Origin of the sequence: Bradyrhizobium xenonodulans (genome assembly GCF_027594865.1) — a bacterium.
Taxonomy (GTDB): Bacteria; Pseudomonadota; Alphaproteobacteria; order Rhizobiales; family Xanthobacteraceae; genus Bradyrhizobium; species Bradyrhizobium xenonodulans.
Window position 1 is genome coordinate 4,854,386 of sequence record NZ_CP089391.1, and the last position, 109,401, is coordinate 4,963,786.

Here is a 109,401-nt window from a genome sequence, read left to right on the forward strand (position 1 = left end):
GGTCCTTGCTGTCGACACGCTTGCCATCGACGCGCAGTTCGCCCTTACGGACGACGCGCTGGATGTGGGAGAACGACAGCCCAGGAAAGCGCGCTTCGAGGAAACGATCCACGCGCATGTTGTTCTCGTCGGCCGACACGGTGACGGTCTGCACTTTGGTCGGCAGCAGCGCCTCGACCGGCCTTTCGGGCGCGGCCCTTTCCGGCTCGGCTTTCGGCGGACGCCGCTCGGCACGCTCGGCTGCAAAGCGCGGCGGCTTGCTGCCCGGCTTCCCGCCCGGACGCTGTCCCGCCGTCTTCGCGCTGCGCGCCTTGAACGGGCGCGATTCCTTGCGCTCATCGCGCGAACGGGGCTTTGGATCGGTTCTCTTGATACGGCGGCTCATGGATGCCTGCGTACCCTAAAAGCCGGCTGCCGTCACGGCGAAATGGCCGTTTCTAGCGCGAGCCGCCCCGCTCCTTCCGCAGCTTGGCCCAGTAATCCAGCCGCTTCCTGATCTCCCGCTCGAACCCGCGCTCGGGCGGGTCATAGAAGGTCTGGCGGCCAAGGGCTTCCGGAAAATAGTCCTGGCCGGAGAAGGCATCAGGGGCGTCGTGGTCGTATTCGTAGGCGGCGCCGTAGCCTTCCGACTTCATCAGCTTGGTCGGCGAATTGAGGATGTGTTTTGGCGGCAGCAGCGAGCCGGCCTGCTTGGCGACCTGCATCGCCGTGCCGAAAGCCGTATAGACCGCGTTCGATTTCGGCGCGGTGGCGAGATAGACCACGGCCTGCGCGATCGCGAGCTCGCCCTCGGGATGGCCGAGGAAGTCGAAGGCATCCTTGGCCGCATTGGCGATGACCAGCGCCTGCGGGTCGGCAAGGCCGATGTCCTCGACCGCCATGCGCACGACCCGGCGGGCCAGGAACAGCGGATCCTCGCCGGCGTCTAACATGCGCGCGAGATAATACAGCGCAGCGTCGGGATCCGAGCCGCGCACCGATTTATGCAGCGCCGAGATCAGGTTGTAATGGCCGTCGGCCGACTTGTCGTAGATTGGCGCGCGGCGCTGCAGGATGTCCTGCAATTGCGCGGCATTGAAAATCTCGTCCGCCCGGGCCGAACGCCAGACCTCTTCGGCAAGCGTCAGCGATGCGCGGCCGTCGCCATCGGCCATGCGCACCAGCACCGCCCTTGCCTCGTCATCGAGCGGCAGCTTGCGGCCCTCGACCTCCTCGGCATGCGCGAACAGCTTCTCGATCGCGGCGGCATCGAGCGAGCGAAACACCAGCACGCGCGCGCGCGACAAAAGCGCCGCGTTGAGCTCGAAGGACGGGTTTTCGGTGGTGGCGCCGACCATGACGACGGTGCCGTCTTCCATCACAGGCAGAAACGAATCCTGCTGGGCGCGGTTGAATCTGTGCACCTCGTCGACGAACAGCAGCGTGCCCTTGCCCATCTCGCGGCGGGCCCGCGCGGCGTCAAAGGCTTTCTTCAGATCGGCGACGCCGGAGAACACCGCGGAGATCTGCTCGAAATGCAGGTCCGTCGCATCCGCCAGCAGCCGCGCCACCGTGGTCTTGCCGGTGCCGGGCGGCCCCCAGAACACCAGCGAGCCGAGCGTGCGCGTCTCCAGCATGCGCGTCAGCGCGCCGTCGGGGCCGAGGATATGGTCCTGGCCCACGACCTCCGACAGCGCGCGCGGGCGCAGCCGGTCCGGCAGCGGATGCGGAGCCTCGTGGTCGAGCCCCGCCGCGGCGAAGAGCGTTGGCGTCTGCTGTGGTCGCTTCGGACTCATCCGCCCAGCGTGACGTTGATCTGCTGGCCACCACGCACCAGCGTGATGCGCCATATCCGCGGCCGCTCGCCCGCGGCCTTTTCGAGGTCGCCGGTCTTGCTGATCTTCTGGTTGTTGACCGCGAGGATGATGTCGCCCTTCTGGAAGCCGACGCTCGCAGCCGCGCTGTCGCCGCCGAGATCGGTGACCACCACGCCTTCGGTGTCGGCGTCCAGATGCAGCTCGTCGGCGACCGCCGGTGTGATGGTCGAGATCTTCGCGCCCTGAAACGGCGAACGCGCGGTGATGACGAGCTCGTTGCGGCCGGTGTCGGGCGCGGTCTCGAGCGCGATCGTGACCCTGAGCGGCTTCCCGCCGCGCTGCACGTCGATCTGCGCGGTGCCGCCGAGCGGACGCGTCGCGAAGCGATAGTCGAAGGCGTTGGGGTCATCGACGGTCTGGCCGTCGATCCCGGTGATGAGATCGGAGGATTTCAGGCCGGCCTTCGCCGCGGGGCCGCTCGAGACCACGCTCGCGACCAGCGCGCCGGTCGGCGAGCGCAGGCCGAGGCTTTCCGCGATCTCGGGCGTCACCGCCTGCAATTTCGCCCCTAACCAGGGACGTTTCACCGCCTTGCCGCCGCTCTTGGCGGAGGCGACGACGACGCGCACCATGTTGGCGGGGATCGCAAAGCCGATTCCTTGCGAGCCGCCGGAGCGCGAATAGATCGCGGTGTTGATGCCGGCGAGCTTGCCGCTCATGTCGACCAGCGCGCCGCCGGAATTGCCGGGATTGATCGCCGCATCGGTCTGGATGAAGAACTGGTAGTCGGTGATGCCGACCTGGGTGCGCGCCAGCGCCGAGATGATGCCGTGGGTCACGGTCTGGCCGACGCCGAAGGGATTGCCGATCGCGAGCACGACATCGCCGACCAGGAGCTCGTCGGAATTGGTGAAGTCGAGGGTCGGGAATTTCTCCTTGGTGTCCTTCAGGCGCAGCACCGCGAGATCGGTGCGCGTATCCTTCAGCAGGATCTCGGCTTCGAACTCGCGCTTGTCCGACAGCGACACCTTCACCTGGTCCGCGCCCTCGATGACGTGGACATTGGTGACGACGAGGCCGGAGGCATCGACGATGACGCCGGAGCCGAGCGAGCGCTGCATCTGCTCGGGCTGCTGGCCCGGCACGCCGAAGAAGCGGCGGAAGATGGGATCATCGAGCAGCGGATTGCGGTTCTGCACCACCTTGGCGGCGTAGACGTTGACGACGGCCGGCTGCACCCGCTGCACGATCGGCGAATAGGACAGCCGCAGCTCGGCGGGCGAGGACGGGACACGGCGGTCCTGCGCGGCGGCCGGATTGAAGTGGGCTGAAAACGCTATGCACAATGCCGTGACGACGGCGGTTCGGGTCGATCGAAACATTCCTACCTCTCGGAAAAGACGCCGGAATATAGGCGCGTTCGCCCGCCAATAGAAGGGCGCCAGGGGGCATTATTCAGCCCCTCTCCGGTGTGTCCGGCATGCAAGGCCGGTGTGCGAATCGCGCAATTTGCCGGAGCCGTGGATTGGCATGATGCGCATCATCCAGCATTGTGGTGAGAAGCGGATTCGGTTGCGGCGAATTGGCATCAGTGGGAACCCGCACAACCGGGCGCAGCGTCGCGGGGCAGTCATCGATCACACATAGGCTCTCCGCCGGCGACTTGGGGAAGTTCGTCAAACGATGGAGGCGTAACGTGAGCAGAACAAGATTTGCAGCCACGGCAATCGGTCTCGCCGGCGCGCTGGCGGCCTCGCAGGCCCAGGCCCAATCGGCAAGCAGCAGCGAGCAGGAGATCGCGCTGCTGAAGCAGCAGTTGAAGATGCTGGAGCAGAAGCTCGACAAGCTCCAGAGCCAGACCGCCGCGAATACGGCGGCCACGGCGAAAACCAAGGCCGAAGCAAAGGCCGAGGCCAAAGCCGAAGCACGCTCGGAGGCGAAGGCGGTCGTGGCCAATGCGAACGCGGCGTTTCCCGTCAAGGGCGCCCCGCCCACCTCCGGCGTCATCGTCACGATGCCGAACAACCGGCCGACCATCTGCACCGCCGACGGAGCCAACTGCGTCGCAATCACCGGCCGCGTGCACTGGGATGTCGGCGGCTACGACTACCGCCCCAACACCGCGGGCACCGTGCCGCAGAAGCTCGACAGCGGCGAGAACGTCCGCCGCGCGCGCATCGGCGTCACCGGCAAGTTCTTCAACGACTGGAATTTCGCGCTGGTCTACGACTTCGGCGGCTCCTCCGACGGCTTTGGCGGCGCAGCGCCTGGCTCGCTGCCCGGCGGCGGCGCCTCCGGCGTCGAGAACGCCTATCTCAGCTACACCGGCCTGAAGCCGTTCGGCGGCAAGATGGCCATCGAAGCCGGCATCATGGACCTACCCTACACCATGGACGAGGCCACGAGCTCCAACGACATCATGTTCATGGAGCGCGCTTCGGCCGGCGTGATCGCGACCAACATCGCCGCGGGCGACTTCCGCTCCGCAGCCGGCACGCGCTGGTACAACGACCAGCTCTGGATCGGCGGCTATGTCACGGGACCGTCGAGCGGTGCGATCCATTCCGCATCGAGTGCGGCGCCGGCGGGCACGAGCGAGCAATATGGTGCGGTGGCGCGCGTTGCCGGCAACCCGATCAGCGGAAAGGACTACTCGGTGCATATCGGTGCCGACGCGCAATGGCTGATCCAGCCGCCGCGCAATCTGATCGCCAACACGCAGACGGTGACGCTGAGCGATCGTCCGGAATTGCGCCTCGACCCGACCACGCTGGTCTCGACCGGCGCGATCGCCAATGCCTCGGGCGCGCAGGTCTACAGCGTCGAAGCGGCGGCGACCTATGGGCCTTTCATCGTTCAGGGCGAGTACTTCTGGTACAACGTCGACCGCACCGCCAACACCGGTGTGCCGCTGGTCGGCGCACCGAGCCTGAAATTCCAGGGCGGCTATGCCCAGGCGGGCTACGTGCTGACGGGCGAAGGCCGGACCTACAACGCAGCAAACGCGGCCTATAACGGCGTCAAGCCCGCGCATCCGTTCTCGCTCGACGGCGGCGGCTGGGGCGCGTGGGAGATCGCCGGACGCTTCTCGACGATCGACCTCAACGACCAGCTCGCGACCGCCAACGGCATCGCCGGCGGACGGCAGAACGTCTACACCCTGGCGCTCAACTGGTACGTCAACGGCAACGTCCGCTTCATGCTGGACTACCTGCATGGCGATATCGCCAGGCAGGCTTCAGCGGTTTCGAGCGCTAATGTCGGCTCGAAATTCGACGCGGTCGCGATGCGCACGCAGTTCGCGTTCTGACGCAATCTCTTCCGGGAGCGGCGATCCGCTCCCGGACGTTCACGCCGCACGCTTCTTCTTCACGACCACCGGCGCAGGCGCGCCGGACAGCCGCTGCTGATGGCTCTCGCCCCAGGCCTTCAGGATGTCGATCACCGGCTTGAGGCTCTCGCCTAACTCGGAGAGGCAATATTCCACGCGCGGCGGCACCTCGGCATAGACCTTGCGGATGACGAGCTTGTCCTCCTCCAGCGCGCGAAGCTGCTTGGTCAGCATGCGCTGGGTGATGCTGGGCATCCGGCGGCGCAATTCGCCGAAGCGCTGGGTGCCGCTCTGGAGGTGATAGAGGATCACGCCCTTCCACTTGCCATCGATCAGGTCCAGCGTCGCCTCGACCGAGCAGCCGGGGCGACGGGTAAAATTGCGCCGTTTCATGCGTGTCTTCCCAATAGTATCCAAACAGGGACTATATCCCCGAATTTACAGTACTTGCCAAATCGGAGCCAGAGCGACAGTTAGGACGGCAGGCGAGCACGCCATCTGATGGAGACAAGCCATGAAGGCCGTCGGCTACAAGAAGTCGCTTCCGATCGAGGATCAGGACGCGCTGATCGATTTCGAGACCGCCAAGCCGGATCCCAGGGGACGCGACATCCGCGTTGCCGTGAAGGCGATCTCGGCCAACCCGGTCGACTACAAGGTACGCAAGCGCGCCGCGCCGCCCGAGGGCGAGACCAAGATTCTCGGCTATGACGCGGCTGGCGTCGTCGATGCCGTCGGCCCCGAGGTCACGCTGTTCAAGCCGGGCGACGAGGTGTTTTACGCGGGCTCGATCCTGCGCCAGGGCACCAATGCCGAATTCCACCTGGTCGACGAGCGCATCGTCGGCAACAAGCCGAAGAGCCTGTCGTTCGCGCAGGCGGCCGCCCTTCCCCTCACCTCCATCACCGCCTGGGAGCTGCTGTTCGATCGCCTCGGCGCGGTGCCCGGCAAGAGCGTCGATCCGCGTACGCTCCTGATCACCGGCGGCGCCGGCGGTGTCGGCTCGATCCTGATCCAGCTCGCGCGCCGCCTCACCGGCCTCACGGTGCTCGCGACCGCGACGCGGCCGGAGTCGCAGAAATGGTGCCTCGATCTCGGCGCGCATGCGGTGATCGACCACGGCAAGCCGATGAAGGAGCAGGTCGAGAAGCTCAAGCTGCCGCCGGTCGCGCTGGTGGCGAGCCTCACCTTCACCGACCAGCACTACAAGGCGATCGCCGAGTTCATGGCACCGCAGGGCCGGTTCGGCCTGATCGACGATCCCCCGGAGTTCGCCATGAGCACGTTCAAGGGCAAGGCGATCTCGGTGCACTGGGAATCGATGTTCACCCGCTCCTCGTTCCAGACGCCGGACATGATCGCGCAGCATCATCTGCTCAACGATGTCGCCGATCTCATCGACAAGGGCGTGCTGCGCACCACGCTCGACCAGACTTTCGGCACGATCAACGCTGCCAACCTCAAGCGCGCACATGCGCTGCTCGAGAGCGGCAAATCGCGCGGCAAGATCGTGCTGGAGGGGTGGTAGGCAAGGGCTTCGTAGGGTGGGCAAAGGCGCATTTGCGCCGTGCCCACCCTACGGCAGCTACGCTTCCGCCACGCCTTCGACGAACAACAGCCGCCGCTCCAGCGCATCGGCGCGGATCTTGAGCGCCTCGGCATATTCCGGCGAGGCGTACCATTCCTTCAGCATCGCCATCGACGCGAATTCGACGATGACGATGGCTTTCGCCGGCAGGTTGCCTTCGGCCAGCTCGGCCTTGCCGCCGCGGACGAGATAATGCCCGCCATACTGCGCAATCGTCTTCGCGGCGAGCGCACGATAGGCTTCAAATCCATCCGGGTCCCGCATCTCGACTTCGGAAATCACATACGCAGTCATACGCCGCCCCTACGCAATCGTATTGACGATGCCGCCCTCGGCCCGCAATGCCGCGCCGTTGGTCGCGGACGCTTCCTTCGACGCGACATAAACCACCATGTTGGCAATCTCGTCGACGCTTGCAAAACGCTGGATCAGCGAGCTCGGGCGATGCTGCTTGACGAAATTGGCGGCGGCTTCTTCCACCGACTGGCCGTTCTGCTTCGCGAGATCCTTCACGAAGGTCTCGACGCCTTCCGACATGGTCGGACCCGGCAGCACGGAATTGACGGTGACGCCGGAGCCGCGGGTGAGTTGTGCGAGACCCCGCGCGACCGAGAGCTGGGCCGTCTTGCTCATGCCGTAATGGATCATCTCGACGGGGATGTTGAGCCCGGACTCCGAGGAGATGAAGACGATGCGGCCCCAGTTGCGCTCGAGCATGCCCTTCATGTAGGCGCGCGACAGCCGCACGCCGCTCATGACGTTGACCTCAAAGAAGCGGCTCCAGTCTTCGTCCGGGATGTCGAAGAAGTCCTTCGGCTCGAAGATGCCGGCATTGTTGATGAGGATATCGACCTCGGGCAGCGCCGCGACCAGTGCCTTGCAGCCAGAAGCCGTCGAGACGTCGGCGGCGATACCGCGCACCTTGGCGCCCGTCCCTTCCAGCTTGCGCACGGCCGCATCGACCTTGTCCTGGCCGCGGCCGTTGATCACGACGCTGGCGCCGGACGCCGCAAGGCCCTTGGCGATGGCGTGGCCGATGCCGGCGGTCGAGCCAGTCACGAGGGCGGTCTTTCCGGAAAGGTCGATGTTCATGTAATATCTCCATCAGATCGATGGTGGGGATATCGGACGCGGCGGATTGGGCTGCAATCGGCGTTCACCAATCAGTGAGACAATCCCAGAGCCCTCCGGCGGCATCGGAGCCTGACCCAGCCCTGCCTCGACTACTGCTGGAACGATTATTGCTAAGTCAGACCAAGTCTTTTTAAGTCAGACCAAGTCTCTTCATGTGAACGGGAAGAACCATGCGATGAAAAGAACGGCCCTCACTGTTGCGCTCGCGTTGCTTGGTCTGATGGGCGGCAATTCGATCGCTCCGGCTCAAGCGGTCTATCCGGAAAAATCGTTGCAATTGATCGTCCCCTTCCCGCCCGGCGGCGCCTCCGACGTGGTCGCGCGCATCATCGGCGGTGAACTCGAGACCCGGCTCGGCAAGCCCGTGATCATCATGAACCGTCCCGGGGGCGGCACCACGATCGCGGCCAAGGAAGTCGCGCGCTCGGCGCCGGACGGATACACCCTGTTCTTCAGCTCGAACTCGAGCTTCACGCTGCCGGCCGCCGTGAAGGAAAGCGTGCCTTACGACGCCGCCAAGGATTTCGAGCCGCTCGGACAAGTCGGCAAGATCACGCTGGCGCTGGTCACCTACAAGGACAACCCGGTCAAGGACGTGGCTGCACTCGTCGCCGAAGCGAAGGCCAATCCCGACAAGCTGTCGCTGGCGTCCTTCGGCGTCGCGACCGTCTCGCATTTTGCCGGCGAGTTGTTCAAATCGGACGCCGGGGTCAAGATGGTCCACCTGCCCTACAAGGGCAGTGCACCTGCGATGAACGACCTTATCGGCAAGCATATCCAGTACCATGTCGACACCGTGATCGCCGTGAAGCCGCAGATCGAGGCTGGTACCGTCAAAGTGCTCGCTGTGTTCTCGGGCAAGCGTACGCCTTTCCTGCCCGACGTGCCGACGCTCGCCGAACTCGGCTATGCCAACATCGACTTCGCGTCCTGGGGTGCCGTGGTCGCTCCCAAGGGGCTGCCGGCGGCCGTTCGCGACAAGCTGGCGGCGACGCTGGAGGAGATCATCAACAGCCCGTCCGTGGTCGAGCGCTTCGCCAAGGTCGGCTTTGAGCCCGGCTTCGCGCGCTACAGCGATTGGGCGGGAGCCATCGGCAAGGAGACCGCCGCAATGAAGGAGATCGCGCAAAAGGCAGGAATCAAGGAGGAGTAGTCCCTGGGCTCCGCACGCTTCCAGAAAAAACGGCGCCCGAGGGCGCCGTTTTCAATCCATATCTGTCCGATCAGCTTACGCCGCCTCGGCTTCCTTTTCCTGCACCGGACCTGAGTCCTGGCCCTTGGCGTCGACGTCGCGGTCGACGAACTCGATCACGGCCATCGCGGCGTTGTCGCCGTAGCGGAAGCCGGCCTTGATGATGCGGGTGTAGCCGCCCTGGCGGTCCTTGTAGCGGGCCGCCAAGACGTCGAACAGCTTCTTGACCTGGTCCTTGTCGCGCATCTCGGAGATGGCCTGGCGGCGCATGGCGAGGCCACCCTTCTTGCCGAGGGTGACGAGCTTCTCGACGATCGGACGAAGCTCCTTGGCCTTGGGCAGCGTGGTGACAATCTGCTCGTGCTTGATCAGCGCGGCCGCCATGTTGGCGAACATCGCGCGGCGATGCTCGGCCGTGCGGTTGAGCTTCCGATGAACCTTGCCGTGACGCATGTGACTATTCCTTAGATTGAAACTGCCGCGACGGTTCGTCGGACATGTTGCTCAGGTGGGCTGCCTGCGTTCGCCCAGATAGCGAGTAGTGAACGGCGAGTAGCGAGTTGTATTCGCTATTCGCCACTCCCCATTCGCCAAACTCAGTAGTGATCCTCGAAGCGCTTGGCGAGCTCGTCGATGTTCTCCGGCGGCCAGCCCGGCACTTCCATGCCGAGATGCAGACCCATCTGGGCCAGCACTTCCTTGATCTCGTTCAGCGACTTGCGGCCGAAGTTCGGGGTGCGGAGCATTTCCGCTTCGCTCTTCTGCACGAGGTCGCCGATGTAGACGATGTTGTCGTTCTTCAAGCAGTTGGCCGAACGCACCGACAGCTCGAGCTCGTCCACCTTCTTGAGGAAGGCCGGGTTGAAGGCGAGGTCCGGGATGATCTCCTGGGCGACTTCCTTGCGCGGCTCTTCGAAGTTGACGAACACGTTGAGCTGATCCTGGAGGATGCGGGCGGCGTAAGCCACCGAGTCATCCGGCGAGATCGCACCGTTGGTCTCGATCGTCATGGTCAGCTTGTCGTAGTCGAGGATCTGGCCCTCGCGGGTGTTCTCGACCTTGTAGGAGACCTTGCGGACCGGCGAGTACAGGCTGTCGACCGGGATCAGGCCGATCGGCGCATCCTCGGGACGGTTGCGCTCGGCGGGCACGTAGCCCTTGCCGGTGGCGACCGTGAACTCCATGCGGATCTCGGCGCCCTCGTCGAGCGTGCAGATCTGGAGGTCCGGGTTGAGCACGACGACGTCGCCGACTGTCTGGATGTCGCCGGCGGTGACGACGCCCGGGCCGGACTTCTTCACGACCATGCGCTTGGGGCCTTCGCCCTGCATCTTGATCGAGATGTCCTTGATGTTCAGCACGATGTCGGTGACGTCCTCACGGACGCCCGCGATCGAGGAGAACTCGTGCAGCACGCCGTCGATGTGCACCGACTGCACCGCCGCGCCCTGGAGCGAGGAGAGCAGAATGCGGCGCAGTGCGTTGCCGAGCGTCTGGCCGAAGCCGCGCTCAAGCGGCTCGGCGACGATGGTCGCAAAGCGGTTCGAATCGCTGCCGGGGGTCACCTGGAGCTTGTTCGGCCGAATCAGTTCTTGCCAATTTTTCTGGATCGTCACTGTTTCACCCATACAGGCCAGTCAAACTGCCATTGCAGATTCTGGCGTTGGAGAAAGGCCGCAGGTCGCACCTGCGGCTTCTTAAAAAAAGTCATCGCGGACGACGATGGCGCCCGCGACCTCGTATCAAACGCGCCGACGCTTGCGGGGACGGCAACCGTTGTGCGGGATCGTGGTCACGTCGCGGATCGAGGTGACGGTGAAGCCCGCGGCCTGGAGCGCGCGGAGCGCCGACTCACGGCCCGAACCGGGACCGGCGACTTCGACTTCCAGCGTGCGCATGCCGTGCTCTTGCGCCTTCTTCGACACGTCTTCGGCGGCAACCTGCGCGGCATACGGGGTCGACTTGCGCGAGCCCTTGAAGCCCATCGTGCCGGCGGAGGACCAGGCAATCGTGTTGCCCTGCGCGTCGGTGATGGTGATGGTCGTGTTGTTGAACGACGAGTTCACGTGCGCGACACCGGAGGCGATGTTCTTGCGCTCACGACGACGAACGCGGGTGGCTTCCTTGCCCATAGACTACCTTTCCTGAAGATCTCAAACGCCGCCGTAATGCCAGCGGCTACACCTGTGGAACGAAAGGCGCGCGGCGAAAGGGATATTCCCTCCTCGCCGCACGCCGCGACTGAATTCGAAAACTTACTTCTTCTTGCCGGCGATGGCCTTGGCCGGGCCCTTGCGCGTGCGCGCATTGGTGTGGGTACGCTGGCCGCGCACCGGCAGACCGCGACGATGACGCAGGCCGCGATAGCAGCCGAGATCCATCAGACGCTTGATGTTGATGCCGACCTCACGACGCAGGTCGCCCTCGACGAGATAGTCGCGGTCGATCACTTCGCGGATCTGGAGCACTTCGGCGTCGCTGAGCTGATTGACGCGACGATCCGCGGGGATCTTCACTTTCTCCACGATTTCGCCGGCGATCTTCTCGCCAATGCCATGGATATACTGAAGCGCGATCAGCACGCGCTTGTTGGTGGGGATGTTCACGCCGGCAATACGGGCCACGGCCTTCTCTCCTGTTGCCGATCCCTCGTCAGGAATCGGTCTTAAGTGCTTGTGTTCTCGGGCAGGTGTTCACAAACGCGAACACGACGCCCACCCCCGGTCTTCCTGGGGCCCGGCATCGTCTGAAACTATCCGACTTGGATGCGGGGCTTATTAGGGGATTCCAGGGGCTTTCGTCAACCGCTGCTAGCGCTTGGCTCGCTTTTTCGTGACCTTTTTTGCGGTCTTCTTGGCACCCTTTTTGACGGCCTTCTTGGCGGTCTTTTTGGCTGCCTTTTTGACCGTCTTCTTGGTGGTCTTCTTGGCGCCCTTCACGGCCTTCTTGGCCGCCTTTTTGGCGGATTTGGCCGATTTGGCGGCCTTTTTGGCGGATTTGGCCGGCTTTTTGGCCGATTTCTTCACCGCCTTGGCCTTCTTGACCGGCCCCGCCTTGGCCGCGCTCTTAGAGGGAGCCTTGGAATGGGTCTTGGGCTCGACCGCCCCGAGCGCCAAGAGCTGCCGGTGGATGGCGCGGGTGACCTCGTCGATGGCCATCATGCCGTCGATGGTGGAGAGCTTCCGCCGCTCGGAATAGTAGTGAATCAGCGGTTCCGTCTGGCTGCGATAGCTGGCGAGCCGCTTGGTCAGGACCTCCGGGGTATCGTCGAGGCGAACCTCCTCGCCGCGCTCCCGCATCTGGGCGACGCGGGTCTCGACACGACTCAGCAACGCACTTTCGTTGACGCGGAGCTCGATCACGGCATCGAGCTTGAGATGCTTGTGCTTGAGCAGCTCGTCCAGCGCCTCGGCCTGCGGCACGGTGCGCGGGAAGCCGTCGAGGATGAAGCCATTCTTGGCGTCCGGCTGGTCGATACGATCGGAGATGATTCCCACCACGATCTCGTCGGGCACGAGGCCGCCGCTCGCCATGATCTCCTTGGCCTTCAGCCCGACCGGCGTCCCCGCCGCGACGGCTGCGCGCAACATCTCACCGGTCGAGAGCTGGACGATGCCATAGCGCTGCACCAGCAGCTGCGCCTGGGTCCCCTTGCCCGATCCCGGCGGTCCCAGAAGTATAATTCTCATCGGCGTACGCCCCCCGGATTGGTGAGCGATACGTCGCGCACCTGTGTTTTGATATCAAGAGCAGTGCAAACCACAACCAGCGCGGCACCGCCATCGACGACCATACTATAAGGCAGACCGATCCCGTAAAGCTCGAACACCTCCGGAATCAACTGCAATGCCGTCAGGTAGACGGCTCCGACGACCGTCGTCAATGATACGACGCGATCGAGATAGCCGGCCGTAGCCTCGCCGGGCGCGACACCGGGGATTGCGCCGTCACGCTGCGCCAGGGCCTTGGCCGTGTATTCGGGGTCGACGACAGAGGCGGTGTAGACGAAGGCGAGCACGAACACGGCGATCGACACGAGGATCATGTGCACCGGCTGCCCGAGCTGGAGATGCCGGTAGGTTGCGGCGACCAAGGGATGATCGCCGCCCAGGATGAAGCCCGCAAAGGCCAGTGGCAGAAAGAAGAGCCACGGCGCCACGGTGACCGGAATCAGGAACCCGGCGCTGTTGAGCTTGATCGGCAGCACGCCGGCGCGCGCGGGCAATTGCCGCGTGCCGACATTGAGCGCGCCGAATTCGACCCGAACATTTCGCCGCGCGCCTTCGACGAGAACGATCACGGCGACGGTCACGATCCAGAACATGGCGTGGCCGAACACGAGGCCGCCCGAGACCGCCCCGCTCCGCACGAGACCCACGATGCCGGCAATGTCGCGCGGAAGGGAGACAAGCACGCCGACACATAGGATCAGCGCGAGACCGTTGCCGATGCCGTAGCGGGTGATCTGCTCGCTCAGCCACACCACAACGAAGACCCCGCCGACCATCGTGGCCGTGGCCGCCAACACGAACCAGCCGTCGGGATTGCTGACGAAGCCCGGAACGGTCGTCAGCGCGCTGGCGATGCCGAAGGCCTGAAAGGCAGCAAGAACCAGTGTGAGACCGAGTGTGGCACGGGCCACCTTGCGTCGGCCGCGCTCGCCCGACCGTTCGAGTGAACTCAGGCGGCGCCATACCACGGAGAGCAGCCGGATGAGGAGCGCCGCAGTCAGATAGGGAATCGGGCCAAGCGCGAAGATCGAAAGCCGGGCGATGAGGTCGGGCGTCGACGGGAAACTCGACGTGGTCACTCCCGCGACGGGGACCTGACAACCGAGTCTGAAAAGGAGCAGCGCGCCAATCGTGAAAGCGATCCGGCGCGCGAGCTCCCTGCTCATCTACGGCGGCCGCGCAGCTTCGACTTCCGGATCAGGCCTTCATACTGATGCGCCAGCAGATAGCCCTGCACCTGCGCCACCGTATCCATGGTGACACTGACGACGATCAACAGCGAGGTGCCGCCGAAGTAGAACGGCACCGAGGCGTAGGAGATCAGGATTTCCGGGATCAAGCAGACGATCGCGAGATAGACGGCACCGAGCACCGTGATGCGCGACAGCACGTAGTCGATATATTCCGCCGTGCGCTCGCCGGGACGGATGCCCGGGATGAAGCCGCCGTGCTTCTTCAGATTGTCCGCGGTCTCGGTCGGGTTGAACACGATCGCGGTGTAGAAGAACGCAAAGAACACGATCAGCGCGAGATACATGATCAGGAACAGCGGACGGCCGTGGCCGAGCTGGGTGGTGATCCACTGGAACCATTCCGGCCCGCTGCCCGCATTGAAGTTCGCCACCGTGGTCGGCAGCAGCAGCAGCGAGGACGCGAAGATCGGCGGGATCACGCCGGAGGTGTTGAGCTTGAGCGGCAGATGCGAGGACTGGCCCTCGAACATCTTGTTGCCGACCTGGCGCTTCGGATACTGGATCAGCAGCCGGCGCTGGGCCCGCTCCATGAACACGATGAAGGCGATCACGGCGACCGCCATGACGATGACGACCAGGATCAGGCCGGTCGACATCGCACCCTGACGGCCGAGCTCGAGCATGTTGGCGAGCGCCGCGGGCAGCTCGGCGACGATGCCGGAGAGAATGATCAGCGAGATGCCGTTGCCGATGCCGCGCGAGGTGATCTGCTCACCCAGCCACATCAGGAACATGGTGCCGCCGGTCAGCGTGATCGCCGTGGACAGGCGGAAGAACATGCCGGGGTCGCTGACGACGTTGCCGGCGCCTTCGAGGCCCACCGCGATGCCATAGGACTGGAACGCGGCTAGGATCACGGTGAGATAGCGGGTGTACTGGTTCAGCAGCTTGCGGCCGGACTCGCCCTCTTTCTTCAGCGCCTCGAGCTGCGGCGAGACGGTGGTGAGGAGCTGGATGATGATCGAGGCCGAGATGTACGGCATGATGTTCAGCGCGAAGATCGCCATGCGGTGGATACCACCGCCGGCGAACATGTTGAACATGCCGAGAATGCCGCCTGCCTGGGAGCGGAACACCTGCTCCCAGATGTTGGGATCGATGCCGGGCAGCGGGATATAGGTCCCGAGCCGATAAACGAGCAGCGCACCCAGGGTGAACCAGATGCGCTTCTTCAGTTCGTCAGCCTTGGCAAACGCACCGAAATTGAGATTGGCTGCCAGTTGTTCCGCTGCAGAGGCCATCTTGGACTTTCTCCCGCCGCCTATTGCGCCGTCATGCCCGCGGCCGGGCTACTATTATAGCGGACGCCGGACATTATCTGGGGCTCGGCTTCGATAAGTCCACGTCCCGCATGCGTAAAGGCCCGCGAGCCGCGGGCCAATGACGCAGTTGTTACGCCGCCTCGCCTTCTTCCTTGGCAGGGGCGAGGATCTTCACCGAGCCGCCGGCCTTCTCGACCGCGGCGATCGCGGTCTTGGTGGCGCCATGCACTTCGATGTTGAGCTTCGACTTGAGCTCGCCGCGGCCGAGCAGCCGCAGGCCGGCCTTGGCGCGGCGCAGCACGCCGGCCTTCACCAGGGCCTCGATGGTCACGACGCTGCCGGCGTCGATCTTCTTGGCATCGACCGCTTCCTGGAGCCGGTCGAGATTGATCTCGGCGAACTCCACGCGGAAGATGTTGTTGAAGCCGCGCTTGGGCAGACGGCGATGCAACGGCATCTGGCCGCCTTCGAAACCCTTGATGCGCACACCCGAACGCGCGGTCTGGCCCTTGCCGCCGCGGCCGGACTGCTTGCCCTTGCCCGAACCGATGCCACGGCCGACGCGCATACGCTTCTTGCGCGAGCCGGCGTTGTCGGCGATATCGCTGAGCTTCATCGCCCTTCTCCTTGTATCTTGCGCACGATCGTCACCGAAAACCGGTACCCGCTTTTCGGGATCGCGCGCCGCTTCTTACTTCTCGTCGACGATGCGGACGAGATGGTGAACCTTCTCGATCATGCCGCGGACTGCCGGGGTGTCCTGCAGTTCGCTGGTGCGACCGATCTTGTTGAGCTTGAGCCCGATCAGCGTCGAGCGCTGCGAGTGATGGCGGCGGATCGCGCTGCCGATCTGCTCGAGCTTGATCGTCTTGCTGGCCTTGGCCATGGGAGTCTACTCCAAAGCTTCGTTAGTCGGCAGCCGCCTCGGCATCACCACCGATACGGCGGGACTGCAGAGTGGACACCTTGATGTTGCGGCGGGCTGCGACCGAACGCGGCGAATCCTGATGCTTCAGCGCGTCGAAGGTCGCACGAACCATGTTGTAGGGGTTCGACGAGCCGATCGACTTCGCCACCACGTCCTGGACACCGAGCGTTTCGAACACGGCGCGCATCGGGCCGCCGGCGATGATGCCGGTACCGGCAGGTGCTGCACGCAGGTAGACACGGCCCGCGCCGTGACGGCCGGCGATGTCGTGATGGAGCGTGCGGCCCTCGCGCAGCGACACGCGGGTCAAATTGCGCTTGGCGGATTCAGTTGCCTTGCGGATCGCCTCGGGCACTTCGCGCGCCTTGCCGTGACCGAAGCCGGCACGGCCCTTCTGGTCGCCGATCACGACCAGAGCAGCGAAACCGAAGCGCTTGCCGCCCTTGACGACCTTGGCCACGCGGTTGATGTGGACCAGCTTGTCGACGAACTCGCTATCGCGCTCCTCGCGCTGCTGGCGGTCACGTCCGCCGCCGCGTTGATCGCGTCCACCACGTTGTTCGCGTTCTGCCATTTTTCCAATCCTTCAGAGGCTTGCGCCTCAATCCTCAAATTCCGTTAGAAGCTCAGCCCGCTCTCACGCGCTGCGTCGGCAAGAGCCTTGACGCGCCCGTGATAGAGGTAGCTGCCGCGATCGAACACGACTTCCTTGACGCCCTTTTCGGCGGCGCGCTCGGCCAGCAGCTTGCCGACCGCCTTCGCCGCATCGATGTCGGCGCCGGTCTTGCCGCCGTCACGCATCGACTTCTCGAGCGACGAGGCAGAGGCCAGCGTCTCGCCCTTCAGGTCGTCGATGACCTGGGCGTAGATGTGCTTGGACGAGCGGAACACCGACAGACGCGGACGGCCACCACCGGAGCGGCGCAGCTTCAGCCGCACACTCCGCTTGCGCCGGGCATTCGTAACCTTGGCTTTCGACATGACCGGCTCCGTTACTTCTTCTTGCCTTCCTTGCGGAAGATAAATTCGCCAACATACTTCACGCCCTTGCCCTTGTAGGGCTCCGGCGGACGATAGGAGCGAATCTCGGCGGCGACCTGGCCGACGCGCTGGATGTCGCTGCCGGTCACCGTGATCTCGGTCGGCTTCGGCACGGTGATCGTGATCCCCTCGGGGATCTGATAGACCACGTCGTGGCTGTAGCCGAGCGCGAGCTGCAGGTTCTTGCCCTGCATCGCGGCGCGGTAACCGACGCCGGTGATTTCGAGCTTCTTCTCGAAGCCCTTGGTGACGCCTTCGACCAGATTCGCGACCTGGGCGCGAGCGGTGCCATACAGCGCCCGCGCGCGGTTGGTCTCGACACGCGGGTTCACCTTGATCTGGCCGCTCTCGAGCTTCACCTCGACGTCGTCATGGACGACGAACTGAAGCTGGCCCTTCGGCCCCTTCATCTTGACGGTCTGCCCGTCGACGGTCGCGGTCACACCCGACGGCACCGCAACCGGCCTTTTGCCAACACGTGACATGGATCAAAAATCCTTCTCAGAACACCGTGAAGAGAACTTCACCGCCCACGTTCGCTTCACGCGCACTGTGGTCGGCCATGATCCCCTTCGGCGTCGACAACACCGAAATGCCAAGCCCGTTATTGACCCGCGGCAGAGCCTTCACCGAGGCGTAGACACGACGCCCGGGCTTGGAAACTCGTTCGATCTCGCGGATGACGGGCTCGCCGTCGAAATACTTCAGCTCGATCTCGATTTCGCTGCGGCCCGAGGAGTGCTCGAGCGTGGCGTAACCGCGGATGTAGCCTTCGGTCTTCAGGACCTCGAGCACGTTCTCGCGCATCTTCGAGCCAGGCGTGGAGACCTTGCTCTTCGAGCGCATCTGCGCGTTGCGGATGCGGGTGATCAGATCGCTGATTGGATCGTGCGTAGACATCTAAACGACCCTCCTTACCAGCTGGACTTCACGAGGCCCGGGACCATGCCCTTGGAGCCAAGGTCGCGCAGCGCGATACGGGACAGCTTGTTCTTGCGGTAGTTCGAGCGCGGACGGCCCGACAGCTCGCAACGCAGACGGATGCGGGTCGCCGACGAATTGCGCGGCATTTCCGCCAGCTTCAGGGTGGCGGCGAACCGCTCCTCCATCGGCAGCGTCTTGTCGGCGATGATCGCCTTCAACCGCTCGCGCTTGGGGGCGGCGTTCTTCACCATCCGCTTGCGCCGGTTGTTCTTCTCGACTGAACTCTTCTTTGCCATGCTTGGCTCCTGGGTATCCGCGTTTGAGAGGCTTTAGGTCAGCGTCTCACTGCCGGAACGGGAAATTGAAAGCGGTCAACAAGGCCCTCGCCTCTTCGTCGGTCTTGGCCGTGGTGCAGACGGTGATGTCCATGCCGCGGGCTTCCGTGACCTTGTCGAAGTCGATCTCGGGGAAAATGATGTGCTCCTTGATGCCGAGCGAGTAGTTGCCGCGGCCGTCGAAGCTCTTCGGGTTCAGGCCGCGGAAGTCGCGGACGCGCGGCAGCGCGACCGTCACCAGGCGATCGATGAACTCGTACATGCGGGCCTTGCGCAGCGTGACCTTGCAGCCGATCGGCTGGTTCTCACGCAGCTTGAAGGTCGCGATCGCGATCCGCGAATAGGTCACGATCGCCTTCTGGCCGGCGATCTGGGTCAGCTCGGCAGCGGCGGTCTCGGCCTTCTTGCGGTCGTTGACGCTGTCGCCAACGCCCATGTTCAGCACGATCTTGTCCAGGCGCGGAACCTGCATCACGTTCTCATAACCGAACTTCTCGGTCATGGCCGTGCGGATCTTCGCGTCGTATTCCGCGCGCAGGCGCGGCGTGTAAGCGGCCTCAGCCATCGATCTCAGCTCCCGAGCTCTTGGCGATGCGGACCTTCTTGCCGTCCGCCAGAATCTTGAATCCGACGCGGGTCGGCTTTCCGTCCTTGCCGACATACGCGATGTTGGACAGTTGGATCGGCGACTCCTTCGAGATGATGCCGCCCTCCTGGGCCTGCGTCTGCTTCTGGTGACGCTTGACCATGTTGATGCCGCGCACCAGCGCGGTGCCAGCGTCGGGGCGAACCTCGAACACTTCGCCGGTGCGGCCCTTGTCGCGGCCCGTCAGCACGACGACCTTGTCGCCCTTGCGGATCTTGGCAGCCATTACAGCACCTCCGGCGCGAGCGAGATGATCTTCATGTGGTTCTTGGCGCGCAGCTCGCGCGGCACGGGCCCGAAAATACGGGTGCCGACCGGCTCGGACTGATTGTTGATCAGAACGGCGGCGTTGCGGTCGAATCGGATGACCGAACCGTCGGCGCGGCGGATGTCCTTGCGGACGCGCACCACGACGGCCTTCATCACGTCGCCCTTCTTCACCTTGCCACGCGGAATCGCTTCCTTGATCGAGACGACGATGACGTCGCCGATCGTGGCGTAGCGGCGCTTGGAGCCCCCGAGCACCTTGATACACATGACACGGCGTGCGCCAGAATTGTCGGCCACGTCGAGGTTGGTCTGCATCTGAATCATTGATGCACCTCGTCCTCTTTTTCAATGCGCCAGCCCAGCCGGCGCTCAACATTTCCCTGAAGTCAGTCGGCTAAAGCCAACAGATCAGGCGCTTTTCTTGTGTTCGCCCCGGATCACGACCCAGCGCTTCAACTTCGAAATCGGCTTCGATTCCTCGATCCACACCATGTCGCCCGGCTTGAACTCGTTGCTCTCGTCGTGCGCGTGGTAGTTCTTCGAACGGCGGATCGTCTTCTTGTAGATCGGGTGCGTGAAGCGGCGATCGACGCGCACCACGATGGTCTTGGCTTGCTTGTCGCTGACGACCACGCCCTGCAAAGTACGTTTCGGCATCTTCGTAAGCCTCTTACTTCTTCTTCGCGCGCGTCTGCGCGGCGACGGTCTTGATCCGGGCGATGTCACGGCGGGCCTCGCGCAGGCGCGAGGTGTTCTCGAGCTGCCCGGTGGCGCGCTGGAAGCGCAGGTTGAAGCGCTCCTTCTTCAGGTTCAGGATGGCGTCATCCTGCTGGTCGGAACTCATCGCGCGGATGTCTTCGATCTTCATCTGTGCCATGGCCATTACTCCGCAATGCGCTCGACGAAGCGCGTCTTGATCGGCAGCTTGGCGGCCGCCAGGGTCAGCGCCTCACGCGCCGTCTGGGTGTTGACGCCGTCGATCTCAAACAGCACCCGGCCCGGCTTGACGCGCGCGACCCACAATTCCGGCGAACCCTTGCCGGAGCCCATGCGGACTTCGGCCGGCTTCTTCGACACCGGAACGTCGGGGAACACGCGGATCCAGACGCGGCCGGCACGCTTCATGTGACGGGTCAGCGCGCGGCGCGCGGCTTCGATCTGGCGCGCGGTGACGCGCTCAGGCTCGGTCGCCTTCAGGCCGAACTGGCCGAAGGCCAACGTCGCACCCGAAGACGCAACGCCGTGGATACGGCCCTTATGCGCCTTCCGGAACTTCGTTTTCTTAGGTTGCATCATGGCTTCAAGCCCTCAAATTCTCTGTGCTGGCGTCAGGCCGCAGCGTTGTCACGGCGCCCACGGCCACCGCGATCACCACCGCCGCTGGTCTCGCCTTCGGCCATTCTCTTGTCCTGGGCCATCGGATCGTGCTCGAGGATCTCGCCCTTGAAGATCCAGACCTTGACGCCGCAGGTGCCGAAGGTCGTGAACGCGGTCGCAACGCCGTAGTCGATGTCGGCGCGCAGCGTGTGCAGCGGCACGCGACCTTCGCGATACCACTCCATGCGCGCGATTTCCGCACCGCCCAGACGACCCGAGCAGTTGATGCGGATGCCTTCCGCGCCGAGACGCATCGCCGACTGAACGGCGCGCTTCATGGCACGGCGGAACGCCACGCGGCGCTCGAGCTGCTGCGCGATCGATTCCGCCACCAGCGTCGCATCGAGCTCCGGCTTGCGGATTTCGACGATGTTGATGACGACGTCGGACGAGGTGATGTCCGCGACCTTCTTGCGAAGCTTGTCGATGTCGGCGCCCTTCTTGCCGATCACCACGCCCGGACGGGCCGAGTGGATGGTGACGCGGCACTTCTTGTGCGGACGCTCGATCACGATGCGGGCGACGGCCGCCTGCTTGAGCTCCTTGTGCAGGATCTCGCGGATCTTGACGTCCTCGTGCAGCAGCTTGCCGTATTCCTGCTTGCCGGCGAACCAGCGCGAATCCCAGGTGCGGTTGATGCCGAGACGCAGACCGATCGGATTGATCTTTTGACCCATCGTGTTCTCCTGCGCCCTTAAGCCGCTGCTTCGGCTTCGACCTGACGAACGATGATCGTCAGCTGCGAAAATGGTTTGTAGACACGGCCCGAGCGGCCACGGCCGCGGGGGGCAAAGCGCTTCATGACGAGGCCGTTGCCGACGAAGGCCTGCGCCACCACGAGATCGTCGACGTCGAGGTCGTGATTGTTCTCGGCGTTGGCGATAGCCGATTCCAGGCACTTCTTCACGTCGACCGCGATCCGCTTGCGCGAAAACTGCAGGTCGGCGAGCGCAGCAGCCGCCTTCCGGCCGCGAATGAGCTGGGCGACCAGGTTGAGCTTCTGCGGGCTCACCCGCAGCATCCGGGCGACCGCCTTGGCCTCGTTCTCGGCGAGGCTCCGTTCGCGCTTAGGTTTGCTCATCGTTTAATCCTCAAGCCTTCTTGGCTTTCTTGTCGCCGGAGTGGCCATGGAAGGTCCGGGTCGGCGAGAACTCGCCGAACTTATGACCAACCATTTCCTCGTTGACGGCAACCGGTACGTGCTTCTGACCGTTGTAGACGCCGAAGGTCAGGCCGACGAATTGCGGCAGGATCGTCGAGCGGCGGCTCCAGATCTTGATGACGTCGTGACGGCCGGACGCGCGGGCGGCATCTGCCTTCTTGAGCAGAGAACCCTCGACGAACGGGCCTTTCCAGACTGAACGAACCATGTCCGGCGTTCCTTACTTCTTCCGCTTGTGGCGGCTTAGGAGAATGAATTTGTTGGTCGACTTGTTGGTGCGGGTCTTCTTGCCCTTGGTCGGCTTGCCCCACGGGGTGACCGGGTGGCGGCCGCCCGAGGTACGACCTTCACCACCACCGTGCGGATGGTCGATCGGGTTCATCGAAACGCCGCGGTTGTGCGGCTTGCGGCCCAGCCAGCGGTTGCGGCCGGCCTTGCCGATCGACGTGTTCATGTGATCAGGGTTCGACACCGCGCCGATCGTGCCGCGGCAACGGCCGTGCACCAGACGCTGCTCACCCGAGTTCAGGCGGATGATGACGTAGTCCTGGTCGCGGCCGACGAGCTGGGCGTAGGTGCCGGCGGAACGGGCGAGCTGGCCGCCCTTCCCGATCTTGACCTCGATATTGTGGATGATCGTGCCGACCGGCATGTTGCCGAGCGGCATGACGTTGCCCGGCTTCACGTCGACATAGTTGCCGGCGATGATGGTGTCGCCCACGGCCAGGCGCTGCGGCGCCAGGATGTAGGCCTGCTCGCCGTCCTGATACTTGATCAGGGCGATGAAGCCGGTGCGGTTCGGATCGTACTCCAGCCGCTCGACGGTCGCGGGAACGTCAATCTTCTCACGCTTGAAGTCGACGGTGCGCAGCGTCCGCTTGTGACCGCCGCCGCGGAAGCGCACGGTGATGCGACCGGTGTTGTTGCGGCCGCCCGCGGAGTGCTTGCCTTCGGTGAGCGCCTTGACCGGCTTGCCCTTGTACAGGGCCGAACGATCGACCATGACCAGCTGGCGCTGGCCCGGCGTCGTGGGATTGAATGTCTTCAGTGCCATCGTCGTGCGACCTTACAGACCGGTGGTCACGTCGATCCGGTGACCCTCTTCGAGAGTCACGATCGCGCGCTTGGAGTTCGACTGCGAGCCGAGATTGCCGCGGAAGATCTTGGTCTTGCCCTTGCGGACCAGCGTGTTGACGCTCTTGACCTTGACGTCGAACAGCTTCTCGATCGCTTCCTTGATCTGCGGCTTGGTCGCCTTGGCGGCCACCTTGAACAGCACCTTGTTGTGCTCCGAGGCGATCGTCGCCTTTTCGGTCACGACCGGCGACAGGATCACGTCGTAGTGGCGAGGCTCGATGTTCTTCGTCATTTGAAGCGCGCCTCCAGCGCATCGATGGCGGCCTTGGTCAGAACGAGCTTCTGACGGCGCAGGATGTCATAGACGTTGATGCCCTGGATCGGCAGCACGTCCATGTTCGGGATGTTGCGGGCCGCAGCGGCAAAGCCGTTGTTGAGCTCGGCGCCGTCGATGATCAGCGCGTTGGTGAGGCCGAGGCCCGAGAAGTGACCGAGCAGCGCCTTGGTCTTGGCGGCTTCCAGCGCGGCCTTGTCGATCACCAGCAGATCGCCGTCCTTGGCCTTCGCCGACAGCGCATGCTTGAGAGCAAGCGCGCGGACCTTCTTCGGCAGGTCGGTGGCGTGCGAACGCACCACCGGACCGAAGGCACGGCCGCCGCCGCGGAACTGCGGCACGCGGGCCGAGCCGTGACGAGCACCGCCGGTGCCCTTCTGCTTGTACATCTTCTTGCCGGTGCGCCAGATCTCGGCGCGGCCCTTGGCCTTGTGGGTGCCGGCCTGACGCTTGTTGAGCTGCCACTGCACGCAGCGCGCAATGATGTCCTGGCGCGGCTCGAGGCCGAAAATGGCGTCGGAGAGCTGGACCGAGCCGGCTTCCTTACCTTCGAGGGTGGTGACCTTCAATTCCATCTCACGCCTCCTGCGCGGCCGGAGCGGCGTCAGCTTCGCCAGCAACCTTGAACTTGCCGGGCTTCGGAGCGTCCTTCGGCAGCGGCTTCTTGACCGCGTCGCGCACGCGGATCCAGCCGCCCTTGGAGCCGGGAACGGCGCCTTCGACGAGGATCAGGCCGCGCTCGACATCGAGCTGAACGACGCGGAGGTTGAGCGTGGTGATCCGGTCGACGCCCATGTGACCGGGCATCTTCTTGTTCTTCCAGGTCTTGCCGGGGTCCTGACGGCCACCGGTCGAACCGATCGAACGGTGCGAGACCGACACGCCGTGGGTGGCGCGCAGACCGCCGAAGTTCCAGCGCTTCATACCGCCGGCGAAGCCCTTGCCGACCGAGGTGCCGGTGACGTCGACGAACTGGCCGACGACGAAGTGGTCAGCGAGGATCTCGGCGCCGACGGGGATCATCTGATCCGCGGAAACGCGGAATTCTTCGACCTGCCGCTTCGGCTCGACCTTGGCGACCGCGAACTGGCCGCGCTCCGCCTTGGGCAGATAAACGGTCTTGCGGCTGCCAGAACCGAGCTGGAGCGCAACGTAACCGTTCTTCTCTTCGGTACGGTGGCCTACGACCTGGCAATTGCCGAGCTTCAGCACGGTCACGGGGATATGTTCGCCGGCCTCTGTAAAGACCCGCGTCATCCCGACCTTTTGTGCGATCACTCCGGAGCGCATCGGCTTGCTTCCTGTTCTTTCTGTCCGCTTTGAGCGAACGGGATCCAAAAATCTTAGAGCTTGATCTCGACGTCGACACCGGCGGCCAGGTCGAGCTTCATCAAAGCATCGACGGTCTGCGGGGTCGGATCGACGATGTCGAGCAGGCGCTTGTGGGTGCGCATCTCGAACTGCTCGCGGCTCTTCTTGTCGACGTGGGGCGAACGGTTGACGGTGAACTTCTCGATGCGGGTGGGCAGCGGAATGGGTCCGCGGACCTGCGCGCCGGTGCGCTTCGCCGTGTTCACGATCTCGCGGGTCGACGTATCGAGGATACGATGGTCGAACGCCTTGAGACGGATACGAATGTTTTGGCCGTTCATTGCCGTGTCTTTCTTAGTGAGTGGCGAGTAGCGAGTAGCGAATAGAATTCCCTATTCGCCACTCACCATTCCCTATTCGCTTGTTTACTCGATGATCGAGGCGACGACGCCGGCGCCAACGGTACGGCCGCCTTCGCGGATCGCGAAGCGGAGCTTCTCTTCCATCGCGATCGGCACGATCAGGTGCACTTCCATCGCGATGTTGTCGCCCGGCATCACCATCTCGGTGCCTTCCGGCAGATGCACGACACCGGTCACGTCGGTGGTGCGGAAATAGAACTGCGGACGGTAGTTGGTGAAGAACGGGGTGTGGCGACCGCCCTCTTCCTTGGTGAGGATGTAGGCTTCAGCCTTGAACTTGGTGTGCGGCTTGACCGAACCCGGCTTGCACAGCACCTGGCCGCGCTCGACGTCCTCGCGCTTGGTACCGCGGAGCAGCGCACCGATGTTGTCGCCGGCCTGGCCCTGATCGAGCAGCTTGCGGAACATTTCGACGCCGGTGACCGTGGTCTTCTGCGTGGCGCGCAGACCGACGATCTCGATTTCCTCGCCGACCTTGACGATGCCGCGCTCGACGCGGCCGGTCACGACGGTGCCGCGGCCCGAGATCGAGAACACGTCTTCAACCGGCATCAGGAACGGCTGGTCGACCGGACGCTCCGGCTGCGGGATGTAGGAGTCGACGTTCTTCATCAGCTCGAGGATGGCCTCGTGGCCGAGCTTCTTGTCGGAATCTTCGAGAGCGGCGAGCGCCGAACCCTTGATGATCGGGATCTTGTCGCCCGGGAAGTCGTACTTCGAGAGCAGCTCGCGGACTTCGAGCTCGACGAGCTCGAGGAGCTCCGGATCGTCGACCATGTCGCACTTGTTCAGGAACACGACCAGCGCGGGCACGCCGACCTGGCGGGCGAGCAGGATGTGCTCGCGGGTCTGCGGCATCGGGCCGTCAGCGGCCGACACGACCAGGATCGCACCGTCCATCTGGGCGGCGCCGGTGATCATGTTCTTCACGTAGTCGGCGTGGCCTGGGCAGTCGACGTGGGCGTAGTGGCGGTTCGTGGTCTCGTACTCGACGTGCGCGGTCGAAATGGTGATGCCGCGTGCCTTCTCTTCCGGCGCCTTGTCGATCTGGTCGTACGCGGTGAACGTCGCACCGCCGGTCTCGGCGAGGATCTTGGTGATCGCCGCGGTCAGCGACGTCTTGCCATGGTCGACGTGACCGATGGTGCCGATGTTGCAGTGCGGCTTGTTACGTTCAAACTTTGCTTTGGCCATTTGACTCTCCGTTCAATCGTCAGTTTTCAACCGACGACAATCAGGCAAACTTCTTCTGGACTTCTGCCGACACGTTGGCCGGCGCTTCTGCGTAGTGGTCGAACTGCATGGTGAAGGTCGCGCGACCCTGGCTCATCGAGCGCAGGTTATTCACGTAACCGAACATGTTCATGAGCGGCACCATCGCGTTGATGACGTTGGCGTTGCCGCGCATGTCCTGACCCTGGATCTGACCGCGCCGGGAATTCAGGTCGCCGATGACCGAGCCGGTGTAGTCTTCCGGGGTCACCACTTCGACCTTCATGATCGGCTCGAGCAGCACGGACTTGCCCTTCTGCAAGGCTTCGCGGAAAGCCGCGCGCGATGCGATTTCGAAGGCGAGCGCCGACGAGTCGACGTCGTGGTACTTGCCGTCGACGAGCTGAACCTTGACGTCGACCACGGGGAAGCCCGCGACCACGCCAGAGCTCATCACGCTGTTGAGGCCCTTTTCGACGCCGGGGATGTATTCCTTCGGAACCGCACCGCCGACGATCTTGGACTCGAACTCGTAGCCCTTGCCGGGCTCGTTCGGCTCGACCACGATCGACACTTCCGCGAACTGACCGGTACCGCCGGTCTGCTTCTTGTGGGTGTACTTGACCTCGGCCTTCTTGGTGACGCGCTCACGGAACGCAACCTGCGGCGCGCCGATGTTGGCGTCGACCTTGTAGGTACGCCTGAGGATGTCGACCTTGATGTCGAGATGGAGTTCGCCCATGCCCTTGAGGATGGTCTGGCCGGACTCCTGGTCGGTCGACACGCGGAAGGACGGATCCTCCGCGGCGAGCTTCGCCAGCGCCACGCCCAGCTTTTCCTGGTCGGCCTTGGACTTCGGCTCGATCGCGATCTCAATGACCGGCTCGGGGAATTCCATCTTCTCCAGGATCACCTGCTTGTCGGGATCGCACAGCGTGTCACCGGTGCGCGCTTCCTTCAGGCCGGCCAGGGCGACGATGTCGCCGGCATAGGCTTCCTTAATGTCTTCGCGGTTGTTCGCATGCATCAGCAGCATGCGCCCGATGCGCTCCTTCTTCTCGCGCGTCGAGTTCACGACGCCGGTGCCGCTCTGGAGCACGCCGGAATAGATGCGGCAGAAGGTGATGGTGCCGACGAACGGGTCGTCCATGATCTTGAACGCGAGCAGCGCGAGCGGCTCCTTGTCGTCGGCCTTGCGCACGACCTCGTTGCCGCGGTCGTCGGTGCCCTTGATCGCGGGCACGTCGATCGGCGACGGCAGATAGTCGACGACGGCGTCGAGCAGCGGCTGAACGCCCTTGTTCTTGAAGGCCGAGCCGCACAGCACGGGATAGAACGCACCGGTCAAGACCGCCTTGCGGATCAGCCGCTTCAGCGTCTCTTCGTCCGGCTCCTTGCCGTCGAGATAGGCGGCCATGGCGTCGTCGTCGAGCTCGACGGCGGCCTCCACCATCTTCTCGCGGTATTCCTTGGCCTGCTCGACGAGATCCTCGGGAATGTCGACATAGTCGAACTTCGCGCCGAGCGATTCATCGTTCCAGATGATGCCCTGCATCTTCACGAGGTCGACGAGACCCTTGAAGTTGTTCTCGGCACCGATCGGAAGCTGGATCGCGATCGGCTTGGCGCCGAGGCGGTCGACGATGTCGGCCAGGCACTTGAAGAAGTCGGCGCCGGTCTTGTCCATCTTGTTGGCGAAGACGATGCGCGGAACCTTGTACTTGTCGCCCTGGCGCCAGACGGTCTCGGTCTGGGGCTCGACGCCCTGGTTCGAGTCGAGCACGCAGACGGCGCCGTCGAGCACGCGCAGCGAACGCTCGACTTCGATGGTGAAGTCGACGTGGCCCGGGGTGTCGATGATGTTCAGGCGCTTGCCGGCCCAGAACGCGGTGGTCGCAGCCGAGGTGATCGTGATGCCACGCTCCTGCTCCTGCTCCATCCAGTCCATCGTCGCGGCACCTTCGTGCACTTCGCCGATCTTGTGGCTCTTGCCGGTGTAATAGAGGATGCGCTCGGTCGTCGTGGTCTTGCCGGCATCGATATGCGCCATGATACCGAAGTTGCGGTAATTCTCTATGGCATGAACGCGGGGCATGGGGTGTTCCTCAGATTCCGTGTGTCGCCGTTACCAGCGATAGTGCGAGAAGGCGCGGTTGGCTTCCGCCATCCGGTGCACGTCTTCACGCTTCTTGACGGCGTTCCCGCGGTTGTTCGACGCGTCCAGGAGTTCGGCCGAGAGCCGCTCGGTCATCGTCTTCTCGTTGCGCTCGCGCGCAGCCGAGATCAGCCAGCGGATGCCCAGGGCCTGACGGCGGGTCGAACGAACTTCGACCGGGACCTGGTAGGTCGCGCCGCCGACGCGGCGGGAGCGCACTTCGATCGTCGGCATGACGTTCTCGAGTGCCTGCTCGAACACGCCGAGCGGGCTCTGCTTGGTCTTGCTTTCGATGAGACCGAACGCACCGTAGACGATGCCTTCGGCGACCGACTTCTTGCCGGCGTACATCACCGAGTTCATGAACTTCGTGACGATGATGTTCCCGAACTTCGGATCCGGGAGAACTTCGCGCTTTTCCGCTGAGTGGCGACGAGACATAGGACTGGTTCCCGCTTACTTCGGACGCTTCGCGCCGTACTTCGAACGACGCTGCTTACGGTTCTTGACGCCCTGGGTATCCAGAACGCCGCGGAGGATGTGGTAGCGCACGCCGGGCAAGTCCTTGACGCGACCGCCGCGGATCATGACCACCGAGTGCTCCTGGAGGTTATGGCCTTCACCGGGGATGTAGCCGATCACCTCGAAGCCGTTGGTCAGGCGCACCTTGGCAACCTTACGAAGCGCCGAGTTCGGCTTCTTCGGGGTCGTGGTGTAGACGCGGGTGCAAACACCACGCTTCTGCGGCGACTGCTGCAGCGCCGGCACCTTCTTGCGCGACTTCTGCACTTCACGCGGTTGAGCGATCAGCTGGTTGATCGTCGGCATCCTGGCCTTACCCTTTGTTATCGCGGTCCCTTGCGGGTCCGCTGTCTTGCCGCGGCCCGTTGCCGGAACCGCAAATTCTTGTCGCGCTACCCGCCCGACGGGGGCGCCTCGCACGGAACAATCCGCACAAAGCGAAATTGCGCCAACCGCTCCATCACCGAGCGGAAAGCGTTACGACGCCACAGAGGACCGCAGTTTTCAGGCCAATCAGCGTAATGCTGCGGCCCGCGCACCGAGGTCATGCATCCGAATTCGATCTCAAGAGAACAAGCTCAAGAGAACTAGAATCGCACTGGCATTGCCTAGCTATAATCGACAGCGTTTGAGCGGCATTCGTCGAGGTTGGTGCCCGCCTTTAGCGATCCCTTGGAGGTCAAACTCTTGGGGATCAACGGGTGGCCCGTTCCGACGCTGGCGATGCTCACCGCCTGTCGTTAAGTGAGGCGCTTTCTATAAGTGAGAATCGATCAAGTCAAGGCGAAACGACAGTCAGAAACGCCTCTGGCACCTGTCAAAATCATTGTTTGCCCGCACTCGCCGCACCTTCCGGATATGGGCACGAGATTCTTGTTCCGCCACCCTAAACGCAATTTATATCCGGGTGAAATATACTTTTATAACCCCTGCTAAGGCTTTTTTTCCTGTTGATGCGCGATTCTGCCGCCTTCGGCAGAGATTTGCGTCATGCGGTACACCGACATTGCCATTATCGGCGGGGGATTGTCCGGCTCAACCGCCGCCGCAATGCTCGGCCGCGCCGGCATTTCGACGGTGCTGATCGATCCGCATGAGAGCTATCCGGCGGACTTTCGGGTCGAAAAACTCAGCGGCCATGCGCAGGTCGAGCGATTCCTGAACACCGGAATCGGAGAATCGGTGCTGCGCCGCGCCACCTTCGCCGGCGAGAACTGGGTCGCCCGCTTCGGCCGCCTCCTCGACAAGGCACCGAGCCGGCAGTTCAACATCCTCTATGATTCCCTGGTCAACGCCGTCCGCGACGAAATCCCGGCGGACGTCGAGCGCATCTGCGCCAAGGCCGTCTCGGTAGAGACCAGCCCGGAGCGACAGAAGGTCGTGCTCTCCAATGACGAGACGATCTCGGCCCGCCTGGTCGTGCTCGCCAACGGCCTCAATGTCGGCCTGCGCCACCAGCTCGGCATCACGCGACGAATCGTCAGCGCCTGCCATTCGATCTCGATCGGGTTCGACCTGGTGCCGGCGGGGCGGAATGCGTTCGACTTCCCGGCGCTGACCTATTTCTCGGAGCGGCCGAGCGACCGCATCCCCTATATCTCGCTGTTCCCGATCGGCCCGCGGATGCGGGCCAATCTGTTCGTCTATCGCGGCTTCGACGATCCCTGGCTGCGCGAGCTGCGCCGCGCGCCGACCGAGACGCTGAACGCCGCCCTGCCCCGGCTCGAGCGCATCACCGGCGCCTTCGACATCCCCGGCGAGATCAAGATTCGCCCGGTGGATCTCTACGTGAACGATGCGAGCGGCCAGCCCGGCCTCGTGCTGGTGGGCGATGCGTACTCGACGTCCTGCCCCGCCGCCGGCACCGGCTGCGACAAGGTCTTCACAGACGTCGAACGGCTCTGCAACGTCCATATCCCCGACTGGCTCGCCTCCGACGGAATGGACACGGCCAAGATCGCCGCGTTCTATGCCGATCCGATCAAGCGGGATTGCGATGAATGGTCGGCGGCCAAGGCGTTCGACTTCCGCTCAGTCTCGATTGGGACGAGCCCCTACTGGATGGCGCAGCGCTGGGCGCGCTTCATGGCCTGGTCGACCCAAGGACTATTGCGGCGGCTTGGAGGAGCGTTCCATCTGGAGCCGAACTTCCTCGGTCACTCCTCCTCCTCGTCCTCATCATCCTCGTCGAGGTCGTCCTCTTCCTCGTCGTCATCGTCGCTGTCGTCGTCGGCCTGAGCCACAGCGCCGTGCGGCTGATGGATCTGGTCATTCCACAGCTTGCGGTAGGTGCCGTTCTTCGCCAGCAGTTCGGCATGCGAGCCGCGCTCGATCGCCCTGCCCCCTGAAATCACGATGATCTCGTCCATCTCGACCACCGAGGTCAGGCGGTGGGTCGACCAGATCATGGTGCGGCCCTTGGCGACCTTGAGCAGCGTGCGGTTGATCGCGGCTTCCGTGGTCTGGTCCAGCGCCGAGGTGGCTTCGTCCAGCAGCAGCACGGAGGGATTGCGGATGATCGCGCGCGCGATCGCGATGCGCTGGCGCTGGCCGCCCGAGAGCGTATCGCCGCGCTCGCCGACCGGCGTGTCGTAGCGCTGCGGCAGGCTCATGATGTAGCGGTGGATCTCGGCCTTCCTAGCCGCCTCCTCCACCTCCTCGTCGGTCGCGCCTTCCTTGCCGAGCCGGATGTTCTCGCGGATCGACATGTTGAACAGCATGTTCTCCTGGAACACCACCGCCATGCTCCGGCGCAGCGAATCCAAGGTCACCTTGCGGACGTCGACGCCGTCGATGGTGACGCGGCCCTCGTCGGGCACGTAGAGCCGCAGGATCAGATTGAGCAGCGTGCTCTTGCCGGAGCCCGAGGGGCCGACGATGGCGATGCGCTTGCCGACATCGAGCTTGAGGCTGAGATTGTCCAGCACCGGCGTCTGGCTGCCCTCGTATTGAAACGTCACACGGTCGAAGGTGACGTCGTGGGTGATGCGCGGCAAATCGGGCGCGCCGGGACGGTCGGCGCCGCGGGTCGGCTCGTCCAGCAGCTCCTGCATGTGACGGATCGCGGCGGCCGAGGAGATCGACACCGGGATGAAATGCATCACATGGGCGATGTTGTAGGAGACCTCCCAGAACGCGCTCTCGAAGGTGACGAAGGTGCCGATGGTGATCTGGCCCTTGGTCGCCAGGTAGGCGCCGATCGCGAGCACGACGAGGTGCAGCAGCAGCACCGAGATGGTGACCGTCCGCTCCACCATGGTCGACAGGAACGCGGCGGAAGCGATCTTGCGGCGCGTCTCGTCGTTGCGGAAGGTGAAGAAGCCGAACATCTTGCGTTGCAGGCTGAACGCCTTGATCACCGCCTGCGCCGCCACGTTCTCCTGCACCATGCCGAGCAGCGCGCTCTCGTTGAGCTTCTGCTCGTAGTTCGCCTGCACCGCCTTCGGGGTGAGGATGCGCGGGCCGATCAGCGTGATCGGGAACACCAGCAGCGCGACCGCCGCGAGCTGCCAGTTCAGGAACACCATCAGGATGATGCCGGCGATCAGCTCCAGGAACGGCAGCGCCGCGCTGTTGGCGAAGGTCTTGACCGAGCCCTCGAACGCCGAGAGGTCGACCGAGAAGCGCGACAGGATCTCGCCGCGCCTGGTGCGGCCGAAATAGGCCGCCGGCAGGTCCTGGACGTGCTCGAACAGGCGCTTGCGCACGTCGGAGATGACGCAGGCCGCGAGCCGCGCGTCCCAGCGCTCGTACCAGACCGCGACGATCGAGGTGAAGATGCCCGCGACCGCAAGCACGCCGAGGATCTTGTAGAGCGCCTGGAAATCCTCCTCGCCGAGCGCATCGTCGATCAGGTATTTCAGGCTGAGCGGCATGATGACGTTGAACAGCGTCTCGACGAAGACGCCGAACGCCACGAATGACAGCATCCGCTTGTAGTTGGTCAGGAAGGGCTTGACGAAACCCAGGATGGTCGCGAGCGCGCCGGCGGCTTCGCGCGCGGTGAAGACGACGAGGTCCTCGTCCTCATCGTCATCATCGAGTTCCAGCTCGTCATCCGCCTCGTCTTCGTCCTCGTCGTCTTCGAGGTCCGGCTTGGCGGGGACGAGCTTGTCCTCGAGCTCGGCCGCCTCTTCCGCGGCGAGCTTGGGTTTGTCGGGCGGGAGGGGCTTGGACGCCATGAAACCAACCGATGCTGACGGCCGGCATGACCGCAGAGAAAGCAGGAAATAGCGTTACCGCTATTGCACCGATTCTATGCGATCACGATGAATTCGGCAAAGCAATTGGCGAATCCGTGCGTCCAGTTCTGCTGCCTCACAAGCACTCTGCTCCTCATCCTGAGGGGCCCGCTTAGCGGGCGTCTCGAAGGATGGCTGCGGGCGAGAGCCGGGCCTTGCATGGTTCGCGACGCGCGTTTCGCGCTTCTCATGAGGGTCTGGCAAACCAGCAGGGCTAGTCGTCGTCCTCGTCCTCGACCTTGTCGAAGAAGGAATAGCGCAAGCTGTCGGCGTCGGCATACCACTGCCCGGGGCCCTTGTTGGCGGCGAGCGTCGCCTCCCAGAGCGCGTCCGCACAGTCCTTGCGGTGCATCGACAGGTCGAAACCGTTGCCGAAGAACAGCTCGGACCATTCCCACCAGGTGCCGAGCTTCTTGACCCCGCGCAACAGGTCATAGCGGTCGATCACCACTGACGCCATGTCCGAGGTGACCGAGCCAAACACCAGCCCGGTCTTGACCACGCGGTTGAACTCGCGGATCGCGCGGACCACCTGCTTCGGGGACACGTGGCATAGGCTGGTCTCGAACACGAAGTCGAAGCTGCCGTCCTTGAACGGCATGTCGGTGATCGAGCCGAGCTTGTTGTATTTCTTCAGCGCCTTCGGCGTCTTGGCGTGGATGGCGCGGTTGTTCTCGATGCCGTAGGCGTCGATGCCGCGCTCGCGCAGCGCACCGACCAGCTCGCCACTGGCCGAGCCCGCGACCAGCAGCTTGGCACCCTTCGCCTTGCCCCAGACGATGCCGATCAGCTTCGTCAGATAGTCGGGATCGGTGAAGTGCTGCCACACCTCGCTATAGGGACCGAGGCCGCGATAGTTCTCGAAGTAATCGCGGTCGATCTTGTCCGAGACCGGCTTGCCCTCTTCTTGTGCGCGCTCACGGCGCAGGCGCATCATCTCGGTCAGGATGATGTCGGTCGCAGCATCGGAGGAGTCGAGCAGACCGTTCAGCGTCGAATCGAACAGATAATCGCCGACCACCACGATGCCGGGATGTTCTTTCGGCTCCGGCCGGTGATTGGTCATGACGTCGCGCACGGGCAGACCGCCGGGAATCGCGTTCACCGACGACAGCCAACGGTGGATCTTGCCTTCCAGGAAATGCGAACGCGCATCGCCGAGTGAGGCCGGCAGCGATTTCAGCGCGGCGTCGATCAGCTCCTGATCCGAGAGATTGGCGAAGGCCAGCGCGTCGGAGCCGGGAATCAGCCAGTTGAGCACGCCATGCTTGCCGACATCGTGCCGCGCGCCTTCGTTGTAGACGCAGCAGCCGCCGAAGGCTTCCGACATGAACCAGGCGCCGGGAATTTTGTCGCCCCAGAATGGCGCATCGAACAGGATCGAGACGCGCAGGTAATGCGCGGGACGGTCGAAATACGAGACGTGCTTGACCATCGACTTGCGCAGCTGCTCGCCTTCCCACCCCACGGTGGCAAGCCAGGAATGCGGCAGGCAGACCAGCACGAGGTCGAAGTCGCGCGTCTCCGGCCCCTTGCCGTTCATCATCTTGAGCTGGTAGCGGCCGGTCGGCGCCTTGCCGACGGTGAGCACGCGATGATTGAGCTGGATGTCGGCATTGACCTCCGATTGGAGGCACTCGATCAACTGCTCGTTGCCGTTCTGGATGGAATAGAGGCCGATATAGCCGTCGACATCCATCAGATAGTTCTTCAGCGCGTTGAGGCCGTTGGTGTTGTGGCTCTCGGTCGCAATGTCCGAGCGCGCCATCACCTTGAAGAAGCGCTTTGCCGTTTCGTCCTCGACCTCCTCGTCGAGCACCTGCTCGGCGGTCTTGTAGGCCCAGGGGTTCTCGTTGTCGTGCGCGCCGACGCCCTCGTAATATTCGATCGGCGACATCGCTTCACTGCAGCGCTTGCGGAACGCCTCGATCGCCGCTGCGGTCTTGTCGCCGTATTTGCGGCGCATCCCCGGCACGTCGTTGAGCAGCTCGCCGCCGAACTGCACCTGCTCGGCATCCATCGGAATGGTCTGAAGTCCGAAATGCTGGATCAGTTCGCGCAGCGGATCGGGCCCGGTCATCGAGTAGTCGTAGATCTCGGCAACGCCGGCCTCGTACATCGCGGGCGCGGAATCGAATTTACGCGTGACGATCTTGCCGCCGAGCCGGTCGGACGCCTCGTAGATGGTGACACGGCAGAGATCGCCGAGCTTGCGCTTCAGATACCAGGCGCTCATCAGCCCGCCGGGGCCGCCGCCTACGATTGCGAGATCAAGCATATCAGTTCCGTGGTCTCCGGCCCTGCCCCCGTCACGGGATCCACCGGTCTAAGTCGCCTTAGCAAAAGCGCTTTTCAGCCTGAAGGAAAGATGAACAAAGCGCGTCCCTGCACCGCAGCACGCGCAGAGCGCAGCAAAAAGGCCGGCAAAAGCCGGCCTTTTCACTGTCCTCGGTAGTCTTACGGATGAACGATCATTCCGCAGGCGGCAGCGCAGGAAGCTCCGCTTCCGGCGCGGGCGACACGACGGCCGCCTGCTTCTCGCGCTCGTCCAGGATCATCTTGTCGCGCTTCACGGCGACTTCGCGGATCTTGGCCATGGAGGCGCCGGTGCCCGCCGGGATCAGCCGGCCGACGATGACGTTCTCCTTGAGGCCTTCGAGCGGATCGACCTTGCCGTTGACCGCCGCTTCCGTGAGGACGCGGGTGGTCTCCTGGAACGAGGCCGCCGAGAAGAAGGAGCGGGTCTGGAGGCTCGCCTTGGTGATGCCGAGCAGAACCGGCGTACCCGTGGCGATCTTCTTGCCCTCTTCCTTGGCCTTCTCGTTCAGCGCGTCGAACTCGATCTTGTCGACCTGCTCGCCGGAGATCATGTCCGTGTCGCCCTGGTCGGTGACTTCCACCTTCTGGAGCATCTGACGGACAATCACCTCGATGTGCTTGTCGTTGATGAGCACGCCCTGAAGCCGGTAGACCTCCTGGATTTCGTTGACCAGATAGGCCGCAAGCTCCTCGATGCCCTTGACCGCAAGGATGTCGTGCGGCGCCGGGTTGCCTTCCACGATGAAGTCGCCCTTTTCGACGACGTCGCCGTCCTGAAGGTGGATGTGCTTGCCCTTCGGGATCAGGTACTCGCGCGCCTCTTCGGTCTTGTCCATCGGCTCGATCGAGATGCGACGCTTGTTCTTGTAGTCGCGTCCGAACCGGATGGTGCCCGAGATTTCGGCGATGATCGCCGCATCCTTCGGACGCCGTGCCTCGAACAGTTCCGCCACCCGCGGCAGACCGCCGGTGATGTCACGCGTCTTGGCGCTTTCGGTCGAGACACGGGCGAGGATGTCACCCGCCTGGACCTTGGCTCCGATGTCGACCGACAGAATGCCGTCGACCGACAGCATGTAGCGGGCATCGCCGCCACGGGCGAGCTTGAGCACCTTGCCGTCCTTGCCCTTGACCACGATGGCGGGACGCAGGTCCCCGCCGCCGCGGGTCGAGCGCCAGTCGATGACCACGCGCTTGGCGATACCGGTGGCTTCGTCCAGCGTTTCCGAAATCGACAGACCCTCGATCAAGTCCTCGAAGCCGATGGTTCCTTCCACTTCGGTGAGAAGCGGACGGGTGTACGGGTCCCACTCGACGATGCGCTGGCCGCGCTTGACGGTGTCGCCCTCGTCGACGTGCAGACGCGAGCCGTATTGGACACGGTGCGTCGCACGCTCGGTGCCGTCGGCATCGACGATCGCCACCACCATGTTGCGCACCATCGCAATCAGGTGACCTTCGCTGTTGCGGGCGATGGCCTTGTTCCTGATCACGATCTTGCCGTCGAAGTTGGCTTCGACGAAGGACTGCTCGTTCAGCTGCGCCGCACCACCGATGTGGAAGGTGCGCATGGTGAGCTGGGTGCCCGGCTCGCCGATCGACTGCGCCGCGATGACGCCGACCGCTTCGCCGTGGTTGACCGGCGTGCCGCGGGCGAGGTCGCGGCCGTAGCACTTGCCGCAGATGCCGTTGACGAGCTCGCAGGTCAGCGCCGAGCGGATCTTCACCTCCTGCACACCACCCTGATGGATGGCCTCCAGATGGCTTTCTTCCATCAGCGTATCGCGCTTGATGATCACCTTGCCCGAGCTGTCACGGATGTCTTCGCAGGCCGTGCGTCCGAGGATGCGCGAGCCGAGCGAAGCCACCACGGTGCCGGCATCGACGATGGCGCGCATCTTGATGCCGAGCTTGGTGCCGCAGTCGCTCTGCGTGATGATGCAGTCCTGCGCGACGTCGACGAGACGACGGGTCAGGTAGCCCGAGTTCGCGGTCTTCAACGCGGTGTCCGCAAGGCCCTTGCGGGCGCCGTGGGTCGAGTTGAAGTACTCGAGAACCGAGAGGCCCTCCTTGAAGTTCGAGATGATCGGCGTCTCGATGATCTCGCCCGACGGCTTGGCCATCAGGCCGCGCATGCCGGCGAGCTGGCGCATCTGGGCCGGCGAACCGCGGGCACCGGAGTGAGCCATCATGTAGATCGAGTTGATGTCGGCATCGGCCCCGCTCGCCGTCTTCTTGGTCGAGGAGATCTCCTTCATCATCGCCTTGGCGATTTCTTCCGTGGCCTTCGACCAGGCGTCGACGACCTTGTTGTACTTCTCGCCATGAGTGATCAGGCCGTCGTTGTACTGCTGCTCGAAATCCTTCGCCAGCGTACGGGTGGTGTCGACGATCTTCCACTTGCCATGCGGCACGACCATGTCGTCCTTGCCGAACGAGATGCCGGCCTTGAACGCGTTGTAGAAGCCGAGCGCCATGATGCGGTCGCAGAAGATCACCGTCTCCTTCTGACCGCAGTGACGGTAGACCTGGTCGATCACGCCCGAGATCTCGCGCTTGGTCATCAGCTTGTTGATGATCTCGTACGAAATCCGCGGGTTCTTCGGCAGCAGATTGCCCAGCATGACGCGGCCGGCGGTGGTCTCGATCCAGCGCGTCGAGACCTTGCCGGTCTCGTCCATGCCCTGCCACCGGTACTTGATCTTGGTGTGGAGGTGGATGACCTTCGCGTGCAGCGCGTGCTCGAGCTCGGCCATGTCGCCGAAGATCTTGCCCTCGCCGGGCAGGCCTTCACGCATGATCGAGACGTAGTAGAGACCGAGCACGATGTCCTGCGACGGCACGATGATCGGCTGACCGTTCGCCGGATGCAGGATGTTGTTGGTCGACATCATCAGGACGCGCGCTTCCAGCTGCGCTTCGAGCGACAGCGGAACGTGCACGGCCATCTGGTCGCCGTCGAAGTCGGCGTTGAAGGCGGAGCACACCAGCGGGTGAAGCTGGATCGCCTTGCCCTCGATCAGCACCGGCTCGAACGCCTGGATGCCGAGGCGATGCAGCGTCGGCGCGCGGTTGAGCAGCACCGGATGCTCGCGGATGACCTCGTCCAGGATGTCCCAGACCTCGGGCCGCTCCTTCTCGACCAGCTTCTTGGCCTGCTTCACGGTGGTGGACAGGCCCTTGGCGTCAAGCCGCGAATAGATGAACGGCTTGAACAGCTCGAGCGCCATCTTCTTCGGCAGGCCGCACTGATGCAGGCGCAGCTCGGGACCGACCACGATCACCGAACGGCCCGAATAGTCGACGCGCTTGCCGAGCAGGTTCTGACGGAAGCGGCCCTGCTTGCCCTTGAGCATGTCGGCGAGCGACTTCAGCGGGCGCTTGTTGGCGCCCGTGATGACGCGGCCGCGGCGGCCGTTGTCGAACAGCGCATCGACCGCTTCCTGAAGCATGCGCTTCTCGTTGCGGATGATGATGTCGGGCGCGCGCAGCTCCATCAGCCGCTTCAAGCGGTTGTTGCGGTTGATGACGCGGCGGTAGAGGTCGTTGAGGTCCGAGGTCGCGAAGCGGCCGCCGTCGAGCGGTACCAGCGGACGCAGGTCCGGTGGAATCACCGGAACCACGGTCATGATCATCCATTCCGGCTTGTTGCCGGAGTGGCGGAACGCTTCGACGATCTTCAGGCGCTTGGCGAGCTTCTTGTGCTTGATGTCGGAGTCGGTCTCCTGCATCTCGACACGCAAGGAGGCCTCGAGCTTCTCGAGGTCCATGCCCTTGAGCAGCTCGCGGATCGCTTCGGCGCCGATCATGGCGGTGAAGGAATCCTGGCCATACTCGTCCTGCGCCTTCAGATACTCGTCTTCCGACAGGAGCTGACGGTCCTTGAGCGCGGTGAGACCCGGCTCGAGCACGACGTAATATTCGAAGTAGAGGATCCGCTCGAGATCCTTCAGCGTCATGTCCAGCAGAAGGCCGATGCGCGAGGGCAGCGACTTCAGGAACCAGATGTGGGCGACGGGGGCGGCGAGCTCGATATGGCCCATGCGCTCGCGCCGGACGCGCGACAGCGTGACCTCGACCGAGCACTTCTCGCAGATGATGCCCTTGTACTTCATGCGCTTGTACTTGCCGCACAAGCACTCGTAGTCCTTGATCGGCCCGAAGATGCGGGCGCAGAACAGGCCGTCGCGCTCGGGCTTGAAGGTACGGTAGTTGATGGTCTCCGGCTTCTTGATCTCGCCGTAGGACCAGGACAGAATCTTCTCGGGAGACGCGATCGAGATCCGGATCTGGTCGAAGACCTGAGCCGGAGTCGTCGGGTTGAAGAGATTCATAATTTCTTGGTTCATCGTCTTCTCCTCGCGTGCCGGTCGCCTACGGCCGCAAATTCGAAAATCACTTGAGCGGGGCGCCCTGCCCTCAAGGCCTCGGGAGGGGCGCCAATGCCCGGCCGCGAAGGCCGGGCATGAAAGGTCGTATTACTCGGCTGCTTCCGACGTCGGCGCCGGTCCCACCTTGGAGTTGTGCAGGTCGACGTTGAGGCCGAGCGAGCGCATTTCCTTGACCAGCACGTTGAACGATTCCGGAATACCGGCCTCGAACGTGTCGTCGCCGCGCACGATCGCCTCGTACACCTTGGTGCGGCCGGCGACGTCGTCCGACTTCACCGTCAGCATCTCCTGGAGCGTGTACGCCGCACCGTAGGCCTCGAGCGCCCACACCTCCATTTCGCCGAAGCGCTGGCCGCCGAACTGCGCCTTGCCGCCCAGCGGCTGCTGGGTGACGAGCGAGTACGGACCGATCGAACGGGCATGGATCTTGTCGTCGACCAGATGGTGCAGCTTGAGCATGTAGATGTAGCCCACCGTCACCTTGCGATCGAACGCATCGCCGGTACGGCCGTCATAGACGGTCGACTGACCCGAAGCGTCGAGACCGGCCAGCTTCAGCATCTCCTCGATGTCGGCTTCCTTGGCGCCGTCGAACACCGGCGTCGCGATCGGCACGCCGCGGCTCAGATTGTGGCCGAGCTCGATCAACTCGTTGTCGTTGAGCGTCTTGATCGTCTCGTCCTCGCCGTAGACCTTCTTCAAGGTTTCCTTCAGCGGCTTGATGTCCTGCTTCGACAGGTACGCATCGACGGTCTGGCCGATACGCTTGCCGAGGCCGGCGCAGGCCCAGCCGAGATGGGTCTCGAGGATCTGTCCGACGTTCATGCGCGAAGGCACGCCCAGCGGATTGAGCACGATGTCGGCATGCGTGCCGTCTTCGAGGAACGGCATGTCCTCGATCGGCACGATCTTCGACACCACGCCCTTGTTGCCGTGGCGGCCGGCCATCTTGTCGCCGGGCTGGATCTTGCGCTTCACCGCGACGAAGACCTTGACCATCTTCATCACGCCGGGCGGCAATTCGTCACCGCGCTGAAGCTTCTCGACCTTGTCGAGGAAGCGCTGTTCCAGCCCCTTCTTCGACTCGTCGTACTGCTTCCGCATGGCCTCGATCTCGGCCATCAGCTTGTCGTTCGGCGAAGCGAACAGCCACCACTGCGACTTCGGGTACTCCTCGAGCACCGCACGGGTGATCTTGGTGTCCTTCTTGAAGCCCTTCGGACCGGCAATGCCCTGCCGCCCTTCGAGCAGCTCGGCAAGACGGTTGTAGACGTTGCGGTCCAGGATCGCCTGCTCGTCGTCGCGGTCCTTGGCCAGACGCTCGATCTCTTCCCGCTCGATTGCCAGCGCACGCTCGTCCTTGTCGACGCCGTGACGGTTGAACACGCGCACTTCCACGATCGTGCCCTGCACGCCCGGAGGAACGCGCAGCGAGGTGTCGCGAACGTCGGACGCCTTCTCGCCGAAGATGGCGCGCAGCAGCTTTTCTTCCGGCGTCATCGGGCTTTCGCCCTTCGGCGTGATCTTGCCGACCAGGATGTCGCCGGCACGCACTTCGGCGCCGATGTAGACGATACCGGCTTCGTCGAGGTTCTTCAGCGCTTCTTCCGAGACGTTCGGAATGTCGCGCGTGATTTCCTCGGGCCCGAGCTTGGTGTCGCGGGCCATCACCTCGAATTCTTCGATATGAATTGAGGTAAACACGTCTTCCTTCACGATCCGCTCGGAGAGCAGGATCGAGTCTTCGAAGTTGTAGCCGTTCCACGGCATGAACGCGACCAGCACGTTACGGCCGAGCGCGAGCTCGCCGAGATCGGTCGACGGACCGTCGGCGATGATGTCGCCCTTCTTGACGATGTCGCCGACCTTCACCAGCGGACGCTGGTTGATGCAGGTCGACTGGTTGGAGCGCTGGTACTTCATCAGCCGGTAGATATCGACGCCCGACTTGGTCGGATCGAGATCTTCCGTGGCGCGGATGACGACGCGGGTCGCGTCGATCTGGTCGATCACGCCCGAACGGCGCGCCGCGATCGCGGCACCCGAGTCACGCGCAACCACGCCTTCCATGCCGGTGCCGACGAACGGCGCCTCGGCGCGAACCAGCGGCACCGCCTGGCGCTGCATGTTCGAGCCCATCAGCGCGCGGTTGGCGTCGTCGTTCTCGAGGAACGGGATCAGCGCCGCGGCGACCGAAACGAGCTGCTTCGGCGACACGTCCATGTAGTCGACCTTGTCCGGCGTCACCGGCAAGACTTCGCCGGCGTGACGGCAGACCACGAGGTCTTCGGTGAAGCGGCCCTTCGGGTCGAGCGGCACGTTGGCCTGCGCGACCGTGTAGCGGCCCTCTTCCATCGCCGAGAGGTACACGACCTCGTCGGTAACGCGGCCGTCCTTGACCTTGCGGTAAGGCGTCTCGACGAAGCCGTACTTGTTGACGCGCGCGAAGGTCGCGAGCGAGTTGATCAGGCCGATGTTCGGGCCTTCCGGCGTCTCGATCGGGCAGATGCGGCCGTAATGCGTCGGATGCACGTCGCGCACCTCGAAGCCGGCGCGCTCGCGGGTCAGACCGCCCGGTCCAAGCGCCGACAGGCGGCGCTTGTGGGTGATCTCCGACAGCGGATTGGTCTGGTCCATGAACTGCGAGAGCTGCGAGGAGCCGAAGAACTCGCGCACGGCGGCGGCCGCCGGCTTGGCGTTGATCAGGTCCTGCGGCATGACCGTGTCGATGTCGACCGAGGACATGCGCTCCTTGATCGCGCGCTCCATGCGCAGCAGGCCGATGCGGTACTGGTTCTCCATGAGCTCGCCGACCGAGCGCACACGGCGGTTGCCGAGATGGTCGATGTCGTCGATCTCGCCCTTGCCGTCGCGCAGGTCCACGAGCGTCTTGATGACGGAGAGGATGTCTTCCTTGCGCAGCGTGCGCTGGGTGTCGGGCGCATCGAGGTCGAGGCGCATGTTCATCTTGACGCGGCCGACCGCGGAGAGGTCGTAGCGCTCGGCGTCGAAGAACAGCGACTGGAACATCGCCTGCGCCGAATCCAGCGTCGGCGGCTCGCCCGGACGCATCACGCGGTAGATGTCGAACAGCGCGTCCTCACGCGTCATGTTCTTGTCGGCCGAGAGCGTGTTGCGGATGTAGGCGCCCACATTGACGTGGTCGATGTCGAGCAGCGGCAGTTCCTTGTAGCCGTGCTCGTTGAGGGCCTTCATCGACTTGTCGGTGATTTCCTCGCCGGCTTCGGCGTGGATCTCGCCCGTCTTCGGGTTGACGAGGTCCTCGGCGAGATAGTTGCCGACCAGCTCCTCATCCGACAGGCGCAGCGCCTTCAGCCCCTTCTCCTGCATCTGACGCGCACCGCGCACGGTGAGCTTCTTGCCGGCCTCGAGCACGACCTTGCCGGTATCGGCGTCGATCAGGTCGTTGATGGTCGAGTAGCCGCGGAAGCGGTTGGCGTCGAACGGAACGCGCCAGCCTTCCTTGGTCCGCTTGTAGAGGATCTTCTTGTAGAACGTCGACAGGATCGCCTCGCCGTCGAGGCCGAGGGCGAACATCAGCGACGTCACCGGAATCTTGCGGCGACGGTCGATACGCGCATAGACGATGTCCTTGGCGTCGAACTCGATGTCGAGCCAGGAGCCCCGATACGGGATCACGCGGGCGGCGAACAGCAGCTTGCCCGACGAATGGGTCTTGCCCTTGTCGTGGTCGAAGAACACGCCCGGGGAGCGGTGCATCTGCGAGACGATGACGCGCTCGGTGCCGTTGACGATGAAGGTGCCGTTCATCGTCATGAGCGGGATGTCGCCCATGTAGACGTCCTGCTCCTTGATGTCCTTCACCGACTTCGCGCCGGTTTCCTCGTCGATATCGAACACGATGAGGCGCAGCGTCACCTTGAGGGGTGCCGCGAAAGTCATGCCGCGCTGGCGGCACTCGTCGACGTCGTATTTCGGCTGCTCGAACTCGTAGCGGACGAATTCCAGCATCGAGGTGCCCGAGAAGTCGGAGATCGGGAACACCGAGCGGAACACAGCCTGGAGGCCTTCGTCGAGACGCCCGCCGGCGGGTTCATCGACCATCAGGAACTGGTCATAGGACGCCTTCTGAACCTCGATGAGGTTCGGCATCTCGGCGACTTCCTTGATGTGTCCGAAGAACTTGCGAACGCGTTTGCGACCGGTGAATGTCTGCTGCGCCATCGTGGCCTCTCATTTTCGTCGCCCGCTCTGGGCGCGCCGTCCGGGACGCGGCTGCCACCGCTCCCCGGGTTGAATTTTTCGAACCCGCCTTGGGGGCCGGAGACTCAGTTTCAGGTGGGAATGTCCTGAATCTGTTCTTCAGACCTTCAAAACGCAAAACGACGCGCGGGGCGCATAGGCACGCCCGCCCGTCACAACGATCGTTTTCACGGACTGCAAAAGCCCGAAATAGCTTGCTCTCCCAACGGCTTACAGGGAAATCCGGCATCCCTGCCCACCGCGCTTTCGTGCTGCCGAACCGATATGGGGCGACAATAGTGCAGATTCGAGGGGTAAACCCTCAAATCCCCACACTTTTTCGTGTTCGGCCTGCGTCGGGACGTTCCGTCGCACGCCTTTTGCATCCGGCCCACCCTTTCGCGGGGTGGACCAAGATCCCGGGCTTCGCTTGATGCTCGCCCGGGATCTCGCCAGTAAGCGTTGCTTACTTGAGTTCGACCTTGGCGCCAGCCTTCTCGAGCTGGGCCTTGATCTTCTCGGCCTCGTCCTTGTTCACGCCTTCCTTGACAGGCTTCGGCGCGCCCTCGACGAGGTCCTTTGCTTCCTTCAGGCCCAGGCCGGTGATGGCGCGGACTTCCTTGATGACCTCGATCTTCTTGTCACCGGCGGAGGCCAGGACAACCGTGAACTCGGTCTTCTCTTCCGCCGGAGCGGCGGCAGCGCCACCACCAGCCGGGCCGGCCACGGCGACGGCCGCGGCAGCCGAAACGCCCCACTTCTCTTCGAGGAGCTTCGCCAGTTCAGCAGCTTCGAGCACGGTGAGGCTCGAGAGGTCGTCAACGATCTTCTGCAAGTCAGCCATTGTTCAGTTTCCTTGAGTGTAAGTCTGGTTCGGGTTTGAGTTTTGCGAAGGGCGTCAGGCCGCTTCGCCCTTTGAGGCATGAGCCTGGATGACGCGCGCAAGCTTGCCCGCGGGCGCGTTGGCGAGCTGAGCGATCTTGGTCGCCGGGGCCACAAGCAGGCCGACGATCTTGGCGCGCAGTTCATCAAGCGACGGCAGCGAGGCAAGCGCCTTGACGCTGTCGACATTCAGGACGGTCTTCCCCATCGAGCCGCCAATGATGACGAACTTTTCGTTCGCTTTGGCGAATTCGACGGCGACCTTTGGCGCCGCTACCGGATCGTTCGAAGTGGCGATCACGGTCGGTCCCTTCAGCATGGGGCCGATGGCAACGACGTCAGTGCCTTCAAGAGCAATTTTGGCGAGACGGTTCTTCGAGACCTTCACCGAGGCGCCAGCCTGCTTCATCTGCATGCGCAGCTTCTGCATCTGGGCAACGGTCAGGCCGGAATATTGAGCAACGATCGCGACGCTCGTGGTCTTGAAGACCCCATTGAGCTGTTCGACCGCGTCCTTTTTTGCCGCTCGTTCCACAGCAAGCTCTTTCCGGTTGGCGGTCATCGCAAAAGCGGGACCGCCGGGTTGCACCCATCGTCCCACCCAAACCCTGAACCTCCGGGCCAAAACCCATCGGACACGCGCCGGGCGAGACGACAATTCAAAGCCTGCCCTCCGAGAGCCCTTTGAGGCCCACGGCGTGTCGAGGTCCGAACCAGACCCGTTTCGCAAGACCAGCCCTGAAAGCTGGATACGAAGTGAAATCCGGTCTTCACCCGTCTATGCAGGCCATGCGATTAAGCCGTTGAGAAATCGAAATTCCTCGCGGGCGCCTGCAGTCTTGGACAGGACAAGGCCTGACGGCGAACCGTCCGACCCCTGCCCGCATCCCCACCAACTGACGGGTTTTCCTTCCTTTTCCGGCAAATCCTTACGGACGTCCTGAAAAGGAATGATCTCCTATCTTGTCGGGTTTTCGGAATGCGTGCACGAACGCGCCAGCCGAGGCCGGTACGTCCGGAAGCGGTTCTTTAACCGCTCTCTGCCCGCTTGCCAAGAGCAAAATTCGCACCAGTTCCAATCCGTTGTCGCCGGAGCCTGACCCGGGTCGACAAGGGCCGATTCAGGCCGATTTGACCGCATAAGGCAGCGGCCTGCCCTCGAAAAACGCAGTCAGGTTGGCCAGTACGCAGTTCTGCATCGCGACATGCGATTCGAGGGTGTGGCCGCCGATATGCGGGGCAAACACCACGTTCGGGAGCGCCGTCAGCGCATCGGGCGCGTGCGGCTCCTTCTCGAAGACGTCGAGGCCTGCGCCGGCGATGGTCTTGTCGGTCAGGGCTGCGACCAGAGCCTTCTCGTCGATCACCGAGCCGCGGGAGATGTTGACGACATAGCCGTCCGCCCCGAGTCGCCCAAGGATCTCGGCATCGACGACGTGCCGGGTCTCGGCCCCGGCCCGGACCGCGATCATCAGCACGCTGCACCAGTCGGCCAGCGCTTCCAGCGACGGGAAATATTGATAGGGCAGATCGTATTTGCTGCGGCTGAAATAGCCGATTTCGCTCTCGAAGGCGGCGCAGCGCGCCGCGATCTTGCGGCCGATCTCGCCCATGCCGTAGACGCCGATGCGGCGGCCGGGCATGCCGGCCTGCGGCCGCATCATCGGCGATGGCTTTGACGCCGCCCAGTCGCCACTGCGGACATATTGGTCGGCGACCAGGATCCGCCGCGTCGTCGCCAGCATCAGCGTCATCGCGATGTCCGCGACCGAGGCGGCATTGGCGCCGGGGCTGTGGCCGACCGCGATGTTGCGGCTGGCGGCCGCCTTCAGGTCGACGCCGTCATACCCGGTGCCGTAGCAAACAATCGTGCCGAGCTTCGGAAACAGATCCATCGCCTCCGCCCCCAGCGGCGAGCCGCCGGCAGTCAGCAACGCGCGGATGCCACCGAGCCGGTCGGCCGAAAACATCTCCCGTGCCGGCTTGCCGCCGGTGTCGAGCAACTCGAACCGTTCGGCGAAGCGCGCCATCATCGTCTTTGGAAAGCGCGAGTAGACCAGGACCTTGTCAGCCATTGTTCTTCTTTCCCGGTTCTTGTTTCCGATCAACGCCGCCACAAACGGCGAAGGGCGGAATCGGTTGCCCAATTCCGCCCCTCGCCTCATGCAATTTCCAGACTTAGCCGAGGCAAGCCTTAGCCGAGAATGGTGCCCGGCTCGACCTTCACGCCGGGGCCCATCGTCGAGGACACCGCAACGCGCTGGATGTAGGTGCCCTTGGAACCGGCCGGCTTCGCCTTGGTGACGGCGTCAGCCAGGGCCTTGATGTTCTCGACCAGCTTCTCCTCGGTGAACGAGGCCTTGCCGACGCCAGCCTGCAAAATGCCGGCCTTCTCGACTCGGAACTCGACCGAGCCGCCCTTGGCACCCTTCACCGCGCCGGTGACGTCCATGGTCACGGTGCCGATCTTCGGGTTCGGCATCAGGCCGCGCGGGCCGAGCACCTTACCGAGACGGCCGACCAGCGGCATCATGTCGGGAGTGGCGATGCAGCGGTCGAAATCGATCGAGCCGTTCTGCACCTTCTCGACCAAATCCTCGGCACCGACGACGTCGGCACCCGCAGCCTTGGCTTCATCCGCCTTGGCGCCGCGGGCGAACACGCCGACGCGGAGCGTACGGCCGGTGCCGTTCGGCAGGGTCACGACGCCGCGGACCATCTGGTCGGCGTGACGCGGATCGACGCCGAGATTGATCGCGACCTCGATGGTCTCGTCGAACTTCGCCTTGGCGCGTTCCTTGACCATCTTGATGGCGTCCGCGAGCGGGTAAAGCTTTTCGCGATCAACACCTTCGCGGGCTTTGTTCAAACGCTTTCCGATTGCCATGACCGCTTACCCCGCCACTTCCAGACCCATCGAACGGGCAGAGCCCTCGACCATCTTCATGGCCGACTCGATGGAATCGCAATTGAGATCCTTCATCTTCTTCTCGGCGATCTCGCGCACCTGCGCCTTGGTCACCTTGCCGGCCTTGTCGCGGCCCGGCGCCTTCGAGCCGGACTGGATCTTGGCGGCCTGCTTGAGGAAGAAGGACATCGGGGGGGTCTTCATCTCGAACGTGAACGAACGATCGGCGTAGATCGTGATCACGACGGGAATCGGGGTGTTCTTCTCTTCCTTCTGGGTCTGGGCGTTGAACGCCTTGCAGAACTCCATGATGTTGAGACCGCGCTGACCGAGCGCGGGACCGATCGGGGGCGAAGGATTCGCCGCACCGGCCGGGACCTGAAGCTTCAGGTATCCGGTCACTTTCTTTGCCATGTATCACTCCTGTTGTGCCGGCCGAGGCCAGCGGTTTCAGGTTCCGTGGTTGGGATCGAGCGCGGCTGGCTACCGCCCTCTTCCTCCCACGGCCTCTTGCTGCGCGAGACCTGAGGTCTCACGCCTACCCGATCAGACCTTCTCGACCTGACCGAATTCCAGTTCGACGGGCGTAGCGCGGCCGAAGATCGACACAGCGACCTTCACGCGCGAGCGCGCCTCGTCGATTTCCTCGACCACACCGGAGAACGAGGCGAACGGGCCGTCGGCCACGCGCACGTTCTCGCCGATCTCGAACGACACCGACGCCTTCGGCCGTTCCACGCCCTCCTGCACCTGGTGCAGGATGCGCATCGCCTCGGATTCCGAGATCGGCATCGGCTTGTTCTCGGCGCCGAGGAAGCCCGTGACCTTCGGCGTGTTCTTGATCAGGTGAAACGCCTCGTCGGTCAGCTTCATCTTCACCAGCACGTAGCCCGGGAAGAACTTGCGCTCGGCGTCGATCTTGCGGCCGCGGCGCACTTCCGTGACCTTCTCGGTCGGAACCAGCACCAGCTCGAACAGCTCCTCGAGCCCGCGCTGCTTGGCCTGCTCGCGGATCGATTCGGCGACCTTCTTCTCGAAGTTCGAATAGGCGTGGACGATGTACCAGCGCTTGTCGGACAATTGAGCGGTTGCTGTAGCCATCAGTGGATGCCCAGAAGGAAGGTGATGAGGTAGCGGATGATCTGGTCGGCGGCGAAGAAGAAGATCGAGGCCACGGCGACCATCACGAACACCATGATGGTGGTGATCGTGGTCTCACGACGGGTCGGCCAGGTGACCTTGGCGGTCTCCGAGCGCACTTCCTGCAAGAACTTGAACGGGCTGACTGCCATCGTTTGAATGTCCAACGTCCGTCGCCGGACGCGAATGAATTTCGGGGATCCGAACAGCCGCCGTTGGCCCAGCCCTCTGTCGCGAAGGATGAGCCGGAAACCGGGCTCGATTGTTCGGGGATTTCAAAGCCGCGCCGGAGATCCGCGTCTAACGGGCCGGCTGCGAGTGCCGGGTATCTACTGCGGATAGGGCCAAAGGTCAAGGTGTTGGCCGGCCGGGATCCGCGCCGCGGCCGCCTTCGGACCTGATCCGGATCAAGGGCTTACCCGATCCTCATGACCCACGGTCCGAGCTGTCGCTCGCCTGCCTGTCGATCCTGATTGCCTGGGATGAGCTGGCAGGAGTGGCAGGGCTCGAACCTGCGACCCCCGGTTTTGGAGACCGGTGCTCTACCAATTGAGCTACACTCCTACGGACCCTCGCGTCGCCACGCGGATCAGGGGCGCTTTCAAGCACAGGGGGCGGCCGGATTGCAAGGACGGATTGCAAAGGGGAAATTGCAAGGGTGAAGCGCGCTGGCTTCGCTTGTTTGTGCCGCGCCTTCTGGGCCACTCTCCGTTCCCGACAATCAAGAACAAACGGGAGTGCCCAATGACTGCCCAAGCGACGACCGCAGCCGTCCCTCGCCCCTCGACCGCGCCGAAAACCCCATCTCTGCCCGAGGCGAGGCCCGAAACGCTGGGCCTGTCGCGCCCCCGCCTCCAGGCGATGTCGGACGCGTTCAAGCGCGAGATCGACAAGGGAACCGTTCCCGGCGTGACCGTGCTGGTGGCCCGCCGCGGCGAGGTCGGCTGGTTCGAGGCGCTCGGCAAGCAGAGCCCGGCGGGCCCGGCCATGGCACTTGATTCGATCTTCCGGATCTTCTCGATGACCAAGCCGATCGTGTCGGTCGGCATCATGGCGCTGGTCGAGGACGGCCACCTGCTCCTTGCCGACCCCGTCGCAAAATTCATTCCGGAGTTCGCGGACCAGAAGGTCGGATTGGTCAGCGGCGGCAGGCTGGAACTGGTTCCGCCGAAGCGCCCGATGACGGTGCAGGACCTGCTCCGCCACACCTCGGGCCTGACCTACGAGCACCAGGGCGACGGCCCCGTGCACAAGCTCTACCAGGAGTCCCGCGTCCGCAGCCGCAAGATCACCAATGCCGAGCACGCCGCGCTGGTAGCGAGCTTCCCGCTGGTCTGCCACCCCGGCGACGAGTTCAATTACAGCCGCTCCACCGACATCCTCGGCCGCATCATCGAAATCGTCAGCGGCAAGTCGCTCGGTGCGTTCCTGACCGAACGCATCCTCGCGCCGCTGCAGATGACCGAGACCGGCTTTGCGACCTCGGAGGCCAACGCCAACAGGCTCGCCGAACCCTTCCCGGCCGATCCCTGGACCCGCGACAAGGTCGCGCTGTTCAACATGCTCGAGCAGCCGGTGATGGAGTCCGGCGGCGGCGGTCTCGTTTCCACGACGATGGACTATGCCCGCTTCGCGCTGATGCTACGCAATGGCGGCACGCTCGGCGGCAACAGGGTCCTCGGCCGCAAGACGCTGGAGCTAATGGCGTCAGATCATCTCGGACCTGATGTCGTGACCAACGGTACGCTGCTGTCGCCCGGTCACGGCTTCGGTCTCGGCTTCGCCGTGCGCCGCGAGGCCGGCATCGCACCCTTCCCCGGCAGCGTCGGCCAGTATTTCTGGAGCGGCATTGCGGGGACGTTCTTCTGGATCGATCCGAAGGAGGATCTGTTCACCGTGTTCATGAGCCAGGGCCCCGGCCAGCGCGACTTTACGCGGACCTTGGTGCGGGATCTGGTTTACGCAGCGGTGGAGTGAGGCGGCGCCGCGCGACGCGGCGGTGCATCCACATTTTCGCTGTCATGCCCCGGCTTGACCGGGGCATCCAGGGCGGATTCAACCGCTCGTCGCAACACCCTGTGTATCGTTCACTTGTAGCAATTGGTCGAGAGTTTCGGCCGGTGTTTTCCAGCCGAGGGTTTTCCTGGGCCTGGTGTTGAGTGCGAGAGCCACGGCCTCGAGATCACCAGAGTTGTGCAGGCTAAGATCGGTCCCTTTTGGAAAGTACTGGCGCAGCAACCCATTTGTGTTCTCGTTGGTGCCGCGCTGCCATGGGCTATGAGGGTCACAGAAGTAGACCTGCAGGCCTGCATCGATCCTCAGGCGTGCATGCTGAGCCAGTTCAGCTCCTTGATCCCAGGTCAGCGATCGACGCAGCTGTTCGGGCATGCTGACGATTGCGCGGGTGATGGCGTCGCGCACTGCCTCAGCGCCATGTCCGGCGAGTGCAGGTCCGTTCTTCACGCGAGCTTCCTGTTCATGGCCTGTGATACGCGGCAGATGCAGCAGAATGGTAAAGCGGGTCGTGCGCTCCACCAAGGTGCCGATCGCGGAACTTCCAAGACCCATAATGAGATCACCTTCCCAGTGGCCCGGCACAGCTCGATCGGCGGCTTCCGCCGGACGTTGACTGATCATGATCTCGGAAGGAATGAAGCTTCTGCCTTTGCGGACGCGCGCCCTCGGCATCCGCAACACCCGCCCGGTGCGCAAGCAGGCCGTCAGTTCGCGGCGCAAAGCTCCTCGACCCTGCACATAAAGTGCCTGATAGATCGCCTCGTGACTGATGCGCATCGTCTCATCCTCGGGAAAGTCCAGCCGAAGTCGCCGAGAAATCTGTTCCGGGCTCCATGCCCTGGCCCAGCGCCGGTTTTGCCGATGCACAGCCCGGCGTCCCTTCCACACGACCTTCGGGCCAGCCAGGAGCTCCCCGTCCGGCTTGGCGATCATACCGGCAAGCCTGTCCTGCACGTAATCCCGCAGGGGCGGATTGATCGCCAACTTCGCCGGCTTGGGCCGTCGGGCGGACCGATCAGCGTGCCATTGTGCCGTGGTTGCTCGGTACTGTGGGGCGCCGTGGCGGCGCGCCACATTACGACGGAGTTCACGAGAGATCGTGCAGGGAGCTCGATCAAGCTGACGAGCGATGGCTCGCACCCCATGACCCTGCACACGCAAGATGGCGATCTCCTCGCGCTCGGCGAACGAGAGATAGCGCTCCGATGGAAGCCTTGACGACGGTGACAAATGTGTTGGCGGCATGCCGCCCGCCCTCCGGAACCAGCGCACTCCAACCGAAGGCGATACCCCGGCCTCAACCGCAGCATCTTCGCTCGATCGCCCCGAGGCAATCGCAGCCCAGAACCGTCTACAATCCTCTCGTCGGGCCTCTTGAGGACGACTTGCTCGCGCACGGCTCTCCATCGCAACCTCCTTGTTCAGGGTGTTGCGACGAGCGGTTGAATCCGCCCAGTACTCCGCGGCGAACGTGGCGAGAGCGAACTCTCTAACGCTGGCCTCTGGGATACTGGATCGCCCGCTTTCGCGGGCGATGACACCGATGTTGGAGCGGCAGCGTGCCCTTCCCGCGCCGACGCCTCAACTGATCGTCGCGCCGCCGTCGATCACCATGGTCTGGCCGGTCATGAAGTCGCCGGCCTTCGATCCCAGGAACACCGCCGCGCCCGCGATCTCGTCGGGGATGCCGATGCGCAGCAGCGGCGAGCGCGAGGTCGAGGCTTTCAAATTCTCCGGGTTGTCCCACAGCGCTTTCGCAAAGTCGGTCTTGATCAGGCCGGGCGCGATGCAGTTCACGCGGATGTTGTCCTTGCCGTATTCGCAGGCGAGGTTGCGCGCGAGCTGCATGTCGGCGGCCTTGGAGATCGCATAGGCGCCGAGGATGGTCGAGCCCTTCAGGCCGCCGATCGAGGAGACGATGATGATCGAGCCGTCCTTGCGCTCGATCATCTGCGGCACCACCATCGAGATCAGCCAGTTGTTGGCGACGATGTTGTTGTCGAGGATCTTCCTGAACTGATCGTCGGAAATGCCGGCGAGCGGACCATAATACGGGTTCGACGCGGCGTTGCAGACCAGCACGTCGATCTTGCCGAAGGCGCGGTTGCTCTCGTCGATGAGGTTTTGCAGATTTTCCTTCGACGAGATGTTGGCGGCGATCGCGACCGCCGTGCCCTTGCCGAACTTGTCGTTGATGCCCTTGGCAACCTGGTCGCAGACATCGGCCTTGCGCGAGGAGATCACGACCTTGGCGCCGTGCTCCGCCATGCGCTCGGCGATCGCGAGTCCGATGCCGCGCGTTGAGCCGGTGATGACGGCGACTTTCCCCTTCATGTCGAACAAGGTCATGTTTCTCTCCCATAGCACGATTTGATTTGGCTTGAAGCTTACGCCGTGCCCGCGCAAGCGGACAATTGCTTTAGGCGAGCTTCTTGACTTCCGGTCCGGCGGGCTGGTGCATCGCCGCATGTGCATCGTCGGCGATCCAGGGCTGCTGGTTCACCATCGGCAGCCGCCAGACCGATCGCTCGGGGCTTGCGAACAGATCGAGCCGCGTGATCGACACATTGTCGATGTCGAACGACAGCGCCCGCTCCACCTGGCCGTCGAGTGCGAGGCCGATCGCCGCCTTGATGGTGCCGCCATGCGCGACAGCAATGATGTCCTGCCCGGCCGCCTCATTGTTGATCCGCTCGATGGTGCGACGCGTGCGGTTGTAGAGGTCCATGAAGCTTTCGCCGCCGGGTGCGGGCTCGTTGATGTCGGCGAACCAGCTCGAACCCACTGGACGGCTGGCGACGAACTCGGCGCGGTTCATGCCCTGCCATCTTCCGAGATTTTGCTCGGCAAGATCCGCTTCCCAAGGCATCGACGCCGGCTTCGGATAGCCGGCCGCCCAGATCGCTTCCGCCGTCTGGTGCGTGCGCATCAGATTGCTCGAATACCAGACCGCCTTGCGTGGCAGCACCTTGGCAACAGCATTGAACACGTAGGTATCGCTGGTGTCGCAGGCGAGATCGCTCTGCCCGTAGATGTTGCCGCCGTCATTGCGCACCGGCGCGTGACGGACCCACCACCACCGTGTCGTGACCACTTTCGGCTTGTCTGCAGCTGCCATAAGCCTCTTCCATCCCGTGTGATGTCGCTGTACGTCAGGTGTGAACGTGTCTCAAGACACTTTACTGTTTCAAATTCTGTTTGAAATTCCGTCGCGCGGCAAGCGCCACGCGACACACCAAAAGGGAGAAACGCATGGGCCGCCTGCAAGGCAAATCCGTCATCATCACCGGCGCCGGCAGCGGCATCGGCCGCGCCGCTGCGCTCCTCTTCACCAGGGAAGGTGCAAAACTGATCGCGGTGGATCGCACCGAGGCGGTGAAGGAGACCGTCGACGAGGTGAAGAAGGCCGGCGGCGTTGCGGAGGCCATGGTGGCGGACGCCGGTTCCGAGACAGACGTCATCGCCGTGATCGACAAGGCCGTGAAGACGCATGGAAGGCTCGACGTGATCTGGGCCAATGCCGGCGTCAGCGGCGGGCTCGTCCCGCTCGGCGAGCAGACCGTGGAGCATTGGCAGGAGGTCTTGCGCGTCAACCTGATCGGGCCGTTCCTCGCGGTGAAGCATGCGATGCCGCACATGGTGAAGCAGCAGTCCGGCGCGATCGTGCTGACGGCATCGGTCGCGGGCCTCAAGGCCGGCGCGAGCGGACATCCCTACGCGGCGAGCAAGGCCGGTGTGATCTCTCTCGTGCAGACCACCGCCTATTCGCTCACCGGCACCGGCGTGCGCATCAATGCGGTGTGCCCCGGCCTGATCGAAACCGGCATGACCAAGCCGATCTTCGACCGCGCCAAGGAACGCGGCACCCAGGACAAGATCGGCCAGCTCAATCCCCTCAAGCGCCCCGGCCAGCCGCACGAGCTCGCCGCGATGGGACTGTTTCTGGCCAGCGATGAAGCGTCCTATGTCAACGGCCAGGCGTTCCCGGTGGATGGCGGGCTGACGGCGTCGATGCCGTATACGGGCAAGCCGGTTTAGCAACGGCGATCTCGTGTCCCGGACGCGGTGCGTCCGGGACTCTGGATCGGAGTTTGGCGCACAATTGCATCAACGTCGTCATTGCGAGCCAACGGGTCCGCGCGAAGCGCGGCCCGATGACGGGCTCCGCGAAGCAATCCAGAATCCCTCCGCGGAAGCAGTCTGGATTGCTTCGCTACGCTCGCAATGACGAAAAGGTGCATCGACGCCATCGATCAACTCACATCTCAACGCGCAGACACACCCACGCTGTTCCGGGTATCGCTCACCCGGCCCGGGGGGCTGTGTTGATTTGCTCATTGGGCCGCCACGTTGGTATGGTTCGTGCAAGCTGCCTCGGCTTCCGTAATCCCTGACCAGAACGTGACAATGCCAAGCTCAAGACCCGACCGTATCCGCACGCTGCTCGCCGACCTCGTCGGCTTCGACACCGTCAGCGACCGCACCAACCTGCCGTTGATCGCCCACATCGAAAGCTATCTCGCCAAACTCGGCGTCAAGAGCGAGCGCATCACCGACGAGACCGGACAGAAGGCCTCGCTGTGGGTCACGATCGGGCCCGAGGATCGGCCTGGGCTCGTGTTGTCGGGCCATACCGACGTGGTGCCCGTCGTCGGCCAGGACTGGAGCCACGATCCGTTCAAGCTGGTCGAGCGCGACGGCAAGCTCTACGGCCGCGGCACCACCGATATGAAGGGCTTTGTCGCGGTGTGCCTTGCGATGGTGCCGGAGATGCTGGAAGCGAAACTCACGACACCGATTCATCTCGCGATCTCCTATGATGAGGAGATCGGCTGCGTCGGCGTACGGCCGATGCTCGGTGAGGTCGCCAGGAAGAAGGTCAGACCGCTGGGCGCCTTCATCGGCGAGCCGACCGAGATGAAAGTGATCATCGGCCACAAGGGCAAGCACGGCGTGCGCGCGACGTTTCGCGGTCTCGCGCGCCACTCCTCGATCGCGCCCGACGGCGTCAACGCGATCGAATATGCGGCCGAGCTGATCACCGAGATCCGCCGCCGTGCCGTGAAGCTCGCGGCCGAAACCGAGCGCAACAGCCTCTACGACGTCCCGCATTCGACGCTGCTCACCAGCATCGTGCATGGCGGCGCCGCGCTGAACATCGTACCGGACACCTGCACGGTGGATTTCGAATGCCGCGGCATCGGCATCACCGAGTCGCGCGAGGTGACGGATGCGATCGTCGCCTGGGCCCGGGCCGAGCTCGAGCCCGCGATGAAGACGCAGCATCCGGAGTGCGGGATCGAATTCGAGGAGATCCTCGACTACCCCGCGCTCGACACCGCGGCCGATGCCGCGATCGTCACGCTGGCCAAGAGCCTTGCAGGACGCAACGACCACGCCAAGGTCGCCTTCGGCACCGAGGCGAGCTTGTTTGCGAGCATAGCCGACATCCCCTCGGTGGTGATCGGCCCGGGCTCGATCGCGCAGGCGCACACGCCGGACGAGTTCGTGGAAATGGCGGAGCTCGAGAAATGCGCGGGGTTCGTGGCGAAGCTGATCGCGCATTGCGCGAAGACAGCGTCGTAAGCGACGCCGCCGTAGGGTGGGCAAAGCGAAGCGTGCCCACCATCTGGCTGCGATCACGGGAAGATCGTGGGCACAGCGCTACGCGCTTTTGCCCACCCTACGAGGGCCGCGCCTCGTCATCGCGAGGAGTTCTTGCGACGAAGCAATGATGGTGAAATGAGCTCGCCTCATCACCGCTGTCATGCCCCGGCCTGACCGGGGCATCCAGTACGCCGCGGCTTCTCGGTTCAAGCACTATTGTCTCTGGAATACTGGATTGCCCGCCTTCGCGGGCAATGACACCGAGCGCGGCGGAACAGCGAACCACAAAAACGAAAAAAGCGCGGCCATCAGCCGCGCCCTTGTCTCCCCTACACCGCGCCCGCCTTCTGCGCGTAGTCCCATGACGCCTTCGACAGCGGCACGGTGCGCTTGGCCGACTCCAGGGCCTTGGCATTCGCCGCGGTGCCGTCGCGGACGCGGCCGGCGATGCCTTGCGTGATGCCGGCGAGACGGAACAGATTGTAGGCGAAGTACCAGTTGAGGTCGGGCACCGTCATCTTGGTGACGTTGCAATAGATCTGCGCCGCCTCCTCCACGCTCGGGATGTTGAGCGCCTTGAGGTCGGCGCCCTCCAGGCCCGGCATGACCCACTGCATCAACAGATAGGTGAAGTCGGCCATGGGATCGCCAAGCGTCGACAGCTCCCAGTCCAGCACCGCCTGCACACGCGGTTCCGTCGCATGGAAAATCATGTTGTCGAGGCGGTAGTCGCCATGGACGATCGAGACGCGCGCCTGCTCCGGCACGGTCCTCGGCAGCCATTCGGCAACCTTCTCGAATTCCGGAATATGCTGCGTCTCGGACGCCCGATACTGCTTGGTCCAGCGGTCGATCTGGCGCGCAAAATAATTGCCTGGTTTGCCGAAGTCGCCGAGCCCGATCGCCGTGGGATCGTACATATGGAGCTTTGCCAGCGTCTCGATCTTGCTGGTGAAGATTTTTCGCCGCGCATCGTTGTCCTGGCTCGGCAGCGTCGGATCCCAGAACACGCGGCCGTCTTCCATCGACATGATGTAGAAGGCCGAGCCGATGACGCCGTCGTCCTGGCACAGCGCATAGGCGTGCGCGACCGGAAAGCCCTGCTTTCCAAGGGCCGCGATCACGCGGTATTCGCGATCGACCGCATGCGCCGACGGCAGCAATTTGCCGAACGGCTTGCGGCGCATCACGTAGGAACGGTTCGGCGTGTCGAGCCGGTAGGTCGGATTGGACTGACCGCCCTTGAACTGGAGCACGACCAGCGGGCCCTGATAGCCCTCGACGTTGTCGCGCATCCAGGCTTCGAGCCGCATCTCGTCGATACGATGACGCTCCTCGACCGGCTTGGTGCCCGAGAACTCTTCGTCTTTCCTGACGCCGTCAGCCACGGTGACGCTCCCTCTTCAGTCCTGACCATTTCAGGTCGCGCATGATCCTAATCGGTAACCGCTCTTGCACTTGCGTCAAGCGGTCATCCGATCACGGATCATGCCCCGTCGTTTCTTTGAGTCGGGAGCGCCGCGCGGCCCTCCCTTTTAGTGACTGGGAGAGTTTGCATACTTCCGAACTTCGAGCCTTGCAATGGCGCGATTGTGCACCTCGTCCGGACCGTCGGCGAGACGCAGCGTGCGGATGTGGGCGTAGTCCTTGGCAAGGCCGGCATCGTCGGAAACGCCCGCGCCGCCAAACGACTGGATCGCCTCGTCGATGATCTTCAGCGCCATGTTGGGCGCGGCGACCTTGATCATGGCGATCTCGGCCTGCGCGGTCTTGTTGCCGACCTTGTCCATCATGTCGGCGGCCTTGAGGCACAGCAGACGCGTCATCTCGATGTTGGTGCGGGCATCGCCAATGCGCTGCTCCCACACCGAGTGCTCGACGATCTTCTTGCCGAAGGCGGTGCGCGAGGAGAGCCGCTTCACCATCTTCTCCAGCGCTTCCTCGGCCTTGCCGATGGTGCGCATGCAGTGATGGATACGGCCGGGTCCAAGGCGGCCCTGCGCGATCTCGAAGCCGCGGCCCTCCCCTAACAGGATGTTCTCCTTGGGCACGCGCACGTTCTCGAGCAGCACCTGGGCGTGGCCGTGCGGCGCGTCGTCGAAGCCGAACACCGGCAACATCTTCTCGACCTTGATGCCGGGAGTGTCGAGCGGAACCAGGATCTGCGACTGCTGCTGATGCTTGGCCGCGTTGAAATCGGTCTTGCCCATCAGGATCGCAATCTTGCAGCGGGGATCGCCGACGCCGGACGACCACCATTTGCGGCCGTTGATGACGTAGTGGTCGCCATCCTTCTTGATGCTGGTCTCGATGTTGGTGGCGTCGGACGAGGCGACCGCCGGTTCCGTCATCAGGAAGGCCGAGCGGATCTCGCCGTCGAACAGCGGACGCAGCCATTTGCGCTTCTGCTCCTTGGAGCCGTAGCGCATGAACACTTCCATGTTGCCGGTGTCGGGCGCGGAACAGTTGAACACTTCCGAAGCCCAGGTGATGCGGCCCATCTCTTCCGAGAGCAGCGCGTATTCGAGATTGGTCAATCCCGCGCCGCGGAATTCGTCATCCTCATGCTCGTTCGGCGGCATGAACATGTTCCAGAGACCTTCGGCCTTCGCCTTCTTCTTGAGGTCTTCCAGCACCGGGATGACCTTCCAGCGCTCGCCGGTGCGATCCTGCTCGTCATAAACGGGCACTGCCGGACGCACGTGCTTGGCCATGAAGGACCGCACGCGGTCGAGCCATTCCTTCTGCTTGGGCGACAGATCGAAATCCATGGGACGCTCCTCGTCTCTCTCTTTGCGAAACTGTTTTGCGCCGGACTGTCCTCCCGCCCTGCGTGACCCGCAAGCGCGAATGCGCAAGCTGGCGGACGCTTCGGAACCAGACCCGCGCGTTGCGAACGAGTCTCGATTGCGGATTGACATTCTCCGGCCTTCAAACGATAGTTTCATACAAGTGTTTGAAATGCAACTCCCCTCCCGGAGGGCGTCCATGGCCAGCGATCATACGAGGTCTGCCATTCTCGCCGCCGCCGAACGGCTCTACGCCGATCGCGGCTTCGGCGACGTGACGCTGCGCGACATCGTCGCGGCGGCCAATGTCAACCTGGCCGCGGTGAACTATCATTTCGGCTCGAAGGACGAACTCATCGCGGAGCTGTTCGTCACCCGCTCGATCGCCACGAACCGCGAGCGCCTGCGCGAGTTGAAGGCGGCGGAGGAGCACGGCGGCGGCCGCGCGCCGATCGAGGTGATCCTGCACGCGCTGGTCGGCCCGACCTTGCGCGGCTGCCTCGGTCCCGAGAACCAGCGCTCCACGGCGGCGCGCTTCATGATCCGCGCCTCGATCGAATCCGTGCCGCCGATCCGCCGCATCAAGAACCGCGAGATCGACCATCTGCGCAAATTCGCCGGCGCAATGCGCCGCGCCCTGCCCGACCGCAGCGACGTCGACATCTATTGGGGCCTCAACTTCGCGCTGGCCATGGCGCACCACACCATCCGCGAAAGCGAGCGGCTGACGAAGCTGTCGGAAGGCAAATGCGATCTCGACGACGTCGAGGACGTGGTCGCGCGCGTCGTCAGCGTGGCGACGATGGCACTGACGGCGGGACGGGTAGAGGCCAAGGCGGCGGCGAGAGTCGCGGCGCGCTGACGAACCAGCTTGATGGTATCGAGCACACGCCTCGTCCTTCGAGACGACCGCTTCGCGGTCTCCTCAGGATGAGGCTAATCGGCATCTCGCCCGTTGAAGCTGCAGCCCCGCACTCGATCCTCATCCTGAGGGCCCGCGAAGCGGGCGTCTCGAAGGATGGCCACCGGGAAGCCGGAGAGCCATTCACCTCACATCATCGCGATGCAATCGATCTCGACGTCGAAGGGGCCGAACCATTCGGGCGTAACGACGAAGATCCGCGCCGGCGGATCGACCGGGAAGTAGCGCGCATAGACTGCATTGAAGGCGGCGAAATGTTTCGTCGAGGTGCAGTAGACGTTGCACTTCATGACGTTGTCGAGCGATGCACCGGCCGTCTGAAGGCACAGCTTCATCTGCTCCATGATGATCTCGCTCTGCCGCTCGATCGGCATCTCGGCAAGCTCGCCCGTCTCCGGGTCGAATGGCGGCAGGCCGGCAACGAAGATCATGTTGCCGGCGCGCGTCACCGGCGAGGTCGGCGCCTTCCAGCGGTCGAGGAATGTCGAAATCGGTTCGACGCGGAGCGCTTCGCGTTTCATGGGCGGCCACCTTCGGTTCGAGCGAGAGTGGCGCCTTGCTACATCATGTTGCAGCCGGCATGTTTCGCTTCCGACCGAACCGTGGTCGCGGGGGCGGGTTACGCCCGCTGCGGCATCTCCTCGGCCTCTTCCTTGGCGAGCAGCAGCAGCATCTCGATGCCCATGTCGCCTTCCTGGGGCGAGCGGATGAACTTGATCTCGTCGGCGCTTTGCCGCAGCGCGGCAATGATGGCGACGGCCTGGTTGGCCGTGGCGGCCTCAGTTGCCAGAACGGCCTTCTGGTTCTTGGCCTGAAACCCGATCGTGTAGGACATTCCGCTTCCCTCCCGGATGTAAGCGGAGAGATCGAATCTGAGTCGCGCGCGAAGCGGAAGCCTGTGCGATTACGGACCGGGTTAATCTGGGGATTGCGCGCAAGCCTCGCGTAAGGCCGCGCCGGCGTCACACTACTGCCACCAAACTATTGTGCCAGCCCCAGCATCGCGCGCGCGTCAGCTGCGGTGGCAACGCTCGCTCCCAGGCTCTTCAAAATGCTGGCAGCATGCGCGACCAACTCGGCATTGGTCTTCGCCAGCACACCCTTGGACATGTAGAGATTGTCCTCCATGCCGACGCGGACGTGGCCGCCGAGCAGCCAAGCCTGCGCCACCATCGGGAATTCGGCGCGGCCGATGCCGAAGCCGGACCAGATCGCGCCCGGCGGCAGCAGGCTGCGGGCATAGAACATCGTCTCCGGCGTCGCGGAGAAACCGTACTTCACCCCGAGCACGAGCGAGAACAGGCCCGGCCCCTTCAGGGTGCCGTCGGCGAACAGGTCGCGCGCCAGATGGCAGTCGCCGGAATCGAACAGCTCGATCTCCGGCAGCACGCCGGCGGCCTTCATCCGCTCGGCCATGATGCGGACGTTGCGCGGCGTGTTGATCACGACCTCGCCGCCGGAATTCATGGTGTTGAGATCGAGCGTGCAGATGTCGGGCTTGAGCAGCTCGATATGCTCGACGCGCTTTTCGGGCTGGAGGAGCGTTGTGCCGGGCCCGGCAACGCGCGGATCCTCGATCGAGGGCACGAAGCGCCCGCCGGGGCCGGTGGTGAGATTGATGACGAGGCTCTTGTTGCGGGCGCGGATGCGATCCACCACGTCGCGGTAGAGGTCGATCGACATCGAGGGGCGGCCCGTGGCGGGATCGCGCACATGGATATGCGCGATGGCGGCGCCGGCTTCGGCCGCCTCCAGCGCGGAGGTCGCGATCTGCTCGGGCGTGATCGGGAGATACGGCGACTGCTCGGGTTTTGTCAGATTGCCGGTGATCGCGCAGGTGATGATGGTTTTGCCGGTGGTCGTCATTCGTGCTGTCCCGGTGTCGTTGTGGCGCGAGGGCCTTGCGCAAATCTACCTGACCCTCCCCTGGAGGGCCCTTCCAGAGGGTAAGAGCGCGCTAGATGATCCCCTGCTTCTTCAGCTCGTCGATCTTGCCCGCATCATAGCCGAGCTTGCCGCCGAGCACCTCCTGCGTGTGCTCGCCGAGCAGCGGCGGGGCGCGGTAGGTCTCGATCGGGGTCCCCGAGAGTGTCAGCGCGTTGCGGATCAGCGACAGATCCGGCTGGAACGGATGGTCGACCTTCACCCGCATGCCACGCGACTGCACGTGCGGGTCGGCAAACACCTGCTCGAAATTGTTGATCGGCCCCGACGGCACGCCGGCCTCCTCCAGCTTGTCCAGCCAGTAGGCCACCGGCTGCTTCAGGAACAGGCCGGCGAAGATCGCCATGATCTCCTTGCCGTGCACGACGCGGTCGTTGTTCTTGACGAAGCGCGGATCGCTGGCAAGCTCCGGCGCGCCGAGCACGGCGCAGGTGCGCTGGAACTGGCCGTCATTGCCGACCACCAGCATCAATTCGCCGTCGGTGCAGCGGAACACACCGGCCGGCATGCCGCCATTGCCCCAGGTGCCGCGGCGCGGCGGGGTCTTGCCGTTGACGAGGTAGATCTGCAACCAGTGCGACAGCGAGGCGATGACGGTGTCGAACAGGCAAACGTCGATGTGCTGTCCCTGCCCGCGATTGACGTCGCGATGGTAGAGCGCCGAGAGAATCCCGATCGAGGTATTCATGCCGGTCATGTAGTCGACGATCGACGGGCCGACCTTCATCGGGCCCTCGCCGGGCTCGCCGTCGATATGGCCGGTGACGCTCATCAGGCCGCCCATCGCCTGGAGGATGGCGTCATAGCCGGCGCGCGGCGCGTAAGGGCCGGTCTGGCCGAAGCCGGTCACCGAGCAATAGATGATGCCCGGGTTGATCGCCTTGATCGTCTCGTAGTCGAGGCCGTAGCGCTTGAGATCGCCGACCTTGTAGTTCTCCATGAAGACGTCGCAGTCCTTGGCGAGTTCGCGGATGATCGCCTGCCCCTCGGGCTTGGCGATGTTGACGGTGACCGACTTCTTGTTGCGGTTGGCGCAGAGGTAGAACGAGTTGTTGTTGTTCGCCTTGCCTTCAGGGTCGGTCAGGTAAGGCGGCCCGAAGGCGCGCGCGTCGTCACCGGTGCCCGGCCGCTCGATCTTGATCACCTCCGCACCTAAGTCGCCCAGCATCTGGGCCGACAGCGGCCCGGCAAGCACGCGGGTGAGGTCAAGGATCTTGATGCCTGAGAGCGGCAGGGCCGACATGTAGCTTCCTCCGGGGAACTGGATCTTCGAGCTGATCTTGGCGCGGCGGCGAGATCGCGGGCCGCGCACCCTGCGGATACACCATTTTGGCGATCCGAGCACTGCACCTGGGGCATACGGCCATCCCTGCCCAGCGGTGGAGGCCGCCCGTGCGGACCAATTTCCGCTCTGCGAATATTAGTGAGCTCAAGTCGCGGCGGCGGCCGCCGTCTGCGGACGACGGCGGCCGAGCAAGACCAGGATCAGCACCGTCGCGCAGGAGAAGACGAAGGTGAGGCCGAGCGCACCGCGGCTGCCGAACTGGGTAAGCAGGCCGACCAGGAGCGGCGGCGAGATCGCGGATGCCAGATTGAGCGGCAGCGCGATCATCGACATCGCCTTGGCGAACTCGGCCTGGTCGTAGAACACCAGCGGGATCGTCGCCCGCGCCACCGCCATCGCGCCGCTGCCGGCGCCGTAGAGCAGGATGAAGACGGCGACCGCCCAGGTCGCGCCCTCGCCTGTCATCAACAGCAACATGGCCACGGGCAAGGCCGTGCCCGCGACGAGCCCGGTCGTGATCCCGTCCCACCGCCCACCGCCGAGGAAATCCAGCCCGCGGGCGCTGACCTGGATCACGCCGAGCATCGAGCCGAACGCGAGCGCCTGGGCGGGTGCCAGCCCTTCCGCGCGGAGCAGCTCGATCATGATGGCGCCGACGCCGAAATTGACGAAGGCGTTGAGCGTGATCGCGATGACGACAAGACCGAAGGTGCTCTTGGCAATCGCAGGCGGCGGCGCAGCCTTGACCGCCTCTCGGCCATCGTCCTTGGCGATTTTTCGGCGGGGGGCAAAGAATGCATAGAGCGGAAGGTTGATGACGAGCATCATCGCCGCATAGACGAGGCACGTCCCGCGCCAGCCGAGCAGATCGCTCAGATACGACGTGGTCGGCCAGAAGATGCTGCCGGACAGCCCCGTCACCAGCATGAGCCCGCCGATGGCGTTCTTGGCCCAGCGACCGGCGACTTCGTTCAGCATGATATAGGCGCCGGTCGAGAGCGTGGCGCTGCCGGCCAGGCCGAGCACGATCCAGGCGGTGAAATAGAGGATTGGCTCGCGGGCGAAGGACAGCAGAATGTAACCGGGGATGGCGATGACCGTGCCCGCCATCATCACGTTTCGCGCCCCATGCCGTGCAAAGGATTTGGCGAGCCAGGGTGCACACAGCCCCATCGAGACGTAAAGCACCGAGGTGCCGGCAAACACCATCGGCAGGCTCATGCCGAGATCGGCGGCGAGATCGCGCCCGACGATGGGCGGAAGGCCGATTGTCCCCCACCCGATCAATTGGGTGACCGCGAGCACCAGCAGGACCCCGATCAGCCTGCCGTCAGATTTCAAGAACCGCATTCCGATCGTCGCCTGCCCCAGCTTCATGCCTGCGCACAGACCCGTCATAGCGGGAGTTTTGGCGCAGCGGAACGCTCGCCGCCGAATGGCAGAAGGCAGCCGGGAGCATGTCAGCAGGAGGCAGCAGCTCCTACACCGCGATCCCGAGCAGGGATCGCGCCTCGGAAGCGGTCGCAACGCGCCGGCCGTGGCGCGCGACAGCTTCGGCGGCGATGGTCACGAGCTCCGCATTGCTGGCGGCGAGGCGCGTCTGGTCGATCCTGATATTGTCCTCGAGCCCGGTGCGGACCGCGTCGGCACCCCGCGCGAGCGCCCAGCCCATGACCTCGGCCTGATGACGTCCGATTCCGGCCGCCGTCCACGTCGCTTTCGGGATCAGCCGCCTCAGCTCTCCGAGGAGAATGTCGAGAACATGCTCGTCGGCCGGCATCGCGTTCTTGACGCCCATGACGAACTGCACGTGCGGACGCGCGTCAATCAGCCCCGCCTCGATCAGGCGGCGGGCGCCATGCAGATGCGACAGATCGAAGATCTCGATTTCAGGCCGGATGCCATTCGCCTTCATGCCTGTCGCGAGGGTCTCGACCAGGGCGGCGCTGTTCTCATAGACGATGGTCGGAAAGTTCACTGATCCCGTCGACAGCGAGGCCATGTCGGGCTTCAGATAGAGCGACGATCCCCGCGCCAAGGGATCGCGGCCCCGCCCGCCGGTCGAGAATTGAACGATCATTTCCGGACAATGCTTTTTGATCCCCTCCTGCACCAGGGCAAAGCGCTCCGGGTCGGATGACGGGGTCTCGTCATCGTTTCGAACATGGATATGCGCGAGCGTGGCGCCGGCCTCGAAGGCCCTGTGCGTCGACTCGATCTGTTCGGACGGCAGAATCGGCACCGCCGGATTGTCCTTCTTGCGCGGAACGGAGCCCGTGATGGCGACGGCAACGACGACAGGGTTCATCCTGCAACCTCATAATGATCGCGCTCACGCGCACAAGATTCAATCGGCGGTCACTCTATACCGGGAAGCCTGCCGCTGCGAACATCATCGATCGCAGCGGCATTGCCTCCTACCATTCTTGTCAGGCACGAACTGCGGCGGCGGCGCTCGCCGCGTCCGCACGCTGCCGCTCATAATCTGCCCGCGGCATCGGAACGGCCTCGGGATTGCCGAGATCGTCGATGCTGACCCGATAGGTTTCCCGGGCCGTGACGGCCGCAAGCGCCGCAATCACCGTGATGCCGAAGGCGATCGCCCCCACCGTCAGCGGAATGTTGGTTGAGCCTGGAGGCGCCACAGTCGCAAACAAGGCAGGAAGCAACGCGGTGATGGTCGTTCCGATGTTCTGCGAGATCGCCATCGCCGAGACACGCGTGCGCGTCGGAAACAGCTCGGGGTAAAAGCTCGGGAAGATCGCGTTGTAGCCCTGATAGACGACGCCCCACATCAGGAGCGACACGAGGATCGCCAGCGGCACGTTCTTGATGCTGATGGCATAGAGATAGAGGAAGGCGAGCAAGCCGGAGAGCAGCGCGCCCACGATGATCGGAGGCTTGCGGCCGACCTTGTCGGAGAGATTGCCGACGAAGGGAATGACGAACACGGCCAGCATGTTTCCGAGCACCGGGATCCAGAGATAGACGTCCTTGGCAAAGCCGATGCCATAGGCCGGCTGGACCGCGTAGGCCGCACCGAAGATGGTAGCAACGACCGGAATGACGTTCATCAGCGCCATGCAGATGACCCTGAGCATGTCGCGCCAGCTCAGCTTGATGGCCTCGACGATGGGCGCCCGCGGCGTCTCTCCCCGCTCGCCCTCGCGGGCAAAGGCAGGGGTCTCGTCGACCTCGCGGCGAATGATATAGCCTGCGACGATGACGAAGAAGCTGAGCAGGAAGGGAATCCGCCAGCCCCAGCTGTTGAAGGCCTCGGTCGGCATGTACGCCGCCAGCGGCAGGAAGACGGCGGCGGCGAGAATCTGCCCGGCCTGCACACCCTGAAGGGCGAAACTGGCGTAGAAGCCGCGGCGGCCGAACGGCGCATGCTCCAGAATCATTGAACTCGCGCCGGAGATCTCACCGGCCACGGCAAATCCCTGCACGAGGCGCAGGATGACGAGCAGGATCGGCGCGAGGACGCCGACCTGCTGATAGGTCGGCAGGAGTCCCACCGCCATGGTCGAGGTGCCCATCAGGAACATGCAGACGATGAGAACGGTCTTGCGGCCATGGGTGTCGCCCCAATGTCCGAGCACGAAGGCGCCGATCGGCCGGGCCACATAGCCGACACCGTAGGTTGCCAGCGATGCGACGATCGCGACGGTGGGATTGTCCGACGGGAAGAATATCTGCGGGAAGATCAGCGACGCGGCCGTCGCGTAGATGAAGAAGTCATAATATTCGAGAGCCGACCCGATCCAGCCGCTGGCAGCAGCCTTCCTAGATTGACTCATGTCGCGGGTCGCGGTCATCTCAAAATTCCTCCCTGTTTTGCTGATGTCCCTTTGACGGGCTTCTTGGAGAAATCGGGCAGCACTTTCCCGACGCTCTGCGGACGTCCGCGAGCGCTTGTCACTGCCGATCGGTGTCTGATTGGTCGCGACAATAGGCTATCGCCGGGCTAACACAATTACCCAGTTATGCGATAAACCTAACATGATGTTATTTTACGCGGTTGACGTTTGAAGTCGCTCGAAGCGCCTTCTTCAACGTCACTCGCCTTGCGCTTCGCCCGGTCGTTCAGTCTGCGACCGCGCCCTCGGCTGCCCCTGGATGCTGATACGTCAACCTGAATGTTGAGATTGTACGACGGTGAATTTCGAGCGAGGTCCAGCGTCGTCCTCACCCGGTCGTTCGCGCGCCGCGATAGGCTAGCGCCACAGTAGGAATCGTTCCGGCCGCCACGCCTCAGCGCGTGCGGCCGATTGCGCCGGGCGGCGATCGTAAGATCCTGACCTTGGTCAGGTCGCACGGAAGCTAGATTCCGAGCGCGTTCTCACCCGCTTCGCGGCCGGGCACGCTGACATGGACTTCATGTCCCTCGCGAAGGGCCAGTGATGCAGCGGCGACCGCCGATTCGAATGCGGCTTCCTTGGTGGCGTATTTGCTCTTGACGTCACCGTCATGCAGCACGCCCCATTCGTCCTGCACCGGCACGATAGCGTATTGAGCGAGACCCATCGTCCTACTCCCTGGCGTTCAAGATCGTCTGGACTCTCAACGCGGCACCGCGCTCAACGTTGCGTCAGCTGCGGATGCGCCGCGGTGACGCGCCACACGGTGTTGCCGCTGTCGTCGGCGACCAGCAGCGCCCCGGTCTTGTCAATGGCGACGCCGACGGGACGGCCGCGCGCATGGTTGTCGCTGTTGAGGAAGCCGGTGACGACGTCCTGCGCCGGCCCGCTCGGCTTGCCGTCCGTGAACGGCACGTACACGACTTTGTAGCCGTTCAGCACCTGCCTGTTCCAGCTGCCGTGCTCGCCGACAAAGGCGCCGCCGCGATAAGCGGCCGGCAGACTCGTGCTGGTGTTGAAAACCATTCCGAGCGGCGCGACATGCGAGCTCAGCGCATAGTCGGGCACGATCGCCTTGGCGACGAGGTCGGGCCGCTCCGGCTTGACGCGGGGATCGACGTGCTGGCCGTAATAGCTGTAGGGCCAGCCATAGAAGCCGCCGTCCTTCACCGACGTCATGTAGTCGGGGACGAGGTCGGGGCCGAGTTCGTCGCGCTCGTTCACGACCGTCCACAGCGCGCCGGTCTGCGGCTCGAAGCTGAGGCCATTGGGATTGCGCAGGCCGCTTGCAAAAATGCGCCAGCGGCCGCTGGCGCGGTCGATCTCGAGGATCGCGGCGCGATTGTGCTCGGCCTCCAGGCCGTTCTCGGTGATGTTGCTGTTGGAGCCGACGCCGGCATAGAGCTTCGAACCGTCGGGGCTCGCGACCAGGCTCTTGGTCCAGTGATGATCGATCGGCCCGCCCGGCAGCGGCGTCAGCACCGTGCCCGGCGCGGTGATCTTGGTATCGCCCTCGGTGTAGGGATATTTCACGATCGCATCGGTGTTGGCGACATAGAGGTCGTTGCCGACCAGCGCGACGCCGAACGGCGAGTTGAGATGGTCGAGGAAGACGCTTTGCGTATCCGGAACGCCGTCGCCATTGCTGTCACGCAGCAGGGTGATGCGATTGCTCTCGCCGGTCTCGCCGCCGGAGGTCGCCCAGGACTCGATGTAGCCCATCACGATTTCCTTGGGCCGCTTGATCGGGGCGCCCTTCGGCGCCTTGGATTCCACCACCAGCACGTCGCCATTGGGAAGCACGTAGAGGAAGCGCGGATGCTGCAAGCCGGTCGCAAAGGCCTTGGCTTGCAGCCCCTGCGCAACCGTCGGCGTCTCGTCCTTCTTCCAGCCGACGATCCGCGCGATGTGCATCGGCGGCAGCCAATATTGCTGGATGTCGGGCAGCTTTGGATTGGCGCCGATCTGCGCCTTCGGATCGCCGCTGCCGTCACCGCAACCGGCAAGACACAGAAGCGCAGAGCACAGCAACGCGCGGACAAGCAAGGACTTCATCGCGCAACTCCCACACGGTGGCGGTACACCAAGGCCCAGCCGAGCCAGCCTGTGACCGGCAGGATCAGCACGGTGATCACTGACAGAATGAGCCCGGTCGGCCACACCGAGGTCCAGGCATCACGCGTGTGGATCAGCGCATTGACGATCGCCAGGATCAGCGCCACGGCGTTGCCGATCAGATGCGGCCAGGCTGGCGCCTGCGCCCGCACCAGGCGGTTGCCGATGAAATCGGTCAGGCCCGCGATCGCCGCCAGCACGCCGAAGATGACGCCGACGACCAGAAGCCAGGCGGAGAAATTCGACCACATGATCTCGGCACTGACGACATAGGCAATGTCGGTCAGCAGCGCTCCGATGAAGCACGCGATCGGGATCGGCACCAGCATCGGATGAAGCGGATGGCCCGCAATTTGCGCGGTGGAACGCACGCGCACGGCTTCCTGCACGATTGGCCTCGTGTGATGTTTTGCCCACCCGATCGGCCAACTCGTGCTGGGAACGATGGTTCCTAGAACATGAGGGTGATGCAACCGGATCCGGCTTGCGACTGCACTCACTCCGGCGGGTTGAACGTCCGCGCGAAATACACGGGCTCCCTGCCCGTCTTCAGACGGTAAAGCTGAGCCGGCCGGTTGGGCCCACGCCGCATCCCGGCGGCCGGCTCGATCATGTCGGCGGCGAGGATACGGGTACGGAACGCGCTCTTCTCCAACGGGCGATCGAGCACGATCTCGTAGACGCGTTGCAGGTCGGGCAGCGTGAATTCCGGCGGCATCAGATAGGCCGGCAGCGAGGTGTATTCGACCTTGTTGCGCAGGCGGCGGATCGCGGTGCCGAGGATCTCGCCGTGGTCGAACGCGAGCTTCGGCTGGACCGCATCCCCGGCAACGGCAAACCATTGCGCGTCGGACGCGGGCAATTTCGCGACCGCCGCTTCCGGCATCAATGCGAAATAGGCGTGGGTCGCCGACCAGCCGCGCGGATCGCGGGAGGCACTGCCCCAACTCCCAAGCTGCTCCAGATACGGCGCTGTGACGCCGGTTTTCTCCTTCAGCTTGCGCGCGGCGCAGGCCTGGAGCGTGCGGTCGCGGGCAATGTCGACGAAACCGCCGGGCAGCGCCCAACTCCGGGGAAACGGCTCGCTGTCGATCGCGGGCCGCTGCACCAGCAGGACATGGAGGTTGTCGGCGCGGATGGCGAAGATGACGACGTCGACCGTCGTCAGCGGCCGCGGGAAGTCCAATTGTCCCGATACGTCAACGCCTTTGGTCTCGTTCCTGCCTGCCATGACCGCCTCCCCGTTCGAGGCCTTGACAGTAGCCCACTTAGTTGTACAGTGCAACTTACTTAGTTGCTCTGACTCACTTATGAGGAAAGACCATGTTCGGGATCAAATTCATCAAGGCCCAGCCCACCACCTACCTGATGAAGTATCGCGCCGGCGCCGTCATCGCCGAGGGAGCCGGCCTGTCCGCGCTTTATTATGCGCCGGTCACCACCCTGGTCGCCATTCCCATCGGAAGCCGCGACGCTCCCTTCATCTTCGAGCAGATCGCGCGCGACTTTCAGACCCTCACGGTGCAGGGGCATGTCACCTATCGCATCAGCGAGCCGAAGAAGGCCTCCACGATGCTCGACTTCACGCTGAAATCCGATGGCAAGACCTATGAGACCGACGATCCCGAGAAGCTGCCGCAGCGCATCCTCGCCGCCGTCGAGGTGCTGACCCAGCAGACCGTGAAGGAGCTGACGCTGAAGGAGGCGCTGCAGGCGTCCGACCGCATTGCCGAGGTGATCGCGACCGGCTTGCAGGCGCGCGCCGATGTCGCGGCCCTCGGCCTCGAAATCCTCGGCGTCTCCATTCGCGGCATCAAGCCGACGCCGGACACCGCGAAGGCGCTCGAAGCGGAGGCGCGCGAAGCGATCCTGAAGAATGCCGACGAAGCGATCTTCGCCCGGCGCAATTTCGCGGTCGAGCAGGAACGCTCCATTCGCGAGAGCGAGCTCGACACCGAGATTGCGGTCGAGCAGAAGAAGCGGTCGATCCGCGAGACGCAGATGGACGCGGAGGCCAGCGTCGCCGCCAAGCGGCACGAGCTGCGGCAGGCCGGCATGGTCGCGGACATCGGGCTCGAGGCCAAGCGGAAGGACTTCGTCGGCCTCAACGCCGAGAATACGAGGACGCTGGCGGACGCCGAGGCGTACCGCGTCGGCGCGTTGATGAAGATCTTCGAAGGCGTCGACACCCGCGTGATCCAGGCGCTGGCTGCCGCCGGCATGCAGCCGGGCCAGCTGATCGCGCAGGCCTTCACCGGCATTGCGGAGAAGGCCGAGAAGATCGGCCAGCTCAACGTCTCGCCGGATCTGCTCAGCCAGTTGATGGAGCGCCCCAAGGCCCCGGAGGTCGGCAATGCCCGCCGCCAATGACCGCAAGATCGTGCTGGTGACGCGCAAGACCAGGCTCGAGGACCTGGTCGCGCGGTACCTCACCGCGGCGCAGGCTCGCTTCTATGTCGAGCATCTCGGCGCCGACTTCTCCGACTATGAGCGCGAGCACGAGGTCTACCACGCGCAGCGGCGCCTGACCTTGCAGGTGCTGGAGCAATGGGGACGCTATCAGGCGATCGAACGCAGCTTCCTGCCGAATTTCATCTTCGCACCCTCCGACATCGTGGTCGCGCTCGGGCAGGACGGCGTCGTCGCCAACACGATGAAGTATCTCGACGGCCATCCGCTGATCGGGCTCAACCCCGACCCCACGCGGCACGACGGTGTCCTTCTCCCCTTCGCGCCGCGTGATCTTGCAAAGCTCCTGCCCGACATCGCGGCCGAGAAGCGCGCGAGCCGGGCCGTGACAATGGCGCGCGCCCGGCTCACCGATGGCCAGGTCCTGCATGCCGTCAACGACCTCTTCGTCGGTGCGCGAACCCATGTGTCCGCGATGTACGAGATCGCGGCCGGCGGCGCGACGGAGCGACAGTCGTCGAGCGGCCTCATCGTGTCCACGGGGCTGGGCTCGACCGCCTGGTTCAAGAGCATCGTCACCGGCTCGGTGGCGATCGCAGGTGAATTCGGCCACCCGGCCGAGCCGGGCACTTACAACGCGCTTGCCTGGGACGCCCACGAACTTCGCTTCGCCGTGCGCGAGCCCTTCCCCAGCCGGAATTCGCAGACCAGCCTCATCTGCGGCCGGCTGGCGTCGTCCGAAGCGCTCCGCGTGCGCTCGCTGATGCCGGAGAACGGCGTCATCTTCAGCGACGGCATCGAGGCCGACCGGCTCGATTTCAATGCAGGGACCGAGGTCGAGATCGGCATCGCCGAACGGCAGGGCCGGCTGATTGTGTGAGACTCAACTATTCTATCGCACAGCGACAGGCACGCTGGTCAGATAGGCTTCATACGCGCGCCTCAAGCCATCCTCGAGCGACGTCGTCGCGTGCCAGCCGAGCTTGGCGAGACGGCTGACGTCGAGCAGCTTGCGCGGCGTGCCATCGGGACGCGAGGCATCGAAACTGATCTCGCCGCTGTAGCCGACGATCTCGGCGACAATGTGCGCGAACCCGGCGATGGTGATATCCTCGCCGGTGCCGATGTTGATCAGCTCCGAACCGGAATAGGTCTTCATCAGGTGCACGCAGGCATCCGCCATGTCGTCGACATAAAGGAACTCGCGCCGCGGCGTGCCGGTGCCCCACACGACGACGCTTTTCGCGCCCGCAACCTTCGCCTCGTGGAAGCGCCGGATCAGCGCGGCGACGACGTGGCTCAATTCAGGGTGATAATTGTCGCCGGGGCCATAGAGATTGGTCGGCATCACGCTGATGAAGTCGCATCCGTACTGGCTGCGATAGGCTTCCACCATCTTGATGCCGGCGATTTTTGCAATGGCATAGGGCTCGTTGGTCGGCTCCAGGGGGCCGGTCAAGACCGAGTCCTCGCGCAGCGGCTGCGGCGCCAGCTTCGGATAGATGCAGGACGAGCCCAAAAACATCAGCTTCTCGGCGCCGTTCTGATGCGCGGCCTGGATCACGTTCGCGGCGATCGCGATGTTGTCGTAGATGAACTCGGCGCGCAGCGTGTTGTTGGCGACGATGCCGCCGACCTTGGCCGCGGCGAGGAAGATCACCTGCGGACGTGTCTTGGCGAACCAGTCGAACACGGCGGCCTGGTTGCAGAGATCGACCTCGCGCCGGTCGACGGTGACGAGTTGCACGTCCTCTTGCGCCAGCCGGCGCACGAGCGCACTGCCGACCATGCCGCGATGGCCGGCGACGTAGACGCTTCTGCCCTTCAGCTCAAACGCTGCGTTGGCCACGGCCGGCGTCCCGCTTTGCCTCGGCCAGATCACTCGCCATCATCTCCGCGACCAGCTCCGCAAAGCTCCGCTTCGGCTTCCAGCCGAGCACCTCGCGCGCCTTGCTGGCATCGCCAATGAGGAGATCGACCTCGGTCGGGCGAAAATAAGTCGGATCGATCTTCACCAATGTCTTGCCGCTCGCCTCGTCGATGCCGGTCTCCTCGACGCCCTTGCCGCGCCAAGCGATGCGGCGGCCGACATGCGCGAACGACAGCTCGACCATCTCGCGCACCGAGCGCGTCTCGCCAGTGGCGAGCACGAAGTCGTCGGGCTTGTCGGCCTGGAGGATCAGGTGCATGCCCTCGACATAGTCGCGCGCATGGCCCCAGTCGCGCTTGGCTTCGAGATTGCCGAGATAGAGCGTCTCCTCGAGCCCGACCTCGATCCGCGACACGCTGCGGGTGATCTTGCGGGTCACAAAAGTCTCGCCGCGGATCGGGCTCTCGTGGTTGAACAGGATGCCGTTGGCCGCGAACATGCCGTAGGCTTCGCGGTAGTTCACCGTGATCCAGTAGCCGTAGAGCTTGGCGACGCCGTAGGGCGAGCGCGGATAGAACGGCGTCGTCTCCTTCTGCGGGATCTCCTGCACGAGGCCGTAGAGCTCCGAGGTCGAGGCCTGGTAGAACCGCGTCCGCTTCTCCATGCCGAGGATGCGGATCGCCTCCAGCAGGCGCAGCACGCCGATCGCGTCGGCATTCGCGGTGTATTCCGGGCTCTCGAAGCTGACGGCGACGTGGCTCTGGGCGGCGAGATTGTAGATCTCGGTCGGCCGGATCTGCTGCACCAAGCGGATCAGATTGGTCGAATCCGTCATGTCGCCGTAATGCATCAGGAACGGCACGTTGCCGACATGCGGGTCCTGGTAGAGATGATCGACCCGCGCGGTGTTGAACGAGGACGAGCGCCGCTTGATGCCGTGCACGACATAGCCCAGCGACAGCAGGTGTTCGGCGAGATAGGCGCCGTCCTGGCCGGTCACGCCGGTGATGAGAGCGATCCGCTCAGCCATTTATGCTCCAGCTCCCGGTGACCGCTCGACGCGGGCAGTCCGCGCATTCCTGGCAGCAGTCGATGCAATGCCCTTCTTGACAGAATGGCCGCCGGGGTCAACTTGCGGGGAGGAGCAATCGAGGGTCTGGAGCGGGTGAAGGGAATCGAACCCTCGTATTCAGCTTGGAAGGCTGCTGCTCTACCATTGAGCTACACCCGCGCTACGGGCTCCCTAACACGGCCGGGCGGCGGTCTCAACTGCCTCAGAGGCAGCATCTTGCGGCTTTTCGGCCTGCTTTACGGCGTTACGAACAGCTTCGGTTCCCGACTCCCCGCCGCCCCTTAACAGCGGCGGCCGCTCGGCCTATATTGATGTCTTCCGCAACCAACGAAAGGAGGTGATCCAGTGTCTTTTACCAAGCGCTGTCACCTCGCTGGGATCGCCCGCTAGGCTTTTAAGTGAGGCTTGGCATCGGGGCGCTCTCAGCCCTGGACCAGCGAGCAAGAAATCGGGCGCGACGGGGTTTTCCCCGCCGCGCCTTTTCTTTTGGGAATTGTCCTGATTGGGCGAGGTCCGCCGGCTCAAATCGCCCGAAGCCGCTCGCGGACGGCGACGGCGGCGATCAGAAGCCCGACGCACCAGGCCATGGCGGCGCGGGGCGGCTCATCACCGAGCAGCACGGTGAAGATGCTCGCGCACAGGCACGGCGCGATCGCCTTGCCGGACCGGCTCGCGAGCGACAGCAGGAACGGCATCGCCGCGATCAAAACTTGCAGGACACTCATTGTCGCGCGTCATTCCGGTACGAGGGCTTCAGAAGCCGCAGACATTCAGTGCGCGCGGCCGCTTGCCGCGGCGGCTCTCGACGATGCGCTCGCCGCCGTTCTCGACCGAGCTGCCGTAATAGCGGTGATGGCCGGACTGGTCATGCAAGTCCGCAGCTTCCGGCTTTGCCGCCCGACGCGCGTCGCAGATGATCTTGATGGTCGACATGGCCGCCTCCGAATTGCTTGAGTGTTCTTGGTGGCCATCAGTCGCGCCGGTTTCAGCCGGCGTTCACACGTCCGAGCGGCAATCGGGTTTCAGGACGGTTTCGTCGAGATCCACGCAACGCAATAATTGGCGCTCAGCCATTGTCGGAAACGACGGGGGTGATACGTCCTTGGGGGCGCGCGCAGCAAATCAACGAGGTGACGATGCTCTACGCTATCCTGGCCTACCATGTGGAAGACGAGGTCCTGTCCTGGACGCCGGAGCAGGACGCCGCGGTCGTGGCCAAAGTCATCGAGGTACAGGCGCCCTTGAGGGCAAGTGGTCAGTTTGGGCCGGCCGCCCGTCTGGATGAGACCCGAAAGGCCCGCACCCTGCGCGGCCCCGGCGCGGGCATGGTGCTGGACGGCCCGTTTGCCGAGACCAAGGAGCAGCTTCTGGGCTTCCACCTCATGGAATGCGACACCGAGGATGAGGCGATCGCGGCGGCGCGGAAGCTGCGCCAGGTCAATCCGACGGCGGTCTACGAAATCCGCCCGGTCAAGCTTTACGTGCCGGCCGACGGGTTCGGCGCGACAAAAGCGTGAGCTGGCGCCTTACGCGTCCGGCTCGGACCGTGCGATGGTGAAGCGCTGGATCACGAGGCCGCCGAAAGCAATGAACCACACGAAGGGCGCGACACGCGGCGCGAACGCCGCAACGACCGTGCCCGGGATGAACACGAGCAGCGGAAACATCGAGGCCATGATCTCGTGGCGCCAGCCGCCAAGGATCCTCCACCACAGCCAGGCATTGAGGCCGGCGATCGCGGTCAGATGCAGGCCATAGAGCACGGCGACCGCGCTGCTCATGGGATAATTGGTGTAGAGACCGTTGGTCACCGGCAGCAGCACGATCGAGAGCAGGAAGAACAGATTGAGGATCACCGCGCCGCGGCTGCCGACGGGCTGGCGCGCCAGCCGCCGGTGATGGCTGATCCAGAACACGCCGGCGATGATGAAGCTGAGCGCGAGGCCGGCGAGCTTGCCGGAATAGATCCGGGCGAGATCGCTCCAGTCCGGCGCGCTGGTGAACACGGCGGCCCTGGGCAGGTCATAGGCGAGCAGTGTCATGGCGACGCCGAAGATGGTGTTGCTGAGCGATTCCAGCCGCCGCATCTCGAACTGGTCGGGCTTGAGCTCGGTCATACCGGGTGCACTTCGCGGGCTGGAACCTGGGGCCGTCTTGTCCCTAGGTCTTAACACCGGTTGCGTCCAGCCGCATTGCGATTCGCGGGCAAATCGCCGACTCTCGCCCTTTCACCGGGGCGATTCGTGGCGACATATCTGGACACGCTCAATGCGGAGCAGCGCCGCGCCGTGGAGCACGGCGTGGTCGATGGCGCGACCGTGGGCGCACCGCTGCTCGTCATCGCCGGTGCCGGCTCCGGCAAGACCAACACGCTGGCGCACCGCGTCGCACATCTGATCGTTGCCGGCGCCGATCCGCGCCGCATTCTGTTGATGACGTTCTCCCGCCGCGCGGCCGCCGAGATGGCCGGCCGCGTCGAGCGCATCGCGCGCAAGGTGCTGGGCGAGAACAACGCCGCGATCATGCGCGACGCGCTCACCTGGGCCGGCACCTTCCACGGCATCGGCGCGCGGCTCCTGCGCGAATATGCCGAGCGGATCGGCGTCGACCCCGCCTTCACCATCCACGACCGCGAAGACTCCGCCGACCTGATGAACCTGGTCCGGCACGAGCGCGGCCTGTCGAAGACCGAGAGCCGGTTCCCGGCCAAGGGCACTTGCCTGTCGATCTACTCGCGCTGCGTCAACGCCGAGATGGAGATCGAGAAGGTGTTGGGGGCGCACTATCCCTGGTGCGCGGGCTGGGCGGCCGAGCTGAAGGGCCTGTTCGCGGCTTACGTCGAGGCCAAGCAGGCCCAGCACGTGCTCGATTACGATGATTTGCTGCTCTACTGGTCGCAGATGATGAGCGATGCGCCGATCGCCGAAGAGATCGGCGGCCGTTTCGATCACGTGCTGGTCGACGAATATCAGGACACCAACCGCCTGCAATCCTCGATCCTGCTGGCGCTCAAGCCCGACGGCCGCGGCCTCACCGTGGTCGGCGACGACGCCCAATCGATCTATTCGTTCCGCGCCGCGACCGTGCGCAACATCCTGGACTTCCCTCAAAGCTTCTCGCCCCGCGCGGAGATGATCACGCTCGACCGCAACTACCGCTCGACGCAACCCGTGCTGGCGGCAGCCAACGGCGTCATCGGTCTTGCCCGTGAGCGCTTCACCAAAAACCTCTGGACTGACCGCACCGCGTTGCAGAAGCCGCAGCTCGTCACCGTGCACGACGAGGCCGACCAGGCGCGCTACATCGTCGAGGAGGTTCTGGCGAACCGCGAGCAAGGCGCGCTGCTCAAGCACCAGGCGGTGCTATTCCGGACCTCCTCGCATTCCGGTCCGCTGGAGATCGAGCTGACCCGCCGCAACATCCCCTTCGTGAAATTCGGCGGGCTCAAATTCCTCGACGCCGCGCACGTCAAGGACGTGCTGGCGCTGCTGCGCTTCGCCGAAAATCCGCGCGATCGCGTCGCCGGCTTCCGCATTCTGCACCTCCTGCCCGGCATCGGACCCGCAACCGCGCAGCGCGTGCTCGACCAGATGGCCGAGAGCACCGATCCGCTCGCCTCGCTCGGCCAGCTCCCGGTGCCGGCGCGCACCGGCGCGGACTGGACCGACTTCGTCCGTACGACCCAGAATTTGCGCTATTCGGAATGGCCGGCCGATCTCGAACGCGTGCGGCTGTGGTACGAGCCGCATCTCGACCGCATCCACGAGGATTCCGAAACGCGCCGCGCCGATCTGATGCAGCTCGAGCAGATCGCGAGCGGCTATGCCTCGCGCGAAAAGTTTTTGACCGAGCTCACGCTCGATCCGCCGGATGCGACCAGCGACAAATCAGGCCCCCCGCTTCGCGACGAGGACTATCTGATCCTCTCCACCATTCACTCCGCCAAGGGCCAGGAGTGGAAGTCGGTGTTCGTGCTCAACGTCGTGGACGGCTGCATGCCGTCCGACCTCGGCGCCGGTACCAGCGCCGAGCTGGAGGAGGAGCGCCGGCTGCTCTATGTCGCGATGACGCGCGCCAAGGACGATTTGCACCTCGTCGTGCCGCAGCGCTTCTTCGTCCACGGCCAGGCCGCCAAGGGCGACCGTCACGTCTACGCCTCGCGCACCCGCTTCATCCCGGAATCCCTGGTCTACCTGTTCGAGCGCGCCGCCTGGCCGAAGGCCGCAGCCGGCGCGGCCCGCACCGCGGCGCAGGGCCCGAAGATCGACATCGGGGCGAAGATGCGCGGGATGTGGCGGTAGACACAAGAGGCTGGTGTCGGGACCTGTAGGATAAGCGAAACAACAGAGGTCCGACATGAAAGCCGTCGTCGTCGAGCAATATGCGCCCATCGATCAAATCGCACTGAAGGATATCCCTCACCCGCTTATGCAGCCCGGCCAGTTGCGCATCCGCGTGGAGGCGGCAGGAATCGGCTTTGTTGACGGCTTGAAGATCGAGGGGCGCTATCAGACCAAGGATCCCCTGCCCTTCATTCCTGGCACCGAGTTCGCCGGGATCGTGGAAGAGGCTCCAGGCAGGCCTGGCGGCTATCAGCCCGGCATGCGCGTGATGGGGATGACACGGTCGGGCGCGCTTGCCGAAGAGATCGTCGTCAGTCCCGAAGCGGTCTATCCTCTCCCGGACGGCATCGCGGCCGAGGTCGCCGCCTCGTTTCGCGCCAATTATCTGACCGCGCTCTATGCGCTCAGTGCACGCGCCTCGCTCTGCACGGGCGAGCAGCTTCTGGTGCTGGGCGCAGCGGGCGGCACGGGAATCGCGGCTGTTCAGATCGGCAAGCTGCTCGGCGCCCGCGTCATCGCAGCGGCGTCGACACCGGACAAGCGCGAGTTCGCGCAACAACACGGCGCCGACGCCGTGATCGACTACACGCAGGCCGGCTGGCGCGACACGCTGAAGGAATTGACCGGAGGACACGGCGCCGACGTGATCTTCGATCCGGTCGGGGGCGAAATCTCGGTGCAGGCCTTTCGCTCCATTGCCTGGCGCGGCCGCCATCTCGTGGTCGGTTTTGCCGCCGGTGCGATCCCGGCATTGCCGTTCAACTTGCCGCTGCTGAAGGGCGGCGCCCTGCTCGGCGTCGACCTCGCGCAGATTCCGACGCGCGAGCCTGAGGTGCAGAAGCGCCTGATGTCCGAGCTGACGGGCTGGCTCGCCGAGGGCAAGTTGAAGCCTGTGGTCGGTCGCGTCTTCGCGCTGGACGATTTCCGAGAAGCGTTCAGGACCATGCAGACGCGCGGGGCGCTCGGCAAGATGGTCGTGCGCATCTCGAAATAGGACGCATCGGCGCGCGGGGCGTGGCGGTCATTACGCGTTCAGCCGGTCGAACTGGACCTTGCCTGATTTCATCACCATCGGGATGTGCTCGCCCTGGCCGAGCAGGCAGGCTACGTCGCGCAGCGGGTTGCCGTCGACCACCAGCAGATCGGCGACAGCCTCGGGCACGATCCGGCCGAGCTTGCCTTCCATGCCGAGCACCTCGGCGCCGATAACTGTTGCGCTGGCGATGACGGCGCGCGGACCGAGGATCTCGGCGCGAATGCGGAATTCGTCGCTCTGGAGGCGCTGCGACGGCCCGAGCAGATCGCTGCCAAATCCCATCTTGACGCCGGCATCGCGATAAATCGCGAGCGAACGCAGACCCGCATCGCGGACGTCGGCGATCTTGGCGACGCTCTCCGGCGGCAGGCCATATTGGGCGCCCTCGTTAGCGAGTGCCTCGTAGGTGACGAGCGTCGGCACCACATAGGCGCCCTTCTCGGCCATCAGGCGCGCGGTCGGCGCATCGACCAGATTGCCGTGCTCGATGGTGCGCACACCGCAGCGAACCGCGCGTTCGATCGCGGCGGCGGTGTAGGCATGAGCGAGCACATAGGTCTGGCGCCCGCGCGCCTCCTCGACGATGGCGCGGATCTCGTCCTCGGAGTACCCGAAGGCCCCGACCGGATCGGTCGGCGACGCCACGCCGCCGGACGCCATGATCTTGATCTGGTCGGCGCCCATCTGGAGTTCTTCGCGCGCGGCCTTGCGCACGCCGTCGACGCCGTCGGCGACACGCGCCAGCGCGCCGACACGCACGCAGCAGGGACACGGCGCGTCGCTGGCGAGATAGTCCGAACGCGCCCGCATGTCGCCGTGACCGCCGGTCTGGCTCAGTGCACGGCCGGAGACGAACAGCCGCGGACCGTCGGTGAGGCCGGTCTCGATCGCCTGCTTCAGCGCATGGCCGGCGCCGCCGGCGTCGCGGACCGTGGTGAAGCCACGCCTGAGCATGCCGCGCAGCAGCAGCGTCGAGCGCAGCGTCACCAGCACGTTCGGCATGTGCACCTGCTGCGACAAATTGAGCTCGACCGCGACCGCATGCACATGCAGGTCGATCAGGCCGGGCATCAGCGTCTTGCCGTTCAGGTCGATAGTGCGGTCGGCCGAGGCCTGGAGCGGCCGGTCGGAGACCTCCTTGATCAGATTGTCCTCGACCAGCACGTGATGCCCCTCCAGCAAGTCCGGCTGAAGCGGATCAAGCAAAGCGGCGTTCTTGAAGAGGATGCTGGACATGGATCGTTTCCTGTCTGGTCAGGACTGTGTGAGCAAAGCCGGCAGCGCGAACTGGGCGAAGGGAAGGCACGCGGCGATATCGTCCTCGCCGTACCAGCCCGCCTCGTGAAGTAGATTGAGCGAGCCGAGCGTGCGCCCGCGCCAGCGCACCGGCATGTTGAGCACGCTCTCGCAGCCGAGCGAAGCGATCAGCTCGTGATCGGAAAACACCTCGCGCAGATCGTCCCGGCTGCGGCCGATATAGGCCTCGCCGCGGTCGAGCACGGCCTCGGTCCACGGCCCGGTCGCCAGGCGCTTGCGTCCGCCCGTGGGGTAAGGTCCGGGGAGATTGGAATAGACCCGCGCCGCATCTCTCGTATCGTCGTCATAGGTCAGGATCGTGAACAGCTTGTGCCCGATCGCCGATTTCAAGGCGTCGTCGAGCGCCGAGAACAGGGCGATCGGCTGATCCGCCCTGCCCTGCGCAGCCGCCACCGTGCAAAGCAGCGGATCGGCTCGGCGTGGCGTCTCCCTCATGCGACTTCGCCCGCGGCAATGTCTTCCAGCGATCGGCCGCGCGTCGGCACGCCCATCACCACGACGGTGAGCGCGCCGAGCAGAAGGACGCTGGTGGTGAGGCCGAACACACCGGCGAAGCCGAAATTGGGATAGAGGTAGCCGACCAGGATCGGCGAGATGATCGCGCCGATCCGGCCGATCGCGGAGGCGAGGCCTGCGCCGGTGGTTCTAACCGGCGTCGGGAACACCTCGGCGGTATAGGCATAGACGCCCGCATAGGTGCCGTTCATGAAGAAGGACAGCAAGATACCCGCCACCATGATGTGCTGATCGCTCTGCGCGAAGGCGAGCCCGAGCGCGCTGATGCCGCCGAGCACCATGTAGGACGCAATCGTCGCCTGCCGGCCGATGCGCTCGTTGAAATACGCGGCGCTGAAATAGCCGGGAATCTGCGCGCAATAGATCGCGATCGAATAGGCAAAGCTCTTGGTGATGCTCATGCCGTTCTGGACCAAGAGGCCCGGGATCCAGACGAAGAAGGAATAATAGCTGAAGGTGATCGCCAGCCACATGATCCAGGTCATGATGGTGATGCGGGCCTGCCGGCCGGCGAGCAGCGCGGCGAAATTCGCGAGCAGCGTTCCGCCGGTCCCGGCCGGCGCCGCGGCTTCGGCGACCGGTTGCGGCAGCACAAGGCCCTGGCGCGCGAAGCCGGCCTCGATCCGGTCCAGCACCGCTTCGGCTTCCTTCTCCCGGCCCCGGCTTTCCAGCCAGCGCGGCGATTCCGGCAGCGCCCTGCGCCACCACAGCAGCATCACGACCGGCACCGCGGTGATCACCAGCACGATGCGCCAGCCGTTCTCATAGGCCGGGACGATGAAGTAGCCCAGCAAGGCGGCCGCGACGAAACCGAACGAGAAGAAGCCGGCCAGCGCGCCGGTGAAGCTGCCGCGGAAGCGCCGTGCCACGAACTCGGCGAGGTAAGGCGCGATGATCGCGCTCTCGGCGCCGGTGCCCATGCCGGCGACGACGCGCGCCGCGAAGAAGGACGGCCAGCTGTCCACCATCGCGCTGACGATGGATGCGGCACAATAGAGCGCCAGCGCCGACATCATCACCGCGCGACGGCCGATCAGGTCGCCCAGCGTGCCCGCCAGCAACGCGCCGAACAGGAAGCCGATATAGGTGCTGCTGCCGAGCACGCCGATCTGCACGCTCGACAGATTCCACGCCGTGCGCAGCACCGGCAGGATGAACGCCAGCACGGCTGCGTCCATCGCGTCGAACATGTAGCCGAGCCCGCCCATCAACAAGAGATGCGTGTGGAAGCGCGCGAATGGCAGGCGCTCGATGCGCGCCGAAATCATCGACATGAAAGTCCCCCTCTGTCTGGCGGCCCGGCGCACCGCGTGTCCCTTTGGGGAACCATAGACAATGAGACATTATCGTCATAATTTATAATCTTGATCTGATACATCACTGTGGTGAATGTTCTGTCGTTCCGATCGCTCGACCTCAACCTGCTGAAAGTCTTCGAGGCCCTGATGACCGAGGGCAGCGTCACGCGCGCCGCGAACGCGCTGCTGATGACGCAGCCGGCGGTCAGCAACGCGCTCGCGCGGCTGCGGGACGCGCTCGGCGACCCCCTGTTCGTCCGCTCCGGCACCGGCATCCGTCCGACCCAGCGCGCGGTGGCGCTGTGGGGGCCGATCGGCGAGGCACTCGAAACCGTCCGCCGCGCCCTGGACGAGCAGACCTTCGATCCCGCACGCGCGCAGACCGAGTTCAGCCTGTCGATGTCGGACTACGTCGCTTCGCTGGTGATGCCGAAGCTGCTGAACCATCTCGGCAGGGTCGCGCCGAAGGCACGCGTCCACACCATCCCCAACACCGTCCTGGAGATCGCCGACCAGCTCGAGGACAACAGGGTCGATTGCGTGCTCAGCGTCTATGTCAACGAGGCGCAGCAGCCCGCCGCCATCCGCTCGCGCTCGCTGTGGACCGTCGACTATTCTTGCTTCATGCGGCGTGGCCATCCGCTTGCCGCACAGAAGCGGCTCGGCACGCGCAGCTTCCTCAATGCGGCGCATGTCGATGTGAGCCTCGCCGGCAAGACCTTGCCGTCCTACGACCTCTTCCTCGCCTCGCGCGGGCTGTCGCGCAACCTGGTCGCGACCGTCAATCACTACAGCGCTGCCTACGAGGTCGTGCGCCAGTCCGACCTGATCGCCGTGCTGCCGAGCGATCTTCGCTCGCAATCGAGGCACGCGCCGTTCCTGCACGCCATGCCGCTTCCGCTGAAGGCGCCGCCGCGCATCGTCAGCCTGTTCTGGCACCAGCGCAACGACACCGTGCCGGCACAGCGCTGGCTGCGCGAGACCCTGGTCGAGATGTTCGCCGAGGCCGACTGAGTGCGGACACCGGTCCAACACAATCCAAAAAGGAAACGGTGCGTTTCCCGGAACAGCATTGTTGCACCAGCCGCTGCGGCCTAGCTCCACCGCAAACAATCCCCTCCCAAACGACAGGCGCAAGCCGCGCCCAGAGACCTCATCAATGACCGCACCGCTGCAATTCGGACTGGATACTTTTGGCGACGTGACGAAGGACGCGGGCGGCGCCATGCTTCCGCATGCGCAGGTGATCCGCAACGTGGTCGAGGAGGCCGTGCTCGCCGACGAGATCGGCCTCGACTTCATCGGCCTCGGCGAGCACCACCGCGCCGATTTCGCGATCTCCTCGCCGGAGACCGTGCTCGCCGCGATCGCATCGCGGACGAAGCGCATCCATCTCGGCTCGGCCGTGACGGTGCTGAGCTCGGACGATCCGATCCGCGTGTTCCAGCGCTTTGCGACGCTGGACGCGCTCTCGAACGGGCGTGCCGAGGTGATCCTCGGCCGCGGCTCGTTCACGGAATCCTTTCCGCTGTTCGGCTTTGATCTGCGCAAGTACGAAGAGCTGTTCGAGGAAAAGCTCGATCTGTTCGCGGCGCTGCTGTCGCAGCAGCCGGTGACCTGGGAAGGCAAGCTGCGTCCGCCGCTGAAGGACCAGCTGGTCTATCCTCCGGTCGAGAACGGCACGCTGAAAACCTGGATCGGCGTCGGCGGCAGCCCGCAATCGGTGGTGCGCGCCGCGCATTATGACCTGCCTTTGATGCTCGCGATCATTGGCGGCGACCCGACGCGCTTTGCACCTTTCGTCGATCTCTATCACCGCGCCTTCAAGGAGTTCGGCCGCCCCGCGCAGCCGATCGGCGTGCATTCGCCCGGCTACGTCGCCGAGACGGACGAGCAGGCGCGCGAGGAGCTGTGGCCCGATTACAAGGCGATGCGCGACCGCATCGGCAAGGAGCGCGGCTGGCCGCCGATGGGGCGCGACGAGTTCGTCAATGAGGCCGAGCACGGCTCGCTCTATGTCGGCTCGCCGGAAACGGTCGCGCTCAAGATCTCCGCGACGGCAAAGGCGCTTGGTATTTCGCGGTTTCAGCTGAAATATTCGGCGGGGCCGTTGCCGCATGAGAAGCTGATGCGGAGCATCGAGCTCTATGGGCGCAAGGTGGTGCCGATGGTGCGGGAGATGATGGCGTAGCGGTTCGACAACAGCGCCGCCTACTTCATCAGCCCGAGCCGGCTCGCGCCGACATAGAGCGAGAGCACGGCCGCATTGGACACGTTGAGGCTCTTGATCTCGCCCGGCATGTCGAGCCGTGCCACGACGCTGCAGGTTTCGCGCGTCAATTGCCGGAGCCCCTTGCCTTCGGCGCCGAGCACCAGCGCCAGCGGCGCGCGCAACGTGACGTCCGAGAGGTTCTCGGTGCCTTCGCTGTCGAGGCCGACGGTCTGGAAGCCACACTCGTTCAGCGTGGTAAGCGCGCGGGCGAGGTTCTGCACGGTGATCATTGGCACGAGCTCGAGCGCACCGGAGGCGGCTTTCGCGAGCACGCCGGTGGCTTCCGGACTGTGGCGCGCGGTGGTGACGATCGCCTTTACCGCAAAGGCCGCGGCCGAGCGCAGGATGGCGCCCACATTGTGGGGATCGGTGATCTGGTCGAGCACCAGCACCATGCCTTCCTGCGTCAAGGTCTCTATGTCGGGCGAAGGCAGAGGATCGGCTTCCGCGAGCAGCCCCTGATGCACGGCATCGGGCGAGAGCAGACGGTCGATCTCCTGGGGCCGGACGATCTCGGGCGTGACGCGGGTCTCGATGTTTTCGTCCGCAAGCCGCTTCGCGGCGTTCTCGGTCAGCGTCAGCTTGCGGATCCGCCGCTCCGGATTGGCCAGCGCCATGGTGACGGTGTGCCAGCCATAGAGGATGACCGGCCCGTCGGCGTGCGAATCGCGGTCGCGCCAGGCCGGCCGGCCGGCCGATTTCCCGGGCCTGTTGAAGGGCTTAGCCCCGCCGCGAGGCCGCCTGGGGGTGAATTTTCGATCCTTCATGAGCCCGCTTGTGTCACGGGTCCTCGAATATGGCAATTTGGGAGGCTTCGAGGGCGATTTTAGCTGTTCGCCTCGGTTGACTTTACCCCACCGCTTCGCCCATAACCGCGCCCGGTCGCGCCCCCATCCGGGCTGTCGCGGCCTTCACGTTCCATGGCCGTCTTCGGTCCGCCGGCAAGGTCCGGCCCGATTGTGCTGCCGTCGAGCGGGGGAGTGTCCCGAGTGGCAAAGGGAGCTGACTGTAAATCAGCCGCCTCATGGCTTCGCAGGTTCGAGTCCTGCCTCCCCCACCACGCTTCACCCTTCGGGCTACGCGTGGCGCAGCCACGAGATGCCCGAAGGGTGAAGCGTGGTGTCCGGCGAAGCCCGTAGGGCGAAGACGGACTGAGGCGAACGCGAGCTCGCAACGCCCAACACCAGCAATACAAAACGCCCGTCCGCTTCACGCGAACGGGCGTCTCGTCGGCTCAACCGATCAGAGATCAGTAATAGCGGCGCAGCACGCGATGGCCGCCGTAATAGTACGGCGCCGGCGCGCGGCGATGAGCGTAGCCGTAGCGCGGACCATAGCCGTAATGCGTGCGCGGCAGATAGCCGGTGCGCGGACCATAGCCATAATGATACGGACGGTAATGCGGCCGGTGATAGCGATACGCGACCGGCGGCGCCACCGCGGCGGCGCGATAGCCGTAGCCGTAATTGGCGGGCGCAACGACCGCGTCCTCACGGTAGGTCGGATACGGCGCGAACGCGCCCGGGCCGGTATAGGTCGGGCCCTGGTTGACGTAGTAATACTGCGTGGTCGGCTCGGCGAGGCGCTCATAGGCGCCGTAGCCATAGCCGCCGCAGCCGCTGTTGCAGCCGGAATAGACCGGGGCAACCGGCGCGCATGTGCTGAAGCCGCACGCCGCGGCGGGCGCGGTGGCGGCGAACATCACGGCAGCCGCCGCGACCAGTCCCGAAATCATCTGACGCATTACTCTCTCCTGTTGATTTTCGTATTTTGGATTTTGACGTTTCTTAACCGGGCGGCCTGCCGGCCCCCTCGGCATGGGGCCGCGGCCGAGGAGGCCGCGGATGGTCGTTGATCTCGGGCGCGAGGATCACCGGCGGCGGATTGACGGGCACGTCCATCTGCGGCGGCAGCGGCGCCGATTGCGCGCCCCAGCTCTGGTGATAGCTCTCGGCGGGCTTCGGCAATTTGCGGTTCGCGGGCGGCTCGACCTCGAGCCGGCCGTAGCCGGGCCGCAGGCCCATCGTCGGATAATAATGGCCGACGTCGTCGGGCTGGCGCTCGGCGATGTAGCGCCCGCCATAGATCGTTGGCTGCACCTGGACGTTCTTGCCGAGGCCCCAGACACCCTCGACCACGCTGTAGGACGCGTCGATGTTGTTGATGATGATCGGCACGCCGGGACGGCCGGGAACGACGATATCGAAGCCGCCGCCGGCAAACGCCGTCGCGGGCAGTCCGATCAGAAAGGCAGCGAGCGCTGATGCGCGCATGAGAGGACCCCGATTATCCGAACGACAACCTATCCGATCGCAACGCAGAGAGGGTTAAGGTCCGCTCACCAACTTCCGGTAAGCCTAATGTGTAAGGATTGCGCGCCGCTCAAATGCTGCAACGCGAACTAGCAAAGCGTTAACGGCACGGAGCCGTTTGTTCGGAACCAGATCCGCGTGCTCACGTCCGTTTGACCGTCGAGCTGCGAAAAATCAGCCGGTTTCACCGGAACGTCGGACGCTCTCGGCATTTAGCCCCCGTCAATCACAACGGGAGCCACAATCATGAATATCAAACTCCTCGGCGCCGTCGCGATCGCGGCCACCACTCTCGCGGGCCCTGCAATGGCACAGACGGTGGTCAATAATCCGGCCCGCTGCTCGGCCCAATTCGCTAACGCCAACTGCCAGAACCTCGGAGCGGGAAACCCGTACACCGACAGCCGCTATCGCCATCGCCGCGTCTCTGCGCGCCAGACCAATGGCGACTGGAATAACGACTGGAACAGGAGCCGCACCGGCTTCTGGCCGACCGACGTCGCAGCGGGTGTGGCCGGCGCCGCCATCGGTACCGCCGGCGCGATCGCAAGCGCTCCGTTCCGCGCCTTGGACAATTCCTACGCCTACGACAATTCGTGGGACAACCGTGGCTGGGACAATCGCAACTGGGACACGCGCACCTACGCCCAGCGCAACGGCTTCGTCTGCACGCCCGGCACCTGGTTCAAGGGGCAAGACGGCCGCCAGCACATCTGCCAGTAAGGCGATCTAGCGCGAACGCGACACATCAGGCGGTGGATCAGGCGGCTCTTGGGCCGCCTGATCCACGTCTGCGACCACCACGTTCGGGTTCTGGCACTTTCCGATCAAGTCTGGTATTGCGGCGCGCACGGGCGGACAGCGTCGGCACAGGCCGGTCCCTGCCCCGCTTCATGAGCGTCGCCGGCTTAGCTCAGCGGTAGAGCAGCGGTTTTGTAAACCGAAGGTCGGGGGTTCAATCCCCTCAGCCGGCACCAGCGCTCGATGCGATCCTCAACTTGAAGTCTTCGGCACACTGCTTTGCTGGAAGTGCTCGACCGCGGCACCGTTGACGTCGACCCAGCTGTGCTTCGACCGCTCGAAAACCGATCTGATCGGCGCCGGAAAATTTGGGTCCGCGATCGCACCGACGGCAACACCGATCATCGCCGGCAGATTGTCGGCCTTCCAATACACGGTCGAGCCGCAGTCCGAGCAAAAATAGGAGCGGACCATACCGCCGCTTTCGGCGGCACGAACGTACTCCTTCGGCGTTCCCGAGATCGTCACCGCCTCAGCCGGATAGAATGCACCGACGCCGAACGGCGCGCCCGTGCGCCGCTGGCAATCGATGCAATGACAGGCCGCGACCAACCCGGTCGGCCCGGGAAGCGAAACTGAAACAGCGCCGCATCTGCATCTGGCGTCGATCATCGAACCCACTCCATTGCCTCACACTGTCGAATGCCCGGCGCTTTGTTCCACCGGGGGCGCCGTGATCGCCTCTGCCAGGAGTGAGTCAGGCCAATCCCACGCCATCAGGCGGCAATTCATCCAGCCGCCACAGCCCGACGCTCTTGTCGCGCCAGCCACCGTCGCCCTCCTCACAGCGCTCGTTGATCAGCGCGCGTGGCGCGGGCCAGTCGAACGGCGCCCTTTCCATGTTCAGCGCGCGCCAGTCGCCGTCCTCGCAATCGCGATTTGCATCCCATTCGGGAAATGTCGTGACCAGCAGAAAGTGCGCGCCGCTGTCGGCAAAGCGGCCGACGGCGCGGGCGATGTTGTCGAAGCTCAAATGAACCAGGCAGTCCCGGCAGAGAATGACGTCCGCGCGCGGCAGCGCATCGCGCGTGATGTCGGCGACGAGAAACCGGCCGGCCAGCTCGCCACGCGCCACGCGCTGATTGTTGGCCTCCACCAGCGACGGCACGATGTCGATGCCGGTGTAGTCGACATCGAGCTTCATGCGGCCGATCCAGCCGGCATCGCCGCAGGGCGCATCGAGCAGCGAGCGCGCGCCGAGCCACCGTAACAAGGGAGGAAGCTCCTCCCGGATCGCAGCCGTCGCCGGGTCCTCCGAGCCGAGGCCCGAGACCGAGGTGGCCGCGCCCCACAGGTTCGTCCGCTCGATCCGTTCGAACCGTGCGGCAAGATCGAGGCCGGCAAACTTCTCGCGATCGGCGACGAACCGCTCATGCGCGAGCGCGGGTGGACGGTTGGCGATCATCGCTTGAGGCTCACATCAAAATTCCGTCGTCGGCTCACCATACATGCGACGCATCACGTCCGAAATCTCCCTCACGCCGGCTTCTGCCACTCCATGATGTGGAAGTAAGGCACCCGTCGATGAAAGGCATTCCTGTCGGGGTTGCCGCCCGCGGGCTCCGGCTCGACGAACAGGCGCAATTGGAGGCCGTGATCGAGCAGGAGCGTCATGTAGGTGCTGAGCGGACGATGCCAGTTCTGGACCCGGATGCCGCGCCAGCTCACCCAGGTCGCCCGTTCGTCCATGTAGTGATCGATGGTGAAGCGCAGGACGCCCTCGCCGTCGCGCGTCCAGCCTTCGGGCGGGCCTGCGGTAATGAAGCTGGTCAGATTGGCGATCAGCAGCGTGCCGCCAGGCCGCAGCGCCGCCGCCATCTTCGCGATTGACGCGGCGAGGTCCGGCATGTCGATCAGGCTGAGATAGCTGACGACGAGATCGAAATCGGCGTCAGCGTCCATGGTCTCGGCGCGGCCAAGCCGATAGTCGCCGGCCGGATCCAGTTCCCTGGCGCGCGCAAGCAGGGCTTCGGTGGGATCGATGCCGGTAGTGCGGATTCCGGCCCGCTGCATGATGCGGCAGAAGCGCCCCTCCCCGCAGCCGACGTCGAGCGCGTTGCAAAAACCGCGGCCTCCGATGCGCTCACGCATGGGCGCGTCCAGCACGAAGCGGCGGCCATAGTCGCCATCATCACCTTGTTCGACGATCCAGGCGGCCGCGGACGCGGCCCAGCCGTCGCTGACATCCTCGCTCATGGGTTGACCTTCGGAAATGGATGTTGCCGCTTGCCTCGCGGGGACGGCTACTGACCACAGATTGGATCAGAGTTCAACATCAGGTAGCATGCGCATCCGATGCGCTCGACCACCCCCAGAGAGAAGGCCATGATTGCCGCCGGCGCGGTGACGGCCGTCGTGATGACGGCCGTGCTGTTGGTCCTCGCGCTCGGTTTTCTGCTGGCGTGATCGAGCATGATCCGGAAAAGTGTGCAGCGGCTTTCCGAAAAGATCATGCCCAACAACAACCTAAAGCGCGATCTCGTCGCGCTTTAGAACGCGCGGCGGAACGTGCGGCCGCGCGGACTTACGCCGCGCGCACCGTCCGGAGGAATTTTCCGACTTCGTCCTTCAGCCGGTTGCTGTCGGTCGCCAGCATCTTGGCAGTCGAGAGCACCTGCGAGGACGCGGAGCCGGTCTCGGCCGCGCCGCGCTGCACGTCGGTGATGTTGGTGGAGACCTGCTGGGTGCCGTGCGCGGCCTGCTGCACGTTGCGCGAGATCTCCTGGGTCGCGGCGCCCTGCTCCTCGACGGCCGCGGCAATGGTCGAGGACACCTCCGACAGCCGCTCGATCGTCGCGGAGATGTCGCGGATCGCGTTGACGGAGTCCTGGGTCGCGGACTGGATGCCGGAAATCTGCTGGCTGATCTCGCCCGTCGCCTTCGCGGTCTGCTCGGCTAGCGTCTTCACCTCGGCGGCAACGACCGCGAAGCCGCGGCCGGCTTCGCCGGCACGTGCCGCCTCGATCGTGGCGTTCAGCGCCAGCAGGTTGGTCTGGCCCGCGATGGTGTTGATCAGCTCGACGACGTCGCCGATGCGCGTGGCCGCGACCGAGAGCTCGCTGACGCGCTCGGTCGTGGTGCGGGCCTGGGTGACGGCCTCGCCCGCCATCCGCGCGGATTCCTGCACCTGCCGGCTGATCTCGTTGACCGAGGAGGACAGCTCCTCCGTGGCGGTCGCAACCGACTGCACGTTGCCGGTGGCTTCGCCCGAAGCGACCACGACCACCGAGGTCAGCTCCTGCGCGCGCTGCGCGGTGGTGGCGAGCGTCGAGGACGACGCTTCGAGCTCGGTGGACGCCGAGCCCACCGTCTCGATGATCTCGCCGACCGCACGTTCGAAGCCGTCGGCAAGGTTGAACATGTCGCGCTTGCGCTGCTCGGCAGCCTGCTTCTCCGCTTCGACCTGCGCAGCCTTGAGGCGCTCGACCTCGATCGCGTTAGTCTTGAACACTTCGACGGTCCTGGCCATGTCGCCGATCTCGTCGTGCCGGTCCTTCTCCGGCACCTCGGTCTTGAGATCGTTGCGGGCGAGGCCCTCCATGGCGAGCTTGAGCCGGGCGACCGGCTGCGACATCGCCTTGAGGCCGATGAACAGCGCAATCGCGATGCCGACGATGAGGCCGCCGGCGCTGACGCCGATCACGGTCCAGGTCGCGGACTTGGCGTCACGCTCGAGAGCGTCCTTGCGCTTGGCAGCCAGCTTGCCGGTCTCGGTCGTGAACTGGGCGATGCGCGCCAGGGCCGCGTCGATCAGCGGGTCGCACTCCTTGTGCGCGCGCTGGGAGGCCCTTGCATTCTCCTCGGTGCTGCTTGCCTGGGTGCCGGCCAGGAGCACGGGGTCACAGCCGGCAAACACGGCCTTCAACTGGTTGCCGAGGCTCTTGATCTCGGTTGCGCGCGACGGATCGTCCTGCTCTGCCGCGTCCAGGAATTGGCGGATTTCGTCCCGGTTCTGGTTGGCGGTCTTGAGGCGATTGGCGTTGCCCGCCTCGGTCGTCTCCGTGAAGATCGCATAGAGCGCCGCGTGATAGGTCTCGGCCCGGCGCTGCGCGCGCGACAGATTGAGTGCGGAGGATTGCGCGGCGGCGAGCTCGCCGAACCCGTCGACGGTCGCCGAAAGTTCACGCGTGCCGAAGGCGGCGACGGCGACCATCGCACATCCCATCACGGCCACGATCAGCGCGACCTTCCACACGATTTTCAGATTGTTCAAGAAGCTCATCTCTCAGCCGTCCCAATGATTTTTCTGCCGACGCGTAATCCCAGCAACGGGCATTGGAACCGGTGGACGTTAAAATTTGATGCCAAATGCCCTGAATAGTCATACGGAAAAATAACTATTCGGGTGCCGGCGTAAGCTTCGCGTAAGCTTCGGCCCGTTTCGGGATGCACTCCGGGCGCTGGCGGAACCGGTCGCCGGCGTCAGCCGTTGTCGGTCCATGCTGATCAAGGAAGAAAACCGAAACATGTTTCTGCTGGCGACGGTGACGCTGTGCTGTGTCGCCGTGGCCGGCACCGTTGCGCTATTCGAGCTGGCGCCAGGGCCGGCTCCGGCAACGCAGGTCGCCGAACGCGCGACGATCGACGTGGGCGATCCGACACCGGTCCGGGTGGTCGGGGCGCCGTTCGCACCCAACGTCAACCCGCGCGAGCGATAGCGCTCACGTCGGCGATACCTCCGTGCCCGCCTCGGGCCGGCCTTGGGCGCGCGCCAATTCCTCGACGAACGCGATCACCTCCGCCCGCTTGTCGGGCGGCAGTGACAGGAACGCGCGGATGAGCCTCAGGCCCTGCGCTTCCTCCGACTGGTTGCTTTCGGCGTCCATCCCGTCACTGTCGGGCGTTCGGGAAAAATATGCAATCCCCCATACGGTCTGCCTGCTTGATTCGGCCGGCCAGCTTTGCTGGAATAGCCTTCAACAGAGGTGGACCATGAAGTGGATCAGGGAGCGCGACGCACTGATCGCGCAGACAATGGCCTTCGTCCAATCGGTAACCGGCAAAAGGGATGACGCCCATCCGCCGGAGACCCCAGCGGCCGCGCCGGAGATCCCAGCGGCTGCGCCGGAGGTCTCGGCGGGGATCGTCACCGTCGAGACCGTTGCCGCCCAGACCTTCGCCATCGAGATCGAGCCGCCGCAAGTCGTCCCGCCGCTCCCGCCCGTCATCATTCCGCCGGCGCGGACAGGCGGCGATTTCCGTTCCGAGATGCAGGCCCGCATCGCCAATTTCCGCAAGCATCAGGAGCGGTTCGAGCGCGAGCGCGAGGAATATTGCGCGGCCACCCTGATCAAATTGCGCGCCGCCATCGGCGACGCCTCCCCCCGCCCTCCGGTAGAAAAATGAGGCAGCGACCGCCTCACCGGTCCTTATAACCAGGACCAGACCAGCCAGAGATTGGCCGCACAGGCACCGAACAGCGCCACCGTCAACGGCAGGAGCATGTGCCCGCAGGAGGTTTTCAGGTCGCTCGTCATGACCGAAAACATCCGCTGATTCCGGCAAATGAGTCCCGGGGATTCTTTTTTCGCGGATTCAGGACTCGTTAAGGACTCAGGGCCCGGCCGCCCGATCACGGCCCCGTGATCGCCTCTCCGGCCGGAACCCCTCGCCCCGTGACTCGTTAACGCGTTTTCCCGGAGCGGAAGAATGCCGTACGCCCTGTTCTGTAACGATGCTCAAATCAGCAAGGCCTATCCCGATGAGGCCGACATCTGGAAGCTCGCGCAGCGCAGCGGACTCGTCGTGGATATCAGCGCCGATGACGATCGCCCCGGGCCGCGCCGGGTGCTCGACAACGACTACGAGATCAAGCCCTGCCGGGCAGCGCAGGGCGAAGACCCCGCCAGGAATAAGGCGGAGGCTGAACGGCAGTCCAGGCTGGAGCTCGAGCTGAATTCTTGAGGTCGGCCGGTAAGGCCGGAGAACTCGGGAAAGATCTCAGGGCGTCGCGGTCGCGAGCGAAGCCTGCTCGCCCGCCATTGCCACGCAGGCCTTCCGGCGGTGCAGCCCCCGGATCGCGCCCGTCACCTTCAGCACCTTGCCGGATGGGCAGGAGGCGTCCTTGACGAAGGCCACCTCATAGGGTGCCAGCATCAGAGGCTCGGATTTGAGGATTGTCTGTGCAGAGCACGGCAAAGAAATGAAGCACGAGAGCACACCTGCCGACACCAAGATACGCATGTCTGTCGTCCCACCAGCCCGGTAATTCTCATATAACGCGTTCCGGAGCGCGAGTTCCGTAAGCGTCAAAAATTATTTTTGCTTTACGCCCGTCCGATGACGGGCGTGAGAAGGCTCGCGTCCAACTGTTTGCCTGCAAATGACGCGCCAGATGGTTCACGCAAAGCAAACAAACGAGCTGGCAAGCAACGGACCGGCAAGCGAGGGCCTGGCAAACGAAAGGCCGGCGTGAGCCGGCCTTTGTCTGATCGTGGTGTCAGATCCTGGTCCTGGGCGGACGGTCAGTAGCGCGTGGCTGCCGGACCGCCCCAGCCGAAGCGGTAGTTCACACCAACCTTGACGGTATGCTCGTCCTCCCGGCCCCGGACGCCGACGATGTCGGCCGGACCGGAGGTGAAGGTCGTGCTGCCGAAATTATAGTACTGGTACTCGGCTTTGGCCGACCAGCTCGGCGCGAACATGTATTCGAGGCCGGCGCCGACGGTGTAGCCATCCTTGCTGTTGCCGGTGGTGGTGAAGGCCTGCGGCACGCCGGCGATGTTCACGCCAAGGCCGCCGTTGCGCCAGGCATAACCACCCTTGGCGTAGAGCAGCGTCGGTCCCCAGGTGTAGCCGATGCGGCCGGTCACCGAGCCGAGCTGGTCGGTGTTGGACGTCACCTGCGTGCCCAGCGGGAACGTGACACCGTTGTTGTTGGTCGGCAGCCAGGAATACTGGGCCTCGATACCCACCACCCAGTTGGGGGCGAACTGGTAGTCGAAGCCGCCCTGCACGCCGCCCAGGAAGCGGGCGTCGCTGGACTGGAAGCTGCTGTCGCCGGCAAACGCACCGCCGACATGGCCGCCGATGTAGAAACCGGTCCAGTTGTAGATCGCCTGCGGCGGCGTATAGGCCGGGGCCTTGGTGTAGGGGCGCGGCTGCATATCGGCTGCTGCAGCCGGCGCGGCCAGCGCAAGCAAGGCGACAGCGCCCAGCAAGATCGTCTTCATGGTCATCCCCGTTCTTTCATTTACGACACTCAGCAAACAACGTGGCGTGAATTGGGTTGCTTCGCGGCGATGCCGGAACGTTGATCGTTCGAGACTGTGACGGGGTGGCAACAACGCGATTTTGTTCCGTCACGTCGGCTTGCGCCGACCAATTTTGTCGTAAGCGCAAGGTCTTCCGTACGATTTGTCGCAAGGCGGAACCACCCCGTTCAAAGCTCGCCGAAATGTGATCCAGCGGCTCCGGCAGCCCCTGTCCTAGCAGCAAGCGATGAAAGCGCGCTTTGCCCTATCGCGTCATGTTTTCCAGTTCCGGAAAGGGTACGTAAACCGCGCCGGCGCAGAGTTCACTGGCGCGGTCGATGACGCGATCCGCCCGACCGTTGACGAAGATCACGGCGCGCTCGCGCATCCCCTTGGTGCTGCCGTCCGTCTCGCGCGGGATGAAGCGCAGGCAGCTGACGTAGAACTGTCGCCCGCCGACCTCGCGCTGCACCGGCTCGGCCATGCTGGCCTCGCGCACCCCGACGGGATTGTTGAGATAGCTACGCATCAAGGCGAGCGTGTCACTGCGGAAATTGTCGGGATATGGCTGCGGCCCTCCGGCCTGGCCCCCCTCCATCAGTGACGGACGATCGCCGTCGCTGCCGAAACATGCCGCCAGCGTCAACGGCAATGCCAGGATCAATGCCAGGCTCGCCGCACGTCTCGCCAATCGCCCCACAGCTCACGCTCTCCGCTCGAACAGACTCGGAAGACGTTCCAGCCCCAAGGTTGCAATGATGCATGTCTAGAGGTGTTTTGCCCGACGAGTCAACGGATTCGCAAAATCCGTAGAGCCATGCACGCAAGCCATTGATTTACCTGTGGCCGGCTACTGTGCATGGGGTTGTTTTCGCGGTTTTTGTTTTGCGGTCGCGAAACGCACCGGCCCGCCGCCAGCACCTCGCGCTCTCGCGCAAGGCATGACGAACGGGCCGGGCCTGACGTCCGCACGCGGCAGCGGGGCAATGCCAGGGATGCCGCCGCGCGCGGGATCAGTCTTTAGCTGCGCTTGTCGACGGCCGCCGGCTTGGTCACGTCAGGCTGCGCCTTCAGCGACTTCTTGGCCGACAGATGCTTGTTGTGGTGGCGATGCTTGCGCACGGTCTTGTGCTCGTCGGGCGTGACCGCGGCATTGGCGTTCATCGCCTTCGACTTGGTGTCCGCCTTGGCATCCGCCTTGACGTCGGCGGCCTTGGTGTCGGCCTTGACGCCGGCATCGGGTTTCGCGGCGGTGGTCGAGGCCTTGGTCTGGCTCTGGTCCGCCTTGATCACCGGCGCGGTCGTGGTGGTCTTGCCGGCCTCGGCCGCGAAGGCCGGGGCTGCGATCACGGAGGCTGCGAGCAAGGCTGCGGAAATGGTCTTCAACATGGTGTGTCTCCTCTTGGAAGGATCTTGAGGCGGCGCCCTCTCGCCAGCTCTTCGATCGTGGGTGTGAGCCTAGGTGCGGCGCGCTGAACCCATTCTGAAGCCGGCTGCCAGCTTCCGTTCATCTCGATGACAAGTTTGTCATCTTGCGGCAGGCGAATAGACCGGGCCGGCCGGGAATGTTTTTGCCCGCCGGGTGTTCCGGTCTTCAGGCAATCGTGTAGGATCGCCACGTTCCATACGGGAGAACTTAGATGCGCAGACTCTCAATGCTTCTGGTGCCGGGACTCGTTTCCATGACGCTGGCAGCCGGGCCGGTGCTGACCAGCGCCTATGCCGCGGGCAGCGACGAGCCCTCGCCGCCGAAGTCGGACACCTCGACCAAGAAAGAAAAGAAGAAGAAGAGCTCCTCCGTCAGCGATCCCAAATTCCTCGCGGCCTATCGCACCGCCTACACCACGATCTACGACAACCACGATTACACCGGCGCGATCGACCAGCTGAAGTCGCTCAAGCGCGACGACGTCGCCGACGTCGCCAACCTGATCGGCTATTCCTATCGCAAGCTCGGCGACTACCAGTCGTCGAAGGTCTATTACGAGCTGGCGCTGAAGGACGATCCGAACCACGTCCGCACCTGGCAGTATTACGGCCTCTGGCAGCTCGAGCAGGGCAACCGCGAGCAGGCGCAGTATCATCTGAACAAGATCGCCTCGCTCGCCGGGACCGACAGCTCCGAGTATCGCTCGCTGGCCGCGGCGCTCGACAAGCAGACCGGTGCGACGCTGGTCTACTAAAGACTTCGCATCTTCGAACGACACGAACGGGCACAACCTTACGGGTTGTGCCCGTTCCGCTTTCTCGGCTAGCCTCCCGCACCAATCCTCCCTCGCAAATCGGTGCGCAATGGACCCGTGGCTGCGATCCGCGATCGACTACATCGGCTCCTGGATCGAATTCCAGCAGACGACAATCCAGCAGCCGGGCGTGATTGTCGCGTTTGCTCATCGTGGCGAGGTCGTCGCCGAGCACGCTTTCGGCCTCGCCAATCTCGACACCGGCGAAAAACTCACTCCGCGCCACCGCTTCCGCATCGCTTCGCATTCGAAGAGCTTCACCTCCGCCGGCATCATGAAGCTGCGCGAGCAGCGCAAGCTCCGGCTCGACGACACAATCGGCCAATATGTTGACGGCCTGCATCCGCGCGTCGCCGAGACGACGATTGCGCAAGTGCTCTCTCACAGCGCGGGGCTGACGCGCGACGGCGCCGATTCCGGTCAGTTCATCGACAGCCGCCCCTATCTCGACGCCAGGGAGCTGCTCGCGGAACTGAAACTGCCGACCGCGATCGAGCCCGGCACGCGCTTCAAATATTCCAATCACGGCTTTGGCCTGATCGGCCTCGTCATCGAAGCCGTGACGAAGGAGCCCTATCCGGTCTGGATCAAACGCGAGATCATCGAACCCGCGGGCCTGCGCGAGACCGAGCCGGACGCACCACTGCCCAAGGGCGCATCGTTCGCGCGCGGTCACACGCGCAAGCTGCCGCACGGAGAGCGCTGCGTGGTCCCCGGCGACAATCCCGCGCACGCGATGGCGTCTGCCGCGGGTTTCGTCGCGACCGCCGGCGATACCGCCCGCTTCTTCGCACAGCTCGCGCCCAATGCGAAAAAGAGCGTGCTGTCGGCCGCGAGCCGCCGCGAGATGACGCGAAACCATTGGCGTGTCCCGCAAAGTTTTGAGGCCTATTACGGCCTCGGCGTCAACGCCGGCAAGACCGACGGCTGGGACTGGTTCGGCCATGGCGGCGGCTTCCAGGGCTACATCTCGCGGACCTGCTCCATCCCCGCTTGCGAGCTCGCGATCAGCATCCTCAGCAATTCCATCGACGGCGCGGCGCCGTTCTGGATGGACGGTGCGATGCAGATCCTGCGCGTCTTCAAGACACGCGGCGCGCCCGACCGGCGCGTGCGCGACTGGACCGGCCGCTGGTGGACGATCTGGGGCGCAACCGATCTCGTGCCCGCGGGCAACCGCGTGCTCGTCGCCAATCCGCAGTTCAACAATCCGTTCATGGACGCCGCCGAGATCGAGGTGACCGGCCGCGAGACCGGCAAGCTCGCCTGGGCCGCCGGCTACTCCAGCCATGGCGAGCCGGTCCGCCGCGTGCGCGACAAGCGCGGCAAGGTCAGCGACATCTGGATTGCCGGTGCCAATATCAAGCCGGCCAAAGTCGTCGCACGCGAGATCGAGCGCAGATACACACCGCGCAAGCGCCGGCCTACTCCCTGATCAGCGCCTCGACCTCGCTTCGAAACGCTTGCCGCGAGCCGTCGCGCGAATAGAACATGTGGCCGCCGGGATAGACGGCGAATTTCACCCGCTGGGTCGCGAAGGCGGGCAGTTGGTCGAGCACCCGTTTCGTTCCAAAATAGGGCGTGGCGAGATCGAACAGACCGTGTGCGACCAGCACGTTCAGCTTGGCGTCGGTCGCAAGGATCTGGCGCAGCTCGGAGACCGACTGCGGCGGGTTGATGCCGCGGCCGAAATCCCAGTGGCCCTCGACGGCGCCGTTCAGGACCTCGTAGGAGCCGTCGGGCCGCCAGTTGAGCTTGCGCGAGAGGACATCGACCGCGGCGCTCGTCAGCGGCGCCTGAAGCGCGTCGCCCGAGGGGTCGCCGAAGCGCGAATTGCCCGAATCCGGATAGGGATCGAAGCCGCGCACCGAGGCGTCGTAGCGTCCCGTCACCTTGCCGTTCCTGCGGTCGAGCTCGCGGCGGAATTCGCCGACGTCGAAGCGGCCGGCGAGCCGGCGGCTCACAGCCTGGTCGATGCCGGTGAGCTCGGCCACCTTGTCGGCGAGCCGGTTGGTGGCCTCCTTGTCCGCCTCGCCCTTGACGAGATCAGCCAGAAATTCGCCTCGCGCGTAGGCCTCAACGTCGGCGAGATCGGCGCGCTTGACCGGTCCTCTGGCTTCGCGCGCCACCGCGACATAGCTCGGCAGCGTCGCGACATATTGCAGGAGGCTCGTGCCGGTGAACTCGCGGAAGTCGAGCAGCGGCGACACCAGGATCAGTCCCTTGGCGCCGACGCCGTGCTGGAGCTGCAACTGGCGCACCACCTTCGGGCCGCGAATGCCGCCATAGCTTTCGCCGGCGACGTATTTCGGCGATGTCAGCCGGTCGTGCTTCTCCAGCCAGCGGCGGATCACCAGCGCGATCGAATTGACGTCGCCGTCGACGGAGTAGAACGATTTGCGCGCGTCCTCGCCGCTCGCAATGAGGCGGCTGTAGCCGGTGCTGACGGGATCGATGAAGACGAGATCGGTGAAGTCGAGCCAGGTCTCCGCGTTCGGCTTCACCTCGGGCGAGGCCGATGGCGACAGGGCTTCGCCGTCGAGCGGCAGCCGCCACGGCCCGGCGGCGCCGAACTGGAGCCATGCCGAGGACGCGCCGGGTCCGCCGTTGAACAGGAACGTCACGGGGCGCGTCGCGCGCTCGGCACCGTCGAGCTCATAGGAGGTATAGGCGATGTCGGCCAGCGGCTCGCCCTTGCCATCGAACACGCGGATCGAACCGGCGGTCGCGGCGAAGTTGAGGGTCCGGCCGGGCAGATCGAGCGTCTGCTTCGTGGTCGAATCCGGTGGCAGGCGGTGGAGCTCGGCGGCGGACGATGAATTCTGCGACGCGCTTTGCGCACCGCCGCGCCCGCCCTTCTGTCCGGCCGCCGCCGCCTCGGCGCGCTGTTGCGGCGGATCATCCGCGCGCGCTAATCCCGCGAGCGCAAAAGCCGACACCGCCAGCACCAGGGTCGCGCGACGGAACGCCGGCATATTCGTGACCATGATCGTTCTCCCTGCCCGGCTGCGAGAGCCGGTGCGGACCGCAAGGCTAGCGCGAAATTGCGACGGTTTGGGGGATCATCGGTCCGGCGTCCCCTGAAGGGGCCGATCGGGCGCGAAACGACCCGGTTTTGTGCTCAACCCGGCAGTCACCCGTTTGCCTTGAAGGGCGGTCATCCTCGACAATGGAGCCCCAGGTCGTATAGACGAGCCCGGCGGAACTTTCTCCAGCCAACGGCCCTGCCCGAAAAGCCATGACCAAGCCAGCGCGATACGACCGGATCGCCTTTGTCGCCAGCCCCAGCAGCGAGGCAGCGGCCGCCTTCCACCAGCTCACCGCGCAATATGGCAATTGCGATCCGAGCGAGGCCGACGTCGTCGTCGCGCTCGGCGGCGACGGACTGATGCTTCAGACGCTGCACCGCCACATGCGCTCGGGAAAGCCGATCTACGGCATGCACCGCGGCACGGTCGGCTTCCTGATGAACGAGTACTCGACGCACGATCTGCGCGCACGGCTCGCGGCAGCGCATGAATCCGAGATCAATCCGCTCCTGATGCGCGCCACCGACGTCAACGACCGCGTCCACCTGCACCACGCCATCAACGAGGTCTATCTGTTTCGGCAGACCTCCCAGGCGGCGCGCCTGCGCATCCTGATCGACGAGCGCGAACGCATGCCCGAGCTGATCGCCGACGGCATCATCGTGGCGACGCCGGCAGGCTCAACCGCCTACAATCTGTCGGCGCAGGGCCCGATCCTGCCGATCAACGCAGCGCTGCTGGCACTGACCCCCATCAGCGCCTTCAGGCCGCGGCGCTGGCGCGGCGCCCTGCTCCCGAACACCGCCTATGTCGTGATCGAGGTGCTGGAAGACGACAAGCGCCCGGTCGCGGCGGTCGCCGACCACGAGGAGGTGCGCAGGGTCCGGCGCGTCGAGATTCTCTCCGACAAGAGCATCGCGATGCGCATGCTGTTTGATCCCGGCCACAGCCTGGAAGAGCGGATTCTGCGCGAGCAATTCGGCTCCTGAGCGCCTCACCCGGCCTGGGATCGCAACCCTTCATTAACTCCCGGAGGGATATGGTTAACGAAAGTTGACCGCTTCGGCCCGGGCTCCATGTTCCGCATCGATTTCAACAAGCTGCGCTTCCTCGTCTGCGACGACAATCCGCACATGCGCCGCATCCTGCGGACGCTGCTGCACTCGTTCGGCGCGCGCGAGGTCTATGAAGCCGAGGACGGCGCCACGGCGCTGGAAATGTACAGCCATTACGTGCCCGATATCGTCATCACCGACTGGGCGATGCCGATCTTCGACGGGCTCGAGCTCGCACAGATGATCCGGCAGCCGGAATCCAAGGGAAATCCCTACGCGCCGATCATCATGCTGACCGGCCATTCCGAGAAGCGCCGCGTCACGGTGGCGCGCGATGCGGGCGTCACCGAATTCCTGGCCAAGCCGATCTCGGCCAAGGGCCTCTATCAGCGCATCCTCAACGTGGTCGCCAGTCCCCGCCCCTTCATCAAGACCAAGACCTATTTCGGTCCGGACCGGCGCCGCAACACCAGCTCCGCCTATATGGGACCCGAACGCCGTGTCGGCGAAAAGCACGAAGTGCTCCAGCAGCCGTCGCTGCTCGACAAAGCCCGTTCCTCCATCTAGCGCAACGTCTCACACGATCGGGGCAGACATCATGGCGAAGAACGGCGCAAGGGATATCGAGGTCACGGCCTTCGCCACGCACCAGATCATCACGCAGCCCAATCCGCTGCGCAAGGTTCTGCGCCGGGTCGAAGAAAAGGACATGGATGATCCGATCGGCCGCGCAGAGCAGGCGCTCGCAGGCCTCTCGGGCGAGTTCAAGGACTGGATGACGACCGAGGTCAACCGCCTCTCGGCCGCCTACGTCGCCATCCGCAACGACGGCTTCACCAAGGACCGGCGCGACGAACTATTCCGCGCCGCGCACGACATCAAGGGCGACGCTGCGACGTTCGGCTATCCGGCGGCGGCGGGAATTGCCGAGAGCCTGTGCCGCGTCGTCGAGCACGCGCCCGATCTCGACAAGGTGCCGGCCGAGCTGTTCACGCACCACATCAACGCCATCCTCGCCATCGTGCACGAAAACACCAAGCTCGATCGCATCAGCGTCTCCGCCGAGCTCAGCCGGCGCCTGCGCAAGGTCGCCGACGACTATCTCGCCGACGTCAATCGCGACCGCCCCGAGCATCTCGAGGTGATCCTGGCGCCGAGCATCGCGCCGGCGGAGTAATGACCCCGCTCTCTCCTCTCGTCATTGCGAGCGCAGTGAAGCAATCCAGAGTCCCTCCGCGGAGAGATTCTGGATTGCTTCGTTACGCTCGCAATGACGGAAGTTGCGGATCCGGCTACGCCGCGATCAGATCGTCATAGACCGGATCGATCGCATCATCGGCGACGATCTCGTCGCAGAACAGCCTTGCCTCTTCGCGCGCGGATTCGGTGGCGAAGCGGCGGAGGAGGACCATCAAGGGCTCGGCGGCGCCGCGGTCGGTCTCGCAATGGGTGAGCACGCGCTCGACCATGCGCCGGCGCAGCCGCGCCGCGCCGTCGTCGCTGTCGACAAAACCCTGCTCGTGGCAGGCATCGAGCGCGACCTGGAACGCCGCGAAGGTCGCCTCGGGCAATCCGGCACGGCGCAGCAGCGCGTGTAGGCTGTTGCCGCCACGGTCGTGCAGCAGCGCGGAGACGCGCGCCAGCGGCAGTTCGGCGAGCTCGGCGAGCGCCGCGTCGAACAGATCGAGATTGCTCGACAGCAATGCGCGCAGGATCAGGCCCGCGGTGAGCTGGCCGGTGACGCGCAAATGATGCACCAGGCCCTGCATGTCCTCGCCGCGCGAGCGCGCCGCGATATTCACGGTGGAGCGGTCGCGTGCCTCGATCGTCACGCGCTCGGCACGGTCGGCGCTCAGCCAGTTCCGCGCCACGACGAATTGCGCCAGCGTCTCGGAGAGTTTTGCCACCAGCGCGGCGCGCGTGGCGGACGGCAGCTCCTCCAGCACCAGCATCGCCTCGCGGATCGCGGCGAGATGACCGTGGCGCTCGACGATGCGATTCCAGGAGAACGGCGCGAGCTCGGCATGCGGATTTTCGATCAACTCGAGCGCGGCGGCCGCGCAGCCGACTTCGGCGATGGCGGCGCAGACCGAGACCGGCAGCGCGATGCGGCGGGCGACCGCACACTGCACCTCGTCGTTACCGGTGGCGACGATGTCGACGAGATCGGCATCGATCAGGAGCGGAGAATGTTCGAGCACGGGCAGCGCGACCGTCGGCTGGTCCGCCGACAGGGCCCGCACAATCGACGCCGGCGCATCGGTGCTGCGCGCAAACGCCTCGGCCATCGCCTGCCGCACCAGCGGCGAGGGATCGTCGAGCAGCATCAGCAGCGCGCCTTCGGCGGCGACGCGGTCGTCATGAGAAAGGTTTGAGATCAGCCAGGCCCGGGCCAATGCCCGTGTGGCCTCGGCCCGCTCGCCGGCGGGCGCCGTCCTGATCCAATTGATGAACTGCCGAACAATCATGCTGCTTCCGGCTTACACAACAAACGAAAATGGTGACGGCTTGTCACCTGCAACACAAAATAAACCACGACGCTTAACAAAGCGTTCACCATAACTGGCTGGTTTTATTGACGTTTTGTTAAGGGAACAAAGCCGCGGCGCAGCATGGGTCCGGCGCTACGCGCTGCAGCGCGTCCGGGACACGAGACGCTCGATCAGCTCGAGAACGTGCCGCTGCGATCACTGAAGAGATCGAGCGGCTGCGGCGAACGCACATCCGGCGTCGATGATGCGACCGAGGTGAGCGAGGCGTTGTTGCCCCACAATTTCTGCACCGTGGTCGAGACCGGCTGCGCGGCATCGCCGGGCTGATAGATCGAGCGGAAGGCCGGCGTGGTCGGCGCATTGTCTGCGACCGTGGTCGACGATGTCGCGCTGACCGGCGTCACCCCGCGCGCTTCCGGAAAGGTCTGGAGATAGGCCGCGTTGTCGGTAATCCGCGCAGCGGGCTGCACACCGTTGGCGCTCGCGACCTGCGTGGTCGACGGCGTGCCGCCATACATCGCCATCGCACTGCGGGTCGTCTTCGAATTCGCCGCGCTGGCGTAACGCGAATCCAGCACCGAATAGACTTCGGAGACGCTGCGGGCGCGGCCGTCCCTGGCGTAGAAGATCGAGCGGTTGGCCGATGCCGCATTGGGAAACAATCGCGCGCCGACGGCTTGCGGATTGTCCTCGGCATTGGCGATCAGTTTCGCGGCGCCGCCGACACCCATGAAATGCGCCATATAGAGCTCGCTGTCGCTCGGCCTGCGGCCGAGCAGCCCGGTGAGCTTAAAGCTGTTCGACTGCGTCAGCGCCGCCGCCATGCTGGATGCGGCTTCCGGATCGTCGCGCAGCTTCATGATCGACCGCTTCATGAAGGGGTCGTCGACGGCGTAGCTGCCGGAGGAGGTTTTCGTGATCGCGTTGGCGTAGTTGCCGTAGCCGAGCTGGGTGCCCGCTTCCTTCACGGTGCCGAGCCAGGTCTGGTCGATGAACTGGTAGAGCCCATGCGCGGACGACGTCGTGGCTCCCGCCGTCGGATCGAAATCCGATTCCATCTTGGCGGTGGTCAGCATGTATTGGAAGCTGACGCCGGTCCGGTTGGAGACATCCTTGATCGCACCGGCGACACGCGCCCGCGACGGATCGAGACCCGCCGTCTGAGAGGCACTGGAATTGTCGACCGACATGATGAAGTGCCCGCCCCGTGCGGCATTGAGCGCGCCGGCAATTCGGACGCCCTATCGTCTCACCGTGGGACAGATATGGTTAATGCGGGGTTAATTCGGCGACTTGCGTCATTCCGGGTGCGCGTGGCGCGAGCCGATTACGTCTTATAGACCGCGCCCGGATCGAACAGCCTGTCCGCATCGACGAAGACCAGCTTCGCGCCGCCGCCCTCTTCCTCGACCTTGCGGTAGAAGCACGAGCGCCGCCCGGTGTGGCAGGCCGCGCCGATCTGCTCGACACGGATCCAGACCGCATCCTGGTCGCAATCGGTGCGCATCTCGACCACGCGCTGGGTCTGACCCGACGTCTCACCTTTTCGCCACAAGGCCTTGCGCGAGCGGCTGAAGTACCAGGCTTCGCCGGTCGCTATGGTCTTGCGCAGCGCCTCGTCGTTCATGTGGGCGACCATCAGCACGTCGCCGGTGGCGACGTCGGTCGCGACGACCGTCACGAGGCCGCTCGCGTCGAACCGCGGCTGGAAGGACAACCCTTCCTCGATCTCATGGGAGTGAGCGGACATAGCGGCCTCGCGAATTGACTTGCGAGGTCAGCGCGTCATGCCTCGCACCATGGACAGGAAGCGAGCCTGCTCCGCCGGATTGTCGCGGAACATGCCGGTGAAGCGGCTGGTGAAGGTGGAGGCGCCATGCTTGGCGACGCCGCGCACCGACATGCAGGTATGCTCGGCCTCGATCAGGACGGCAACGCCGCGCGGCTTCAGGATCTCGTCGATCGCCGCCGCGATTTGCGCCGTCAGATGCTCCTGGGTCTGGAGCCGGCGGGCGAAGATGTCGGTCAGGCGGGCGAGCTTGGACAGGCCGACGACGCGCTCCACCGGCGTGTAGGCGATATGCGCCTTGCCGTAGAACGGCATCATGTGATGCTCGCACTGCGAGGTGAACTCGATGTCGCGCACCAGCACGAAATCGTCATAGCCGGCGGTCTCACCGAAGGTGCGGTCGAGCACCTCGGCCGGGCACTGATGATAGCCCTGATAGAGCTCGTCGAAGGCCTCGACCACGCGGCGCGGCGTGTCCAAAAGACCCTCGCGCTCGGTGTTCTCGCCGATATAGGCGAGCAGCGTCTTCACCGCCGCTTCCGCCTCGGCCCGCGCCGGGCGCGGCTGGTCGGCGCGAACGGCGGCCGCGAGGAATTCGGCAGGGTCGAGCTCCGCCGGGCGGCTCTCGGGCTGCTTGTCAGCGGGCTTGTTCGGGCGGATGGATTTGATTGCAGCGTCCATGTCTACTCCGTTCGACGGCCTTGCGGCCGGAGTGTCACCGGCAGACGGGGCGGATAAGCCGCCAGACGCCTGAAGAGAACAGTTTTGACGAAAAAGGCCCCGAGGTCATCCCATCAGCCGCGCAGATCTGGCTCACTGCAGCCGCACCGCTGGACTGTTTTTCCGCCAGTTCCGCCCCTATATAGGACCGTGGACGGCGCCCGCCAAGGCCGATCGGGTGCGGAAGTGTTGGACACCATCACATGCTGAACGACATCTATAACAAGCGGATCATCGAGCTGGCCGGGAATATTCCGCGCCTCGGGCGGTTGTCGGCCCCCGATGCGACCGCCACCGCCCACTCCAAATTGTGCGGCTCGACGGTGAAGGTCGATCTCAAGATGAGTGGCGACACCGTCACCGACTTCGCCCATGACGTGAAGGCCTGCGCGCTGGGCCAGGCCTCTTCATCCATCATGGCAAGTCACGTGGTCGGCTCGACTGCGAGTGAACTCCGTGAGTTACGCGAAACCGTTCGCAAGATGCTCAAGGAGAATGGTGTGCCGCCTCAGGGCAAATGGGAAGAGATCAAATTCCTCGAGCCGGTCCGCGACTACAAGGCGCGCCACGCCTCAACCCTCCTGACCTTCGATGCCGTGGTCGATGCCATCGGCCAGATCGAGGCAAAGGCTAGGCAGCCGGCAGCCGCGCAGGGCTGACCTCCCTCCCAACGAGATCCCCGGCTCGCGCTAACGCGCGCGCCGGACTGCCCCTCAAAGAATTTCGGTTACTTCTGCGAACCCGCGCTCGGCGCAGCGCCGGTCGGGACCATGGCTTCCGCCGTCTTGGTCGACTTGGCTGGCTGGGGTAGTTCCGCGTCCGCCCCGAACTTCGCCTGCGTCTTCGGTGCAAGCTCCGCCACCGCGGGCGCCGCGACGTCCACATGCGGCAGCACATCGGCCACCAGATCGGTCGTCACGAGATTGGTGAGCTTCAGCTCTCCGGCGTCGAGCTCGTGCAGATCTTCCCAGGGCGGCACGCTGAGCGCGAGCGACAGCAGATCGCCGGCACCGCCCATGTCGAATGTGTATTTGGCAAGCCGGCCGATGTCGCGTTCCACGATCATCAGGTCCTGCGCGCTGTAGCTAGCCGCCTTGGCATCGTCGGCGCGGTCGCCCATCCAGATCTGATGGACTCGGACATGGGCGGCTTCCGGCACATAGCGCGTTTTCCCCGCCAGCAGCAGAAACACACACATGGATTCGCAATAGGCCTCGGGTGCGACCGCGGGACGGGCGCTCTTGCCGCCGCGATTCTGGAGGCTGATGCCGACCGTCGTCAAAAGGCCGAGATTGCGGAAGCGCCGACCGAGCGTGATCGCGTCGTTGACGGAACCGCCGCTGGAATCGAGCACGACGGTGGCGCCGCCGAGCTGGCGCCCGCGGGAGAACTCCTCGAAATCCTTGGGCGTGTCAGCGGTGATGATGCCGACTGCGCTGACCCAGCCGCGGCAGTTCGGCTCGCAGGCAATCCAATTGAACTTCATCGGCAGCTTGCGCTCTTCGAGGGTGACGCCGGCGCGGGCGGACGAACCGATGGTCGCGACGGCTCCAGCCAACACGACCCCACAAGCGGCGGTTCCTACCAGCAACCAGCCACGAAGATTGAGCGACTTCAGAAGTTTCAAACTGGTCCCTTCCCCAAGCCCCACTGGCGCGATTATCCCCGTTTCGCGCTCGATGAGTCCATCATACAGTCGTATGTTTTCACGAGTGTCATAGAAATGGTATCCGGGGGAATACAGCTCGTCCATATGGACTTGCTGCACTGCTCCCAAAAAGCATGGAAAATATGGCGCGAAAACAACAGCTTGCTGTTCCCTGCGCCGGAACCGGGCAACACCGCGCCCACGATCGCAGCAAACCGCACATGAAGTATTCAACCTGCGAGTGTTCCAATCCCGTCGCCGGCGCGCTCCGACTCCCGCGACGATTCGGTCGCGCGCTGATCTGGCTCTACCGCCATACGCTCTCGCCGCTGGTCGGCTA

117 protein-coding genes and 4 tRNA genes (2 of these 121 only partly in view) are annotated in these 109,401 nt (G+C 64.4%); 28 read left to right on the forward strand and 93 right to left on the reverse strand.

From position 1 onward, the window contains the following. The 3 genes in view from I3J27_RS23040 to I3J27_RS23050 are tightly spaced (at most 52 nt apart) and all read right to left on the reverse strand, a layout consistent with a single transcriptional unit that may run on beyond the window. Positions 1-385: the 5' end (the start) of an RluA family pseudouridine synthase gene (locus I3J27_RS23040; protein ID WP_270160711.1), read on the reverse strand. Its footprint begins 830 nt before the window's first position; only the first 385 of its 1,215 coding nucleotides appear in the window; its start codon is at positions 383-385; its stop codon lies off the left edge, out of view. A gap of 52 nt (positions 386-437) precedes the next feature. Then, positions 438-1,775 (reverse strand): replication-associated recombination protein A, encoded by a 1,338-nt coding sequence (locus tag I3J27_RS23045; RefSeq protein WP_270160712.1) that lies wholly within the window; start codon positions 1,773-1,775, stop codon positions 438-440. Beyond that, positions 1,772-3,178, reverse strand: coding sequence for a DegQ family serine endoprotease (locus I3J27_RS23050; protein ID WP_270160713.1), 1,407 nt, complete (start codon positions 3,176-3,178; stop codon positions 1,772-1,774). The genes I3J27_RS23045 and I3J27_RS23050 overlap by 4 nt, the downstream gene beginning before the upstream one ends. A 314-nt stretch (positions 3,179-3,492) precedes the next feature. On the opposite strand from I3J27_RS23050, the gene I3J27_RS23055 reads away from it, so the two are divergent. Continuing rightward, positions 3,493-5,106, forward strand: a complete 1,614-nt coding sequence (locus tag I3J27_RS23055) for an OprO/OprP family phosphate-selective porin (RefSeq protein ID WP_270160714.1) — start codon at positions 3,493-3,495, stop codon at positions 5,104-5,106. Between the two features lie 39 nt (positions 5,107-5,145). Here I3J27_RS23055 and I3J27_RS23060 read toward each other — a convergent pair whose 3' ends face one another. Then, on the reverse strand, positions 5,146-5,520 hold the full coding sequence (locus I3J27_RS23060) for a winged helix-turn-helix transcriptional regulator (RefSeq protein ID WP_270160715.1): 375 nt from the start codon (positions 5,518-5,520) through the stop codon (positions 5,146-5,148). A 121-nt stretch (positions 5,521-5,641) separates the two neighbouring features. Here I3J27_RS23060 and I3J27_RS23065 point away from each other — a divergent pair, with 121 nt between their 5' ends. Beyond that, a complete protein-coding gene (locus I3J27_RS23065) occupies positions 5,642-6,655 on the forward strand; it encodes a zinc-binding alcohol dehydrogenase family protein (protein WP_270160716.1) in 1,014 nt (337 codons plus the stop codon). Positions 6,656-6,712: 57 nt separating this feature from the next. On the opposite strand, the gene I3J27_RS23070 is transcribed toward I3J27_RS23065, so the two are convergent. Continuing rightward, positions 6,713-7,009, reverse strand: coding sequence for a DUF1330 domain-containing protein (locus tag I3J27_RS23070; RefSeq protein WP_270160717.1), 297 nt, complete (start codon positions 7,007-7,009; stop codon positions 6,713-6,715). A 9-nt stretch (positions 7,010-7,018) separates the two neighbouring features. Further along, positions 7,019-7,807 (reverse strand): SDR family NAD(P)-dependent oxidoreductase, encoded by a 789-nt coding sequence (locus I3J27_RS23075; protein WP_270160718.1) that lies wholly within the window; start codon positions 7,805-7,807, stop codon positions 7,019-7,021. A gap of 217 nt (positions 7,808-8,024) precedes the next feature. On the opposite strand from I3J27_RS23075, the gene I3J27_RS23080 reads away from it, so the two are divergent. Then, on the forward strand, positions 8,025-9,002 hold the full coding sequence (locus I3J27_RS23080) for a Bug family tripartite tricarboxylate transporter substrate binding protein (RefSeq protein ID WP_270160719.1): 978 nt from the start codon (positions 8,025-8,027) through the stop codon (positions 9,000-9,002). 75 nt (positions 9,003-9,077) lie between these two features. Here I3J27_RS23080 and rplQ read toward each other — a convergent pair whose 3' ends face one another. The 32 genes from rplQ to rpsL form a co-directional block, all read right to left on the reverse strand. Beyond that, positions 9,078-9,494: a 50S ribosomal protein L17 gene (gene rplQ, locus I3J27_RS23085; protein ID WP_270160720.1), complete on the reverse strand. Its 417-nt coding sequence runs from the start codon at positions 9,492-9,494 to the stop codon at positions 9,078-9,080. 143 nt (positions 9,495-9,637) lie between these two features. Further along, the gene (locus tag I3J27_RS23090) at positions 9,638-10,669 is read right to left on the reverse strand and encodes a DNA-directed RNA polymerase subunit alpha (RefSeq protein ID WP_063195091.1); all 1,032 of its coding nucleotides are present in this window, start codon (positions 10,667-10,669) and stop codon (positions 9,638-9,640) included. A gap of 114 nt (positions 10,670-10,783) precedes the next feature. After that, a complete protein-coding gene (rpsK, locus tag I3J27_RS23095; protein ID WP_007603045.1) occupies positions 10,784-11,173 on the reverse strand; it encodes a 30S ribosomal protein S11 in 390 nt (129 codons plus the stop codon). A gap of 123 nt (positions 11,174-11,296) precedes the next feature. Next, entirely contained in the window at positions 11,297-11,665 is a 369-nt protein-coding gene (gene rpsM, locus I3J27_RS23100) for a 30S ribosomal protein S13 (RefSeq protein ID WP_148750346.1), read from the reverse strand. A gap of 186 nt (positions 11,666-11,851) precedes the next feature. Next, positions 11,852-12,730, reverse strand: coding sequence for an adenylate kinase (locus I3J27_RS23105; protein WP_270160721.1), 879 nt, complete (start codon positions 12,728-12,730; stop codon positions 11,852-11,854). Further along, positions 12,727-13,938: a preprotein translocase subunit SecY gene (locus I3J27_RS23110; RefSeq protein WP_270160722.1), complete on the reverse strand. Its 1,212-nt coding sequence runs from the start codon at positions 13,936-13,938 to the stop codon at positions 12,727-12,729. Before I3J27_RS23110 ends, I3J27_RS23105 begins: the two co-directional genes overlap by 4 nt. Further along, entirely contained in the window at positions 13,935-15,266 is a 1,332-nt protein-coding gene (secY, locus tag I3J27_RS23115) for a preprotein translocase subunit SecY (RefSeq protein ID WP_129268081.1), read from the reverse strand. Before secY ends, I3J27_RS23110 begins: the two co-directional genes overlap by 4 nt. A gap of 151 nt (positions 15,267-15,417) precedes the next feature. After that, positions 15,418-15,903: a 50S ribosomal protein L15 gene (gene rplO / locus I3J27_RS23120; RefSeq protein WP_270160723.1), complete on the reverse strand. Its 486-nt coding sequence runs from the start codon at positions 15,901-15,903 to the stop codon at positions 15,418-15,420. 75 nt (positions 15,904-15,978) lie between these two features. Continuing rightward, the gene (rpmD, locus tag I3J27_RS23125) at positions 15,979-16,173 is read right to left on the reverse strand and encodes a 50S ribosomal protein L30 (RefSeq protein ID WP_063682757.1); all 195 of its coding nucleotides are present in this window, start codon (positions 16,171-16,173) and stop codon (positions 15,979-15,981) included. A 22-nt stretch (positions 16,174-16,195) separates the two neighbouring features. Next, the gene (rpsE, locus tag I3J27_RS23130) at positions 16,196-16,789 is read right to left on the reverse strand and encodes a 30S ribosomal protein S5 (RefSeq protein WP_129268075.1); all 594 of its coding nucleotides are present in this window, start codon (positions 16,787-16,789) and stop codon (positions 16,196-16,198) included. Positions 16,790-16,833: 44 nt separating this feature from the next. Next, positions 16,834-17,196, reverse strand: a complete 363-nt coding sequence (rplR, locus tag I3J27_RS23135) for a 50S ribosomal protein L18 (protein WP_007603036.1) — start codon at positions 17,194-17,196, stop codon at positions 16,834-16,836. An 11-nt stretch (positions 17,197-17,207) separates the two neighbouring features. Beyond that, positions 17,208-17,741, reverse strand: coding sequence for a 50S ribosomal protein L6 (gene rplF / locus I3J27_RS23140; RefSeq protein ID WP_270160724.1), 534 nt, complete (start codon positions 17,739-17,741; stop codon positions 17,208-17,210). Positions 17,742-17,757: 16 nt separating this feature from the next. Next, a complete protein-coding gene (gene rpsH, locus I3J27_RS23145; protein ID WP_008136338.1) occupies positions 17,758-18,156 on the reverse strand; it encodes a 30S ribosomal protein S8 in 399 nt (132 codons plus the stop codon). A gap of 14 nt (positions 18,157-18,170) precedes the next feature. Next, entirely contained in the window at positions 18,171-18,476 is a 306-nt protein-coding gene (gene rpsN / locus I3J27_RS23150) for a 30S ribosomal protein S14 (RefSeq protein WP_057745473.1), read from the reverse strand. Between the two features lie 46 nt (positions 18,477-18,522). Further along, entirely contained in the window at positions 18,523-19,080 is a 558-nt protein-coding gene (gene rplE / locus I3J27_RS23155; RefSeq protein ID WP_234678973.1) for a 50S ribosomal protein L5, read from the reverse strand. Then, on the reverse strand, positions 19,073-19,387 hold the full coding sequence (gene rplX, locus I3J27_RS23160; protein WP_007603031.1) for a 50S ribosomal protein L24: 315 nt from the start codon (positions 19,385-19,387) through the stop codon (positions 19,073-19,075). Before rplX ends, rplE begins: the two co-directional genes overlap by 8 nt. After that, positions 19,387-19,755, reverse strand: a complete 369-nt coding sequence (gene rplN / locus I3J27_RS23165; protein WP_063682754.1) for a 50S ribosomal protein L14 — start codon at positions 19,753-19,755, stop codon at positions 19,387-19,389. The genes rplX and rplN overlap by 1 nt, the downstream gene beginning before the upstream one ends. A gap of 84 nt (positions 19,756-19,839) precedes the next feature. Then, the gene (gene rpsQ / locus I3J27_RS23170; RefSeq protein WP_007603028.1) at positions 19,840-20,088 is read right to left on the reverse strand and encodes a 30S ribosomal protein S17; all 249 of its coding nucleotides are present in this window, start codon (positions 20,086-20,088) and stop codon (positions 19,840-19,842) included. A gap of 13 nt (positions 20,089-20,101) precedes the next feature. Continuing rightward, positions 20,102-20,308, reverse strand: coding sequence for a 50S ribosomal protein L29 (gene rpmC / locus I3J27_RS23175; protein ID WP_270160725.1), 207 nt, complete (start codon positions 20,306-20,308; stop codon positions 20,102-20,104). A 5-nt stretch (positions 20,309-20,313) separates the two neighbouring features. After that, complete coding sequence (gene rplP / locus I3J27_RS23180; RefSeq protein ID WP_008136349.1) at positions 20,314-20,727, reverse strand: 50S ribosomal protein L16; 414 nt, start codon at positions 20,725-20,727, stop codon at positions 20,314-20,316. A 32-nt stretch (positions 20,728-20,759) separates the two neighbouring features. Next, positions 20,760-21,485 carry a 30S ribosomal protein S3 gene (rpsC, locus tag I3J27_RS23185; RefSeq protein WP_129268065.1) on the reverse strand — a complete coding sequence of 242 codons (726 nt, stop codon included), beginning with the start codon at positions 21,483-21,485 and terminating at the stop codon, positions 20,760-20,762. Between the two features lie 17 nt (positions 21,486-21,502). After that, complete coding sequence (gene rplV, locus I3J27_RS23190; RefSeq protein ID WP_211386653.1) at positions 21,503-21,889, reverse strand: 50S ribosomal protein L22; 387 nt, start codon at positions 21,887-21,889, stop codon at positions 21,503-21,505. Positions 21,890-21,899: 10 nt separating this feature from the next. Further along, positions 21,900-22,178: a 30S ribosomal protein S19 gene (gene rpsS, locus I3J27_RS23195; protein WP_008136357.1), complete on the reverse strand. Its 279-nt coding sequence runs from the start codon at positions 22,176-22,178 to the stop codon at positions 21,900-21,902. Between the two features lie 12 nt (positions 22,179-22,190). Then, positions 22,191-23,024, reverse strand: a complete 834-nt coding sequence (rplB, locus tag I3J27_RS23200) for a 50S ribosomal protein L2 (protein ID WP_270160726.1) — start codon at positions 23,022-23,024, stop codon at positions 22,191-22,193. Positions 23,025-23,036: 12 nt separating this feature from the next. After that, positions 23,037-23,339 carry a 50S ribosomal protein L23 gene (locus I3J27_RS23205; protein ID WP_007603019.1) on the reverse strand — a complete coding sequence of 101 codons (303 nt, stop codon included), beginning with the start codon at positions 23,337-23,339 and terminating at the stop codon, positions 23,037-23,039. Then, a complete protein-coding gene (gene rplD, locus I3J27_RS23210; protein WP_011088150.1) occupies positions 23,336-23,956 on the reverse strand; it encodes a 50S ribosomal protein L4 in 621 nt (206 codons plus the stop codon). The genes I3J27_RS23205 and rplD overlap by 4 nt, the downstream gene beginning before the upstream one ends. A 1-nt stretch (position 23,957) precedes the next feature. Further along, positions 23,958-24,671 (reverse strand): 50S ribosomal protein L3, encoded by a 714-nt coding sequence (gene rplC / locus I3J27_RS23215; protein ID WP_270160727.1) that lies wholly within the window; start codon positions 24,669-24,671, stop codon positions 23,958-23,960. A 53-nt stretch (positions 24,672-24,724) separates the two neighbouring features. Further along, positions 24,725-25,033, reverse strand: coding sequence for a 30S ribosomal protein S10 (gene rpsJ / locus I3J27_RS23220; RefSeq protein WP_002712302.1), 309 nt, complete (start codon positions 25,031-25,033; stop codon positions 24,725-24,727). Between the two features lie 84 nt (positions 25,034-25,117). Beyond that, complete coding sequence (tuf, locus tag I3J27_RS23225) at positions 25,118-26,308, reverse strand: elongation factor Tu (RefSeq protein ID WP_270160728.1); 1,191 nt, start codon at positions 26,306-26,308, stop codon at positions 25,118-25,120. Between the two features lie 40 nt (positions 26,309-26,348). Continuing rightward, the gene (gene fusA, locus I3J27_RS23230; protein ID WP_038950207.1) at positions 26,349-28,421 is read right to left on the reverse strand and encodes an elongation factor G; all 2,073 of its coding nucleotides are present in this window, start codon (positions 28,419-28,421) and stop codon (positions 26,349-26,351) included. A 30-nt stretch (positions 28,422-28,451) separates the two neighbouring features. Then, positions 28,452-28,922 (reverse strand): 30S ribosomal protein S7, encoded by a 471-nt coding sequence (gene rpsG, locus I3J27_RS23235; protein ID WP_195803892.1) that lies wholly within the window; start codon positions 28,920-28,922, stop codon positions 28,452-28,454. A gap of 15 nt (positions 28,923-28,937) precedes the next feature. After that, positions 28,938-29,309 (reverse strand): 30S ribosomal protein S12, encoded by a 372-nt coding sequence (gene rpsL / locus I3J27_RS23240; protein WP_007603006.1) that lies wholly within the window; start codon positions 29,307-29,309, stop codon positions 28,938-28,940. A gap of 684 nt (positions 29,310-29,993) precedes the next feature. Here rpsL and I3J27_RS23245 point away from each other — a divergent pair. Then, positions 29,994-31,241, forward strand: coding sequence for an FAD-dependent oxidoreductase (locus I3J27_RS23245; RefSeq protein ID WP_270160729.1), 1,248 nt, complete (start codon positions 29,994-29,996; stop codon positions 31,239-31,241). Here the strand turns inward: I3J27_RS23245 and I3J27_RS23250 are convergent. The 12 genes from I3J27_RS23250 to I3J27_RS23305 form a co-directional block, all read right to left on the reverse strand. Next, positions 31,160-33,184 carry an ABC transporter ATP-binding protein gene (locus I3J27_RS23250; RefSeq protein ID WP_270160730.1) on the reverse strand — a complete coding sequence of 675 codons (2,025 nt, stop codon included), beginning with the start codon at positions 33,182-33,184 and terminating at the stop codon, positions 31,160-31,162. The genes I3J27_RS23245 and I3J27_RS23250 overlap by 82 nt on opposite strands. A 274-nt stretch (positions 33,185-33,458) precedes the next feature. Beyond that, the gene (locus tag I3J27_RS23255) at positions 33,459-35,522 is read right to left on the reverse strand and encodes an FAD-dependent oxidoreductase (RefSeq protein WP_270160731.1); all 2,064 of its coding nucleotides are present in this window, start codon (positions 35,520-35,522) and stop codon (positions 33,459-33,461) included. A 193-nt stretch (positions 35,523-35,715) separates the two neighbouring features. Further along, positions 35,716-39,912 carry a DNA-directed RNA polymerase subunit beta' gene (gene rpoC / locus I3J27_RS23260; RefSeq protein ID WP_270160732.1) on the reverse strand — a complete coding sequence of 1,399 codons (4,197 nt, stop codon included), beginning with the start codon at positions 39,910-39,912 and terminating at the stop codon, positions 35,716-35,718. Between the two features lie 129 nt (positions 39,913-40,041). Then, positions 40,042-44,160 (reverse strand): DNA-directed RNA polymerase subunit beta, encoded by a 4,119-nt coding sequence (gene rpoB / locus I3J27_RS23265; protein ID WP_270160733.1) that lies wholly within the window; start codon positions 44,158-44,160, stop codon positions 40,042-40,044. A gap of 484 nt (positions 44,161-44,644) precedes the next feature. Then, positions 44,645-45,022, reverse strand: a complete 378-nt coding sequence (gene rplL / locus I3J27_RS23270) for a 50S ribosomal protein L7/L12 (protein ID WP_091957455.1) — start codon at positions 45,020-45,022, stop codon at positions 44,645-44,647. 54 nt (positions 45,023-45,076) lie between these two features. Next, positions 45,077-45,595 carry a 50S ribosomal protein L10 gene (rplJ, locus tag I3J27_RS23275; protein WP_270160734.1) on the reverse strand — a complete coding sequence of 173 codons (519 nt, stop codon included), beginning with the start codon at positions 45,593-45,595 and terminating at the stop codon, positions 45,077-45,079. Between the two features lie 586 nt (positions 45,596-46,181). Then, on the reverse strand, positions 46,182-47,135 hold the full coding sequence (locus tag I3J27_RS23280; protein ID WP_270160735.1) for a 2-hydroxyacid dehydrogenase: 954 nt from the start codon (positions 47,133-47,135) through the stop codon (positions 46,182-46,184). 119 nt (positions 47,136-47,254) lie between these two features. Further along, on the reverse strand, positions 47,255-47,947 hold the full coding sequence (gene rplA, locus I3J27_RS23285) for a 50S ribosomal protein L1 (protein ID WP_018322253.1): 693 nt from the start codon (positions 47,945-47,947) through the stop codon (positions 47,255-47,257). 6 nt (positions 47,948-47,953) lie between these two features. Further along, the gene (gene rplK, locus I3J27_RS23290) at positions 47,954-48,382 is read right to left on the reverse strand and encodes a 50S ribosomal protein L11 (protein ID WP_006611824.1); all 429 of its coding nucleotides are present in this window, start codon (positions 48,380-48,382) and stop codon (positions 47,954-47,956) included. A 132-nt stretch (positions 48,383-48,514) separates the two neighbouring features. Further along, positions 48,515-49,069 (reverse strand): transcription termination/antitermination protein NusG, encoded by a 555-nt coding sequence (gene nusG, locus I3J27_RS23295; RefSeq protein ID WP_008136441.1) that lies wholly within the window; start codon positions 49,067-49,069, stop codon positions 48,515-48,517. Next, positions 49,069-49,260, reverse strand: a complete 192-nt coding sequence (secE, locus tag I3J27_RS23300; RefSeq protein WP_007611620.1) for a preprotein translocase subunit SecE — start codon at positions 49,258-49,260, stop codon at positions 49,069-49,071. Before secE ends, nusG begins: the two co-directional genes overlap by 1 nt. Positions 49,261-49,596: 336 nt before the next feature. Further along, a tRNA-Trp gene (locus tag I3J27_RS23305) sits at positions 49,597-49,672 on the reverse strand. A gap of 180 nt (positions 49,673-49,852) precedes the next feature. On the opposite strand from I3J27_RS23305, the gene I3J27_RS23310 reads away from it, so the two are divergent. Beyond that, entirely contained in the window at positions 49,853-51,085 is a 1,233-nt protein-coding gene (locus I3J27_RS23310; RefSeq protein ID WP_270160736.1) for a serine hydrolase domain-containing protein, read from the forward strand. Between the two features lie 78 nt (positions 51,086-51,163). Here I3J27_RS23310 and I3J27_RS23315 read toward each other — a convergent pair whose 3' ends face one another. From I3J27_RS23315 to I3J27_RS23325, 3 genes are all read right to left on the reverse strand, one after another. Then, positions 51,164-52,531, reverse strand: coding sequence for an IS30 family transposase (locus I3J27_RS23315; RefSeq protein ID WP_270160737.1), 1,368 nt, complete (start codon positions 52,529-52,531; stop codon positions 51,164-51,166). A gap of 174 nt (positions 52,532-52,705) precedes the next feature. After that, positions 52,706-53,473 (reverse strand): SDR family NAD(P)-dependent oxidoreductase, encoded by a 768-nt coding sequence (locus tag I3J27_RS23320; RefSeq protein WP_151649639.1) that lies wholly within the window; start codon positions 53,471-53,473, stop codon positions 52,706-52,708. 70 nt (positions 53,474-53,543) lie between these two features. Next, a complete protein-coding gene (locus tag I3J27_RS23325) occupies positions 53,544-54,242 on the reverse strand; it encodes a histidine phosphatase family protein (RefSeq protein ID WP_270160738.1) in 699 nt (232 codons plus the stop codon). 134 nt (positions 54,243-54,376) lie between these two features. On the opposite strand from I3J27_RS23325, the gene I3J27_RS23330 reads away from it, so the two are divergent. Further along, positions 54,377-55,162, forward strand: coding sequence for an SDR family NAD(P)-dependent oxidoreductase (locus I3J27_RS23330; protein WP_270160739.1), 786 nt, complete (start codon positions 54,377-54,379; stop codon positions 55,160-55,162). A gap of 369 nt (positions 55,163-55,531) precedes the next feature. Beyond that, positions 55,532-56,710: an acetylornithine deacetylase gene (argE, locus tag I3J27_RS23335; protein ID WP_270160740.1), complete on the forward strand. Its 1,179-nt coding sequence runs from the start codon at positions 55,532-55,534 to the stop codon at positions 56,708-56,710. Between the two features lie 350 nt (positions 56,711-57,060). On the opposite strand, the gene I3J27_RS23340 is transcribed toward argE, so the two are convergent. Together I3J27_RS23340 and I3J27_RS23345 are read right to left on the reverse strand one after the other, a co-directional pair. Next, complete coding sequence (locus tag I3J27_RS23340; RefSeq protein WP_270160741.1) at positions 57,061-58,119, reverse strand: phosphotransferase family protein; 1,059 nt, start codon at positions 58,117-58,119, stop codon at positions 57,061-57,063. A 147-nt stretch (positions 58,120-58,266) separates the two neighbouring features. Further along, entirely contained in the window at positions 58,267-59,502 is a 1,236-nt protein-coding gene (locus I3J27_RS23345; RefSeq protein WP_270160742.1) for an acyl-CoA dehydrogenase family protein, read from the reverse strand. Positions 59,503-59,719: 217 nt separating this feature from the next. Here I3J27_RS23345 and I3J27_RS23350 point away from each other — a divergent pair, with 217 nt between their 5' ends. Then, positions 59,720-60,382, forward strand: a complete 663-nt coding sequence (locus I3J27_RS23350; protein ID WP_270160743.1) for a TetR/AcrR family transcriptional regulator — start codon at positions 59,720-59,722, stop codon at positions 60,380-60,382. 188 nt (positions 60,383-60,570) lie between these two features. Here I3J27_RS23350 and I3J27_RS23355 read toward each other — a convergent pair whose 3' ends face one another. The 11 genes from I3J27_RS23355 to I3J27_RS23405 form a co-directional block, all read right to left on the reverse strand. Continuing rightward, a complete protein-coding gene (locus I3J27_RS23355; protein WP_270160744.1) occupies positions 60,571-60,963 on the reverse strand; it encodes a RidA family protein in 393 nt (130 codons plus the stop codon). 98 nt (positions 60,964-61,061) lie between these two features. After that, a complete protein-coding gene (locus I3J27_RS23360; RefSeq protein WP_008141655.1) occupies positions 61,062-61,277 on the reverse strand; it encodes a hypothetical protein in 216 nt (71 codons plus the stop codon). 146 nt (positions 61,278-61,423) lie between these two features. Then, on the reverse strand, positions 61,424-62,308 hold the full coding sequence (locus I3J27_RS23365; protein ID WP_270160745.1) for a beta-keto acid cleavage family enzyme: 885 nt from the start codon (positions 62,306-62,308) through the stop codon (positions 61,424-61,426). Between the two features lie 91 nt (positions 62,309-62,399). Beyond that, complete coding sequence (locus I3J27_RS23370; RefSeq protein WP_270160746.1) at positions 62,400-63,629, reverse strand: CaiB/BaiF CoA transferase family protein; 1,230 nt, start codon at positions 63,627-63,629, stop codon at positions 62,400-62,402. Positions 63,630-63,815: 186 nt separating this feature from the next. Beyond that, on the reverse strand, positions 63,816-65,021 hold the full coding sequence (locus tag I3J27_RS23375; RefSeq protein ID WP_270160747.1) for an MFS transporter: 1,206 nt from the start codon (positions 65,019-65,021) through the stop codon (positions 63,816-63,818). Between the two features lie 130 nt (positions 65,022-65,151). Beyond that, on the reverse strand, positions 65,152-65,979 hold the full coding sequence (locus I3J27_RS23380) for a 3-oxoadipate:acetyl-CoA acetyltransferase (protein WP_270160748.1): 828 nt from the start codon (positions 65,977-65,979) through the stop codon (positions 65,152-65,154). 121 nt (positions 65,980-66,100) lie between these two features. Beyond that, positions 66,101-67,489: an MFS transporter gene (locus I3J27_RS23385; protein WP_270160749.1), complete on the reverse strand. Its 1,389-nt coding sequence runs from the start codon at positions 67,487-67,489 to the stop codon at positions 66,101-66,103. 505 nt (positions 67,490-67,994) lie between these two features. After that, entirely contained in the window at positions 67,995-68,198 is a 204-nt protein-coding gene (locus I3J27_RS23390; protein ID WP_270160750.1) for a hypothetical protein, read from the reverse strand. Positions 68,199-68,251: 53 nt separating this feature from the next. Then, the gene (locus tag I3J27_RS23395; RefSeq protein ID WP_270160751.1) at positions 68,252-69,586 is read right to left on the reverse strand and encodes a PQQ-dependent sugar dehydrogenase; all 1,335 of its coding nucleotides are present in this window, start codon (positions 69,584-69,586) and stop codon (positions 68,252-68,254) included. Next, entirely contained in the window at positions 69,583-70,035 is a 453-nt protein-coding gene (locus I3J27_RS23400; protein WP_270160752.1) for a DUF2231 domain-containing protein, read from the reverse strand. The genes I3J27_RS23395 and I3J27_RS23400 overlap by 4 nt, the downstream gene beginning before the upstream one ends. Before the next feature lie 107 nt (positions 70,036-70,142). Then, positions 70,143-70,877 carry an NUDIX hydrolase gene (locus I3J27_RS23405; RefSeq protein WP_270160753.1) on the reverse strand — a complete coding sequence of 245 codons (735 nt, stop codon included), beginning with the start codon at positions 70,875-70,877 and terminating at the stop codon, positions 70,143-70,145. A 92-nt stretch (positions 70,878-70,969) separates the two neighbouring features. Here I3J27_RS23405 and I3J27_RS23410 point away from each other — a divergent pair, with 92 nt between their 5' ends. Both I3J27_RS23410 and I3J27_RS23415 read left to right on the forward strand, forming a co-directional pair. Continuing rightward, entirely contained in the window at positions 70,970-72,016 is a 1,047-nt protein-coding gene (locus I3J27_RS23410) for an SPFH domain-containing protein (RefSeq protein ID WP_270160754.1), read from the forward strand. Beyond that, positions 72,000-72,935 carry a diacylglycerol kinase catalytic domain-containing protein gene (locus tag I3J27_RS23415; RefSeq protein WP_270160755.1) on the forward strand — a complete coding sequence of 312 codons (936 nt, stop codon included), beginning with the start codon at positions 72,000-72,002 and terminating at the stop codon, positions 72,933-72,935. The genes I3J27_RS23410 and I3J27_RS23415 overlap by 17 nt, the downstream gene beginning before the upstream one ends. A 12-nt stretch (positions 72,936-72,947) precedes the next feature. Here I3J27_RS23415 and fcl read toward each other — a convergent pair whose 3' ends face one another. From fcl to I3J27_RS23440, 5 genes are all read right to left on the reverse strand, one after another. Next, complete coding sequence (gene fcl, locus I3J27_RS23420) at positions 72,948-73,904, reverse strand: GDP-L-fucose synthase (RefSeq protein WP_270160756.1); 957 nt, start codon at positions 73,902-73,904, stop codon at positions 72,948-72,950. After that, positions 73,885-74,955, reverse strand: a complete 1,071-nt coding sequence (gene gmd / locus I3J27_RS23425) for a GDP-mannose 4,6-dehydratase (protein ID WP_270160757.1) — start codon at positions 74,953-74,955, stop codon at positions 73,885-73,887. Before gmd ends, fcl begins: the two co-directional genes overlap by 20 nt. A 127-nt stretch (positions 74,956-75,082) precedes the next feature. Then, positions 75,083-75,156, reverse strand: a tRNA-Gly gene (locus I3J27_RS23430). A 362-nt stretch (positions 75,157-75,518) separates the two neighbouring features. Further along, on the reverse strand, positions 75,519-75,722 hold the full coding sequence (locus I3J27_RS23435) for a hypothetical protein (protein ID WP_270160758.1): 204 nt from the start codon (positions 75,720-75,722) through the stop codon (positions 75,519-75,521). 28 nt (positions 75,723-75,750) lie between these two features. Then, positions 75,751-75,930: a hypothetical protein gene (locus tag I3J27_RS23440; RefSeq protein ID WP_270160759.1), complete on the reverse strand. Its 180-nt coding sequence runs from the start codon at positions 75,928-75,930 to the stop codon at positions 75,751-75,753. 203 nt (positions 75,931-76,133) lie between these two features. On the opposite strand from I3J27_RS23440, the gene I3J27_RS23445 reads away from it, so the two are divergent. Continuing rightward, positions 76,134-76,514 (forward strand): YciI family protein, encoded by a 381-nt coding sequence (locus I3J27_RS23445; protein WP_270160760.1) that lies wholly within the window; start codon positions 76,134-76,136, stop codon positions 76,512-76,514. 9 nt (positions 76,515-76,523) lie between these two features. Here the strand turns inward: I3J27_RS23445 and I3J27_RS23450 are convergent, their stop codons facing one another. Beyond that, positions 76,524-77,114 carry a TMEM175 family protein gene (locus tag I3J27_RS23450; protein ID WP_270160761.1) on the reverse strand — a complete coding sequence of 197 codons (591 nt, stop codon included), beginning with the start codon at positions 77,112-77,114 and terminating at the stop codon, positions 76,524-76,526. Positions 77,115-77,240: 126 nt separating this feature from the next. Between I3J27_RS23450 and I3J27_RS23455 the strand changes: the two genes are divergently transcribed. Together I3J27_RS23455 and I3J27_RS23460 are read left to right on the forward strand one after the other, a co-directional pair. Continuing rightward, positions 77,241-79,298, forward strand: a complete 2,058-nt coding sequence (locus I3J27_RS23455; RefSeq protein WP_270160762.1) for an ATP-dependent helicase — start codon at positions 77,241-77,243, stop codon at positions 79,296-79,298. A 55-nt stretch (positions 79,299-79,353) separates the two neighbouring features. Continuing rightward, on the forward strand, positions 79,354-80,334 hold the full coding sequence (locus tag I3J27_RS23460) for an NADPH:quinone oxidoreductase family protein (protein WP_270160763.1): 981 nt from the start codon (positions 79,354-79,356) through the stop codon (positions 80,332-80,334). 30 nt (positions 80,335-80,364) lie between these two features. Here the strand turns inward: I3J27_RS23460 and I3J27_RS23465 are convergent, their stop codons facing one another. From I3J27_RS23465 to I3J27_RS23475, 3 genes are read right to left on the reverse strand one after another with little or no spacing between them, the layout of a single operon-like run. Beyond that, positions 80,365-81,612: a metal-dependent hydrolase family protein gene (locus I3J27_RS23465; protein WP_270160764.1), complete on the reverse strand. Its 1,248-nt coding sequence runs from the start codon at positions 81,610-81,612 to the stop codon at positions 80,365-80,367. 18 nt (positions 81,613-81,630) lie between these two features. Beyond that, positions 81,631-82,128 (reverse strand): GAF domain-containing protein, encoded by a 498-nt coding sequence (locus I3J27_RS23470; RefSeq protein WP_270160765.1) that lies wholly within the window; start codon positions 82,126-82,128, stop codon positions 81,631-81,633. Then, on the reverse strand, positions 82,125-83,483 hold the full coding sequence (locus I3J27_RS23475; RefSeq protein ID WP_270160766.1) for an MFS transporter: 1,359 nt from the start codon (positions 83,481-83,483) through the stop codon (positions 82,125-82,127). Before I3J27_RS23475 ends, I3J27_RS23470 begins: the two co-directional genes overlap by 4 nt. 171 nt (positions 83,484-83,654) lie before the next feature. Here I3J27_RS23475 and I3J27_RS23480 point away from each other — a divergent pair, with 171 nt between their 5' ends. Together I3J27_RS23480 and I3J27_RS23485 are read left to right on the forward strand one after the other, a co-directional pair. After that, complete coding sequence (locus I3J27_RS23480; protein WP_306417074.1) at positions 83,655-84,521, forward strand: LysR family transcriptional regulator; 867 nt, start codon at positions 83,655-83,657, stop codon at positions 84,519-84,521. Between the two features lie 145 nt (positions 84,522-84,666). Continuing rightward, the gene (locus I3J27_RS23485; RefSeq protein WP_270160768.1) at positions 84,667-85,698 is read left to right on the forward strand and encodes an LLM class flavin-dependent oxidoreductase; all 1,032 of its coding nucleotides are present in this window, start codon (positions 84,667-84,669) and stop codon (positions 85,696-85,698) included. Between the two features lie 20 nt (positions 85,699-85,718). Here the strand turns inward: I3J27_RS23485 and rlmB are convergent, their stop codons facing one another. After that, complete coding sequence (rlmB, locus tag I3J27_RS23490; protein WP_270160769.1) at positions 85,719-86,546, reverse strand: 23S rRNA (guanosine(2251)-2'-O)-methyltransferase RlmB; 828 nt, start codon at positions 86,544-86,546, stop codon at positions 85,719-85,721. 207 nt (positions 86,547-86,753) lie between these two features. Here rlmB and I3J27_RS23495 point away from each other — a divergent pair. After that, a tRNA-Tyr gene (locus tag I3J27_RS23495) sits at positions 86,754-86,839 on the forward strand. Between the two features lie 189 nt (positions 86,840-87,028). On the opposite strand, the gene I3J27_RS23500 is transcribed toward I3J27_RS23495, so the two are convergent. Together I3J27_RS23500 and I3J27_RS23505 are read right to left on the reverse strand one after the other, a co-directional pair. Further along, positions 87,029-87,523 (reverse strand): hypothetical protein, encoded by a 495-nt coding sequence (locus tag I3J27_RS23500; protein ID WP_270160770.1) that lies wholly within the window; start codon positions 87,521-87,523, stop codon positions 87,029-87,031. Between the two features lie 43 nt (positions 87,524-87,566). Further along, complete coding sequence (locus tag I3J27_RS23505) at positions 87,567-88,052, reverse strand: hypothetical protein (RefSeq protein WP_270160771.1); 486 nt, start codon at positions 88,050-88,052, stop codon at positions 87,567-87,569. 285 nt (positions 88,053-88,337) lie between these two features. Here I3J27_RS23505 and I3J27_RS23510 point away from each other — a divergent pair, with 285 nt between their 5' ends. Both I3J27_RS23510 and I3J27_RS23515 read left to right on the forward strand, forming a co-directional pair. Then, positions 88,338-88,814 carry a hypothetical protein gene (locus tag I3J27_RS23510; RefSeq protein WP_270160772.1) on the forward strand — a complete coding sequence of 159 codons (477 nt, stop codon included), beginning with the start codon at positions 88,338-88,340 and terminating at the stop codon, positions 88,812-88,814. A 179-nt stretch (positions 88,815-88,993) separates the two neighbouring features. Beyond that, positions 88,994-89,068, forward strand: a tRNA-Thr gene (locus tag I3J27_RS23515). A 16-nt stretch (positions 89,069-89,084) separates the two neighbouring features. Here the strand turns inward: I3J27_RS23515 and I3J27_RS23520 are convergent. The 4 genes from I3J27_RS23520 to I3J27_RS23535 all read right to left on the reverse strand — a co-directional run bounded on the left by I3J27_RS23520 (position 89,085) and on the right by I3J27_RS23535 (position 93,114). Beyond that, complete coding sequence (locus tag I3J27_RS23520) at positions 89,085-89,504, reverse strand: GFA family protein (RefSeq protein WP_270160773.1); 420 nt, start codon at positions 89,502-89,504, stop codon at positions 89,085-89,087. An 85-nt stretch (positions 89,505-89,589) separates the two neighbouring features. Beyond that, positions 89,590-90,297, reverse strand: a complete 708-nt coding sequence (locus tag I3J27_RS23525; RefSeq protein WP_270160774.1) for a class I SAM-dependent methyltransferase — start codon at positions 90,295-90,297, stop codon at positions 89,590-89,592. Positions 90,298-90,368: 71 nt separating this feature from the next. Beyond that, a complete protein-coding gene (locus I3J27_RS23530) occupies positions 90,369-91,088 on the reverse strand; it encodes a class I SAM-dependent methyltransferase (RefSeq protein WP_270160775.1) in 720 nt (239 codons plus the stop codon). Positions 91,089-91,416: 328 nt separating this feature from the next. After that, positions 91,417-93,114 (reverse strand): methyl-accepting chemotaxis protein, encoded by a 1,698-nt coding sequence (locus tag I3J27_RS23535; protein ID WP_270160776.1) that lies wholly within the window; start codon positions 93,112-93,114, stop codon positions 91,417-91,419. A 217-nt stretch (positions 93,115-93,331) separates the two neighbouring features. Here I3J27_RS23535 and I3J27_RS23540 point away from each other — a divergent pair, with 217 nt between their 5' ends. Beyond that, a complete protein-coding gene (locus I3J27_RS23540) occupies positions 93,332-93,550 on the forward strand; it encodes a hypothetical protein (protein ID WP_270160777.1) in 219 nt (72 codons plus the stop codon). A gap of 3 nt (positions 93,551-93,553) precedes the next feature. On the opposite strand, the gene I3J27_RS23545 is transcribed toward I3J27_RS23540, so the two are convergent. Continuing rightward, positions 93,554-93,718: a hypothetical protein gene (locus I3J27_RS23545; protein WP_270160778.1), complete on the reverse strand. Its 165-nt coding sequence runs from the start codon at positions 93,716-93,718 to the stop codon at positions 93,554-93,556. Positions 93,719-93,824: 106 nt separating this feature from the next. Here I3J27_RS23545 and I3J27_RS23550 point away from each other — a divergent pair, with 106 nt between their 5' ends. Both I3J27_RS23550 and I3J27_RS23555 read left to right on the forward strand, forming a co-directional pair. Further along, the gene (locus I3J27_RS23550) at positions 93,825-94,238 is read left to right on the forward strand and encodes a hypothetical protein (protein WP_270160779.1); all 414 of its coding nucleotides are present in this window, start codon (positions 93,825-93,827) and stop codon (positions 94,236-94,238) included. Positions 94,239-94,541: 303 nt separating this feature from the next. Next, positions 94,542-94,796, forward strand: a complete 255-nt coding sequence (locus tag I3J27_RS23555) for a hypothetical protein (RefSeq protein WP_270160780.1) — start codon at positions 94,542-94,544, stop codon at positions 94,794-94,796. A gap of 36 nt (positions 94,797-94,832) precedes the next feature. Here the strand turns inward: I3J27_RS23555 and I3J27_RS39110 are convergent, their stop codons facing one another. The 4 genes from I3J27_RS39110 to I3J27_RS23575 form a co-directional block, all read right to left on the reverse strand. Continuing rightward, a complete protein-coding gene (locus I3J27_RS39110) occupies positions 94,833-95,075 on the reverse strand; it encodes a DUF6719 family protein (RefSeq protein WP_306416989.1) in 243 nt (80 codons plus the stop codon). 281 nt (positions 95,076-95,356) lie between these two features. After that, on the reverse strand, positions 95,357-96,064 hold the full coding sequence (locus tag I3J27_RS23565) for an outer membrane protein (RefSeq protein WP_270160782.1): 708 nt from the start codon (positions 96,062-96,064) through the stop codon (positions 95,357-95,359). Between the two features lie 286 nt (positions 96,065-96,350). Further along, positions 96,351-96,746 (reverse strand): hypothetical protein, encoded by a 396-nt coding sequence (locus I3J27_RS23570; RefSeq protein WP_270172867.1) that lies wholly within the window; start codon positions 96,744-96,746, stop codon positions 96,351-96,353. 359 nt (positions 96,747-97,105) lie between these two features. Next, positions 97,106-97,474 (reverse strand): His-rich protein BRANT, encoded by a 369-nt coding sequence (locus tag I3J27_RS23575; protein WP_270160783.1) that lies wholly within the window; start codon positions 97,472-97,474, stop codon positions 97,106-97,108. Positions 97,475-97,725: 251 nt separating this feature from the next. On the opposite strand from I3J27_RS23575, the gene I3J27_RS23580 reads away from it, so the two are divergent. Both I3J27_RS23580 and I3J27_RS23585 read left to right on the forward strand, forming a co-directional pair. After that, positions 97,726-98,268 (forward strand): tetratricopeptide repeat protein, encoded by a 543-nt coding sequence (locus I3J27_RS23580; protein WP_270160784.1) that lies wholly within the window; start codon positions 97,726-97,728, stop codon positions 98,266-98,268. Positions 98,269-98,377: 109 nt separating this feature from the next. Then, positions 98,378-99,763, forward strand: coding sequence for a serine hydrolase domain-containing protein (locus tag I3J27_RS23585; protein WP_270160785.1), 1,386 nt, complete (start codon positions 98,378-98,380; stop codon positions 99,761-99,763). On the opposite strand, the gene I3J27_RS23590 is transcribed toward I3J27_RS23585, so the two are convergent. Continuing rightward, a complete protein-coding gene (locus I3J27_RS23590; RefSeq protein ID WP_270160786.1) occupies positions 99,753-101,315 on the reverse strand; it encodes a S10 family peptidase in 1,563 nt (520 codons plus the stop codon). The two genes, I3J27_RS23585 and I3J27_RS23590, sit on opposite strands and share 11 nt — an antisense overlap. A 251-nt stretch (positions 101,316-101,566) precedes the next feature. Here I3J27_RS23590 and I3J27_RS23595 point away from each other — a divergent pair, with 251 nt between their 5' ends. The 3 genes from I3J27_RS23595 to I3J27_RS23605 all read left to right on the forward strand — a co-directional run bounded on the left by I3J27_RS23595 (position 101,567) and on the right by I3J27_RS23605 (position 103,589). Beyond that, positions 101,567-102,346: an NAD kinase gene (locus tag I3J27_RS23595; protein WP_270160787.1), complete on the forward strand. Its 780-nt coding sequence runs from the start codon at positions 101,567-101,569 to the stop codon at positions 102,344-102,346. 87 nt (positions 102,347-102,433) lie between these two features. After that, the gene (locus I3J27_RS23600; protein ID WP_129267984.1) at positions 102,434-102,979 is read left to right on the forward strand and encodes a response regulator; all 546 of its coding nucleotides are present in this window, start codon (positions 102,434-102,436) and stop codon (positions 102,977-102,979) included. A gap of 31 nt (positions 102,980-103,010) precedes the next feature. After that, on the forward strand, positions 103,011-103,589 hold the full coding sequence (locus tag I3J27_RS23605; RefSeq protein WP_270160788.1) for an Hpt domain-containing protein: 579 nt from the start codon (positions 103,011-103,013) through the stop codon (positions 103,587-103,589). A gap of 115 nt (positions 103,590-103,704) precedes the next feature. On the opposite strand, the gene I3J27_RS23610 is transcribed toward I3J27_RS23605, so the two are convergent. The 4 genes from I3J27_RS23610 to folE all read right to left on the reverse strand — a co-directional run bounded on the left by I3J27_RS23610 (position 103,705) and on the right by folE (position 107,374). Beyond that, on the reverse strand, positions 103,705-104,880 hold the full coding sequence (locus I3J27_RS23610; RefSeq protein ID WP_270160789.1) for a DUF2336 domain-containing protein: 1,176 nt from the start codon (positions 104,878-104,880) through the stop codon (positions 103,705-103,707). A gap of 194 nt (positions 104,881-105,074) precedes the next feature. Further along, positions 105,075-106,094: a lytic transglycosylase domain-containing protein gene (locus I3J27_RS23615; RefSeq protein WP_270160790.1), complete on the reverse strand. Its 1,020-nt coding sequence runs from the start codon at positions 106,092-106,094 to the stop codon at positions 105,075-105,077. A 137-nt stretch (positions 106,095-106,231) separates the two neighbouring features. Then, on the reverse strand, positions 106,232-106,654 hold the full coding sequence (gene hisI, locus I3J27_RS23620; protein ID WP_270160791.1) for a phosphoribosyl-AMP cyclohydrolase: 423 nt from the start codon (positions 106,652-106,654) through the stop codon (positions 106,232-106,234). A gap of 27 nt (positions 106,655-106,681) precedes the next feature. Further along, positions 106,682-107,374 carry a GTP cyclohydrolase I FolE gene (gene folE / locus I3J27_RS23625; protein ID WP_270160792.1) on the reverse strand — a complete coding sequence of 231 codons (693 nt, stop codon included), beginning with the start codon at positions 107,372-107,374 and terminating at the stop codon, positions 106,682-106,684. A 242-nt stretch (positions 107,375-107,616) separates the two neighbouring features. Here folE and I3J27_RS23630 point away from each other — a divergent pair, with 242 nt between their 5' ends. Continuing rightward, positions 107,617-108,072 (forward strand): iron-sulfur cluster assembly scaffold protein, encoded by a 456-nt coding sequence (locus tag I3J27_RS23630; protein ID WP_270160793.1) that lies wholly within the window; start codon positions 107,617-107,619, stop codon positions 108,070-108,072. 68 nt (positions 108,073-108,140) lie between these two features. Here the strand turns inward: I3J27_RS23630 and I3J27_RS23635 are convergent, their stop codons facing one another. Continuing rightward, positions 108,141-109,040: a COG3904 family protein gene (locus I3J27_RS23635; RefSeq protein WP_270172868.1), complete on the reverse strand. Its 900-nt coding sequence runs from the start codon at positions 109,038-109,040 to the stop codon at positions 108,141-108,143. Between the two features lie 242 nt (positions 109,041-109,282). Between I3J27_RS23635 and yidD the strand changes: the two genes are divergently transcribed. Then, on the forward strand, positions 109,283-109,401 hold the 5' end (the start) of the coding sequence (gene yidD / locus I3J27_RS23640; protein WP_270160794.1) for a membrane protein insertion efficiency factor YidD. 217 nt of this gene lie beyond the right edge of the window; only the first 119 of its 336 coding nucleotides appear in the window; the start codon lies at positions 109,283-109,285; its stop codon lies beyond the right edge, outside the window.

What these genes read in the sequence shown, in the direction of transcription:
- I3J27_RS23045 (WP_270160712.1), bottom strand. Translation starts at nt 1,775, where the DNA reads ATGAGTCCGAAGCGACCACAGCAGACGCCAACGCTCTTCGCCGCGGCG.
- I3J27_RS23050 (WP_270160713.1), bottom strand. Translation starts at nt 3,178, where the DNA reads ATGTTTCGATCGACCCGAACCGCCGTCGTCACGGCATTGTGCATAGCG.
- I3J27_RS23060 (WP_270160715.1), bottom strand. Translation starts at nt 5,520, where the DNA reads ATGAAACGGCGCAATTTTACCCGTCGCCCCGGCTGCTCGGTCGAGGCG.
- I3J27_RS23065 (WP_270160716.1), top strand. Translation starts at nt 5,642, where the DNA reads ATGAAGGCCGTCGGCTACAAGAAGTCGCTTCCGATCGAGGATCAGGAC.
- I3J27_RS23070 (WP_270160717.1), bottom strand. Translation starts at nt 7,009, where the DNA reads ATGACTGCGTATGTGATTTCCGAAGTCGAGATGCGGGACCCGGATGGA.
- I3J27_RS23075 (WP_270160718.1), bottom strand. Translation starts at nt 7,807, where the DNA reads ATGAACATCGACCTTTCCGGAAAGACCGCCCTCGTGACTGGCTCGACC.
- I3J27_RS23080 (WP_270160719.1), top strand. Translation starts at nt 8,025, where the DNA reads ATGAAAAGAACGGCCCTCACTGTTGCGCTCGCGTTGCTTGGTCTGATG.
- rplQ (WP_270160720.1), bottom strand. Translation starts at nt 9,494, where the DNA reads ATGCGTCACGGCAAGGTTCATCGGAAGCTCAACCGCACGGCCGAGCAT.
- I3J27_RS23090 (WP_063195091.1), bottom strand. Translation starts at nt 10,669, where the DNA reads ATGGGTGAAACAGTGACGATCCAGAAAAATTGGCAAGAACTGATTCGG.
- rpsK (WP_007603045.1), bottom strand. Translation starts at nt 11,173, where the DNA reads ATGGGCAAGGAAGCCACCCGCGTTCGTCGTCGTGAGCGCAAGAACATC.
- I3J27_RS23105 (WP_270160721.1), bottom strand. Translation starts at nt 12,730, where the DNA reads ATGAGAATTATACTTCTGGGACCGCCGGGATCGGGCAAGGGGACCCAG.
- I3J27_RS23110 (WP_270160722.1), bottom strand. Translation starts at nt 13,938, where the DNA reads ATGAGCAGGGAGCTCGCGCGCCGGATCGCTTTCACGATTGGCGCGCTG.
- secY (WP_129268081.1), bottom strand. Translation starts at nt 15,266, where the DNA reads ATGGCCTCTGCAGCGGAACAACTGGCAGCCAATCTCAATTTCGGTGCG.
- rplO (WP_270160723.1), bottom strand. Translation starts at nt 15,903, where the DNA reads ATGAAGCTCAGCGATATCGCCGACAACGCCGGCTCGCGCAAGAAGCGT.
- rpmD (WP_063682757.1), bottom strand. Translation starts at nt 16,173, where the DNA reads ATGGCCAAGGCCAGCAAGACGATCAAGCTCGAGCAGATCGGCAGCGCG.
- rpsE (WP_129268075.1), bottom strand. Translation starts at nt 16,789, where the DNA reads ATGGCAGAACGCGAACAACGTGGTGGACGCGATCAACGCGGCGGCGGA.
- rplR (WP_007603036.1), bottom strand. Translation starts at nt 17,196, where the DNA reads ATGTCGAAAGCCAAGGTTACGAATGCCCGGCGCAAGCGGAGTGTGCGG.
- rplF (WP_270160724.1), bottom strand. Translation starts at nt 17,741, where the DNA reads ATGTCACGTGTTGGCAAAAGGCCGGTTGCGGTGCCGTCGGGTGTGACC.
- rpsH (WP_008136338.1), bottom strand. Translation starts at nt 18,156, where the DNA reads ATGTCTACGCACGATCCAATCAGCGATCTGATCACCCGCATCCGCAAC.
- rpsN (WP_057745473.1), bottom strand. Translation starts at nt 18,476, where the DNA reads ATGGCAAAGAAGAGTTCAGTCGAGAAGAACAACCGGCGCAAGCGGATG.
- rplE (WP_234678973.1), bottom strand. Translation starts at nt 19,080, where the DNA reads ATGGCTGAGGCCGCTTACACGCCGCGCCTGCGCGCGGAATACGACGCG.
- rplX (WP_007603031.1), bottom strand. Translation starts at nt 19,387, where the DNA reads ATGGCTGCCAAGATCCGCAAGGGCGACAAGGTCGTCGTGCTGACGGGC.
- rplN (WP_063682754.1), bottom strand. Translation starts at nt 19,755, where the DNA reads ATGATTCAGATGCAGACCAACCTCGACGTGGCCGACAATTCTGGCGCA.
- rpsQ (WP_007603028.1), bottom strand. Translation starts at nt 20,088, where the DNA reads ATGCCGAAACGTACTTTGCAGGGCGTGGTCGTCAGCGACAAGCAAGCC.
- rpmC (WP_270160725.1), bottom strand. Translation starts at nt 20,308, where the DNA reads ATGGCACAGATGAAGATCGAAGACATCCGCGCGATGAGTTCCGACCAG.
- rplP (WP_008136349.1), bottom strand. Translation starts at nt 20,727, where the DNA reads ATGATGCAACCTAAGAAAACGAAGTTCCGGAAGGCGCATAAGGGCCGT.
- rpsC (WP_129268065.1), bottom strand. Translation starts at nt 21,485, where the DNA reads ATGGGTCAAAAGATCAATCCGATCGGTCTGCGTCTCGGCATCAACCGC.
- rplV (WP_211386653.1), bottom strand. Translation starts at nt 21,889, where the DNA reads ATGAGCAAACCTAAGCGCGAACGGAGCCTCGCCGAGAACGAGGCCAAG.
- rpsS (WP_008136357.1), bottom strand. Translation starts at nt 22,178, where the DNA reads ATGGTTCGTTCAGTCTGGAAAGGCCCGTTCGTCGAGGGTTCTCTGCTC.
- rplB (WP_270160726.1), bottom strand. Translation starts at nt 23,024, where the DNA reads ATGGCACTGAAGACATTCAATCCCACGACGCCGGGCCAGCGCCAGCTG.
- I3J27_RS23205 (WP_007603019.1), bottom strand. Translation starts at nt 23,339, where the DNA reads ATGACGAAGAACATCGAGCCTCGCCACTACGACGTGATCCTGTCGCCG.
- rplD (WP_011088150.1), bottom strand. Translation starts at nt 23,956, where the DNA reads ATGGAATTGAAGGTCACCACCCTCGAAGGTAAGGAAGCCGGCTCGGTC.
- rplC (WP_270160727.1), bottom strand. Translation starts at nt 24,671, where the DNA reads ATGCGCTCCGGAGTGATCGCACAAAAGGTCGGGATGACGCGGGTCTTT.
- rpsJ (WP_002712302.1), bottom strand. Translation starts at nt 25,033, where the DNA reads ATGAACGGCCAAAACATTCGTATCCGTCTCAAGGCGTTCGACCATCGT.
- tuf (WP_270160728.1), bottom strand. Translation starts at nt 26,308, where the DNA reads ATGGCCAAAGCAAAGTTTGAACGTAACAAGCCGCACTGCAACATCGGC.
- fusA (WP_038950207.1), bottom strand. Translation starts at nt 28,421, where the DNA reads ATGCCCCGCGTTCATGCCATAGAGAATTACCGCAACTTCGGTATCATG.
- rpsG (WP_195803892.1), bottom strand. Translation starts at nt 28,922, where the DNA reads ATGTCTCGTCGCCACTCAGCGGAAAAGCGCGAAGTTCTCCCGGATCCG.
- rpsL (WP_007603006.1), bottom strand. Translation starts at nt 29,309, where the DNA reads ATGCCGACGATCAACCAGCTGATCGCTCAACCGCGTGAAGTGCAGAAG.
- I3J27_RS23245 (WP_270160729.1), top strand. Translation starts at nt 29,994, where the DNA reads ATGCGGTACACCGACATTGCCATTATCGGCGGGGGATTGTCCGGCTCA.
- I3J27_RS23250 (WP_270160730.1), bottom strand. Translation starts at nt 33,184, where the DNA reads ATGGCGTCCAAGCCCCTCCCGCCCGACAAACCCAAGCTCGCCGCGGAA.
- I3J27_RS23255 (WP_270160731.1), bottom strand. Translation starts at nt 35,522, where the DNA reads ATGCTTGATCTCGCAATCGTAGGCGGCGGCCCCGGCGGGCTGATGAGC.
- rpoC (WP_270160732.1), bottom strand. Translation starts at nt 39,912, where the DNA reads ATGAACCAAGAAATTATGAATCTCTTCAACCCGACGACTCCGGCTCAG.
- rpoB (WP_270160733.1), bottom strand. Translation starts at nt 44,160, where the DNA reads ATGGCGCAGCAGACATTCACCGGTCGCAAACGCGTTCGCAAGTTCTTC.
- rplL (WP_091957455.1), bottom strand. Translation starts at nt 45,022, where the DNA reads ATGGCTGACTTGCAGAAGATCGTTGACGACCTCTCGAGCCTCACCGTG.
- I3J27_RS23280 (WP_270160735.1), bottom strand. Translation starts at nt 47,135, where the DNA reads ATGGCTGACAAGGTCCTGGTCTACTCGCGCTTTCCAAAGACGATGATG.
- rplA (WP_018322253.1), bottom strand. Translation starts at nt 47,947, where the DNA reads ATGGCAATCGGAAAGCGTTTGAACAAAGCCCGCGAAGGTGTTGATCGC.
- rplK (WP_006611824.1), bottom strand. Translation starts at nt 48,382, where the DNA reads ATGGCAAAGAAAGTGACCGGATACCTGAAGCTTCAGGTCCCGGCCGGT.
- nusG (WP_008136441.1), bottom strand. Translation starts at nt 49,069, where the DNA reads ATGGCTACAGCAACCGCTCAATTGTCCGACAAGCGCTGGTACATCGTC.
- secE (WP_007611620.1), bottom strand. Translation starts at nt 49,260, where the DNA reads ATGGCAGTCAGCCCGTTCAAGTTCTTGCAGGAAGTGCGCTCGGAGACC.
- I3J27_RS23310 (WP_270160736.1), top strand. Translation starts at nt 49,853, where the DNA reads ATGACTGCCCAAGCGACGACCGCAGCCGTCCCTCGCCCCTCGACCGCG.
- I3J27_RS23315 (WP_270160737.1), bottom strand. Translation starts at nt 52,531, where the DNA reads ATGGAGAGCCGTGCGCGAGCAAGTCGTCCTCAAGAGGCCCGACGAGAG.
- I3J27_RS23320 (WP_151649639.1), bottom strand. Translation starts at nt 53,473, where the DNA reads ATGACCTTGTTCGACATGAAGGGGAAAGTCGCCGTCATCACCGGCTCA.
- I3J27_RS23325 (WP_270160738.1), bottom strand. Translation starts at nt 54,242, where the DNA reads ATGGCAGCTGCAGACAAGCCGAAAGTGGTCACGACACGGTGGTGGTGG.
- I3J27_RS23330 (WP_270160739.1), top strand. Translation starts at nt 54,377, where the DNA reads ATGGGCCGCCTGCAAGGCAAATCCGTCATCATCACCGGCGCCGGCAGC.
- argE (WP_270160740.1), top strand. Translation starts at nt 55,532, where the DNA reads ATGCCAAGCTCAAGACCCGACCGTATCCGCACGCTGCTCGCCGACCTC.
- I3J27_RS23345 (WP_270160742.1), bottom strand. Translation starts at nt 59,502, where the DNA reads ATGGATTTCGATCTGTCGCCCAAGCAGAAGGAATGGCTCGACCGCGTG.
- I3J27_RS23350 (WP_270160743.1), top strand. Translation starts at nt 59,720, where the DNA reads ATGGCCAGCGATCATACGAGGTCTGCCATTCTCGCCGCCGCCGAACGG.
- I3J27_RS23355 (WP_270160744.1), bottom strand. Translation starts at nt 60,963, where the DNA reads ATGAAACGCGAAGCGCTCCGCGTCGAACCGATTTCGACATTCCTCGAC.
- I3J27_RS23360 (WP_008141655.1), bottom strand. Translation starts at nt 61,277, where the DNA reads ATGTCCTACACGATCGGGTTTCAGGCCAAGAACCAGAAGGCCGTTCTG.
- I3J27_RS23365 (WP_270160745.1), bottom strand. Translation starts at nt 62,308, where the DNA reads ATGACGACCACCGGCAAAACCATCATCACCTGCGCGATCACCGGCAAT.
- I3J27_RS23370 (WP_270160746.1), bottom strand. Translation starts at nt 63,629, where the DNA reads ATGTCGGCCCTGCCGCTCTCAGGCATCAAGATCCTTGACCTCACCCGC.
- I3J27_RS23375 (WP_270160747.1), bottom strand. Translation starts at nt 65,021, where the DNA reads ATGCGGTTCTTGAAATCTGACGGCAGGCTGATCGGGGTCCTGCTGGTG.
- I3J27_RS23380 (WP_270160748.1), bottom strand. Translation starts at nt 65,979, where the DNA reads ATGAACCCTGTCGTCGTTGCCGTCGCCATCACGGGCTCCGTTCCGCGC.
- I3J27_RS23385 (WP_270160749.1), bottom strand. Translation starts at nt 67,489, where the DNA reads ATGACCGCGACCCGCGACATGAGTCAATCTAGGAAGGCTGCTGCCAGC.
- I3J27_RS23390 (WP_270160750.1), bottom strand. Translation starts at nt 68,198, where the DNA reads ATGGGTCTCGCTCAATACGCTATCGTGCCGGTGCAGGACGAATGGGGC.
- I3J27_RS23395 (WP_270160751.1), bottom strand. Translation starts at nt 69,586, where the DNA reads ATGAAGTCCTTGCTTGTCCGCGCGTTGCTGTGCTCTGCGCTTCTGTGT.
- I3J27_RS23405 (WP_270160753.1), bottom strand. Translation starts at nt 70,877, where the DNA reads ATGGCAGGCAGGAACGAGACCAAAGGCGTTGACGTATCGGGACAATTG.
- I3J27_RS23410 (WP_270160754.1), top strand. Translation starts at nt 70,970, where the DNA reads ATGTTCGGGATCAAATTCATCAAGGCCCAGCCCACCACCTACCTGATG.
- I3J27_RS23415 (WP_270160755.1), top strand. Translation starts at nt 72,000, where the DNA reads ATGCCCGCCGCCAATGACCGCAAGATCGTGCTGGTGACGCGCAAGACC.
- gmd (WP_270160757.1), bottom strand. Translation starts at nt 74,955, where the DNA reads ATGGCTGAGCGGATCGCTCTCATCACCGGCGTGACCGGCCAGGACGGC.
- I3J27_RS23435 (WP_270160758.1), bottom strand. Translation starts at nt 75,722, where the DNA reads ATGAGTGTCCTGCAAGTTTTGATCGCGGCGATGCCGTTCCTGCTGTCG.
- I3J27_RS23440 (WP_270160759.1), bottom strand. Translation starts at nt 75,930, where the DNA reads ATGTCGACCATCAAGATCATCTGCGACGCGCGTCGGGCGGCAAAGCCG.
- I3J27_RS23445 (WP_270160760.1), top strand. Translation starts at nt 76,134, where the DNA reads ATGCTCTACGCTATCCTGGCCTACCATGTGGAAGACGAGGTCCTGTCC.
- I3J27_RS23450 (WP_270160761.1), bottom strand. Translation starts at nt 77,114, where the DNA reads ATGACCGAGCTCAAGCCCGACCAGTTCGAGATGCGGCGGCTGGAATCG.
- I3J27_RS23460 (WP_270160763.1), top strand. Translation starts at nt 79,354, where the DNA reads ATGAAAGCCGTCGTCGTCGAGCAATATGCGCCCATCGATCAAATCGCA.
- I3J27_RS23465 (WP_270160764.1), bottom strand. Translation starts at nt 81,612, where the DNA reads ATGTCCAGCATCCTCTTCAAGAACGCCGCTTTGCTTGATCCGCTTCAG.
- I3J27_RS23470 (WP_270160765.1), bottom strand. Translation starts at nt 82,128, where the DNA reads ATGAGGGAGACGCCACGCCGAGCCGATCCGCTGCTTTGCACGGTGGCG.
- I3J27_RS23475 (WP_270160766.1), bottom strand. Translation starts at nt 83,483, where the DNA reads ATGTCGATGATTTCGGCGCGCATCGAGCGCCTGCCATTCGCGCGCTTC.
- I3J27_RS23480 (WP_306417074.1), top strand. Translation starts at nt 83,655, where the DNA reads ATGACCGAGGGCAGCGTCACGCGCGCCGCGAACGCGCTGCTGATGACG.
- I3J27_RS23485 (WP_270160768.1), top strand. Translation starts at nt 84,667, where the DNA reads ATGACCGCACCGCTGCAATTCGGACTGGATACTTTTGGCGACGTGACG.
- rlmB (WP_270160769.1), bottom strand. Translation starts at nt 86,546, where the DNA reads ATGAAGGATCGAAAATTCACCCCCAGGCGGCCTCGCGGCGGGGCTAAG.
- I3J27_RS23500 (WP_270160770.1), bottom strand. Translation starts at nt 87,523, where the DNA reads ATGCGTCAGATGATTTCGGGACTGGTCGCGGCGGCTGCCGTGATGTTC.
- I3J27_RS23505 (WP_270160771.1), bottom strand. Translation starts at nt 88,052, where the DNA reads ATGCGCGCATCAGCGCTCGCTGCCTTTCTGATCGGACTGCCCGCGACG.
- I3J27_RS23510 (WP_270160772.1), top strand. Translation starts at nt 88,338, where the DNA reads ATGAATATCAAACTCCTCGGCGCCGTCGCGATCGCGGCCACCACTCTC.
- I3J27_RS23520 (WP_270160773.1), bottom strand. Translation starts at nt 89,504, where the DNA reads ATGATCGACGCCAGATGCAGATGCGGCGCTGTTTCAGTTTCGCTTCCC.
- I3J27_RS23525 (WP_270160774.1), bottom strand. Translation starts at nt 90,297, where the DNA reads ATGATCGCCAACCGTCCACCCGCGCTCGCGCATGAGCGGTTCGTCGCC.
- I3J27_RS23530 (WP_270160775.1), bottom strand. Translation starts at nt 91,088, where the DNA reads ATGAGCGAGGATGTCAGCGACGGCTGGGCCGCGTCCGCGGCCGCCTGG.
- I3J27_RS23535 (WP_270160776.1), bottom strand. Translation starts at nt 93,114, where the DNA reads ATGAGCTTCTTGAACAATCTGAAAATCGTGTGGAAGGTCGCGCTGATC.
- I3J27_RS23540 (WP_270160777.1), top strand. Translation starts at nt 93,332, where the DNA reads ATGCTGATCAAGGAAGAAAACCGAAACATGTTTCTGCTGGCGACGGTG.
- I3J27_RS23545 (WP_270160778.1), bottom strand. Translation starts at nt 93,718, where the DNA reads ATGGACGCCGAAAGCAACCAGTCGGAGGAAGCGCAGGGCCTGAGGCTC.
- I3J27_RS23550 (WP_270160779.1), top strand. Translation starts at nt 93,825, where the DNA reads ATGAAGTGGATCAGGGAGCGCGACGCACTGATCGCGCAGACAATGGCC.
- I3J27_RS23555 (WP_270160780.1), top strand. Translation starts at nt 94,542, where the DNA reads ATGCCGTACGCCCTGTTCTGTAACGATGCTCAAATCAGCAAGGCCTAT.
- I3J27_RS39110 (WP_306416989.1), bottom strand. Translation starts at nt 95,075, where the DNA reads ATGCGTATCTTGGTGTCGGCAGGTGTGCTCTCGTGCTTCATTTCTTTG.
- I3J27_RS23565 (WP_270160782.1), bottom strand. Translation starts at nt 96,064, where the DNA reads ATGAAGACGATCTTGCTGGGCGCTGTCGCCTTGCTTGCGCTGGCCGCG.
- I3J27_RS23575 (WP_270160783.1), bottom strand. Translation starts at nt 97,474, where the DNA reads ATGTTGAAGACCATTTCCGCAGCCTTGCTCGCAGCCTCCGTGATCGCA.
- I3J27_RS23580 (WP_270160784.1), top strand. Translation starts at nt 97,726, where the DNA reads ATGCGCAGACTCTCAATGCTTCTGGTGCCGGGACTCGTTTCCATGACG.
- I3J27_RS23585 (WP_270160785.1), top strand. Translation starts at nt 98,378, where the DNA reads ATGGACCCGTGGCTGCGATCCGCGATCGACTACATCGGCTCCTGGATC.
- I3J27_RS23590 (WP_270160786.1), bottom strand. Translation starts at nt 101,315, where the DNA reads ATGGTCACGAATATGCCGGCGTTCCGTCGCGCGACCCTGGTGCTGGCG.
- I3J27_RS23595 (WP_270160787.1), top strand. Translation starts at nt 101,567, where the DNA reads ATGACCAAGCCAGCGCGATACGACCGGATCGCCTTTGTCGCCAGCCCC.
- I3J27_RS23600 (WP_129267984.1), top strand. Translation starts at nt 102,434, where the DNA reads ATGTTCCGCATCGATTTCAACAAGCTGCGCTTCCTCGTCTGCGACGAC.
- I3J27_RS23605 (WP_270160788.1), top strand. Translation starts at nt 103,011, where the DNA reads ATGGCGAAGAACGGCGCAAGGGATATCGAGGTCACGGCCTTCGCCACG.
- I3J27_RS23610 (WP_270160789.1), bottom strand. Translation starts at nt 104,880, where the DNA reads ATGATTGTTCGGCAGTTCATCAATTGGATCAGGACGGCGCCCGCCGGC.
- I3J27_RS23615 (WP_270160790.1), bottom strand. Translation starts at nt 106,094, where the DNA reads ATGTCGGTCGACAATTCCAGTGCCTCTCAGACGGCGGGTCTCGATCCG.
- hisI (WP_270160791.1), bottom strand. Translation starts at nt 106,654, where the DNA reads ATGTCCGCTCACTCCCATGAGATCGAGGAAGGGTTGTCCTTCCAGCCG.
- folE (WP_270160792.1), bottom strand. Translation starts at nt 107,374, where the DNA reads ATGGACGCTGCAATCAAATCCATCCGCCCGAACAAGCCCGCTGACAAG.
- I3J27_RS23630 (WP_270160793.1), top strand. Translation starts at nt 107,617, where the DNA reads ATGCTGAACGACATCTATAACAAGCGGATCATCGAGCTGGCCGGGAAT.